At 49.5% G+C, this 115,343-nt stretch carries 96 protein-coding genes, 6 tRNA genes and 3 pseudogenes (2 of these 105 cut by a window edge); 45 read left to right on the top strand and 60 right to left on the bottom strand.

Going from position 1 to position 115,343, the window contains the following annotated elements; genetic code table 11:
* The 5 genes from CRO57_RS05665 to CRO57_RS05645 form a co-directional block, all read right to left on the bottom strand.
* Positions 1-420, bottom strand: partial view of a branched-chain amino acid ABC transporter permease gene (locus CRO57_RS05665; RefSeq protein ID WP_097153221.1) — the 5' end (the start) only. Its footprint begins 600 nt before the window's first position; the window shows 420 of its 1,020 coding nt (coding positions 1-420); the start codon lies at positions 418-420; the stop codon falls past the left edge of the window.
* 35 nt (positions 421-455) lie between these two features.
* Positions 456-1,181, bottom strand: coding sequence for an ABC transporter ATP-binding protein (locus CRO57_RS05660; protein WP_097152360.1), 726 nt, complete (start codon positions 1,179-1,181; stop codon positions 456-458).
* Positions 1,181-1,963, bottom strand: a complete 783-nt coding sequence (locus CRO57_RS05655) for an ABC transporter ATP-binding protein (protein ID WP_097152359.1) — start codon at positions 1,961-1,963, stop codon at positions 1,181-1,183. The genes CRO57_RS05660 and CRO57_RS05655 overlap by 1 nt, the downstream gene beginning before the upstream one ends.
* Positions 1,964-2,065: 102 nt before the next feature.
* On the bottom strand, positions 2,066-3,241 hold the full coding sequence (locus CRO57_RS05650) for a substrate-binding domain-containing protein (protein WP_097153220.1): 1,176 nt from the start codon (positions 3,239-3,241) through the stop codon (positions 2,066-2,068).
* 292 nt (positions 3,242-3,533) lie between these two features.
* Entirely contained in the window at positions 3,534-4,313 is a 780-nt protein-coding gene (locus CRO57_RS05645) for a DeoR/GlpR family DNA-binding transcription regulator (RefSeq protein WP_097152358.1), read from the bottom strand.
* A 169-nt stretch (positions 4,314-4,482) separates the two neighbouring features.
* Here CRO57_RS05645 and CRO57_RS05640 point away from each other — a divergent pair, with 169 nt between their 5' ends.
* The 5 genes from CRO57_RS05640 to CRO57_RS05620 are packed head-to-tail and all read left to right on the top strand — an operon-like array spanning position 4,483 to position 9,804.
* Positions 4,483-5,451 carry an ABC transporter substrate-binding protein gene (locus CRO57_RS05640; protein WP_097152357.1) on the top strand — a complete coding sequence of 323 codons (969 nt, stop codon included), beginning with the start codon at positions 4,483-4,485 and terminating at the stop codon, positions 5,449-5,451.
* 44 nt (positions 5,452-5,495) lie between these two features.
* Positions 5,496-7,154, top strand: a complete 1,659-nt coding sequence (locus tag CRO57_RS05635; RefSeq protein ID WP_244580016.1) for an ABC transporter permease — start codon at positions 5,496-5,498, stop codon at positions 7,152-7,154.
* Entirely contained in the window at positions 7,142-8,185 is a 1,044-nt protein-coding gene (locus tag CRO57_RS05630) for an ABC transporter ATP-binding protein (RefSeq protein ID WP_097152355.1), read from the top strand. The genes CRO57_RS05635 and CRO57_RS05630 overlap by 13 nt, the downstream gene beginning before the upstream one ends.
* The gene (locus CRO57_RS05625; protein ID WP_097152354.1) at positions 8,186-9,256 is read left to right on the top strand and encodes an MBL fold metallo-hydrolase; all 1,071 of its coding nucleotides are present in this window, start codon (positions 8,186-8,188) and stop codon (positions 9,254-9,256) included. It abuts the gene before it with no gap.
* Positions 9,253-9,804, top strand: a complete 552-nt coding sequence (locus tag CRO57_RS05620; protein ID WP_097152353.1) for a histidine phosphatase family protein — start codon at positions 9,253-9,255, stop codon at positions 9,802-9,804. Before CRO57_RS05625 ends, CRO57_RS05620 begins: the two co-directional genes overlap by 4 nt.
* 100 nt (positions 9,805-9,904) lie before the next feature.
* Here the strand turns inward: CRO57_RS05620 and glmS are convergent, their stop codons facing one another.
* Positions 9,905-11,731, bottom strand: coding sequence for a glutamine--fructose-6-phosphate transaminase (isomerizing) (gene glmS / locus CRO57_RS05615; RefSeq protein ID WP_097152352.1), 1,827 nt, complete (start codon positions 11,729-11,731; stop codon positions 9,905-9,907).
* A gap of 155 nt (positions 11,732-11,886) precedes the next feature.
* Positions 11,887-13,227: a bifunctional UDP-N-acetylglucosamine diphosphorylase/glucosamine-1-phosphate N-acetyltransferase GlmU gene (gene glmU / locus CRO57_RS05610; protein ID WP_097152351.1), complete on the bottom strand. Its 1,341-nt coding sequence runs from the start codon at positions 13,225-13,227 to the stop codon at positions 11,887-11,889.
* A 166-nt stretch (positions 13,228-13,393) separates the two neighbouring features.
* Between glmU and CRO57_RS05605 the strand changes: the two genes are divergently transcribed.
* The gene (locus tag CRO57_RS05605; protein ID WP_097152350.1) at positions 13,394-14,548 is read left to right on the top strand and encodes a BAR domain-containing protein; all 1,155 of its coding nucleotides are present in this window, start codon (positions 13,394-13,396) and stop codon (positions 14,546-14,548) included.
* A 185-nt stretch (positions 14,549-14,733) separates the two neighbouring features.
* Complete coding sequence (locus CRO57_RS05595; RefSeq protein WP_097152348.1) at positions 14,734-15,633, top strand: DMT family transporter; 900 nt, start codon at positions 14,734-14,736, stop codon at positions 15,631-15,633.
* Between the two features lie 87 nt (positions 15,634-15,720).
* Here the strand turns inward: CRO57_RS05595 and CRO57_RS05590 are convergent, their stop codons facing one another.
* Positions 15,721-16,458, bottom strand: coding sequence for a cytochrome c biogenesis CcdA family protein (locus CRO57_RS05590; protein WP_097152347.1), 738 nt, complete (start codon positions 16,456-16,458; stop codon positions 15,721-15,723).
* Between the two features lie 377 nt (positions 16,459-16,835).
* Between CRO57_RS05590 and CRO57_RS05585 the strand changes: the two genes are divergently transcribed.
* The 4 genes from CRO57_RS05585 (at position 16,836) to CRO57_RS05570 (ending at position 18,258) form a co-directional block, all read left to right on the top strand.
* A tRNA-Lys gene (locus CRO57_RS05585) sits at positions 16,836-16,911 on the top strand.
* Positions 16,912-17,101: 190 nt separating this feature from the next.
* Positions 17,102-17,177, top strand: a tRNA-Lys gene (locus tag CRO57_RS05580).
* 192 nt (positions 17,178-17,369) lie between these two features.
* A tRNA-Lys gene (locus tag CRO57_RS05575) sits at positions 17,370-17,445 on the top strand.
* Between the two features lie 303 nt (positions 17,446-17,748).
* Positions 17,749-18,258 carry a DUF4864 domain-containing protein gene (locus CRO57_RS05570; protein ID WP_097152346.1) on the top strand — a complete coding sequence of 170 codons (510 nt, stop codon included), beginning with the start codon at positions 17,749-17,751 and terminating at the stop codon, positions 18,256-18,258.
* A 154-nt stretch (positions 18,259-18,412) separates the two neighbouring features.
* On the opposite strand, the gene tgt is transcribed toward CRO57_RS05570, so the two are convergent.
* The 5 genes from tgt to coaD form a co-directional block, all read right to left on the bottom strand.
* Positions 18,413-19,573 carry a tRNA guanosine(34) transglycosylase Tgt gene (tgt, locus tag CRO57_RS05565; RefSeq protein WP_097153219.1) on the bottom strand — a complete coding sequence of 387 codons (1,161 nt, stop codon included), beginning with the start codon at positions 19,571-19,573 and terminating at the stop codon, positions 18,413-18,415.
* A 100-nt stretch (positions 19,574-19,673) separates the two neighbouring features.
* Positions 19,674-20,717, bottom strand: coding sequence for a tRNA preQ1(34) S-adenosylmethionine ribosyltransferase-isomerase QueA (queA, locus tag CRO57_RS05560; RefSeq protein ID WP_097152345.1), 1,044 nt, complete (start codon positions 20,715-20,717; stop codon positions 19,674-19,676).
* A gap of 300 nt (positions 20,718-21,017) precedes the next feature.
* Positions 21,018-21,491 (bottom strand): peptidylprolyl isomerase, encoded by a 474-nt coding sequence (locus CRO57_RS05555; protein WP_170955960.1) that lies wholly within the window; start codon positions 21,489-21,491, stop codon positions 21,018-21,020.
* A gap of 89 nt (positions 21,492-21,580) precedes the next feature.
* Positions 21,581-22,120, bottom strand: a complete 540-nt coding sequence (locus CRO57_RS05550) for a peptidylprolyl isomerase (protein ID WP_097152344.1) — start codon at positions 22,118-22,120, stop codon at positions 21,581-21,583.
* 13 nt (positions 22,121-22,133) lie between these two features.
* Positions 22,134-22,634: a pantetheine-phosphate adenylyltransferase gene (gene coaD / locus CRO57_RS05545; protein ID WP_097152343.1), complete on the bottom strand. Its 501-nt coding sequence runs from the start codon at positions 22,632-22,634 to the stop codon at positions 22,134-22,136.
* 245 nt (positions 22,635-22,879) lie between these two features.
* On the opposite strand from coaD, the gene CRO57_RS05540 reads away from it, so the two are divergent.
* The 3 genes from CRO57_RS05540 (at position 22,880) to CRO57_RS05530 (ending at position 25,333) form a co-directional block, all read left to right on the top strand.
* Positions 22,880-23,197 carry a hypothetical protein gene (locus CRO57_RS05540; protein ID WP_097152342.1) on the top strand — a complete coding sequence of 106 codons (318 nt, stop codon included), beginning with the start codon at positions 22,880-22,882 and terminating at the stop codon, positions 23,195-23,197.
* Positions 23,198-23,448: 251 nt separating this feature from the next.
* A complete protein-coding gene (locus tag CRO57_RS05535; protein WP_097152341.1) occupies positions 23,449-23,847 on the top strand; it encodes a hypothetical protein in 399 nt (132 codons plus the stop codon).
* Positions 23,848-23,947: 100 nt separating this feature from the next.
* Entirely contained in the window at positions 23,948-25,333 is a 1,386-nt protein-coding gene (locus CRO57_RS05530) for a PepSY-associated TM helix domain-containing protein (protein ID WP_097152340.1), read from the top strand.
* Positions 25,334-25,402: 69 nt separating this feature from the next.
* Here the strand turns inward: CRO57_RS05530 and gyrA are convergent, their stop codons facing one another.
* Positions 25,403-28,189, bottom strand: a complete 2,787-nt coding sequence (gyrA, locus tag CRO57_RS05525; protein ID WP_097152339.1) for a DNA gyrase subunit A — start codon at positions 28,187-28,189, stop codon at positions 25,403-25,405.
* 199 nt (positions 28,190-28,388) lie between these two features.
* On the opposite strand from gyrA, the gene CRO57_RS05520 reads away from it, so the two are divergent.
* Positions 28,389-29,024, top strand: a complete 636-nt coding sequence (locus tag CRO57_RS05520; RefSeq protein ID WP_342068270.1) for a MarC family protein — start codon at positions 28,389-28,391, stop codon at positions 29,022-29,024.
* Between the two features lie 65 nt (positions 29,025-29,089).
* On the opposite strand, the gene CRO57_RS05515 is transcribed toward CRO57_RS05520, so the two are convergent.
* The 4 genes from CRO57_RS05515 to CRO57_RS05500 form a co-directional block, all read right to left on the bottom strand.
* A complete protein-coding gene (locus CRO57_RS05515) occupies positions 29,090-29,881 on the bottom strand; it encodes an isocitrate lyase/PEP mutase family protein (protein ID WP_097152338.1) in 792 nt (263 codons plus the stop codon).
* A 112-nt stretch (positions 29,882-29,993) separates the two neighbouring features.
* Positions 29,994-30,368: a hypothetical protein gene (locus CRO57_RS05510; RefSeq protein WP_210200760.1), complete on the bottom strand. Its 375-nt coding sequence runs from the start codon at positions 30,366-30,368 to the stop codon at positions 29,994-29,996.
* Between the two features lie 152 nt (positions 30,369-30,520).
* A complete protein-coding gene (locus CRO57_RS05505; RefSeq protein WP_097153215.1) occupies positions 30,521-33,712 on the bottom strand; it encodes an efflux RND transporter permease subunit in 3,192 nt (1,063 codons plus the stop codon).
* A 10-nt stretch (positions 33,713-33,722) separates the two neighbouring features.
* Positions 33,723-34,712 (bottom strand): efflux RND transporter periplasmic adaptor subunit, encoded by a 990-nt coding sequence (locus tag CRO57_RS05500; RefSeq protein WP_210200759.1) that lies wholly within the window; start codon positions 34,710-34,712, stop codon positions 33,723-33,725.
* 201 nt (positions 34,713-34,913) lie between these two features.
* On the opposite strand from CRO57_RS05500, the gene CRO57_RS05495 reads away from it, so the two are divergent.
* Complete coding sequence (locus tag CRO57_RS05495) at positions 34,914-35,858, top strand: cation diffusion facilitator family transporter (protein WP_097152336.1); 945 nt, start codon at positions 34,914-34,916, stop codon at positions 35,856-35,858.
* A gap of 65 nt (positions 35,859-35,923) precedes the next feature.
* On the opposite strand, the gene CRO57_RS05490 is transcribed toward CRO57_RS05495, so the two are convergent.
* Positions 35,924-36,775: an AraC family transcriptional regulator gene (locus tag CRO57_RS05490; RefSeq protein ID WP_097152335.1), complete on the bottom strand. Its 852-nt coding sequence runs from the start codon at positions 36,773-36,775 to the stop codon at positions 35,924-35,926.
* A 188-nt stretch (positions 36,776-36,963) separates the two neighbouring features.
* Entirely contained in the window at positions 36,964-37,509 is a 546-nt protein-coding gene (locus tag CRO57_RS05485) for a single-stranded DNA-binding protein (RefSeq protein ID WP_097153214.1), read from the bottom strand.
* Between the two features lie 295 nt (positions 37,510-37,804).
* Here CRO57_RS05485 and uvrA point away from each other — a divergent pair, with 295 nt between their 5' ends.
* Together uvrA and CRO57_RS05475 are read left to right on the top strand one after the other, a co-directional pair.
* Positions 37,805-40,690 carry an excinuclease ABC subunit UvrA gene (gene uvrA / locus CRO57_RS05480; RefSeq protein WP_097152334.1) on the top strand — a complete coding sequence of 962 codons (2,886 nt, stop codon included), beginning with the start codon at positions 37,805-37,807 and terminating at the stop codon, positions 40,688-40,690.
* 572 nt (positions 40,691-41,262) lie between these two features.
* Positions 41,263-41,415, top strand: a complete 153-nt coding sequence (locus CRO57_RS05475) for a DUF1127 domain-containing protein (RefSeq protein WP_097152333.1) — start codon at positions 41,263-41,265, stop codon at positions 41,413-41,415.
* Positions 41,416-41,585: 170 nt separating this feature from the next.
* Here CRO57_RS05475 and CRO57_RS05470 read toward each other — a convergent pair whose 3' ends face one another.
* Positions 41,586-42,221: a hypothetical protein gene (locus CRO57_RS05470; RefSeq protein ID WP_141401192.1), complete on the bottom strand. Its 636-nt coding sequence runs from the start codon at positions 42,219-42,221 to the stop codon at positions 41,586-41,588.
* A 156-nt stretch (positions 42,222-42,377) separates the two neighbouring features.
* On the opposite strand from CRO57_RS05470, the gene trmFO reads away from it, so the two are divergent.
* Complete coding sequence (gene trmFO, locus CRO57_RS05465; protein WP_425291272.1) at positions 42,378-43,802, top strand: methylenetetrahydrofolate--tRNA-(uracil(54)-C(5))-methyltransferase (FADH(2)-oxidizing) TrmFO; 1,425 nt, start codon at positions 42,378-42,380, stop codon at positions 43,800-43,802.
* A 19-nt stretch (positions 43,803-43,821) separates the two neighbouring features.
* On the opposite strand, the gene CRO57_RS05460 is transcribed toward trmFO, so the two are convergent.
* From CRO57_RS05460 to yajC, 4 genes and pseudogenes are all read right to left on the bottom strand, one after another.
* The gene (locus CRO57_RS05460) at positions 43,822-44,682 is read right to left on the bottom strand and encodes a squalene/phytoene synthase family protein (protein ID WP_097152330.1); all 861 of its coding nucleotides are present in this window, start codon (positions 44,680-44,682) and stop codon (positions 43,822-43,824) included.
* 58 nt (positions 44,683-44,740) lie between these two features.
* Positions 44,741-45,130: an Mth938-like domain-containing protein gene (locus tag CRO57_RS05455; RefSeq protein WP_097153213.1), complete on the bottom strand. Its 390-nt coding sequence runs from the start codon at positions 45,128-45,130 to the stop codon at positions 44,741-44,743.
* A 143-nt stretch (positions 45,131-45,273) separates the two neighbouring features.
* Positions 45,274-47,841: pseudogene (gene secD, locus CRO57_RS24970) on the bottom strand (protein translocase subunit SecD).
* A 79-nt stretch (positions 47,842-47,920) separates the two neighbouring features.
* Positions 47,921-48,256 carry a preprotein translocase subunit YajC gene (gene yajC, locus CRO57_RS05445; protein ID WP_097152329.1) on the bottom strand — a complete coding sequence of 112 codons (336 nt, stop codon included), beginning with the start codon at positions 48,254-48,256 and terminating at the stop codon, positions 47,921-47,923.
* Positions 48,257-48,500: 244 nt separating this feature from the next.
* On the opposite strand from yajC, the gene CRO57_RS05440 reads away from it, so the two are divergent.
* Positions 48,501-49,379, top strand: a complete 879-nt coding sequence (locus tag CRO57_RS05440) for an ATP-binding protein (RefSeq protein WP_097152328.1) — start codon at positions 48,501-48,503, stop codon at positions 49,377-49,379.
* A gap of 58 nt (positions 49,380-49,437) precedes the next feature.
* Here the strand turns inward: CRO57_RS05440 and CRO57_RS05435 are convergent, their stop codons facing one another.
* The 6 genes from CRO57_RS05435 to CRO57_RS05410 form a co-directional block, all read right to left on the bottom strand.
* Positions 49,438-49,908 carry a DUF1203 domain-containing protein gene (locus CRO57_RS05435; RefSeq protein WP_097152327.1) on the bottom strand — a complete coding sequence of 157 codons (471 nt, stop codon included), beginning with the start codon at positions 49,906-49,908 and terminating at the stop codon, positions 49,438-49,440.
* 184 nt (positions 49,909-50,092) lie between these two features.
* On the bottom strand, positions 50,093-50,719 hold the full coding sequence (locus CRO57_RS05430; RefSeq protein ID WP_097152326.1) for a 5'-methylthioadenosine/S-adenosylhomocysteine nucleosidase: 627 nt from the start codon (positions 50,717-50,719) through the stop codon (positions 50,093-50,095).
* 163 nt (positions 50,720-50,882) lie between these two features.
* A complete protein-coding gene (locus tag CRO57_RS05425) occupies positions 50,883-53,741 on the bottom strand; it encodes a valine--tRNA ligase (protein ID WP_097152325.1) in 2,859 nt (952 codons plus the stop codon).
* A 255-nt stretch (positions 53,742-53,996) separates the two neighbouring features.
* Positions 53,997-54,785, bottom strand: coding sequence for a PopZ family protein (locus tag CRO57_RS05420; RefSeq protein ID WP_097152324.1), 789 nt, complete (start codon positions 54,783-54,785; stop codon positions 53,997-53,999).
* A gap of 291 nt (positions 54,786-55,076) precedes the next feature.
* Positions 55,077-56,465 carry a TolC family outer membrane protein gene (locus CRO57_RS05415; RefSeq protein ID WP_244580014.1) on the bottom strand — a complete coding sequence of 463 codons (1,389 nt, stop codon included), beginning with the start codon at positions 56,463-56,465 and terminating at the stop codon, positions 55,077-55,079.
* A 309-nt stretch (positions 56,466-56,774) separates the two neighbouring features.
* Complete coding sequence (locus tag CRO57_RS05410) at positions 56,775-57,428, bottom strand: protein-L-isoaspartate O-methyltransferase family protein (RefSeq protein ID WP_097152322.1); 654 nt, start codon at positions 57,426-57,428, stop codon at positions 56,775-56,777.
* 261 nt (positions 57,429-57,689) lie between these two features.
* Here CRO57_RS05410 and CRO57_RS05405 point away from each other — a divergent pair.
* Positions 57,690-57,763 (top strand) — tRNA-Cys (locus CRO57_RS05405).
* A 158-nt stretch (positions 57,764-57,921) separates the two neighbouring features.
* On the opposite strand, the gene CRO57_RS05400 is transcribed toward CRO57_RS05405, so the two are convergent.
* On the bottom strand, positions 57,922-58,659 hold the full coding sequence (locus CRO57_RS05400; RefSeq protein WP_097152321.1) for a Card1-like endonuclease domain-containing protein: 738 nt from the start codon (positions 58,657-58,659) through the stop codon (positions 57,922-57,924).
* Positions 58,660-58,804: 145 nt separating this feature from the next.
* Here CRO57_RS05400 and cobD point away from each other — a divergent pair, with 145 nt between their 5' ends.
* Positions 58,805-59,830: a threonine-phosphate decarboxylase CobD gene (gene cobD, locus CRO57_RS05395; protein WP_097152320.1), complete on the top strand. Its 1,026-nt coding sequence runs from the start codon at positions 58,805-58,807 to the stop codon at positions 59,828-59,830.
* Entirely contained in the window at positions 59,823-60,893 is a 1,071-nt protein-coding gene (cbiB, locus tag CRO57_RS05390; protein ID WP_097152319.1) for an adenosylcobinamide-phosphate synthase CbiB, read from the top strand. The genes cobD and cbiB overlap by 8 nt, the downstream gene beginning before the upstream one ends.
* Here cbiB and CRO57_RS05385 read toward each other — a convergent pair.
* From CRO57_RS05385 to CRO57_RS25085, 3 genes are read right to left on the bottom strand one after another with little or no spacing between them, the layout of a single operon-like run.
* Positions 60,868-62,352 carry a cobyric acid synthase gene (locus CRO57_RS05385; RefSeq protein WP_342068278.1) on the bottom strand — a complete coding sequence of 495 codons (1,485 nt, stop codon included), beginning with the start codon at positions 62,350-62,352 and terminating at the stop codon, positions 60,868-60,870. The genes cbiB and CRO57_RS05385 overlap by 26 nt on opposite strands.
* 53 nt (positions 62,353-62,405) lie before the next feature.
* Positions 62,406-62,954, bottom strand: coding sequence for a bifunctional adenosylcobinamide kinase/adenosylcobinamide-phosphate guanylyltransferase (gene cobU, locus CRO57_RS05380; protein ID WP_097152317.1), 549 nt, complete (start codon positions 62,952-62,954; stop codon positions 62,406-62,408).
* Positions 62,955-62,993: 39 nt separating this feature from the next.
* A complete protein-coding gene (locus CRO57_RS25085) occupies positions 62,994-63,314 on the bottom strand; it encodes a hypothetical protein (RefSeq protein WP_244580013.1) in 321 nt (106 codons plus the stop codon).
* Between the two features lie 225 nt (positions 63,315-63,539).
* Between CRO57_RS25085 and CRO57_RS05370 the strand changes: the two genes are divergently transcribed.
* The 3 genes and pseudogenes from CRO57_RS05370 to CRO57_RS05360 all read left to right on the top strand — a co-directional run bounded on the left by CRO57_RS05370 (position 63,540) and on the right by CRO57_RS05360 (position 65,375).
* Positions 63,540-63,615, top strand: a tRNA-Asn gene (locus tag CRO57_RS05370).
* A gap of 701 nt (positions 63,616-64,316) precedes the next feature.
* Positions 64,317-64,739: pseudogene (locus tag CRO57_RS05365) on the top strand (MFS transporter); the annotation flags it as partial.
* 99 nt (positions 64,740-64,838) lie between these two features.
* On the top strand, positions 64,839-65,375 hold the full coding sequence (locus tag CRO57_RS05360; RefSeq protein ID WP_097152315.1) for a chalcone isomerase family protein: 537 nt from the start codon (positions 64,839-64,841) through the stop codon (positions 65,373-65,375).
* A gap of 324 nt (positions 65,376-65,699) precedes the next feature.
* Here the strand turns inward: CRO57_RS05360 and CRO57_RS05355 are convergent, their stop codons facing one another.
* Entirely contained in the window at positions 65,700-66,308 is a 609-nt protein-coding gene (locus tag CRO57_RS05355) for a DUF938 domain-containing protein (protein WP_097152314.1), read from the bottom strand.
* Between the two features lie 531 nt (positions 66,309-66,839).
* Here CRO57_RS05355 and CRO57_RS05350 point away from each other — a divergent pair.
* Positions 66,840-66,915, top strand: a tRNA-Asn gene (locus CRO57_RS05350).
* A gap of 498 nt (positions 66,916-67,413) precedes the next feature.
* Here CRO57_RS05350 and purU read toward each other — a convergent pair.
* From purU to CRO57_RS05320, 6 genes are all read right to left on the bottom strand, one after another.
* Complete coding sequence (gene purU / locus CRO57_RS05345; protein WP_097152313.1) at positions 67,414-68,298, bottom strand: formyltetrahydrofolate deformylase; 885 nt, start codon at positions 68,296-68,298, stop codon at positions 67,414-67,416.
* 76 nt (positions 68,299-68,374) lie between these two features.
* Positions 68,375-69,286 carry a bifunctional methylenetetrahydrofolate dehydrogenase/methenyltetrahydrofolate cyclohydrolase FolD gene (folD, locus tag CRO57_RS05340; RefSeq protein ID WP_244580012.1) on the bottom strand — a complete coding sequence of 304 codons (912 nt, stop codon included), beginning with the start codon at positions 69,284-69,286 and terminating at the stop codon, positions 68,375-68,377.
* 6 nt (positions 69,287-69,292) lie between these two features.
* Complete coding sequence (locus CRO57_RS05335) at positions 69,293-69,883, bottom strand: sarcosine oxidase subunit gamma (RefSeq protein ID WP_170955956.1); 591 nt, start codon at positions 69,881-69,883, stop codon at positions 69,293-69,295.
* Positions 69,876-72,833: a sarcosine oxidase subunit alpha family protein gene (locus CRO57_RS05330; protein WP_097152311.1), complete on the bottom strand. Its 2,958-nt coding sequence runs from the start codon at positions 72,831-72,833 to the stop codon at positions 69,876-69,878. The genes CRO57_RS05335 and CRO57_RS05330 overlap by 8 nt, the downstream gene beginning before the upstream one ends.
* On the bottom strand, positions 72,830-73,117 hold the full coding sequence (locus CRO57_RS05325; RefSeq protein ID WP_097152310.1) for a sarcosine oxidase subunit delta: 288 nt from the start codon (positions 73,115-73,117) through the stop codon (positions 72,830-72,832). The genes CRO57_RS05330 and CRO57_RS05325 overlap by 4 nt, the downstream gene beginning before the upstream one ends.
* 7 nt (positions 73,118-73,124) lie before the next feature.
* Entirely contained in the window at positions 73,125-74,375 is a 1,251-nt protein-coding gene (locus CRO57_RS05320) for a sarcosine oxidase subunit beta family protein (RefSeq protein ID WP_097152309.1), read from the bottom strand.
* Between the two features lie 117 nt (positions 74,376-74,492).
* Here CRO57_RS05320 and CRO57_RS05315 point away from each other — a divergent pair, with 117 nt between their 5' ends.
* Positions 74,493-75,479 (top strand): GlxA family transcriptional regulator, encoded by a 987-nt coding sequence (locus CRO57_RS05315; RefSeq protein WP_280176165.1) that lies wholly within the window; start codon positions 74,493-74,495, stop codon positions 75,477-75,479.
* A gap of 52 nt (positions 75,480-75,531) precedes the next feature.
* Here CRO57_RS05315 and CRO57_RS05310 read toward each other — a convergent pair whose 3' ends face one another.
* The 6 genes from CRO57_RS05310 to CRO57_RS05285 form a co-directional block, all read right to left on the bottom strand.
* On the bottom strand, positions 75,532-76,545 hold the full coding sequence (locus CRO57_RS05310; RefSeq protein ID WP_097152308.1) for an Ldh family oxidoreductase: 1,014 nt from the start codon (positions 76,543-76,545) through the stop codon (positions 75,532-75,534).
* Between the two features lie 116 nt (positions 76,546-76,661).
* Positions 76,662-77,309, bottom strand: coding sequence for a DUF3726 domain-containing protein (locus tag CRO57_RS05305; protein WP_097152307.1), 648 nt, complete (start codon positions 77,307-77,309; stop codon positions 76,662-76,664).
* Positions 77,306-79,003 (bottom strand): hypothetical protein, encoded by a 1,698-nt coding sequence (locus CRO57_RS05300; protein WP_097152306.1) that lies wholly within the window; start codon positions 79,001-79,003, stop codon positions 77,306-77,308. Before CRO57_RS05300 ends, CRO57_RS05305 begins: the two co-directional genes overlap by 4 nt.
* A 156-nt stretch (positions 79,004-79,159) precedes the next feature.
* Entirely contained in the window at positions 79,160-80,704 is a 1,545-nt protein-coding gene (locus tag CRO57_RS05295; RefSeq protein WP_097152305.1) for a BCCT family transporter, read from the bottom strand.
* An 89-nt stretch (positions 80,705-80,793) separates the two neighbouring features.
* Positions 80,794-81,774: a membrane dipeptidase gene (locus tag CRO57_RS05290; RefSeq protein WP_097152304.1), complete on the bottom strand. Its 981-nt coding sequence runs from the start codon at positions 81,772-81,774 to the stop codon at positions 80,794-80,796.
* On the bottom strand, positions 81,774-83,225 hold the full coding sequence (locus CRO57_RS05285) for an aldehyde dehydrogenase family protein (RefSeq protein WP_097152303.1): 1,452 nt from the start codon (positions 83,223-83,225) through the stop codon (positions 81,774-81,776). Before CRO57_RS05285 ends, CRO57_RS05290 begins: the two co-directional genes overlap by 1 nt.
* Positions 83,226-83,334: 109 nt before the next feature.
* Here CRO57_RS05285 and CRO57_RS05280 point away from each other — a divergent pair, with 109 nt between their 5' ends.
* Positions 83,335-84,240: a LysR family transcriptional regulator gene (locus tag CRO57_RS05280; protein ID WP_097152302.1), complete on the top strand. Its 906-nt coding sequence runs from the start codon at positions 83,335-83,337 to the stop codon at positions 84,238-84,240.
* 109 nt (positions 84,241-84,349) lie between these two features.
* Here the strand turns inward: CRO57_RS05280 and CRO57_RS05275 are convergent, their stop codons facing one another.
* Positions 84,350-84,970, bottom strand: coding sequence for a MarC family protein (locus CRO57_RS05275; protein ID WP_097152301.1), 621 nt, complete (start codon positions 84,968-84,970; stop codon positions 84,350-84,352).
* 157 nt (positions 84,971-85,127) lie between these two features.
* On the opposite strand from CRO57_RS05275, the gene CRO57_RS05270 reads away from it, so the two are divergent.
* The 10 genes from CRO57_RS05270 (at position 85,128) to CRO57_RS05225 (ending at position 99,022) form a co-directional block, all read left to right on the top strand.
* Positions 85,128-85,805, top strand: coding sequence for a response regulator (locus CRO57_RS05270; RefSeq protein WP_097152300.1), 678 nt, complete (start codon positions 85,128-85,130; stop codon positions 85,803-85,805).
* Positions 85,792-87,159: a HAMP domain-containing sensor histidine kinase gene (locus CRO57_RS05265; protein WP_097152299.1), complete on the top strand. Its 1,368-nt coding sequence runs from the start codon at positions 85,792-85,794 to the stop codon at positions 87,157-87,159. Before CRO57_RS05270 ends, CRO57_RS05265 begins: the two co-directional genes overlap by 14 nt.
* Before the next feature lie 93 nt (positions 87,160-87,252).
* Positions 87,253-87,897, top strand: a complete 645-nt coding sequence (locus CRO57_RS05260; protein WP_097152298.1) for a YfdX family protein — start codon at positions 87,253-87,255, stop codon at positions 87,895-87,897.
* Positions 87,898-88,059: 162 nt separating this feature from the next.
* A complete protein-coding gene (locus tag CRO57_RS05255) occupies positions 88,060-88,980 on the top strand; it encodes an AAA family ATPase (RefSeq protein WP_244580055.1) in 921 nt (306 codons plus the stop codon).
* An 11-nt stretch (positions 88,981-88,991) separates the two neighbouring features.
* A complete protein-coding gene (locus CRO57_RS05250) occupies positions 88,992-89,939 on the top strand; it encodes a DUF58 domain-containing protein (RefSeq protein ID WP_097152297.1) in 948 nt (315 codons plus the stop codon).
* Positions 89,936-90,424, top strand: a complete 489-nt coding sequence (locus CRO57_RS05245; RefSeq protein WP_097152296.1) for a DUF4381 domain-containing protein — start codon at positions 89,936-89,938, stop codon at positions 90,422-90,424. Before CRO57_RS05250 ends, CRO57_RS05245 begins: the two co-directional genes overlap by 4 nt.
* Positions 90,421-91,455, top strand: coding sequence for a vWA domain-containing protein (locus CRO57_RS05240; protein WP_097152295.1), 1,035 nt, complete (start codon positions 90,421-90,423; stop codon positions 91,453-91,455). The genes CRO57_RS05245 and CRO57_RS05240 overlap by 4 nt, the downstream gene beginning before the upstream one ends.
* Position 91,456: 1 nt before the next feature.
* Positions 91,457-93,463 (top strand): vWA domain-containing protein, encoded by a 2,007-nt coding sequence (locus CRO57_RS05235; protein ID WP_097152294.1) that lies wholly within the window; start codon positions 91,457-91,459, stop codon positions 93,461-93,463.
* A gap of 16 nt (positions 93,464-93,479) precedes the next feature.
* Complete coding sequence (locus CRO57_RS05230; protein WP_170955955.1) at positions 93,480-95,279, top strand: BatD family protein; 1,800 nt, start codon at positions 93,480-93,482, stop codon at positions 95,277-95,279.
* Between the two features lie 719 nt (positions 95,280-95,998).
* Positions 95,999-99,022, top strand: a complete 3,024-nt coding sequence (locus CRO57_RS05225; RefSeq protein ID WP_097152292.1) for an aminotransferase class III-fold pyridoxal phosphate-dependent enzyme — start codon at positions 95,999-96,001, stop codon at positions 99,020-99,022.
* Positions 99,023-99,105: 83 nt separating this feature from the next.
* Here the strand turns inward: CRO57_RS05225 and CRO57_RS05220 are convergent, their stop codons facing one another.
* The gene (locus CRO57_RS05220; protein WP_097153209.1) at positions 99,106-99,981 is read right to left on the bottom strand and encodes a LysR family transcriptional regulator; all 876 of its coding nucleotides are present in this window, start codon (positions 99,979-99,981) and stop codon (positions 99,106-99,108) included.
* Between the two features lie 147 nt (positions 99,982-100,128).
* On the opposite strand from CRO57_RS05220, the gene CRO57_RS05215 reads away from it, so the two are divergent.
* The 5 genes and pseudogenes from CRO57_RS05215 (at position 100,129) to sseA (ending at position 103,904) form a co-directional block, all read left to right on the top strand.
* On the top strand, positions 100,129-100,362 hold the full coding sequence (locus CRO57_RS05215) for a hypothetical protein (RefSeq protein WP_097152291.1): 234 nt from the start codon (positions 100,129-100,131) through the stop codon (positions 100,360-100,362).
* Between the two features lie 229 nt (positions 100,363-100,591).
* On the top strand, positions 100,592-101,632 hold the full coding sequence (locus tag CRO57_RS05210) for a cysteine synthase A (RefSeq protein WP_097152290.1): 1,041 nt from the start codon (positions 100,592-100,594) through the stop codon (positions 101,630-101,632).
* Positions 101,633-101,634: 2 nt separating this feature from the next.
* The gene (locus tag CRO57_RS05205; protein ID WP_097152289.1) at positions 101,635-102,369 is read left to right on the top strand and encodes an alanyl-tRNA editing protein; all 735 of its coding nucleotides are present in this window, start codon (positions 101,635-101,637) and stop codon (positions 102,367-102,369) included.
* Positions 102,370-102,400: 31 nt separating this feature from the next.
* Positions 102,401-102,826: pseudogene (locus CRO57_RS25080) on the top strand (GFA family protein); the annotation flags it as partial.
* A 226-nt stretch (positions 102,827-103,052) separates the two neighbouring features.
* A complete protein-coding gene (gene sseA / locus CRO57_RS05195) occupies positions 103,053-103,904 on the top strand; it encodes a 3-mercaptopyruvate sulfurtransferase (protein WP_097152288.1) in 852 nt (283 codons plus the stop codon).
* A 25-nt stretch (positions 103,905-103,929) separates the two neighbouring features.
* Here the strand turns inward: sseA and CRO57_RS05190 are convergent, their stop codons facing one another.
* From CRO57_RS05190 to CRO57_RS05170, 5 genes are all read right to left on the bottom strand, one after another.
* Entirely contained in the window at positions 103,930-104,484 is a 555-nt protein-coding gene (locus CRO57_RS05190) for a formyl transferase (protein ID WP_170955954.1), read from the bottom strand.
* Between the two features lie 124 nt (positions 104,485-104,608).
* Positions 104,609-105,409 (bottom strand): amino acid ABC transporter ATP-binding protein, encoded by an 801-nt coding sequence (locus tag CRO57_RS05185; protein ID WP_097152286.1) that lies wholly within the window; start codon positions 105,407-105,409, stop codon positions 104,609-104,611.
* A gap of 17 nt (positions 105,410-105,426) precedes the next feature.
* Positions 105,427-106,722 (bottom strand): amino acid ABC transporter permease, encoded by a 1,296-nt coding sequence (locus CRO57_RS05180; RefSeq protein WP_097152285.1) that lies wholly within the window; start codon positions 106,720-106,722, stop codon positions 105,427-105,429.
* A gap of 8 nt (positions 106,723-106,730) precedes the next feature.
* Positions 106,731-107,924, bottom strand: coding sequence for an amino acid ABC transporter permease (locus CRO57_RS05175; protein WP_097152284.1), 1,194 nt, complete (start codon positions 107,922-107,924; stop codon positions 106,731-106,733).
* Between the two features lie 161 nt (positions 107,925-108,085).
* The gene (locus CRO57_RS05170) at positions 108,086-109,102 is read right to left on the bottom strand and encodes an amino acid ABC transporter substrate-binding protein (RefSeq protein ID WP_097152283.1); all 1,017 of its coding nucleotides are present in this window, start codon (positions 109,100-109,102) and stop codon (positions 108,086-108,088) included.
* Positions 109,103-109,433: 331 nt separating this feature from the next.
* Here CRO57_RS05170 and metC point away from each other — a divergent pair, with 331 nt between their 5' ends.
* Positions 109,434-110,615, top strand: coding sequence for a cystathionine beta-lyase (metC, locus tag CRO57_RS05165; RefSeq protein ID WP_097152282.1), 1,182 nt, complete (start codon positions 109,434-109,436; stop codon positions 110,613-110,615).
* 171 nt (positions 110,616-110,786) lie between these two features.
* Here metC and CRO57_RS05160 read toward each other — a convergent pair whose 3' ends face one another.
* From CRO57_RS05160 to CRO57_RS05140, 5 genes are all read right to left on the bottom strand, one after another.
* A complete protein-coding gene (locus tag CRO57_RS05160) occupies positions 110,787-111,542 on the bottom strand; it encodes a TVP38/TMEM64 family protein (RefSeq protein ID WP_097152281.1) in 756 nt (251 codons plus the stop codon).
* Between the two features lie 10 nt (positions 111,543-111,552).
* Positions 111,553-112,299 carry a glycosyltransferase family 2 protein gene (locus CRO57_RS05155; protein ID WP_097152280.1) on the bottom strand — a complete coding sequence of 249 codons (747 nt, stop codon included), beginning with the start codon at positions 112,297-112,299 and terminating at the stop codon, positions 111,553-111,555.
* Positions 112,300-112,364: 65 nt separating this feature from the next.
* Positions 112,365-113,261 carry a phosphatase PAP2 family protein gene (locus CRO57_RS05150; protein WP_097152279.1) on the bottom strand — a complete coding sequence of 299 codons (897 nt, stop codon included), beginning with the start codon at positions 113,259-113,261 and terminating at the stop codon, positions 112,365-112,367.
* 40 nt (positions 113,262-113,301) lie between these two features.
* Entirely contained in the window at positions 113,302-115,023 is a 1,722-nt protein-coding gene (locus CRO57_RS05145) for an ArnT family glycosyltransferase (RefSeq protein WP_097152278.1), read from the bottom strand.
* A 263-nt stretch (positions 115,024-115,286) separates the two neighbouring features.
* Positions 115,287-115,343 carry the end of a SapC family protein gene (locus CRO57_RS05140; RefSeq protein ID WP_097152277.1) on the bottom strand. It continues 720 nt past the right edge of the window, so only the last 57 of its 777 coding nucleotides appear in the window; its start codon lies beyond the right edge, outside the window — the gene reads right to left on this strand; it ends in the stop codon at positions 115,287-115,289.

Genomic DNA, 115,343 nt, shown 5'->3' with positions numbered 1-115,343 from the left:
AGCTCCATAAACCGGCATCACGATATAGCGTTCAAACGCCCAGCCGAATATGGCCGTGCCGCCCATAGCAACAGAGATGGCCAGAAAAAGAGCCAGCATGTTGATGAAGAAAGACGGGCTGGACGTCCAGCCAGCCAGCATCAAGAGGATTGTGACACCGATAAATGCGCCAAGAGAGACAAAGGCTCCATGACCAAAATTGATGACGTCCATCAGACCAAAGACAAGGGTCAAGCCAGAAGCCATGATAAATATCATCAAACCCATGGCCAAACCGGCAATGGTGAGCGTCGCCCATGTTGGGCCACTGGAGATGGCAAGGAAACCTACGAATGCTATGATCGGAACCAGAAGCCATGGAGTGAGTTTGATCAGCTGATCCTGAAAGCTTGGTGCTTCGATGATTGCCCTTTCGGGCATAACTGTCTCAGCTGCCTTTAATTGCGCTTGATCGCTCATTGATGCGCCTCCATGCTCAGTCCCATCAGTCGCTCCTGCAGTGCATTGTCTGAGGCCAGATCTGCCATCAAACCGGTATGAACGATCTTGCCGTCATCCATCACTGCGACCGTATCGCCTAGGCGTTTGGCCATGGCGAAATTCTGCTCAACCAGCAATATGGTGGTGTCGCTTTTCTTCAGCTCTTCGAATGCTGCTGTCAGCGCCTGAATGATGGCCGGGGCCAATCCTTTGGTGGGTTCGTCCACGATGAGCAGCTTACGCGGCTCAATGATGGCACGGGAGATGGCAAGCATCTGCTTCTGCCCGCCAGACAAGTTACCTGCAGGCAAGGACCAGAATGTTTTCATGGCTGGAAAGAGCGAGAAGATCCAATCCAGCCTGTCCTCATTCATCTTTCCCGAGCGCGCTGCCAGGATCATGTTTTCTTCGACACTCAGATCTGTAAAGAGGCCGGTATTCTCGGGCACATAGGCAATGCCAAGTTGAGAGATATCAGGTGTGTTGAATTTGCTGATATCCTGCCCTTCAAGGGTAACTGCACCCTGCCTCGCCTTCCAGAGCCCCATGATGGTCCGCAATGTGGTGGTCTTGCCTGCACCATTGCGACCCAATAGCATGGTGACACCGCCGCGTGGCACCTCCATGGAGACGCCGTGAAGGATGTGGTATTGCTCGATATCGGTATGAACATCTTGCAGCGTGAGGAGCGCTTCACTCATCAGCTTGCCTCCCTTACATCTGCATCAGGATCGTTCCCAAGATAGGCTTGCTGAACCACGTCTTGTTGCATGACTTCTTGTGGGTCGCCTTCTGCAACCAATGTGCCGTTATGCAGAACGATGATCCGGTCGGCCAGCGCATGGATCACGTCCATCTTATGCTCGACCAGCAGAATGGTGCGTGATTTGTCTGCCTTGATTTCCTGAATAAGATCCAGGACCACCGGCACTTCATCGACGCTCATGCCCGCTGTCGGTTCATCAAACATCAAGACGTCCGAGCCAAGGGCCAGAAGTAGTGCGACCTCAAGCTTTCGCTGATCACCGTGCGGCAAGCTTGAGACTGGCTGTTCAAATGCATCCAGCAAATTGACACGAGCCAGATAGTGCTCCGCCTTATCGATCAGCTCCTGATGCCCATCCGCGCGTGAGAAGAGATCGAAACCGGAGTGCATATGGCTTTGCACGACCAAGCGAACATTTTCCAAAACACTCAGATTGGGAAACAGATTGGTCAGTTGGAACGCACGCCCCAAACCTCTATGGGTCCGCTCTGCAATGGATAGAGAACTGATATCTTCTCCATTGAGAATGGCACTTCCGGAATAGGCAGAGATCTGTCCGGATATGACATTGAAGTAAGTGGTCTTGCCCGCCCCGTTGGGACCGACAATTGCGGTCAATGTTCCCCGATGAAAATCCGCTGTCACTGCGTTCACGGCCACATGGCCGCCAAAACGCACTGTCAGATCGCGGGTGGAAAGCACCGCTGGTTCCAACATAACTCGTTCCCGTTTCAAGAAGAAAATGGAGGGCACCTAACCCGACCACTCGACGTGGCCAGATCAGGTTTTCAGATTTTGGTCCTAATTGGACCCGGCCTATTAGTTGCGCACCGGAATGGACATTTCATCCATTTTCAGCTCGCGTACCAGCTCAGGAATGCCCCACTCGACATCGTCCTGCACCTTGATCTTGAAGTGATACATGGACTGCATGGCCTGATGGTCTTCCTTGCGGAACTTCATCTTGCCTTTCGGGCTGTCGAACTCCATGCCTTCCATGGCAGAGATCAGGGCGTCAGTCTCGGTGGAACCAGCTTGCTTGATCGCTTCGATCACAGCCATAGCAGAGGCCATGCCACCAGCGGTGAAGAAATCTGGTGGAGAATTGTAACGCTTGAAATGCTCTTTCACGAGCCAGTCATTCACTGGATTTTTCGGGATATCATAATAGTAGTAGGTGGCACCTTCCATGCCAGGCAAAGCTTTGTAAGCTTTCATCGCAGCAAGAATATTGCCACCTGTTGCCAGTTCAACACCCTTGCTTTCCGGGTTCATTGCCTTGAGCTTGCCAAGCGGGTTACCGCCACCGGCCCAGATCACAAAAATGATCTTGCGGCCTTCTTCCTTTGCCAATGCGTCAAACATGCGCTGGGCATGAGCAGTGAAATCCTTGGTGTCGCGTGGCGCATATTCTTCGTAAGCGAGTTTCGCTCCTGTACCTTTCAAAGCTTCTTTGAAGGCAGCAACCCCATCACGACCGAAGGCATAGTCCTGTGCCAATGTCACAATAGACACGCCCTCTTTACCGAGAGCAACAGCATTGGAGATTGCATCCTGCGAGGAATTACGTGAAGTACGGAAGATATATTTATTGAAGGCTTTACCGGTGATTGAGTCGGCAACAGCAGGCTCTACGATGAGAACTTTCTCGAACTCTTCGGCAACGGGCAGCATGGCCAGCGCAACACCAGATGACACAGGACCTACGGCAATATCGACTTCATCATCACCATAAGCTTCTTCCAGCATTGCCTTGCCGATATCCGGTTTCAGCTGCGTGTCTTTTTCAATTACGACAATTTTCTTGCCGTCGAGCTCCATAGTGCCGCCGGTGGCATATTCCAGTCCCATCATCAACCCGACGTGAGACTGTTTGGCGTAAGCCTCAAATGGGCCGGTTTTGCCATAGACATGCGCGATCTTGATTTCGTCAGCATAAGCTCCTGCCGACATAACAAATGACGCAGCGAGGGCTGCAACAATCTTCCGCTTCATTCCAATTCCTCCCAAAATCAGATGCGAAACCGGAACTCCACCCGTTTCCGCCTGAAGCCATGTCTGCATTTTTCGCCAAACATGACAGTTGATTCATATTTCATATTTGCTGAAAAATATGGATTGGTCAAGGGACCTGTCTCGCTAGCTGCCGTAATCAGCAACAGCAGGTACAAGTTTTCTTTTTTGGTGATTGGTCGTAGCGCACGATAGGCGTATGGATGCGGTAATCCTCTTGGAGGGGCTGCATCAATATTCTGTCGGGAGGGGGTAAACTAATAGATCTGCTCGGTTACAGATCTTTGGGCATGGAAACTATTTCGCACCCATGCTTGGCGCATTGTTCACGTATGTCTTGTCCAAACTCTGACCAAGTGACAATCTTGTCGTAATCCCAAACATTGTGCAGGCGGCAAGGTAAATCGCGCCCATATTTCTCGCTATCAAAAACCAGAATGGTCTCTTGTGCACAGTCGACAATTGCCTTTCGGGCTGCGACTTCTTCTGAGTTATAGTCCAGCACTTCGCCAGACTTGGAGACCCCTCCACAGCTGAATATGGCGACATCAACTCGATAATTTTCGAAGAAGTCCGAACTGGCTGATCCGATCATATCCAAATCCCGCAAACGGACTGTTCCACCAGCAATCATAACAACCGCTTTGGGTGCCAGCTGTAGGGCCAGCACTGCATGGATGTTATTGGTCGCAACAAAGAGATCCTCTTTGGTGGCCAACATATTTGCGCACAATTCTACCGTCGTTCCCGTTCCGAGTGCGACACGGGCGCCATTATCGACCAAATTTTTGACCGCAAGTGCAATATGTTGCTTTTCCAAGCGTGAGATACTCATGCGAGGAGAATAACCAATATTCTCCGATTGCTGCCTTAGGCGCACAATTCCGCTACGTCTCTGTACAAGTGAGGCTTCATCCAGATCGCGTAAATCTGTTCGGATGGTTTGGACCGATACATCCAACCTTTTGGCCAAATCCGTTGCGGTCAGCTCGCCATTGGCGGCGAGTAACGCAATGATTTGATCCCGTCTTCGGTTAAGATCCTCTCGCCTCATTCACTTTCCTTCGAAAACAAAACTCTCCATTGCAATACGCAATTTAGTTGATCAGTTCAATCGTAAATCCGAATAACAAACACACTGTCACAAAAGTTATAAATTTCCATGCGAAACACTCCTTGCGATTTCGTTTTCGTACGAAAGTCAATATAACTGGAGCCATTCCATGAAAACCTTGCTGACTGCTGCTGCTTTGAGCCTGCTTGCGAGCACTGCTTTTGCCGATACCCTGACCCTTTACACCTCACAGCCAAATGCTGATGCACAAAAAACCGTTGATGCATTCATGGCTGCCAACCCTGATATCAAAGTGGACTGGGTGCGTGATGGCACCACCAAGTTGATGGCTCGTCTCTATGCTGAAATTGAAGCTGGCAACCCGCAGCCAGATGTTCTGCTGATTGCTGACACCGTTACCTTGGAAGGTATGGCGCAGAAGGATCTTCTTACCGCATATAAATCCAAGGAAGCGGTTGCCTATGACAAGGCACTTTACAGTGCTGATGGATATTATTATTCCACCAAATTGATCACCTCTGGCATCGTCTATAACACAGCCGCTGAGAAAGTTCCTGGTAGCTGGGCGGATCTGGCTGACGCTTCTCGTAAGGGACAGATCGCCATGCCTTCACCGCTCTATTCCGGCGCTGCTCTGATCCATCTTGCGACCCTCACCGGTAATGACAATCTTGGATGGGACTATTACGGCGCTTTGGCTGCTAACAAAGCACGCGCAAAGGGCGGCAACGGCGGAACATTCAAAGCTGTTGCTTCGGGCGAGAAGCCTTATGGTGTTGTCGTTGACTTTCTTGCTATTCGCAATAAAGCCAAAGGATCTCCGGTCGAGTTCGTCTTCCCCAAGGAAGGTGTTTCCTACGTGACCGAACCGGTCGCAATTCTGAAAAGTGCAAAGAACAAAGATGCTGCAAAAAAATTTGTAGACTTTGCCCTGTCCAAGAAGGGGCAGGATCTGGTGCTTGATATGGGTTATATCCCTGCACGTAGCGACATGGCCGTGCCTGCAGGTTTCCCTGATCGCAAAGACATCAAGCTGATGGCTTTTGATCCAGGTAAAGCCCTTAAAGATGCGGAAGCGAACAAGGCCAAGTTCTCAGAGTTGTTCGGTGTCAATTGATGCCAATAACAAGCAAGATTACAAGCAACCGGTCAGAGTACCGGTTGCTTTCTGTTATTCTGATCATCGCAATCACGCTTACGCTGCTCCCTGTGTTGCGTCTTTTCGCCCATGGCCTCACATTTGAGGGCAGCATCAGCTTTGCCTTATTGGGCGAAGTACTCTCTCGTTCGTCCACGCAAAATGCGCTTTTGCATTCTTTGATCACGGCTGGTCTTGGGACAGTTCTTGCCGCCTTGATAGGCGGTGCTTTTGCCTTTCTTGTTGCGCTTACAGACCTTCGCGCAAAGGCCAGCCTTGTCTTTTGTTTGATGATTCCGATGATGATCCCACCGCAGATCACCGCCCTTTCCTGGACCCAACTCATGGGCCCCTCCTCGGTATTGCTTAAAACAATAGGGGTTGCTCCCAAACTTGGCTCGCCTCAACCTCTTTACTCGGCTGGTGGTATTATCCTGCTTCTTGGCATTCAGCATACTTCCATAATCTTTCTGACGTTGCGCGCGGGCTTGCGCGCAATACCACAAGAAGCGGTTGAAGCAGCCCGTATTTCCGGGGCCAAAGGTCGACAGATCTGGTGGAAAATCGTGATGCCGTTATGTCTTCCAAGCTTATCGGCTGGCGTCGCAATCACCTTCGTCACTGCCTTGGGAAATTTTGGCATTCCGGCAATGCTGGGAATTCCTGCTGGATATTCGACACTTCCGACACTTATTTATCAACGTTTGTCAGGTATTGGTCCATCAGTTCTTGGAGAAGTAGCGGTTCTGGCCATTCTCATTGGCTGTGTCGCCGTAGTCGGCATTCTGTTTCAACGTTTCTTTCAGCACCGGAGCAAAGTTCATCTTGTCGGCACCAATTCACGATCCTTGGCCATCCCATTGGGGCGTTTTCGTTTGCCGGTCGAAATTGCCCTTTGGTCAGTGGTGTTCTGTATATTGGTGCTGCCGTTGATTGGACTATTGGCCACATCCCTGGTTCCTGCTTTCGGTTTGCCGCTGAACTTTCAAACACTGACATTTGACGGATGGTTCGAAGCTTTATTTCGCCAACCCGTGACCGCTCGTGCATTTAGTAATTCGTTCTTTTTGGCCGGTGGCTCAGCCTTGATCTTGATCGCAATATGCCTTCCGCTTGCGTGGTTGATGGAGCGCAATCCATCGCGTATGGGGCGATTGTTCGATAGTCTGGTGGATTTGCCCTATGCCCTGCCCGGTGTGGTGCTGGCAATCGCAATGATCCTGCTGCTCATCAATCTACCCTTCACGGACTTCTCACTCTACGGCACCATCTGGATCATATTGCTTGCCTATCTAGCTCGCTTTTTTGCCATCATGTTTCGTCCGGTGCAGGCCAGCATCAAGCAGCTGGACCCGGCTATGAATGAAGCTGCACAGTCAGTTGGCGCGTCGCTTCTTCAACGTTTACGGCATGTCATCGTACCGCTTTCCGCACCATCAGCTGCAGCAGGAGCGATTTTGGTCTTTCTAACAGGCTTCAACGAGCTGACAGTTTCAGCCCTTTTATGGTCGTCTGGCACCGAGACCTTGGGCGTGGTGATTTTTAATCTGGACGATAGTGGAGAAACTGTAATGGCGTCAGCTCTTGCGATGACCATTGTGCTCGTTGTCATCGGCTTGATGGGCGTGGTGCAGCTGAGCTCCTCAAGACTACCGAAAGGAGTCGTCCCATGGCACAGCTAATGTTAACAGGGGTCAGCAAGACCTTCGGTTCCACCCCTGCCCTTGATTCGATTGGTGCATGCATTCAAGACGGAGAGTTTCTTGCCCTTCTTGGGCCGTCCGGGTGTGGAAAGTCCACTCTGCTGCGACTTTTGGCAGGTTTTGATCATCCGACGACCGGCAGTATTAGTATTGGTGATCACATTGTTGCCGATACCCAAACAGGTCGCTTTATTGCACCGGAAGATCGCAATATCGGGTTCGTTTTCCAATCTTACGCTCTTTGGCCACATATGAATGTTTCGCGTAACGTTTCTTTTGCCTTGGAAGTTCGTGGACTGGATAAGAAGCAAATACAATCACGAACCAATGATGCTTTGCAGGCAACCGAACTCACGAATTTCGCAGATCGTATGCCATCCGACTTATCTGGTGGACAACGTCAAAGAGTCGCTCTGGCGCGTGCGTTGGTTCTGGATCCGCAAGCAGTATTGCTGGATGAACCTCTGGCCAATCTGGATGTCGCTTTACGAGCTTCGATGCAGGAGGTCTTTTCTGAATTCCATCGTCACAATGGTTCCACAATGGTCTACGTGACTCATGATCAGTCCGAAGCCATGGTGATGGCTGATCGAATTGCCGTCATGTCTGAAGGCAAGATCGTTCAGTTGGACACACCTGAGACACTCTACAATCGTCCGCGCAACAGCTTTGTTGCAGGTTTCGTCGGTGAAGGCAGTGTGATTCCCATTGCAGGTGTTAATTGGCAAGACAACACATTGACAGCAAGTGCTCTTGGGGGCTCCTTTGCTATTGAAACCGATGTTGAAAATCCCAATCATATCTGTCTGCGACCTGAAAATCTCACAATTGCAGAATTTGGCAATATCCGAGCGAAAGTTCTACGTGCCAATTATTTGGGTGGGCTCTATCGCATGACCCTGAAAACCACCACAGACCACATAATCACCCTTCTGTCGCGAGACCGCTATCAGGAAGAAAGCCAACTTGGCCTTTCCATCGCACAACCTTGGGCATTCCAGGAAACTTAAATGGCTGAAATCGAAATTTTGTCCGGGCTGGGAGAAAAAGGCCCGGCTTGCATGTTGTTGACCATCAATGATCAACGCTGGTTGCTCGATTGCGGCCATGGACCAGAAGCCAATGCCCATTTTGATCCCGCATGGTTGGAAGGGGTCGATGCGGTATTCATCACACACGATCATATCGATCATATTGGTGGTGCCCCTTATACCGTCGAAAAAGGGTTGCCGATCTATACAACACAAAGAACAGCAATGGCACTACCACCCGCGGCTGACATCCACATTCTACCCGAACAAGGCGTGACAACCATTTATGGAGTGAATCTGACGACCGGTCGTAATGGTCATGCATTGGGTGGCGTATGGTTCCATTTTGACGTTGGTGACGGATTTTTCTATTCGGGAGACTGGTCGGAGGAGTCGCGCTGGTTTTCCTTTGACGAACCACCCAAGGCTCGCACAGCCATCATCGATTGTTCCTACCATCTTGATGATATCCCTCAGGCACTGCGCATATCTATACTCAATGATTTGATCGATAAGCTTGATGGGAAGATTCTCTTTCCTGTCCCTCCTTCTGGACGCGCAGGAGAACTGGCGGTTCATCTGACCGAACGCTATGGCCTTGAAGCGGTTATGCTGGATCCTGAATGCAGGGCAGTTATTTCGAACTCTACCAAAAATGAGGGCGTCTCTCCGATTGCCAGTTCAATTGAACCTCTTTTGAGACGCGGCGACATGGAAGATGCACGATTTCTGATATGCGATACTCCCAACGCAGATGGAGGAGCTGCATGGGGTTATGTTCGTGCGTGGCATGAAAGCAACCGTCTTGGGAAAGATGTACATGTGATCTTTACGGGCCACATGACAGCACATGCACGAGGTATTGAGAAGGTGGGCGGCGGCTATTTTTGTCGCTGGAATGTACATCCACCTCTGTCACATCAGAAAAACATGATCAAGAAACTGGGAGCGGATCGCTTCGCACCGGTATTTTGCCAAAACCCGCAAGACTATCTCAAGGTCAATGGTTTTGGCGCAGAAGTGTTTCTGGAAGGAAGCGTCACCTTATGATTTTGACCGCGTTGCAACAATATAGCTTTTGCCTTATTCGCCATGGTGAAACAATCGCCAATCGAGACGGTGTTATTGCTGGACGATTGGATGTTCCCCTCACCGATTTCGGTCGCGATCAGGCACGTGCATTGCAACGAGCACCGTGGCCTGTGCACTACCGCCTCTTTTGCAGTCCAAAGGAAAGAGCAAGAGAGACCTGTCATCTTGCATTTCCTGATCAGTATGTGGAGCAGGTGAATGACCTTTCAGAACGAAACTGGGGAATTTTCGAAGGTCAGCCGATAGCAAACTCGCCCGCAAGAGATGGCCATCCTGAAAAAGGTGAAGACTGGCGAGATTTTCTGCACCGTACGGGAAATGCTTTGGTCCATTGTTGTCAGGCGGCAGATAATAACCTGCCTATAATTGTCTGTCATTCCGGCGTGATACGCGCTTCCCGCATTCTAACAGGTCAACCAAGCACCGGGTCCCGCCCACCCAATGCCAAACCGCTCATATTTCGCTGGAACGGAAACAGACATATAGAAGAAATCTATCGTCCTTGAGAAGCACCAATCGCTCACAACAAAGAAATAGCCATCACCATACCGATCAATATCGATTTGATGATGGCTTCATTAAAAATCCGCTTGAGTCAGAGATGCTCTATTCCACGGTAACCGATTTGGCCAAATTGCGTGGCTGATCAACATCTGTGCCCATGAAATCCGCAGTATGGTAAGCCAGTAATTGGATTGGAAGGGCATAGACGATCGGACTTAGAATCTCCGGTACTTTCGGCATAACCACAACATCACAATCTTCCAAACTGTTATGCTTTGCACCTTCTTCATCGGTGATCAGGATGATCTGGCCGTCGCGTGCTGCAACTTCCTGCATGTTCGAGACGGTTTTCTCATAAGATCCATCGAATGGCGCAATAACCACCACCGGCATGCTTTCATCGATCAAAGCAATAGGACCATGTTTCAACTCGCCCGCAGCATAAGCTTCCGCATGAATATAGGAAATTTCCTTGAGTTTCAGCGCACCTTCCAGCGCCAGTGGGAAACTGGTTCCGCGACCAAGATAGAGGATATTATCAACCTTTGACAGGCGACGAGCAATGTGAGTGATTGGTTCGGAAAGCTTCAAGGCTTGGCGAATAAACTTTGGCAATTCGCTGACAGCTTGTACAAGTTCCGCCTCTTCCTCAACCGTGATTTTGCCGCGTTCACGCGCAGCCAGAATGACGAGAGAGAGAAGAACGGACAGCTGACAGGTGAAGGCCTTGGTAGACGCCACACCGATTTCCGGACCGGCGATGGTCGGGAAGATTGCATCACTCTCACGAGCAATGGTGCTTTCCTGCACATTGACGATAGAAGCGATATGCTGGCCATTTTCACGACAATAGCGAAGGGATGCGAGAGTATCCGCGGTCTCACCCGACTGTGAGATAAAAAGTGATAGCCCCCCCTCTTCCATCGGAGCTTCGCGATAGCGAAACTCGGATGCCACGTCGATATCGACCGGAATGCGTGCATAGCGCTCAAACCAGTATTTTGCGACTAGACCAGCAATGTAAGCAGTGCCGCATGCGGACATTGTGATGCGCCTCAAATCCTTGAAGCTGAATGGCAACTCACTCTTGAGGCGAACTTTACCAGAAGCAAAGTCGATATAATTGGACAGAGTATGCTGGATAACCTCCGGCTGCTCATGCATTTCCTTTTCCATGAAATGCTTGTAGTTGCCCTTGCTGGTCACCTGTGCCGAAGCCATGGCCACAGTCTGCTGACGCTCTACCAACTCATCGTTTTCGTTAAAGATTTGGATTGTGGAGCGAGACAAAACGGCCCAGTCCCCATCATCCAGATAGGTCACCTTGTCGGTGAATGGCGCCAGTGCAAAAGCGTCAGATCCCAGGAACATCTCTCCTTCGCCATGCCCCACGGCCAGAGGGCTACCGCGGCGAGCTCCAATCATCAGATTGTCTTCACCGCCAAAGATGATTGCCAGTGAGAAAGCACCTTTTAGCATCTTCAGAACAACGGCCACAGCCTGAACAGGTTTGAAACCTTTGTCCATTTCTCGTTTGATCAGGTGGACAATAGTCTCAGAGTCAGTTTCAGATTCAAAGGTATGTCCATTTTCAGCCAATGAATGGCGCAATTCGCGGAAATTTTCGATAATTCCGTTGTGAACAGCTGCGATATTACCAGCTCTGTGCGGATGAGCATTGGTCTCGTTCGGAATACCATGCGTTGCCCAACGGGTATGTCCGATGCCAATTGTACCAGGCAATGGATTGTCATTGAGGATCAGTTCAAGATTGCGAAGTTTGCCTGCTGCCCTGCGGCGGTCCAGCTGTCCATCATGCAGGGTAGCAACTCCAGCGGAATCATACCCGCGATATTCCAGACGTTTGAGCGCATCGACCAACAAAGGTGCGACTTCAGTGTTACCCAGGATTCCAACAATTCCACACATATTATGTCTCTATTTTGCAATCTGAAAGGAGATGTTGCCGAATACCTAGCCGCTAAAGACCATGAGAGGAAATCAATTCAGATTGCATATTCTAACAATCCGGTTTCCATCTCCTGTCAAATTCAGACAATCGACAGTGATATCAAGTTTTCAGATTAACCTTTTGAATTCTTTTCTCTAAACTTGGTAGCCCAATTGGAAAGTGCCATCTGCTTCGCACGGGTCAAGGTCAAGGAATTTGCTTCGACCGTTTTGGTGATAACGCTGCCAGCACCGACAATTGCACCCTCTTCAACGATCACCGGAGCCACCAATGCACTATTGGAACCAATGAAAGCTCCTGCGCCTATCTCGGTTTTGGATTTATTGAAGCCATCATAATTACAAGTGATAGTTCCCGCGCCGATATTGGCCTTTGCACCGACATGGGCATCACCGATATAGCTGAGGTGATTGACCTTGGCTCCTTGGTCAATCACTGCCTTTTTGACCTCACAGAAATTGCCAACTTTTGCAGCTTCCCTCAAATCTGCGCCCGGACGCAAGCGCGCATAAGGGCCAATCACGCAATGACTTGCGACTTTTGCGCCTTCCAGATGAGAAAATGCCCGAATGGTCGCTTCGTCTGCCACTTCCACACCGGGGCCAAAGACGACATTCTGCTCGATCACGACATCACGACCGATTTCGGTATCATGAGCGAAATAAACCGTCTCGGGATCTTGCAGAGTTGCACCTTCGGTCATGGCGTTGAGACGCGCCCGTTGCTGAAATGTTGCTTCAACACGTGCAAGTTCGAGACGGCTATTCACGCCCTGCACTTCGGCCTCTTCCGCTTCCATTGCCACGACTTTAAGGCCAGATCGATTTGCGAGTTCTACCGCATCGGTCAGATAATATTCCTTCTGAGCATTATCATTATCAATACGCTTTAAAAGCTGCAGTATGATCTTGCCGGAAAATGCCATTATGCCAGCATTGCAAAAATCGACTTTCAACTCGTCTTCACTTGCGTCCTTTGCTTCGCGAATGGCAACCAATTGTCCTTCTTCCTCAAGCAAGCGCCCATATGGATCAGGCTTCTCAGCCCGGAATCCCAAAACAACTACGTCTGCCCCATTAGACAAAGCAGCACGCATGCTAGCGATGGTTTGAGATTCCACGAGTGGTGTGTCCCCATACAGAATGATTACATCATCCAGAGGCTGGCCCAGATCACTCTCTGCCGCAAGCACTGCATGTGCGGTTCCCAAGCGCTCAATCTGTTGATGAGACTGCACATTTTTGTGGATGGATCGCACAGCTTTGAGAACCGGATCCATATCAGGCCCAACGACGAGCGATATTTTCTGACTACCTGCATTTATCGCAGCTTTGGCAACATGACTTACCATTGGCAGGTGCGCAACCTGATGCAAAACCTTTGGTTTACTGGACTTCATTCGTGTCCCTTGGCCTGCTGCCAGTATAATGGCTTGGCATGAGCGCTGCATCATTGAGAGTCTCCTATAGACTTCAGAAAGATAGTTCTGGTTCTCATTATATGAGTTTACCTAATGAAGAATTGCCGCAGAATTGAGAACCCCCCTTGCGAGGAGCAGAAAAAAATACTTTGCTTAATGTTACGTGAATCAACAGATTCGCGTTCAGGAGGCAAATGAAATGGCGCGGCGCGGTAAAGCCATTTTCGACGCAAGTATGATGGCAGGCTGGGGTCTTGTAGCCTGTGTAACAGTTTTACTTGTATTGACGATGGTTTCAGATCCAGAAAAATCCCTGAATGGGTCAACCGGTGACAGGAGTTCGCTGGCCAGAAATCGCGTGCCTACCGATGTTGATCGTAGTGTTGTCACCAGCAGCATAGACAAACAGGAACCACCAACTGCCGCTATTCGTCCAGAAACACGCGCTTCTGCAAAATTCAGCAAACGTGTAGAGAACAATCTCCTAAAACGTCAAAATGCAAGCTTTGATCCCTTCAAGAATGGAAGTGATCAACAAAAGCTGCTCAACAAGCTTAGTCAACAGCTCGCCGAATTACAGCGTAGGGTCAATAATTTCCAGAATAGTAGTCGGAGTTTGAGGGATGAAAACCGCCGATTGCGAAATCGTGTCGCTGATTTGGAGAAGATGGAAGGCCGCCTGAAGAAGGTTATTGCCTCAAACCGTCCAGTACGCATTGTGCCATTACCCGGCCGTGACGGAAAACCAACGATCACAGCAGAACAGCTTGCTTCCGTTGCCCAATCTGTTGGCGTGGACCCGCAACCAACCGGTTCGATTCGTCCTAGTCAGCCAAACGAAGCCAACGGTCAGAAGTTTGATCCATTTTCCGTGGAGAAACGTGATGGTATGACTTTGAAGCGGCAACCACTAGATTTTGACCTGGACGCCAAAGGTAAAAAGGCATCTATGTCCGATTCTGGTGCAGAGCCTCGCCCAAAACCAAGACTTGCCCTAACCACATCACAGGCTGAAAAAGCCATGGCACCAGTCAGCAAAGTGGTGCAGACCCCACAGCAAGTTCGTGCCCCCAGCCGAACAAGCTTTGCGTTGAATCTTGGTGAATTTGTCTCCTTACCGGAATTACGTTCTGCATGGCAGGAGATTTCCGGAAGCCAAAATCAGATAGTTGGAGACCTGAAACCAGCCACGTCCATTTTGCAGGCCGCCAATAATCGTATTCACCTCAATCTATTGCTTGGTCCGATACAGAATGCCGCAGAAGCGGCAACCCTTTGTGTTCGGCTAAAAGATCGTGGCTATGACTGTTCTGTTGCGCCATTTCAAGGGCAAGCACTGGTATTCAATCGGTAGGCTTGATCGTTCTCAACTGCATAAATCGTCTTACCGTGGCAATTGACCAATTCGCCAGATCTATATCTGCGTAGTAATAGGGTTGTCTGCGGGTCCCATGAGCTTTAGAAGCGACTATTGAGGCGGCATTGAAGCTGTCCTGTCTCATTTCCCGTTGTAAAACGAGTTCCATCTTGTCTTCCAGAATGCTTGCTTATTGGCTGTTGCTCTTCAGTCCAGTTTTCTTTTCTTCCAACTTTATATTTGGAAGTGTTGCCGTGAAAAATGTTGAGCCCTTCACGCTGACCTTGTTTCGTTGGGCAATCGCCTTTGGTCTGATTATACCATTTGCCTGGTCAGGCATTTGGAGCCAGCGAGCATTATTGTCAGCACAATGGAAGCTTATCGCAACCAATGCATTTCTGAGTATTGGTATTTGCGGTGCAGGAGTCTATTTCGCGCTGAAATATACATCAGCGACTAATGGAACGTTGATCTACACTTCATCACCAGTCCTGATTCTTTTGATGGAACGCATTTTTCGCGGACGTCTCATTTCCTGGCGCGAGATTGCTGGCATTATTTTGGCAGTTTCCGGAATTCTCTATATCATTGCTAAAGGAAGCTTGGAGCAACTTCTGGCACTGGATTTCAATGATGGTGACTTGCTCTTTGTGATGGCTGCACTTGGCTGGGCGATCTATTCCGTTCTTTCCAAAAAACGTGCTCTACAGCCAGTGTCCACAATCAGCATGTTTGCCATCGTTGCCCTGATCGGATCCCTGATGATGATCCCATTCACAATCTATGAAGCCAGTTATGCAGACTTCTGGCCAAAGCAGATGAGCCAATGGTATTCGCTTTTTGGCCTTGGTTTCATTTCCAGTGTTCTGGCTTTTACCTGCTATCAATATGGTATCAAGATCCTTGGTCCAGCAACAGCAGGAATTTTCATGTATCTTCTGCCACCCGTGGGGGTTTTGCTTGCAGTTACCTTCCTTGGAGAATCATTCCTTCCCTTTCATATGATGGGACTGGTTCTGGTGATGTCCGGCGTCATCCTTGCTACGCTTCCCTTTGAGCGCTTTGTTCGCTCCAGTACCTGAGCTTTGTTTACCGACAAAATCAAATACCAAAAAAGGAGGCAAATGCCTCCTTTTGTCATTTCCTCAAATATCGAACAAACACCTGACTTAACCTATATTATTCAGCGCTGGCAGCATTTCCTGCAGCCAGAATGCGGCATTCTGAATCTGCCCTGTAACAAAGAGCACACCTGTCAGAACCAGTAGCCCTCCCATCGCTTTTTCGATAGCTGCCATATGGCGTTTGAACTTGTTCATCACGCCTATGGCCTGGCCTGCAAAAGCGGCCGTCAGCAGGAATGGTACACCAAGCCCCAAGCTATAAGCAGTCAGCAAAATCATACCTTGCTGCACGCTATCCTCAATACCAGCAACAAGCAATATTGTGCCCAGGACGGGTCCTATACAGGGCGTCCAGCCAAAAGCAAAGGCAAGACCGATCAAATAAGCCCCCCACAGACCCGCAGGTTTCTTTTGGACGTTTACGCGGGCCTCCTTATAAAGCAGACCGATACGGAACACTCCAAGGAAATGCAGCCCCATGATGATGATGATACCACCAGCAACGTAGTTCAGAATACCGGAATTGAATTTCAACCATTGCCCGATTGCTGATGCACCGGCGCCAAGCAAAACAAAAATGGTGCTGAAACCCAATACAAACGCTATGGCGGAAAAGAGAATACGGTTCGCAGCCTTTTGATTATCATCCGTTCCAGTCAACTGGTCCATGGAGACACCAGCCATATAGCAGAGGTAGGGAGGCACCAGCGGCAAGACACAAGGCGATACGAAAGACAGGAGGCCCGCGATGAATGCGCCCGTGATAGTGACATCGATTTCCATGAATGCTGTTGCACTCCTATTACTCTATTTCGCCAATGGCTACTGACACTCGGCATAGCTTGGACCAAATCATTATTTTAGACATATATAATCAGCTCTGCGCCGCCATTCCATTCACTTGACTGTGAAATAGTGGCGCAGAGAGAAATCCGTGCGCAATGAATAGGAAAAGCTTGTTTCTTCTTCCTTGATCAAATTCAAAAGGCCTGCTTCCATCCAGCTCGGTTTCCCTGCTCTATATGCTTGATCATTGCGTCATCTCTTTGTCGTTATTGACTGCTATGAGCACTTATCCATAAAAAGATGCGGAAAGTCTTCACGACCGGTTGACTGGATCACAAAATCCTTTAAAAGGGCGCTCACTGATCTTTTGGTAGGTGCCCGTAGCTCAGCTGGTAGAGCATCCGACTTTTAATCGGACGGTCGAAGGTTCGAATCCTTCCGGGCACACCATTTCCCCTTTTCGAATTTTCTTTTGCTTCCTAAATGGGAAACCTTCAATTTAGCTTCTACTGGCTGGATCCACATTATTCTTTTCTTCTTCATCAAATTGAATTTGTTGGTGAAAACGTTATTCGCAGCTATTCTTTTGTCGACTGACAGAAAATTTCTGCTAAAAGTGCCTTCACCAGTTCAATGGTGAGTGCCCGTAGCTCAGCTGGTAGAGCATCCGACTTTTAATCGGACGGTCGAAGGTTCGAATCCTTCCGGGCACACCAATCCATTCTTTTCGCGACTTCGAATTTCCCCACTATATAAGCGCTTGTTTCTCCGCGATTTTCCAGCAATTGCGTGAGATTCAAATTGTTTGCTTTTCTCCTATTTTCTTGGTGAAAACCCCAATTGAAGACATTCTTTTGTCGACTGACAGAAAATTTCTGCTAAAAGTGCCTTCACCAGTTCAATGGTGAGTGCCCGTAGCTCAGCTGGTAGAGCATCCGACTTTTAATCGGACGGTCGAAGGTTCGAATCCTTCCGGGCACACCAATCTTTCTAAAGAAATAGCCCCATCACTTATAATTGAGAATTTTCTCAATTGCGAAATTCCATGCGCATTTCCGTTACGTAAACCGCAGATTTTTGCAATAAATCTGGCTGATTTCTGCGTTTTTTGGAACAGCATCCGAGTAGATGACGCGTTACCTTCCTATATCTTTCTTTATGCACTTTTAAGCTTTTCAAGAGATCATGATCTGACAATGCGCACATATTGCGCTATATTATAAGTGTAAGCTCGTACAACTTGAGTCTTAACAAGAGGAGACGTTACCAGGAAATAGGAGAGTAGATGTGAAACGCTATATTGTAAGCTTTAGCTTGGCACTGGCAGTCATGACTGCGGTTCCAAGTTTCGCAGATCAACCATTTGTAACTCCACCGGTACAGCCGGCCAACATTGACAGATCAGCACCAACACCACCTCCGGTGAAACAACCGCTGGAAATTACAGCTATAGACAGGGCAGTCATTGCCTTTGTCGTAAGAATGCATGTGGCAAGTCTGTCACAACAAAAATCGTTTGAGTTTTCGAGGACTTTCACTCAGAAAACTCAGGATCACTTCAAATCCGCAGATCAGATGCTGGCCTTCTTCTCGCGTCGGTATTTTCCTGTTCGGTACGGAAAGAGCTTTCATCTTGATAGCCTGAGCCTTAGGGGTGAAATCCCTGTTCAACATGCTTATCTGGTAGATCGTGGCGGTGTACGCTGGAGACTTTCTTACGGCTTGAAGGATATGGGAAATAGAAAATGGCGGATCATTTCTACCGTCATCAAGCCAGCACCCGGCACACCTACCTAAGGCTGATGACTATAACAAGGCTGAGCAATCCAGCCTGAGAGCAATCATACCGTGGCTTGCGGTCTTGTTCTGCAGGGTTCTTTGCAGGCCAAGGTTAAGCAAATGATATGAATGCCAGCTAGATTCCAAGTCATAAAGACGTGTGGAAGTTCCTTTAAAGCGTTGGGATATCTCCCCGAGCCCAGCCTTCCTTTACTTCGACTTTATGGTCTTCGAAACGGCCAGCTTCGATAGCGTCGCGCATACCTTGCATGAGTTCCTGATAATAGGCCAAATTGTTCCAGGTCAGCAACATGGACCCCAGTGCCTCATTCGACTTGACCAAGTGATAGAGATAGGCGCGGCTATAATCGCGAGCTGCGGGACAATGGCTCAATGGATCCAGAGGACGATGGTCATCCTTGTGACGAGCATTTTTCAAGTTGACCTTGCCATAACGGGTGAAAGCCAAACCGTGGCGCCCTGCTCTGGTTGGCATTACACAATCAAACATATCGACGCCACGGGAAACAGATTCAATTAGGTCATCCGGTGTTCCGACACCCATCAGGTAGCGCGGTTTGTCTTCAGGCAAGACCGGGCAGGTCACTTCCAGCATATCCAGCATGACCTGTTGTGGCTCCCCTACAGCCAAACCACCAATGGAATAGCCTTTAAGATCCATATCCTTGAGCGATTGAGCAGATTCTTCGCGCAGGCGTGGAATATCTCCGCCCTGAACAATGCCAAACATGGCCTGCCCCGGACGATCTCCAAACTCAATCTTACAGCGCTCCGCCCAACGCAACGAAAGCTGCATAGCACGCTCGATTTCATCCTCGGAAGCAGGTAGACGAGTGCATTCATCAAGCTGCATCTGAATGTCCGAACCAAGCTGGCACTGGATCTCGATAGAGCGCTCTGGAGACATGAAGTGTTTCACGCCATCGATATGGCTTTTGAACTCAACGCCCTGCTCGCTCATCTTGCGCAACTTGGCCAAAGACATAACCTGAAAGCCGCCTGAGTCAGTCAGAATAGGATATTTCCAATTGGCGAATTTGTGCAAGCCACCAAGGGAATGAATACGTTCAGCACCCGGACGTAACATCAGGTGATAGGTATTTCCCAGAATGACATCAGCCCCAAGATCACGCACCTGCCCCGGATACATGAACTTGACTGTTGCTGCAGTGCCAACGGGCATGAACGCAGGCGTACGGATAGTACCGCGTGGCATTGATACTTCACCACGACGTGCTTTGCCGTCCTGAGCCAGCAATTTGAAACCGAATTTTTCAGGCTTGGGATCTGGTGTAGGCAATCCCAGTCCCATGCGATCGGGATCTTGATTGGAAATGCTTGTCGTTGTCTTTTCAGTCATACGGACGTCCTGTCTCGGCAACTATGGCGATGTCTGATTTGCTCGATTTCTATCAACGAAGTAATAGAGAGGAATCACCATAAGAATAGAATTTGTACCCATGCTCTACGGCATGGGCATAAGCTTGTTGCATGCGCTCACGTCCCATCAGAGCGGAGACCAACATGAACAGAGTGGATTTGGGCAAATGGAAATTAGTCATAAGGCCATCAATAGCCTTGAACTCATAGCCTGGGGTAATGAAGATATCGGTATCGCCGCAAAACCCCGATAACTGCCCCTTCTCCTGAGCAGCGCTTTCCAGCAGCCGCAATGACGTGGTGCCTACCGCGATGACGCGATTGCCTCTCGCACGCACGGCATTGAGATGATCGGCGAGATCTTGCGGGATTTCCCCCCATTCAGCATGCATTTTGTGATCCATAGTGTTCTCAGCCTTGACCGGCAGGAAAGTCCCCGCCCCCACATGCAAGGTCACAAAATGGCGTTCAATCTTTTTGGCATCCAAGGCGTCAAACAAACGATCCGTAAAATGCAAGCCCGCAGTCGGCGCAGCAACAGCCCCTTCCCGCTCTGCATAGATGGTTTGGTAATCCACTTTGTCTTTCTCATCTTCCTTACGCTTGGAAGCAATGTAGGGAGGTAGAGGAATATGACCAATCTTCGCAATTTCCTGGTCCAATATCGGCCCGCTTTTATCAAAAGACAGAGTGATCTCGCCAGCATCACCTTTTTCGGTGATTATCGCATTTAGATTGGTGCCAAACTCAATCACATCGTCCAACTTCACTTTTTTTGCCGGACGTGCAAATGCACGCCAAGTTGCACCATCTTCACGCTTATGCAGATTGAAGCTGATCTTGGCGCGGCTATCACCACGCACACGAATGCCGGACAGCTCTGCCGGTATCACCTTGGTATCATTGAAAACCAGTGCATCACCTGGTTGCAGAAAATCTGGCAAAGACGTGACCTGATAATTCTGAAACGCCCCAGTAAATGGCACGAATAACAGCCGTGCTTCGTCGCGTGGAGAGTGTGGCCTCAGAGCGATATTTTCTGGCGGCAGATCAAAGTCGAAAAGGTCAACAAGCATGATGTGGTCAATTCTATTCTGGCAGTATGCTCAACACCGCCTCGCCAATCTCTGACACCCTATCTGGAAATGTGCCATTTAAAAACCAAGCCAGACGCAGTCAAACGATTTGAGAGCGAATCAAGTTCCTGCAGGATCTCGACAACATCTCAATAGTCATTGCTGGATGGAACGGGTTGGTACCTTATCATTGCCCAGCTATCAAGACGTTTTTGCCATTCCTGAAGACGAGCCAATAAAAAGAAAGCCCGACTTCCATGTTGTGAAAGTCGGGCTTTGCAATCTTGCTATTGGTACCGATTAATTATCGGCAGCAACTTTCATTGAGATGATGCTATCTGGATCCTGAACGGGTTCACCGCGTTTGATCTGATCAACATTGTCCATGCCATCAATAACCTGTCCCCAATAGGTGTACTGGTTATCGAGCCAAGGCGCATCTGCAAAGCAAATGAAGAATTGGCTGTTGGCGGAGTTAGGATCCATGGCGCGCGCCATGGAGCATGCGCCACGGCCATGTTTGGTCGGATTGAACTCCTGAGCCAGATTCGGTTTATCGGAGCCGCCAGTGCCGGTGCCATGCGGGCAACCAACCTGTGCCATGAATCCATCGATAACGCGGTGGAAAACAATGCCATCATAGAAACCTTCACGGGCCAGTTCTTTCAGGCGGGCGCAGTGATTTGGTGCCAGATCAGGGCGCAGTTCGATGACGATTTGGCCTTTGGTGGTTTCCATGACCAGTGTATTTTCCGGATCTTTGATCTCTACCACAGTGAATTCCTCTTATCAGTTCAGAATCGTTTGGGCACGAATATATCAAAATTGGTTTTACTCGCGCCAAGCATTGCGTGTCTTATAGCCTATTTTGCGTCTGCAGCTACTTGCATTTTGACGATCACATCAGGTTTTGCCGGTGGCTCACCTTTTTTGATCTGATCAATAAACTCCATACCGGAGATGACTTCCCCCCATGCTGTATATTGTCCATTCAGCCAAGGTGCGTCAGCATACATGATGAAAAACTGGGAGTTGGCGCTATGCGGGCTTCTAGAGCGTGCCATACCGACAACACCACGCTCAAATGGGCGCGGGTTGAACTCTTCTTTCAGATCACTAAGCTCCGACCCGCCCATACCGGTTCCTTGTGGGTCACCTGTCTGCGCCATGAATCCATCAATCACACGATGAAATTTCAAGCCATTATAAAAACCGCGACGAGTAAGTGATTTGACGCGCTCAACATGATTTGGTGCCAGATCAGGACGCAGTTTGATCACAACACGTCCATAGTTGGTGTCAAGATAGATAGTGTTTTCCTTATCCTCCGCTGCCCACACACTTGAGACAGACAAGGAGAGAAACAATGCAACAATTGAAAAGAGACGGATAAAAAGATTCATTCCTGCGGTCCAATCAGTTTGAGAGCTTGGTCACGACAGCCACGTGGACTGCCGGAGGGACAAAGTGCGTAATATCTCCACCCATCTTTGCAACCTGCCGAACAAGACTGGCAGCAATATGACGGACGGAACCACTTGAAGGAAGATAAAGGGTATGAATATCGGGTGCCATTGCCTCGTTCATCCCTGCTAGTTGCATTTCATAATCCAGATCTGTTCCATCTCTCAGGCCACGAATCATCAAACCCGCATCCACTTGCTTTGCGGCATCGATCACCAACCCATCGAATGAGATAACATCCAGCTCCGTGCCGGTTTCTTTCGCAATTGGTCCAATAACCTCTTTGATGAGATCAAATCGTTCCTCAGCGGAGAAAAACGGTTTTTTTCCGTGATGCACTCCCACTGCGAGAACCAGTTTATCCACGACATGACAGGCACGTCGCGCGATATCCAGATGGCCCAATGTAATGGGATCAAAAGAGCCGGGATATAATGCAATTTTCTGTTTCATGTTTATTTTCCTACCCTTCCACTTGCTCAATCACAAGTATGGATCAGCAGATTTGTTGATTTGCCCAATTTCTTTTGAACCTTTTATCAGCCTTCAGCGTCCAACCTAATGAGAATACTTGAGCAGATCCCACGTTCATTCAGCTACATGAACTGAAAATGAACGGGCTGGTCAGATGTTCTTCAGGCTCAATGCCTTAATTAAACCTTAATTCATAACAGGCGCAGTTGCCCGAGGGGGGCGTGATGAACTCTTTGCAGAAAGCCAAACTGGCTGTCATTTCCGGAATTACCATTTGCGTGGCCAGTCTCGGCTTCATTGCCATGTCCGGCGCGCAGGCAATTTCCAAGACCTCTGCAGATAGTTTACCTGTCAAATCTTACGGACTTTCCAACACTGAGGATTGCTCTGTCATTGGTGGCGGGAAAAGCTGTCTGAAAAAACAAGCAGTTGTTGAAGGCACAGCGACCTTTAAGAACTTGCCTGCCATTGCCATTGTCTCGATCGAGACCGCAACCACCCAATTGATCAAGGGCGAACAGGTTCTTGTAGCGACACAATAGGGTGACGCTGGTTTGCAACCGGCACTTTTTACTGACCTTCCTTTAAAGAAGCCTTCGGGCTTCTTTTTTTGTGCGTTATTCAAACCCAACTAAAATTTGCATTTTGAAATTACACCCTTGCGGCAAATTTCAATCTCGAATAATCCCAAAAGAAGGTGAGTCGATTCTCGCGGATCCGAGATATCTGTCGATTTACACCTGCTGGAGGATGTGAGATCGAAAATCTGGGCCAACATATACGCTATTCAGCAATGACCTGCGCAGCTCATTTGAAGGCAGCCAGCTCTGTTTTGCTGACCCAGATTTTACTCATTTCCATGCTCGTGCTTGGTGGCCTACCACAAGGCGTGATGGAAGTATCCGATTCTGATGGCGTTCGCATCGTCATCTGTACTGGCAACGGCCCGTTAGATCTTTGGCAACAGCTTGATGGGACAGTTTCCGAGCAAATGCCGGAACAGGAGCAATCTGAGCGCTCCCATGATTGTATCAATGTTCTCGTCGCCAACACTGGCGTTCAAAGCTTGCAAGATCTCGTTTGGGGTTCTGTAGAATTTTCTCGTTATCGCCTACCGATTGCATCCCGCCAAGTGGCAGGCCTGATTTACCAAACACCGCAACAACCAAGGGCCCCGCCCATTTTCTCCTGACTTTCAACTTCGGCCATTCATTCTCCTTACGTCTGTCCGTCAGATGAAAGCAGTGTGAGCTATAGCCAATTTTCTTATGTTTTGAAATTCAGGAGTTCCCATGTCGGAACAAAATTCATCGCTCAGCACAACTGAGCGTACGCAACGCTATTATTTCGCAGCTTGGCGCTGGCATTTTTATGCAGGCCTGTTCGTCATTCCATTTCTCATCATGCTCACCGTCACGGGTTTGATCATGATGGTCTCAGCTCAACAGTTCAATCAGATGGGGCTGGTTGGGGATGTCGTCATCACTGGTGAACCCTTACCAATATCGCATCAAGCCAAGCAAGCTTTGGCTGCAGTGCCAAACGGCAAACTGGACCGTTATGTGGCGCCAGAAGCCGCTAATCGCCCTGCCTTTTTTGCCATAAAACAAGGAAAAGCAGTAATGAACGTCGCCGTTGATCCTTACAATGGTGATGTGTTGAATGTGATCGACAAGACACAGACCCTCTATGCGATTACCAATGACATTCACGGAGAGCTGTTGATCGGCGACTTCGGTGACTGGATGGTGGAAGCTGCTAGTTCCATGACTATTTTGTTGATCGTAACCGGGCTCTATCTTTGGCTATCCAAGATGGGTTGGCGATCCTTCGTTCCGGAACTGGCTGCAAAAGGACGTGCAGCCTGGAAAAGTTGGCATGGTGTCCTCGGTACTTGGATCTCTCTATTCTTGCTACTCTTTGTGTTGTCAGGGCTGGCCTGGGCCGGAGTCTGGGGTGGCAAATTTGTACAGCCATGGTCCTCCTTCCCGGTAGAGCGCAAAGCAAAACTGTGGTCATCAGATATGACGCATGCATCTTTGAACCACGGACCGTTGGATGAAGTTCCGTGGGGACTGGAGCTGACACCCATGCCGATTTCTGGCACGACAGAAGGCGCACCAGGGGTGCCAAAACCTGTCGCATTGGACAGTGTGGTTCAATGGGCGGCAGCCAACGGCTTTGTAGGTCAGTATAAAGTGACTTTGCCACGTGGAGAAAAAGGCGTTTATACCGTCTCGGTTGATGGTCGGAATGAGGATAGCGTGTCGCCAGAAAAGGATCGCACTCTTCATCTTGATCAGTATAGCGGCAACGTTCTGGCCGATATTCGCTATGGTGATTACCCGCTACTGGCCAAGACCATGGCCTGGGGAATCGGTCTACATAAAGGAATGGCTGGCACCTGGAACTTTATTCTCAATCTTGTGCTGCTCAGCATGATACTCTTCACCTGTATCTCCGGCATTGTGATGTGGTGGAAACGTCGCCCTACTGGTGCAGGTAGATTGGTTGCTCCACCATTGCCGCAAGATATGCCGCTTTGGAAAGGTGCATTTCTGGTCGCCCTTTTCATATCCATGGCATTCCCGCTGGGTGGCCTGACATTGTTGGCCGTGATTGCGGTTGATCTATTGATCGTGACCCGCATTCCAGCCTTGAAGAAAGCCTTCTCGTAAGACTTCAAACAAGAAAAGGGCCGATATACGGCCCTTTTCCAATCTCATTATTCAGGAATGCAGTTTAACTTATTCCTGCTCGGTGCCACCTTCCGGAGCATTGTCTTCTGAGGTGTTACCCTCAGAATCTCCGTTCTCATCGCCGTTTTCCTCGGAATCATCTTCCGAAATGCGCTCTACAGAGACGACCTTTTCATCTTCACGGGTTTTGAAGACAGTCACACCTTGTGTAGAACGACCAGCGATGCGGATGCCATCGATTGGGCAGCGGATAAGCTGACCACCGTCGGTCACAAGCATAATCTGGTCACTTTCTTCTGCCGGGAAGCTGGCAATCAGGCGACCATTCCGGTTATTCACCGTCATCGCCGCAATACCCTTACCACCACGACCTGAAGTGCGATATTCGTAACAGGAGGTCCGCTTGCCAAAGCCATTTTCCGAAAGCGTCAGCACAAACTGCTCGGACAGCTCCATTTCGACATAGCGCTCATCAGAGAGAGATGTTGCAGGTACTTCTGGTGTCACATCACCATTGGCTTCCTCGCCATTCAAAGCACGGCGCAACGCGTTGGAGCGACGCAGATATTCCGTACGCTCATCTGGGGTTGCATTGAAATGCTTGACGATGGCCATCGAGATGACTTTGTCATCCTCTTCCAACTTGATGCCACGCACACCGGTAGAGCCACGGCTCTGGAAGACGCGCACATCGTCAACCGGGAAACGAATGCATTGGCCTTTGGCCGTGGTCAACATCACATCGCTATTGGTATCGCATGTTTCTACACCGACGATGCCGTCTTCGGAACCTTCTTCGAACTTCATGGCGATCTTGCCATTGCGGTTGACGAGCTTGAAGTCGGACAGCTTGTTGCGGCGAACCGAACCGGAGATGGTCGCAAAAACCAGATCCAGGGTTTCCCAGCTCTCCTCATCTTCCGGTAGTGGCAGGATGGAAGTGATACGTTCGCCCTGCTGTAGAGGCAGCAAGTTGATCAGGGCCTTGCCCTTACCTGTTGGAGCAGAGAGTGGCAGGCGCCAAACCTTCATCTTGTATGCAATACCACGAGAGGAGAAGAAGAGTACTGGCGTGTGGGTGTTGCCCACAAACAGCCGTGTGACAAAATCCTCATCCTTGGTCGCCATACCAGAGCGGCCCTTACCACCACGACGCTGAGCACGATAGGTGGAAAGAGGTACACGCTTGATATAACCGGCATGAGATACGGTCACGACCATATCTTCACGCTGAATCAGATCTTCATCATCAAAATCAGCACCACCTTCGACGATTTCTGTCCGGCGTGGTGTCGCGAATTCTTCTTTCAGCTCCAGCATCTCTTCCTTGACGATGGAATAGATCCGCTCACGAGAGCGCAGGATATCGAGATAATCCTTGATCTTCTCACCAAGGGCATTCAGCTCATCACCCACTTCGTCACGACCAAGAGCAGTCAGACGCTGCAGACGCAGATCGAGAATAGCGCGGGCCTGTTCTTCAGACAGATAATAGGTGCCGTCTTCGTTAAGTTTGTGACGTGGATCATCGATCAGCTGGATCAGAGCTTCAACATCGCGAGCAGGCCAGCGACGTTCCATCAACTCTGCACGAGCAGTTGCCGGATCTGGGGCCTTACGGATTGTAGCGATCACTTCATCAATATTGGCAACAGCAATGGCCAAGCCAACCAAGACGTGAGCGCGCTCACGTGCCTTGTTCAGCAGGAACTTGGTACGGCGACTGACGACTTCTTCGCGGAATGCGTTGAAGGCGTACAGAACGTCGCGCAGATTCATCAGTTCTGGCTTTCCACCATTCAGCGCCACCATATTGGTGCCGAAGGAAGTTTGCAGCTGTGAGAAACGATAAAGCTGATTCAGAACCACATCAGGCACTGCATCCCGCTTCAACTCGACCACAACGCGCATGCCCTGACGATCAGATTCATCGCGAATGTCGGAAATGCCTTCGATACGCTTGTCACGCACGGCTTCCGCGATCTTCTCGATCATGGAAGCCTTGTTCACTTGATATGGAATTTCGGTGATGATCAATGCGTTGCGATCCTTACGGATTTCTTCGACATCGACTTTGCCGCGCATCATGACCGAACCACGGCCGGTATTGTAAGCGCTACGAATACCGGAACGCCCCAAGATGAGACCGCCGGTCGGGAAGTCTGGCCCCGGCACGATTTCCATCAGTTCTTCTGGAGATAGAGCAGGATTATCGATAAGCGCGATAGATGCATCAATCACTTCACCCAGATTATGGGGTGGTATATTGGTGGCCATACCAACGGCAATACCGCCCGCACCATTCACCAAAAGGTTTGGGAAGCGGGATGGCAGGACGGTAGGTTCACGTTCGGAATTGTCGTAGTTGGCTGCGAAATCGACGGTATCTTTGTCCAGATCACCAAGAATGGTTGTCGTGACCTTCTCCAGACGACATTCCGTATAACGCATGGCAGCAGCGCTATCGCCATCAACGGAGCCGAAGTTTCCCTGGCCATCTATCAGAGGTAGACGCAAGGAAAAATCCTGCGTCATACGCACCAAAGCATCATAAATGGCGCTATCACCGTGCGGGTGATATTTACCCATCACGTCACCGACTACACGCGCGGATTTGCGGTAGGGCTTGTTCCACTCATACCCATTCTCATGCATTGAATAGAGAATGCGGCGGTGCACTGGTTTCAGGCCATCTCGAACATCTGGCAAAGCGCGGCTGACGATCACGCTCATGGCGTAATCGAGATAGCTACGTTTCATCTCTTCCGTGATGGAAATGGGCTTGATATCGGTGGCGATATCGCCCCCTGTCGTTGTTTGGTTATTGTCTGTCAAAGGAGCGTCTCGAATCCTAAGCAAAAAGATACGTCTGTATATCCGATTCAAGACTGATCAGCAAAGTTTACCGTCATACTCCTGTTAGCAAAATATGTGGTGGGGCTTGTGCCCGACATCACCAACTTATAAGCCTTTCGTCTCATTTCAAAAACGACTATCCTCATAAGACGCAATATTCACAAACTACAGGTGGAAAATGGCCAGTTTGCCCCTCGATTTGATGCTCAATGCATTCGTGACCTTGTTCGTCACCATCGATCCGTTGGGCCTCGCCCCTATTTTTCTTGCTATCACATCTGGTGCCAGCAAGCAGGAGAGGATGAAAATTGCAGTTCGCGCCGTTTTGACTGCTGCGGTTATCCTGATTGCTTTTGCTCTGATTGGTCAGGCAATCCTGTCTGTTCTCGGCATCTCGCTTGGAGCGTTTCGCATTGCCGGTGGATTGCTTCTCTTTGTCATTGCGTTTGAGATGGTGTTCGAGAAGCGCAAGGAGCGCAAATCCAAGTCAGCACAGAAGGCTCTCACCGATGATGAGATCCACAATATTGCGGTCTTTCCGCTTGCCATTCCGCTGATTGCCGGTCCGGGCGCAATTTCTGCCGTGCTTCTTTTGGTTTCTCAATCTTCTGGCTGGGTGGATCAGGGTTCGGTCCTGGCGGTTATTCTGTTCGTACTGATACTTGTGATGCTGATGTTCCTACTTGCAAGCCCGGTCGAGCGTTTGCTTGGCGAAAGCGGACGCAATGTGCTGACACGCTTACTCGGCGTTCTGCTGTCCGCCCTCTCGGTTCAGTTCATTGCCGATGGTATTCAGGCGATTATTGCCAGTTAGGCACTGCTGACATTTCATTTGAAATAAAAGGAGGCACGCCACCTCCTTTTTGCCTATCTTATCGGTCAGTCCGAAATAGCGACTTGGCTTTTCTGAGCAATCCATTGCATTGCCTGACGAAATGGTCCCGGACCATAACTGATACGCGCAACACCACAATCGGCCAACTGTTTATTGGATAAACTATTGTCCAGCTTCATGACATTGACTGGAAGCTCAGTATTCGCGCAGACATCATTGATCAGCTCCGTGTTGAAAAGCGCCGGAACGAAGAAAGAGCTCGCCCCTGCTTCAGCGTAAGCTGCTACTCGGTCTTTGGCTTCGCCGATCAAATCTTTGTGCTTGTTACGATCTTTTTCCTTCAAAAACAGATCCGTCCGCGCATTGATGAAGAGCGGAATACCAGCTTCGTCGGCCATTGAGCGGATGGCTTTGATACGGTCGCTTTGGATCTTGATATCATATAGCCCAGAACTTCCGACCAACTGATCTTCAAAATTGATGCCGATTGCCCCAGTACCAAGAATTTTGGCAACATTCGCAGCCAGTTCCTCTGGCTCAGTTGCATACCCGCCTTCAAAATCGACAGAAAGCGGAACATTAACGCTCTCAAATATACGCGTGACGATCATAAGAAGAAAATCCAACGGCAACTTTTCTCCATCCGGATAGCCTTGCGCTCCTGCGACTGACCAGCTCCCCGTCGCAACTGCTTTTGCGCCAGTTTCCTGAACCGCATTGGCTGAACCCGCATCCCAGATGTTATAGAGAATGAGGGGATCTCCTTTAATGTGGAGATCCGCGAAATCCTTGGCGCGTCGTATCTGGGAAGATAGCGAAACATCTGATCTGATCATCTTTTCGTCCTTGCTTAGTTTGGTTAGCAGGCAAAAGCCTATCCCTTGCGAATGGAAACTTGCGACCAAGAACGGGCTGTTATTCTATTTTCCAACAGCATTCAGTTGACTGTTACGGGTTAACCGGAAGCACTATCTCTTTTCCGCCATACCCGTGAACAGAGTCCTTTGCGCGAAAACGCACCTTCTTAATGTTCTTCGGAATCGCGATACCGCTCAGGGACCGTGTGAAAGGTTGTTCATTGACATGCGGATGGGCAAGGACGCGTGTAGCAAGCACTGTACCGTCTGGAGCAACCACTTCCCAAGCATTTGCATAATGATCCCATCCTTCATCTGCATGCTCTACAGTAACAGATGCCTGATAGGTTCCATCGCCCGATCGTGTCAAAGCAACCTGCACCACATCGGCCTCACCTGCACGAACTTCGAAGGGCTGCGTTAGAGCAGCAAGCGAGAGGATGAAGGTGGATAGCATAGTTTTCATGACGCTTCTTTTTCAATGAAGTTGAAATATCGGAAAACTATATTCGATCTGCCAAAGAGATGTGGTCACATTGACGCGAGCATAAAAAACTCCGGCTCATCTTCACGCGCCGGAGCTCTTATCTTTTGAACTGAAATCAGATTCAGATTTTGCTACATGGTCTTTTCAGGTCCCTTCAGCGCCACATAGATCGCCGGAATGACCAACACGGTCAGCAGTGTTGACGAAGCAAGACCGAAGAGCAGCGAGATTGCCAAACCCTGAAAGATCGGATCGGCCAGAATCACCGCCGCCCCAATCATAGCCGCAAGCGCTGTCAGCATGATGGGCTTGAAACGGATTGAACCAGCTTCCAAAAGCACATCACGTAGTTCTTTTCCTGAACCTTTTTCATGCCCAACGAAGTCGACCAGCAAGATCGAGTTTCGAACAATTATGCCAGCAAGCGCGATGAAGCCAATCATGGAAGTGGCAGTAAAGGCAGCGTCAAACAGCCAGTGCCCCACCATGATGCCAATCAATGTCAGCGGAATTGGAGTTAACACCACCAATGGGACACGGAAGGAATGGAACTGAGCCACAACGAGGGCGTAGATACCGAGAATAGCGATCGCAAAGGCAGCTCCCATATCTCGGAACGTTACCCATGTGACCTCCCATTCGCCATCCCAGAGCATGGCGACCTTGCTTTCATCTTTCGGTTGCCCATGAAGAATAATCTCTGGCTTGGGCAGGTTCCCCCAATCATGAGCATCTATTTTCTCTTGAATGGCGAGCATGCCATAAATTGGCGCTTCAAACTCGCCCGCCAATTCCGCCATAACCATTTCAGCTGAGCGTCCATTATGACGAAAGATTGGGAAGCTTACCTTTTCCATATCTATTCGCACAACATCACCAAGTTCCACGACACCGCGATCGCCGGGGATCACATTTTGTGGCACCGGGATCGAGAGCAAGCGCTCGGAGATAGCGAGATCAGACTTGTTTGGCTTCACTGCAATCTCAACTGGACGACGACCATTGCCTTTGTGGGAATACCCAACCACCTGTCCGTTGAGATAATATTCGATGGTTTGATAGATATCGCCCTGTTCAACTCGATAATATTCCAGATTATCCTGATCAATGCGCAAGCGTGCCCGTTCGGTCGGAGCTCCAAAGCTATCATCGACATCGACAACAAAAGGAACGGCCTCGAAAAGCTTACGCAACTCAGAAGCGACATCACGACGAATTTGCGGGCTTGGTCCGTAAATTTCTGCCAACAAAGTTGCCATAACCGGTGGGCCTGGAGGCACCTCGACAACCTTAAGGCTGGTGCCTGCAGGTACTTTGACATTGGCAATCAGTTTTCGAATTTGCAACGCAATTTCATGCGAGGTTCGGTCACGATCATGCTTTTCCTTCAGGTTGACCTGCAAATCCCCCTGTTCAGGCATTGCTCGCAAGTAATAATGTCGAACAAGCCCATTGAACCCGAAAGGCGCAGCTGATCCAACGTGAGACTGAATATTGGTAATTTCCGGCACCACTTGCACTTCGCGTGCAATTGCCGCCAACACACGATCGGTCATTTCCAATGACGTGCCTTCCGGCAAATCTGCAATGATCTGTAGTTCGGACTTGTTATCGAACGGCAACAGTTTGACCGTCACATCCTTGGTATAGATCAGCAATGTGGAGCCGATAGTGGCAAACCCAACAATCAACAAAAAGATCCAGGAACGACTTCGCCCTTTCAGAATTGGGGCAGCAACCAGTCGATAGCTTTTGCCAAGAATGCCACCATCTGCACTTTCGGCATGGTCACCCTTGCCGATCCAATCCATCAGCCATGGTGTGAGCATCACCGCCACAAAGAATGATAGCACCATTGCAGCAGACGCCACGGCTGGGATTGGACTCATATAAGGGCCCATCAAGCCAGAGACAAACATCATCGGCAACAGAGCCGCTACGACTGTCAGCGTTGCAACAACGGTCGGATTGCCCACTTCAGCCACACCCTCGATTGCAGCTTGAATTTTTGACCTTCCATCCTTCATCGCCCAGTGCCGGGCAATATTTTCGATCATGACGATGGCGTCATCAACCAGAATACCGATGGCAAAGATCAGTGCGAAAAGCGAAACGCGGTTGATGGTGTATCCCATCAGATAGGCCGCAGCCAATGTCAGGAGAATAGTGGTTGGAATGACGATAAACACCACGACACCTTCACGCCAACCAATTGCAAGACTGACCAACAAAACGATGGAAACGGTGGCAAGGCCAAGGTGATAGAGAAGTTCATTGGCTTTTTCATTCGCAGTTTCACCATAATTACGGGTGATATCAACATTCAGACCTTGAGGAATGATTTGCCCCTTGAGTTGCCCCACTCGCTCCACAATGGCATTGGAGATGTTGACCGCATTGGCTCCTTTGCGCTTGGCTATGGCAACAGAAACCGCAGGGAACCGACCCAAGGATCCATCTTCCAGTCTTGGCATATGCCAAACCCGCTGTTCCTTCTGAGATGCACCAACCACAATTTTGGCAACATCCTGCACATACACCGGGCGACCATCGCGGGTGGTGAGAAGGATAAGACCAATATCGGGCACACCACTTAGGGTTTGCCCAACAGCAACCGGGAGCGCTTTATTCTGTTCCCGCATCGCGTCGACCATAAACGAGGTATTGGCAGACTTCACCTTGCCGACCAGTTGCTGCAGCGTGATACCATAGAGCGAGAGTTTTTCAGCATCTGGTTCTACACGGATCTGGTCCGGACGACCACCAACCAGATAGGTCAGGCCAATATTTTCCAGCTTGGCCAGCTCCACTCTTAGTTCATCCGCAATGTTATAAATCGCATTATCGGTCCATTTGTCAGCCACTTCTGGCTTTGGCGACAAAGTCAGCACAGTGATGGCTACATCATCAATGCCACGGCCGACAATCAGCGGCTCCGGTATCCCAACCGGGATCTGGCTTAGGTTTGCTTTGACCTTATCATGCACGCGTAGAACAGCAGCATCAGAGCTGGTGCCCACTAAGAAACGAGCCGTAACGGTGACCATATCATCCATACTTTGGGAATAGACATGCTCGACCCCATCAATACCTTTGACAATCGTCTCCAACGGCTCGGTGATCAGCTTGACCGCATCTTCCGCTCGCAAGCCATCAGCCCGCACATGGATATCAACCATGGGCACTGAGATCTGAGGCTCTTCTTCGCGAGGCAAGGCCATCAAAGCCACAAGGCCGAGGGCAAAGGCGGTTATGAGCATCAAAGGTGTCATTGGCGACGAAATGAATGACTTCGCCAGATTGCCGGAAATTCCAAGTTTCATTGTCATCCCCTTATGGCTTGACCAGCTTGTCGCCATCACCAAGACCGGAGAGGACTTCGATCATATCCTTGCCATCTTGCTTATAAGCATGACCCGCTTGAATGGCGATATCGATCGGCTTACCTTTGGCGCTGATGGAGCGCACATAGTCAACGCCATATCGGGTAAAGATGTAGCCCTTAGGCACCAGGTAGGTTTCGCGTGAGCCAGCATGCACACGCACCTGGATACGCTCACCAACGAAATAGTCGCCCAGACCGTCAACATGCGCATCGGCCAGCACGCGACCATTTGAGATTTGCGGATAGACTTTTGAAATTTTACCTTCGCGGACACAGCTTTCGTCACACCGGTTCCCACGCCCGGCAACTTCAACCATATTCCCCTTGGCAAGAAATCTTGCATGACGTTCAGGCAAGGCCAAACGCAAGATGTAATTTTCCCTGGCAATCGTCGCGACGGCTTCACCTGGCATGACGACAGAACCAACAGTCAATGGTACATTCAATACACGGCCGGATTGCGGGGCCAATACAGCGCCCTCCTCCGTCTGACGAACGATTACGGCGCGCTCCGCTTGCGCTGCTTCCAGTTTGCTGGAAGCCACATCGAACTGTGTAAGAATCTGATCACGGCGGACTTTGGAGATGGTACCCTTTTTATAGAGACTTTCTGCACGATCCTTATCGGTCTTGATGTTATCGATCTCTCGTTGCGCGGCTCGGATCTCCGCATCCACCGCCTGTATTTTCAGCGCCAGCTTCTCATCGACCACACGAGCGATAGTTTGTCCTTCCCTCACCATATCTCCTTCAGTTACCGCAAGTTCGGTGACTGTACCGGGAATGCGTACTCTTGCTGCGATTGAGTTGGTAGTCTCGACTGTGGCATAAACAGCTTTTTTATCCTCAATCAAAGTGAGATGAACGGTGAAATTCTCGGTATGAGCCGTGGTCAACCCACCAAGAAGGATTGACAGACTTAACAGAGATGGTTTCATTGCCGACGACAAAAGAGTGACGATCCACGTCGCTCTTGAGGACGATATCCAGGATGATTTTGCGTTGCGCATGGCGAGGGTCTCTGGCTTGAATTTTTATATTAGTATTATCGAATATATGAAATAAAAGCCATTGTCAAAGACCTGTCGCCAAGAATCGCATAGATAATAGGCGCGACGACTTTAAGACAGGAGAGCAGAATGGCCTCTGGCTCGAAGAAGGTTATTTATGCCGCCTTGGCGGGGAATGGTTTGATTGCGATTACCAAGTTTTTCGCTGCATCCGTCACAGGCTCTTCCGCGATGCTTTCAGAAGGCATTCACTCGCTTGTCGATACCGGGAATCAGGGCTTGCTTCTGTATGGCTTGAAGCGAGCGAGCCGTCCCGCAGACAAGAAACACCCATTCGGCTACGGCGCCGAGCTGTATTTCTGGGCCTTTGTCGTGGCCCTGCTGATTTTTGCTGTTGGCGCAGGCCTCTCCATTTATGAAGGTATACAAAAGGTTCTGCATCCGCACCCTGTCTCCGATCCGACCATCAACTTTGTTGTTCTAGGGGCAGCGTTAGTCTTTGAAGGTTGGGCTTGGTGGGTTGCATTAAAAGAATTTCGCTCCACCAAGGGCAAGCGTGGCTGGATGCAAGCTGTAAGCGACTCCAAGGATCCAACCGTCTTTACCGTCCTGTTTGAAGATTCAGCCGCCATGTTGGGCCTGATCGTTGCCGGTATCGGTATTGCCGTTTCATATTATATGAACATCCCATGGATGGATGGTGCAGCCTCCATTATTATTGGTATCATTTTGGCTGGCACAGCCATGTTGTTGGCGTATGAAACAAAGGGTCTTTTGATTGGAGAATCTGCTTCAATCGAGACTGAAGAAGAACTCGCTCAGATGGTCACTTCGCATCCAGCTGTCACTATTGTCAACGAGATCCGCACCTTGCATCGCGGACCGAATGACGTATTGCTGGCTTTAAGCCTCGATTTTGAGAATAGCATGATTGTTGGTCAGCTGGAGGTCGTGATTGCTGACCTGGAACGTCAAATTCGAGAACGCTTCCCGCTCATCAAGCGTATTTTCATCGAAGCACAGAGTTATAAGGACCATATCGAGGTCGCAACCGAACAAGGCGATCAGATCTAGATCCAGTGCAAATAAATCTCTGAACAGATTAAAGGCTAAAGGGGCGCCTCCTTTAGCCTTTTCATTTATTTGAGTGGCATGTAGATTTCCGTCACCAGATCCGACGGAACCGTTGTTTTTGGATCATTGAGGTAGCATTCAAAACACGGAGCCTCTGCGGTTTCCTCTCCGCTTTCCGAAAGCCATGCTCCAAAGAACCATTGATAAGCCTTCCCAAGCTCGGCATAGGGTCCTTTATGGATCAATACTGCGTGACGGCCACCGCCGACACTACGAGTAGAAATGCCATATTCCTCATCACTATAGTCCTTATCAACGACGAATCCTGCAGCAGAGCGCAGTTTTTCAGTCTCGACCGATGCCGGATCGTCATAATAGATGCCTATGGATTTGGCAGTCTGATTAAGCAGACCATTTTTCGCCGCCCAGATCCCCGCCTTTTCAAAGGCCTTTCCTACCTGCATATAATCGCCATGGTGATCGACACAGGCCAGTTTCATCGGATCAATTGACTTGATTTCTACGTCAAACATTTTCTTCAACTCCATTGTTGGGATAGACACAACGGGAATGTCCTGACGAATAGAACGATATGATGCCGGGGCAGCTCCATAAGACGACTTGAATGCGCGACTGAATGCTTCGACACTTCCATAACCGGCTCGTTTGGCGATGGCAGTAATCTCACTACTTGTGCGAATCAAATCACCAGCAGCACGATGCATACGCAGGCGACGCACACTCTGCATCACCGTTTCATTCATCAAACCGTGATAGATACGATGAAAATGACACCGTGAAAAACAAGCCACATCCGCCAGTTTATCCAGATCAAGATCTTCATCCAGATGATCTGACAGATAAGCCAGAACCCGCTCAATACGCTTGAGATAGCTGTCTTGCATATGTTTGTTCATAATCAGGACCTCCTTACAATTTCACGCTATCCCAAGGCAACTTGATAAATATTGCTAAGTTGAACTCAACACACAGCGCCTATACCCGTCCAGCTTTGCAGTCTTTTGGAAGAAATGAAAAAACCCGGCAGATTTCACACCATACCGGGCTTTTGATTGAAGTATTTATGCGCTCAAACGCGAATTGCTCAAAACGGGATATCGTCATCCATATCGCTGAAACCGCTGCCACCTTGGCTACCGCCGCCTTGCTGGCCACCGCCGCCAAAACCGCCGCCACTCTGCCCGCCCTGAGGACCGCCGAAGCCGCCTCCGCCAAAGTCGTTACCGCCGCCCTGGCCACCAAAGCCACCGCCCTGCGGACCAGCTCCACCACCTTCACCACGATTATCAAGCATGGTCAATGTGGAATTGAAGCCCTGCAGAACAACCTCTGTGGAATAGCGATCCTGACCACTTTGATCCTGCCATTTACGTGTCTGCAACTGGCCCTCGACATAAACCTTCGAGCCTTTGCGCAGATAATTCTCTGCAACACGGCACAGGCCTTCATTGAAGATCACAACGCGGTGCCACTCGGTACGTTCACGACGTTCACCAGTATTGCGATCTTTCCAGTTTTCGGAAGTCGCAATGGACAGATTACAAATTGGCCGACCATCCTGAGTACGGCGAATATCGGGATCAGCCCCCAGATTCCCTACGAGGATGACTTTATTTACGCTTCCGGCCATGTCCATGTTCCATCTTGTTAACGCCAAATCTTGGAGCGAGATCATAGCAGTTTTGATCCAGCATGCCACCATCCGCTGACACTTCCCACGACTTTATCAGATCGCAATGTACTCGCCTCTTGAATTAAGGAACAAATCATGCACAAATGCAATCGAAAATGCTAAAAATCCCGGCATGAATCAGCAATCCGGCTTGTTTCCTGACAGATGTGTGCTTATCTCCCACTGAGTCCAGAAACAAATCCAATCATATTTTACGTAGCAGATCCGCTCTTCCCAAGGATGTTTTACGACCATGACTGACACTTCATTATCTTCCCAGAAATCAATCTCCATTCGTGGTGCACGGGAACATAACCTCAAGAATGTCAATCTCGACATCCCGCGGGACCAACTGATTGTGATGACCGGTTTATCGGGCTCAGGTAAAAGCTCGCTCGCTTTTGATACCATCTATGCGGAAGGCCAGAGGCGTTATGTCGAGTCTCTCTCAGCCTATGCGCGTCAGTTTCTAGAAATGATGCAAAAGCCAGATGTCGATCAGATTGACGGCCTTTCTCCCGCCATCTCCATTGAACAAAAGACCACGTCGCGCAATCCACGTTCAACTGTCGGTACTGTCACCGAGATTTATGACTATATGCGCCTGCTGTTTGCGCGTGTTGGCATTCCCTATTCGCCAGCGACAGGTCTTCCGATTAAGAGCCAAACCGTCAGCCAGATGGTTGACCGTATCATGGAACTCCCGGAGAAATCCCGTCTCTATCTGCTGGCGCCAATTGTTCGTGGGCGCAAAGGGGAATATCGCAAAGAACTCGCCGAGCTGATGAAGAAAGGCTTTTTGCGCGTCAAGATTGACGGTGAGTTCTACGAAATTGCTGACGCTCCTGCACTAGACAAGAAATTCAAACATGACATTGAAGTTGTGGTTGATCGTGTGGTCGTGCGCCCGGATATGGAAAGCCGCCTAGCCGACTCGTTGGAAACGGCCTTGGAATTGGCAGAAGGGCTGGCTGTCGCTGAGTTCGCTGATCAAACCGAGGACGATGGTAAACCCAAACGAGTGATATTCTCGGAGAAATTCGCCTGCCCGGTCTCCGGCTTCACCATACCCGAAATTGAACCTCGGCTCTTTTCGTTTAACAACCCCTTTGGCGCTTGCCCGACTTGTGATGGCTTGGGAAGCGAGTTGCAGATCAGCCCTGACCTCGTCATTCCTGATACGTCATTAAGTCTGAAGGACGGAGCCATTGCACCATGGTCAAAAGGAACCTCCCCGTTCTATCGCCAGACATTAGAGGCTTTAGCCAAGCATTATCAGTTTGAGCTGACCGTTCCATGGATAGAACTCCCCTTCAAAGCGCAAGAAGTTATTCTCTACGGCACTGGCAAGGAAAAGATCCAGTTTGTTTATGATGATGGTTCTCGCTCCTATAAAGCCAACAAACCTTTCGAAGGTGTCATTCCGAATCTGGAACGTCGCTGGCGAGAGACAGAGAGCAATTGGGCACGCGAGGAAATTGGCAAATATCAGTCCACCCATCCCTGCTCGGCTTGTGAAGGCAATCGCTTGAAACCTGAAGCCTTGGCTGTGAAGCTGGATGGCAAGCACATTGCGGATATCTCGAAGCTGTCAATCAAGGATGCAACCGTCTGGTTCACCGGTCTTATTGATACGCTCAGCGCTCAACAAAAGGAGATCGCTGAACGGATTCTGAAGGAAATTCGCGAGCGTCTGGCCTTTCTGAATGACGTAGGACTTGAATATCTCTCCCTGTCTCGTAATTCCGGCACCTTGTCTGGCGGCGAGTCTCAAAGAATTCGCCTTGCATCACAAATTGGCTCGGGCCTGACCGGCGTTCTTTATGTTCTGGATGAGCCTTCTATTGGTCTTCACCAGCGAGATAACGCCCGCCTTCTGGATACACTTCGTCATTTGCGCGATCTGGGAAATACCGTCATTGTCGTTGAACATGATGAAGATGCCATTCTGACTGCTGATCACGTCATTGATGTTGGCCCGGGTGCCGGTATCCATGGTGGGCGCGTTGTCTCCGAAGGAACCCCGAGTGATATTCTATCCGACCCCAACTCACTCACGGGACAGTATTTGTCGGGTGCCAAGAGCATTCATATTGAAAACGACCGCCGCAAGGCAAAGAAAGGGCGTGAACTTACCGTTGTCAACGCGAGAGGTAACAATCTTAAGAATGTTACAGCGTCCATTCCTCTGGGCACCTTTACCTGTGTGACCGGCGTATCAGGGGGCGGCAAATCGACTTTCCTGATTGATACCCTCTATAAGGGAGCTGCGATGAAGCTGAATAAGGCGCGGAATATGCCAGCTCCGCATGATCGCATTGAGGGATTGGAGCATATCGACAAGATCATTGATATCGATCAGTCGCCAATTGGCCGTACCCCGCGTTCCAACCCGGCAACCTATACCGGTGCCTTCACACCAATTCGTGAATGGTTTGCAGGCTTGCCGGAAGCAAAGGTTCGCGGCTATGCACCAGGTCGTTTCTCGTTCAATGTGAAGGGTGGACGCTGCGAAGCCTGCCAAGGCGATGGCGTTATCAAGATTGAGATGCACTTCCTGCCTGATGTCTATGTGACGTGCGACGTCTGCAAGGGCCACCGCTATAATCGAGAGACCTTGGAAGTCAAATTCAAGGAGAAATCCATTGCCGATGTACTGGAAATGACTGTTGATGAGGCTGCAGAATTCTTTTCAGCTGTTCCGTCTGTTCGTGACAAAATGATCACTCTGCAGCGAGTTGGACTTGGTTATATCAAGGTTGGTCAACAAGCCACGACACTGTCTGGCGGTGAAGCGCAGCGCGTAAAGCTGTCAAAGGAACTGTCCAAGCGCTCAACCGGTCGCACACTCTACATTTTAGATGAACCGACGACCGGCCTGCATTTCCACGATGTCGCCAAATTGCTGGAAGTACTTCATGAGTTGGTCAATCAAGGCAATACTGTTGTCGTGATTGAGCATAATTTGGAGGTCATCATGACCGCTGACTGGGTTTTGGATCTGGGACCTGAAGGTGGAGATGGTGGCGGTACCATTGTTGGCCAGGGAACACCGGAAGACCTGATTGAGAATTCCAGGAGCTATACCGGGATCTTCCTGAAAGAACTGGTTGACCGCCGCAAGGCCGCAGCTGAATAACTAGCTCAATAGATGATATCTGACTTGAGATCTGGGCTTTGTCCTTTGAGTTAGGTACAAAGCCTTAGTCATTATTGGTTGAATTTGGTGGTTCCAATATCAGTCAGCTTTGACACACGAACAACCGCTGATCCTGGTTATTGTATTAGCTCGGATTTTCACTTGAACCGATAAGCATCATTGTCTGTTTTTATAAATTTTCACATTGCCTGCATTTTATTCAAGCACCTTTTCCAACAGCCCCAAACTCACATCCATGTTCCCTCGAAATTCATTTATTTTCGTTTCAAGTGCTTTTCATACCCATTGACAGCATATTATTCCAAATGGCTGAAATGTCTGATCTTCAGATTTTCAATACTATTAAACCTTTGAGAATCAACGCGGTATAATTCTGTTCATATTTGTCCAGAGATAATATGTATTCAAGGAATGCATGTCTTGCAAAACAGCTATGCAATATTGTGCGGTGCAAAATTTTTCAAATCATATTATATCTATTTTCAACAAAGCGAGGCCACAGAGCATCGCAAGAGATTGTGCCACGTTGCATAACCACAAGGAAATGAGCAATGTTTGATAATGTCGTGAAAAACTATCGGCAGTGGCGTAATTACCGCAACACTGTCTCCGAACTCAGCCGCCTGAGCACCCGCGATCTGAATGATCTAGGCATTGGCCGCGGTGATATCGAGTTTGTTGCCCGCCGCGCTGCTGGCAAATAAGGAATTCGGGCTTTATCTCCTCCCAAAAGCCCGATGGTTTCAAAACACCTCCTCCCAGTTTTGAAACAAGAAACGAAGCCTACCGGTTCCTCCCCCGGTGGGCTTTCGTTTTATCTGGGATCTATTTTTGTGTATCAGCTATCTATTCGGCGATTAGATTACCTGAAGTTTTACGCGCCTCTCAAGCCTGCTGGTTTTTCTGCAAACCACTTTTTCAACGGCTTGATGACTGGAAACACTCCATTATCTTTGACCCAGCTATCAATCGCATAGTGTGACTTGGTAGCTTTTTGTTTCACAACAGAAGTGGCGTGAGGATATCTGCCATCAAGGAAGAATCCTCTTGCAACTGGTGACGAAACGCTGTGGTGCTTGAGCAAACCATGCATCTGCATATACATCAAATAAGATGTGCTGTTGGAGGCTTCGTCAATACAATCCATCTGGCCAGGGATCCCTGAGCTGGTTAGATCCAAACCACCTTTGTCCTTATCGGATCCGATCAGCGGCCCAAGCCGCGTCTCGAAATATTGGATCGCCTCTCCCATTGACTGTCGCTCTGCCTCAGCACTGCTTTCGCCCTTCTTCAGAATTTCGGTGACTTTTTCCAGATCCTGATCGTTAGGTTTGAAGGCATAATTCAATTTGCAACCAAAACCATGGCAGATATACAGATTGCCGTTGCTTGGAAGGCGCATCTTGGTGGTCTCGGCCCAACGGTCTGGATTCTCATTCATTTGCGCCATGCAGCCTGCCAATGGGACAAGCAGAATCATCATCAAAAGACGGTTACGGATGGATGGCATGATTCTGCGAACCTTCAACTGAATTGCATCTATGCTGTGGCCATAGCATTGGCCAGCTACCATTGCCAAGTGTTATGATGCTCGTCTCGTATGATCAGGGCTTTTCTTCATCGGCTTGCAGTGCTAGAGAATGGCGTTCTTCCAACCAGTCTGGATATCATCGTGAACGAAAAAGTCGCTCCTATTCATATCATTGGCGCTGGCCTGGCCGGTTCCGAAGCTGCATGGCAGATTGCCAGTCATGGTGTATCGGTTGTGCTGCATGAAATGCGCCCGATCAAAAGCACCGATGCTCATATTACGGATCACTGCGCCGAGTTAGTTTGCTCCAACTCGTTCCGTTCCGATGATGCTGAAGCCAATGCTGTCGGAGTATTGCACCAAGAAATGCGCGAAGCCAATAGCCTGATCATGGCATGTGCTGACAAAAATACCGTTCCAGCAGGTGGCGCATTGGCTGTGGCAAGGGAAGCATTTTCCGAGACGGTCACCAAAGCCCTGCATGACCATCCGTTGATTACGATTGAACGCGGTGAGATCGATGAGTTACCAAGTGCTGACAATGGCTCCTGCCTTGTTGCTACAGGCCCTCTCACATCCGAGCCGCTTTCAAAGTCCATTTTGGCGGCAACGGGCGAGGACGCACTGGCATTTTTCGACGCAATTGCCCCGATAATCTATTTTGATTCCATTGATATGGATAGAGCTTGGTTCCAATCCCGTTATGATAAAAAAGGCCCCGGTGGAACTGGTGCGGATTATATCAACTGCGCCATGAATGAAGAGGAATACAAAGCTTTTATAGCAGCAATGCTGGAGGCAGATAAGACCGAGTTCAAGGAATGGGAGAAAGCCAAATATTTCGACGGCTGCCTGCCAATCGAAGTGATGGCAGAACGAGGAATTGATACACCTCGCTTCGGGCCGATGAAACCAGTTGGCCTGACCAATCCGCATGATCCGGAAACCGACCCTTACGCTGTCGTTCAGTTACGGCAGGACAACAAGCTAGGCACCCTCTTCAATATCGTTGGCTTCCAAACCAAGATGAAATATGGCGCTCAGAGCGATGTATTTCGAATGATTCCTGGATTGGAAAATGCACAATTTGCCCGCCTTGGTGGCATACACCGCAATACGTTCCTTAACTCGCCCAAACTCCTAGATGATACTTTGCGACTGAAATCACATCCGCATCTTCGTTTTGCAGGCCAGATCACAGGTTGTGAAGGATATGTCGAGAGTGCCGCGATCGGTTTGTTAACCGGGCGTTTTCTGGCTGCAGAAGCCTTGGGTCATGCAGCAGTTCCACCTCCGGAAACAACTGCTTTTGGCGCTTTGCTCGGCCATATTACAGGCGGCCATCTGATCGACAGCAATGGTGGCCGGCGTTCATTCCAGCCAATGAACGTGAATTTTGGCCTCTTCCCTCCAGTCGAATTCTCGAAGCGCCGTGAAGATGGCAGCAAGATGCGTGGTGTTGAGAAGCAACTTTCCAAGAAGAAAGCATTGGCCAAGCGTGCGTTAGGCGATACCAGAGCATGGCTTGAGGAAATCTCAATTGCTGCGCAAGAAACTTAGGAAAGAAAAGGCGTCGAAACTATCGACCATACCGCCAGATGGACCAGTATTGCTTCCAAAGCGGAATGTTTTTTGGCGCAAGTGGTTTTTTCTTCCACTGCTTGAGGCGTGCTGATACCAAAGCAAGTTCCAAAAAGGCTGAGCCCAAATGGGCTTGGCCTTTTTCTTTTAATGAATTGAATTCCTGTTGGGCCTGAACATGGTGATCATGGGACTTGTTCGCGATTGGCTTCAAGACAGAGATTATGTCTTCTTCAGATTCGAGCACCCAGATTTGCGCTTCGTTCACCTGAGCCTCTGAAAATTCCCCAAATGGCAAATAGAGCTTTTGCCGATTGGCATTGCGTGCAAAATTCGTCAGTTGCTTGGTAAGACAAATTGCCATGGCAGCATTACCGCACAAATCCGAGATTTCGGGCACTATTCCATCATTGAGGATTTGAGCAGCAAGCAAGAGTGGAAGAGCTTCAGTCTCTCCGGCATAAGTTTCAAATGTATCCCAGTCAGGCATAGGATCGTTATAAAGATCAAATTTGCGCGCTTCTATGATCTGAATGAGATGATCGGGTGAGAGATTATAGTTTCGCTGTATCAGTTTCAGACATGACGCGACTGGGCCGATATTTTCCAGACCGTCCCTCCCCTCCAGATCAGTATTTTCTCGTGCGATTACATCCAGCCACCATTGCAGGCGAATTTCCCCCATTGTCGGCTCACTAACTTGCAGTGGAATGCGCTCTATCTCGTCAAGGAAGCAATGGAGCACCATCAATGCTGGCCTATGGATTTCCAAAGACGCCAATGCCATGAAATGATGCAGCGGATCGAACTTGCGCAATTGGTCCTGACAAAAAGCCAGATCTGTCTGCTGGTCCGGCATTGATCTCCCCTAAAGATGGTAAGCCTCGGCGAAGAAGATATTCCAAAATAACTTGGAGCTAATCTACTGCCAGAATTGCAGCAGCGACAGCCCGCTCTTCTGCCAGCAGGATATTGAGAGTGCGCACAGCTGCACCCGTATCCATTACATCACAGATGATCCCAACCTCACGGAGTTTGGCTTTCATTTCCGGATGCAACGGCACAAGAGAATTGCCTGAACCAATCAGAAGAATTTCGATTCCATCTGCTTCAGCAACGACTTGTGTGAAGGCTTCCTCCGAGAATTCTTCAGGCGAAGAAATATCCCAGCGACGCGTGCCGCTGGGAAGAAACATCAGGGAACCCTGATGGGAATAGTCGCCGAAACGAAAGCCACCATTGCCATAATAATCAATTGGGTCATGGCCAGGATAATGCGCATCCACAAGAGACAGCCCCGTCGCCATCGCCACAGCATTTTCGACAAAGCCATCGGGCTTGTTTTTTGCGGCATCTGGTCTTGGCGCATCAGGATCTGACAAAGTAGATTTCTCCCTCGCCTTGTCGGACACGGTATCCTTGGCCTTTTTTCCCAATTTGAAAATCATCGTCAGGCACTCGCCTCTTCCGTGCCTTCATCCTTTTGCTCCTGCATATGCTCAGGGCGCAATTTAAGGAAGATAAGCAATGGCGCAGCCATGAAGACCGAAGAATAAGTACCCACAAACACGCCCCAGATCATAGCGAAGGTGAAGCTTTTAATAACCGCACTACCCAAGACATAGAGCGAGCCTAGCGCCAGCAAAGTGGTAACCGAAGTCAGAACCGTACGAGACAGAGTCTGGTTGATGGAAAGGTCGAGGATGTCCTTCAATTCTTTCTTTTTGTATTTGCGTAAATTCTCACGAATACGATCATAAACAACCACGGTATCGTTGAGCGAATAACCAACGATGGTCAGAATAGCGGCGATGGATGAAAGGTTGAACTCCAACCCGAGAGCTGCAAACATGCCAATTGTCAGGATAACGTCGTGAGTGGTTGCCATAACTGCACCCAATGCAAACTGCCACTCAAACCGGAACCAGATATAAACAAGAACAGCAAACAGCGCAGATAGAACTGCAATGCTGCCGGCAGAAGCCAGTTCACCAGACACACGCGGGCCAACAACTTCGACTCGGCGATAGGTTACTTTATCACCCAATGTTGCTTTGACCTGATTGACAACGGCCTGCTGAGCTTGCTCGCCGCCTTCCTGAGTTTCCACCCGGATAAGAACGTCATTTGGTGCGCCGAATTCCTGAACCTCGACATCACCGAGGCGCAAATCATTCAACTTGCCACGAATATCACCAAGGTCGGCAATATCTTCTGCTGTCTTAATCTCAATTAAGGTACCGCCTTTAAAGTCGATACCAAAATTGAGGTTGAACACGCCATAGAGAGCAAGAGACGCCACGATCAGAACAACTGACAGCGGGAAACTCCAACGGCGGTGGGTCATGAACCGGATATTGGTTCCGTCCGGAACCAGACGAAGTGGTTTCATTTTGTGATCCTCCGGCGTTTAAATTGGCAGCTCAGATGGGCGGCGGGATTTAACCCAGCCAGCCACCAGCAGGCGGTTGAATGTAAAGGCGGAGAAGACAGTGGTTACAATACCGATGGCCAATGTAACCGCAAAACCGCGGACAGGTCCTGATCCCAGCGAGAACAGAATAATTGCGGCAATGAAAGTTGTGATATTGGCATCCAGAATGGTACCCAATGCACGGCTATAGCCCGCATCAATAGCGGCGATAGTAGAGCGACCATATCGATTTTCTTCGCGGATACGCTCATAGATCAACACATTGGCATCTACAGCCATGCCCACAGTCAACACGATGCCCGCGATCCCTGGCAGGGTTAGTGTCGCACCAAGTGCCGACAAAGCACCAAGAATCAACGTGATGTTGGCAATCAATGCCAGATTGGCAAACAGACCAAACAAACCATAGCTTAGGAACATGAAGACCACCACAGCAATTGCGCCGACAATACCGGCAATCTCGCCAGCTTCGATGGAGTCTTTCCCTAGACCGGGGCCAACTGTACGCTCCTCAATGATGGTCAAATCAGCAGGCAAAGCCCCAGCGCGCATCAGAACAGCGAGGTCATTGGCACTTTCCACTGTGAAGGAACCGGAAATAATGCCGGACCCTCCCAGAATTGGCTCGTTGATGCGCGGCGCAGAAATGACTTCATCATCAAGAACGATGGCAAATGGCAGTCCGACATTTTGCTGAGTAACACGACCGAATTTACGTGCTCCAGACGTATTGAACCGGAAGGAAACTACTGGCTCATTGGTCTGCTGGTCAAAGGTTGGCTGAGCATCATCCAATTCGTCACCGGAAATCAGAACGCGTTTTTTCACCAGATAGGGAACCGGAGGGTCATCAGCGGAATAAAGAACTTCACTATCCAGAGGTGGGCGACCTGTTATGGCTTCATCCACTGAATTGGATACATCAACCAGGCGGAAGGTTAGTTTGGCGGTGGACTGAAGGATGGTTTTCAGGCGATCGGAATCCTGTAAACCAGGCACCTGAACCAAAATGCGACTATTTCCTTCACGCTGAATGGATGGTTCGGTGGTGCCCAACTCATCCACGCGGCGACGGATCACCTCGATGGACTGGGAAACCGCAGCATTAACGCGAGACTCGATGCCTTCAGGTGTCAAAGTCAGACGAAGCACACCATCTTCTGTGGTTTCCAAGCTGCTTTCCAGTGCGCCACCACCACCCAGTAGAGACTGAGTGATTGGCTGTACCAGAGTACGAACCTTGGTCCGCGCCTCTTCGAGCTTGGTGACGTCACGGACTCGAACCTGAACGGAGTTATCCTTGATCGCAAGACCGGTATAACCAATTTTATCTTCCCGTAAGACAGAGCGTACGTCACCGCGAAGAACCTCAAGGCGCTCCTTGATAACTCCAGCTTCTTCCACCTGCAGAAGAATGTGCGAACCACCCTGCAAATCAAGACCCAAAACCAGCTGCTGCTTGGGCAACCAATCCGGCAAACTTGAGAGTGTTTTTTCGGAAAACAGGTTGGGCAACGCAAACAAAAGTCCGAAGACGATTGTCAGCAATATCAAGCCAACCTTCCATCGAGCAAAATGTAACATACGACTATCCGTTCCGGAAGAAAGAGCGACCCGCTAAGCGGGTCGCACCTATCACGGTCTTCATATCAAAATTTGGTAATCAGGAGGCGTCGCCTGCTGGTTCTCCTTTGGAGCGCAGCTCGGCTATGGCCTTACGCATGATCTTGACCTTTACGCCTTCGGCAATCTCAGCCTGCACTTCGGCATCATCGACCACTTTTGTCACTTTTGCCACCAAACCACCGGAAGTCACGATGGTATCACCACGACGCACTGCTGCAATCATTTCCGCATGTTTTTTCATCTGGGTCCGCTGAGGACGGATGATCAGGAAATACATGATCACAAAGATCAAGATGAAGGGGACAACTGAAACAAGAAAATCAGAGGTACCAGCGGCTCCGGCTGCCTGTGCGTAAGCGGGCGTAACGAACATTGTTTGCTCCTTGGCGTGGGATCGGCGCGCTTCATGAATGCCTGATCCGAATTATGGTTGAGCGGACTATAGCGGCCCAGCACAGCTTTGCAAATAGCAGGCTGGACTCTGCGCCCATCTCTGGTAATCAATGGATACAAATAGTGTTCCTTGGACCAAGTTGAAAGGTCTTTGAGGTCTTAAATGACCTGATTTTCAGAGTTTTTCAGCACTTATCAGTCCAGAAGATAATTAAGGGGGCTTCATGTCTTCGAATGAGTTGAAATCCATCGTCAAAAGCCTGAAAAAAATCCACAAGGTGCTGGAGCGTGCTGTTCCAGAAAAAGCACCCAAGCCAAGACTGGATGGTGCTGACGGATTTGTATGGCATACCGAACCCTACCCGCATCTTGCCCCCGTCAAACACATCAATCGTGTGGATCTGGGCCTGCTGAAAGGCATTGATCGCAATCGCGATATGGTGCTCGAAAACACTCGTCGTTTCGCAAATGGCTTTCCTGCCAACAACGCTCTTTTGTGGGGCGCACGTGGCATGGGCAAAAGCTCCCTGGTCAAAGCTGCTCATGCAACGGTGAATGCGGAAAAAGATGATGACGAGAAAAACCTCAAGCTGATCGAAATCAGCCGAGAAGATATCGAATCGCTCCCTATTTTGATGAACATTCTGCGCGAGCGCGAAGAATGTTGTATTCTTTTCTGCGATGATCTGTCTTTCGACAGTGGAGAAAATGCCTATAAATCGCTCAAAGCGGTTCTGGATGGTGGTATTGAAGGCCGCCCTACCAACGTTCTCTTCTATGCAACATCCAATCGCCGCCACCTGATGCCGCGCGATATGATCGAAAACGAGCGTTCAACCTCCATCAATCCGAGCGAATCCGTACAGGAGAAAGTCTCGCTGTCCGACCGCTTTGGCCTTTGGATCGGATTTCACAATTGCTCCCAGGACGATTACCTCTCCATGGTCAATGGTTATGTTGTGGAATATCACATCCAAATCGATGCAGACGAGCTTCGTGCCAGCGCTCTGGAATGGGCCATGACCAGAGGTTCCCGCTCCGGCCGTGTAGCATGGCAATTCATTCAGGATTTGGCGGGCCAAAAGGGTGTTGTACTGGGTTAAGCTATACTTGACCAAATATCCAAACATAAGCCTGCGTCAAAAGACGCAGGCTTTTTCTCTACGCATTCCGCTCAATCAGTGCGGCATAACAGCCTCGTTGGGCGTAGTGAGCATGGATATATTGAACATCCGTATTTCCCAACATTCTGAGGATTGTAGGCTCTATAGCCTCACCCTCAGCAAGATCAGCTTCTACGATATGATCATTTTCATCGAATGCACGCAGTGACAGAATGCGTGTAGCCAATGAGTCTGGTACCTTGTCGATCACAAGATCTGCCTCCCGAGCACCTTCTTGCACGAAGATGGCATGTCTTGAACGATAAGGAGACGCGACTGGCAGGTGCTCATAATTCATGAGCAACACCGTCCCCCCAGCCTCCACTTCACTCAAGGTCACTCTATCTGGATAACCCGGATATTCATCAACTTGATAGCGAATAATTCCGAGCGACTTCAGCTCTTCCTCGCTTTTGCCATAGTATTTCTGAAAAGGTTTTGGGTCCAATCCTCTAACCTGAAAAGCCACGTTTGCCTCCTTAATTTGATGATGGAAGCAAGGCTAGTCGGAAGATGCCCTACCTGCAGCCCGTTTCTTGCTCAAGCAACAAAAAGCTCCAACGATAAACATCGGAGCCTTTGTTTTTCAATTCTTTCAACGCTCCTATAGTGTCGACAAAACATCTTTGAAATAGAACAGAAACGCGGTGATCTTAGGCAAGACAGTCCTGCCAGCCACCAAATTCGCGCTTCATTTCCTGAAGAACCAGGCCGAGTTTTTCATCGATTATGTGCAGATATTCTGTCCAGTCAGAAATCTGCTGCAGCTCTTTCTCTCCATCAGAGATACCGCGCAATCCAATCATTGGCATAGCGAATTTTTCACAAACGCGCCAGATGGCAAAGCTTTCCATATCCACCATCTCTGCATTGATTGCTTCATAATCTTCCCCGGAAACGATATTCGCACCGGTGGAAAGAGAGGCCTTTGGTACGGAACTCAGAAAATGTTCCATTTCCACAATTGCCGGGATATCGAGGAAAGGCGTTGTTCCCTTTTCGAAACCTAGTGCTGATGCATCCATATCCCGGTAGGACAGGCTGGCAGCTTGATAGACTTCAGTTTGTTTCAAATGCTGCGATCCGGCAGATCCAAGTGAGACTATCAGATCCGGTTTTTTACCCTGATGGGTCAAATTTGCCAATTCCGCTGTCAAATTCACAGCTGCCTCAACCGGGCCCACACCAATCATCAAAGGCTTTATCAGCTGCTGCAATTGCGCTCCATATTCCGCAGAAGCCGCCATTACAAAAAGAATTTTTGGATTGGAAAATGTCATTTCTCACCTTTGTACATTCCATCTACCTTCACACATCCTATTTGGTTTTCAGTAACTGATACTGTCAAAACCTTAGGAAAGCTTCGGATATATTGAGTATCAAAAAGCCCCGGTCAGTGAAACTCTGCCGGGGCTTAACAAGATCATGACTTCATCGACGCTCTTAAAGAGCAGCCATGATACGATTCAGAGCTTCCTGAACTTTGGCTTTCAGAGCTTCTTGTTCAGCCAGTTTACTCTTCTGCTCTTCGACTATTTCAGCTGGAGCATTGGCAACGAAGCGCTCATTATTCAGCTTGCCGGAGAATTTGGCCGCAACCTTGGAGATCTTGTCGATCTCTTTTTCCAGGCGGACTTTTTCTGCATCCAGATCAATCACGCCAGCCAGAGGCAGAGCAATGGTAGCCTCACCCACGACTACTTGGGCTGAGCCTTGTGGTACATCAGCTGAAACCTTGATCTCTTCAGCACGAGCCAGACGCTTGATAACTGCATCCTGAGCTTTCAGGCGGGCTTTGGTCTGATCAGACGCGCCCACGATTTCCAGCTTCAATTGAGTGGATGGCGTTATGTTCATCTCGGAACGGACGGAGCGGATTGCCGTGATGATATCAACCAGCCAGTTGATGTCATCGGCAGCACCGGTGTCTTCAATGGAATAGCTTGGCCATTTTTCAAGGATCAGCAAACCTTCACGTACTGGACCGTTCTTACCGGTTTCCGCCCAGAGCTCTTCGGTGATGAAAGGCATGAATGGATGCAGAAGCACACAGATCTGATCCAGAACCCAGGCAACGCAAGCCTGCGTCTCTGTCTTGGCACCACTCTCACCTTCTGCCTGGAGAATAGGCTTGGTCAGCTCAATATACCAATCGCAATACAGATTCCAAACAAAGCGATAAAGTCCGTTGGCCGCATCGTTGAAACGATATGTTTCGATGGCTTCGGACACTTCCTTGGCGGTTTTGGCCAACTCAGTCACGATCCAACGGTTAACTATTTCCTTCACGCCGTTCGGGTCAAAATCTTCAATGCGCGCGCAGCCATTCATCTGGGTAAAACGGGTCGCATTCCAGAGTTTTGTACCGAAGTTGCGATAGCCGGCAACCCGGCTGGTGGCAAGCTTGATATCACGACCTTGAGCAGCCATTGCAGCCAGCGTGAAGCGAACAGCGTCAGCTCCATACTCGTCTACCAGATCCAACGGATCGATGACATTGCCCTTGGACTTGGACATTTTGGCGCCTTTTTCATCGCGCACCAGCGCATGAACATAGACGGTATGGAATGGCTCTTCCTTCATGAAATGAAGGGACATCATCATCATGCGAGCAACCCAGAAGAAAATGATATCAAAACCAGTCACCAGGACATCGGTCTGATAATATCGCTCAAGCTGAGGTGTTTTGTCAGGCCAGCCAAGTGTGGAAAATGGCCAAAGAGCAGATGAGAACCAGGTATCCAGAACATCTTCATCACGAACCAACTCAACCTCTTTGCCAAATTTCTCTTTGGCCATAGCCATGGCTTCGGTTTCGTCATGGGCGACAAAAACGGATTCTTCCGGACCATACCAGGCCGGAATCTGATGCCCCCACCAAAGCTGACGGGAGATACACCACGGCTCGATATTCTCCATCCATTCGAAATAAGTCTTTTCCCAATTCTTCGGAACGAAGTTGGTCCGTCCTTCCTTTACAGATGCAATGGCGGGCTTCGCAAGGGTCTTGGCATCAGCAAACCACTGATCGGTCAGCATGGGTTCAATAACAACACCGGACCGGTCTCCGAATGGTTGCATGACCTTTTTGTTCTCGACAAAAGGAATGTCATTGCCTTCGTCATCCTTGGCGAAAACGCAAAGACCTTCCCCATTTATGGCAGCGACAATCTGCTTGCGCGCTTCAAACCGGTTCAGACCACGATATTCATCAGGAACCAAGTTAATTGCATCAACTTCTGTCTCGGATGGCAGATTGCCGGTTTTGGCGATCTCAACAGCCAATTCTGCGCATTCCGCGTAAGGAGCACCATCTGCGCGCATGGCAGCTTTGGTGTCCATCAGGCGATAACAAGGAATGTCGCAGCGACGAGCAACACCATAATCATTGAAATCGTGAGCACCGGTAATCTTCACCGCACCTGAACCAAAATCCGGATCAGGATATTCATCGGTGATGATCGGGATCAGGCGGCGATGCTCCTTCGGCCCAACAGGGATTTCGCAAAGCTTGCCAACAATCGGTGCATAGCGTTCATCAGAAGGATGGACAGCAACGGCACCATCGCCGAGCATTGTTTCGGGTCGCGTTGTCGCGATCGAGATGTAATCGCGCTCTTCTTCCAAAACGACGTTGCCGTCTTCATCCTTTTCAACATAGGTATAGGTCTCGCCGCCAGCCAGTGGATATTTGAAATGCCACATATGGCCGTCAACTTCCTTGTTCTCCACTTCGAGGTCGGAAATTGCCGTTTCGAATTTGGGGTCCCAGTTGACGAGACGTTTGCCACGATAAATCAGCCCATCATTATAAAGCTCAATAAAAACCTTCTGAACCGCTTTCGACAAACCTTCATCCATCGTGAAACGTTCGCGTGACCAGTCGGCTGTCGCGCCCAATCGGCGAAGCTGATTGAAGATGGTGCCGCCAGATTCGCCTTTCCATTTCCAAACCCGTTCAAGGAAGGCCTCACGCCCCATATCACGACGGCCTGGCTCACCATTGGCTGCCAGCTGACGCTCTACGACCATCTGGGTCGCAATACCGGCGTGATCCATACCCGGTTGCCAGAGAACATCCTTGCCACCCATACGGTGGTAGCGGATCATGATATCTTGCAGAGTGTTGTTCAGTGCATGGCCCATATGCAGGGAACCAGTCACATTCGGTGGTGGAATGACGATGCAGAAACTGTCCTGTCCATCCTTTTTACCAGCGCCAGCATTGAAGGCACCAGATTTTTCCCACTCTTCATACAGGCGCGGCTCCACATTGGCCGCATCGAATGTTTTTTCCAGCATTGCACTTCCATATCGCAAGCAAGAGAGCATGCACGCCCTCACTACCTGTCAACAAATCCTATGGTTTGCCTGCAAATGCCTTATTCCTGCAAACATGCAGGCAACGACCACAAATATATCTTTGTATGGTGTAAATCCCATTCTGTGGCGGTCTGTCAACCGTCAGAGACGAGCCATGCGCCAATCGCCCACCTTTAATAGGCAATCAGCGCAAATTTGCCACAAAACCAGGTAATTTCAGGTTGGTGCGGGTGATCAGCGATAATGCTGCTCACCCCGGGACACTCGCTCAATCTCTGCACGCACCAGACGCTCTACCATTACCGGCAAATTCTGGTCGAGCCACGCCTTGAGCATGGGGCGCAGCATGTCTTCCACCACATTTTCCATGGTCCGTGTATTGTTGGACAGAATCGTGTGGGTCAGATTTTCAAAAGCATTGGTAACCACTTCACTGGTTTGATTTGATACCAGCGGCATGCCTTTTTCAACATCAGGCAAATTATCCAGTGGTGTCGGCTCGGTTTCAATCGTGGCTTTCAGAAGAGATGGTACCTTCTCTTCCAGCGTAGACTGAACCATTTGCTCCAACTCGGGCGTTGGATCTGGTTCCGCTATCGGCTCTGGGGTAGCTTCTGCAACTGTTTCCGGAGCAGGCTCTTCTTCCTGCTCTTCCATGAACATCAAATCATCGTCATGAGGTTGGACCAAATCCTGTTCCTGCCACTCGGTCGGCAGGTCCAGAACTTCTTCCTCTTCTTCAACCTCACCTTCAGCAGAATCCGTTTCCATGGCTGCCATCATGGCTGCCATATCATCTTCTTCCTCTGCTGGCTCTTCTTCAACTGGAGCAGGCGCATCAAACAGAGCATCAAGATCGTCTTGACCCATTTCGGCATTCGGATCGACTTCGGGCTCGGCAGCAACTTCCGGCTCTGGTGTCTCATCACCACCGATGGCGGCTTCTTCATCTGAAATGATCCGGCGAATGGACGCCAGGATTTCTTCCATCGAAGGTTCCTGAGCTGCGTTGGTATTAGACATAGGCCTCACCCGAAAACTGAAAACCAGTAGTGCTGCAAATCACATTCCACCGCAGAAATGATTCGCTGGTTCTATCACTATAAGCTGTTTAACTGCGTTAGAAAATCTGTTCGCATAAAAAGCACCATTCCGCTGTGCATGGAAACCGCTTTTCAAAGCTTTCCCCATTATCCCACTAATCCTTGCACGCAATAATTAACGCCCAGTTTTCATGGATACCGACATTGACGCGACCCAGAATCAAAAAAGCCGGACCCTCGAGATCCGGCTCAAATGAAAAACTCGCTCAAATCAGCGTCCATCTGGTGTGCGCAAACCATACCATTTGTCACGTACCTGCTTATAATGCTTCTTCGTATCATAGCGAGCAACCGGCAAATCAAGACGATTGGAAGTCAGGCGGCCAATGGCTGATGCAATGCGGAATGAAGCGACGATGCGATCACGTTGAGCAGTGACCAGCGAGATGCGCGCATCAATCAACTCACCTTGAGAGTTCAAGACGTCCAGAGTGGTTCGCTGCCCCACGCCACGCTCTTCGATCACGCCGCGCAGCGCAAGGCGAGAAGCTTCTACTTGCGCTTGAGCAGCAGAGATCTGGGGGATGGAAGCCTCATAGATGCTCCACGCAGAAATCACTGCAGCCCGAACCTGATCACGAGATAGATCAAGCTGAATACGGCGCTGGCCCAAAGTTTCCTTAGCCTGACGCACCTTGGAGCTCACGCGACCGCCCTGATAGATGGGCACGGACAAAGTACCCATGATGGAAGCGCTATTGGTCGTCTGCTCTGCACTGGAACCACGGCTGGATTGATCCTGCCACGAACGTGCTGCCGTTCCACGCACACTAAGCGTTGGCAACAATTCGCCTTCAGCAAGCTTCACATCCATCTGAGCGATATCAATATTATGCTGACTTGCACGAATAGCTGGGTGTTCGGTCAGCGCAGATGAAATTGCTGAGTTCAATTTGCGTGGGAACAATTTGTCCACGGAATATCCGGCTGCCAATTTCCCCGGCTTCTTACCAACCAATTGCTGATAAGTTGCACGACTGGAGGCCAGATTGGCTTTTGCCAAATTAACCTGTGAGATAGCGCCAGACAGACGGGCCTCTGCTTGTGCAACATCGGTGGAAATGGTTTCACCGACGGCAAATCGATCCTTTGCCGAGCGAACCTGCTCCTGCAAGAAAGACACATTCTGTTTTCGCAGTTCAAGGATCGCCTGGTTTTGAAGAACATCCATATAGGCGGAGGCAACATCGAAGAGAACCGTCTGTTCGGTATTCTCCAATGTCGCACGAGAAGCAAGAACGGCGGATTCGGCTTTTTTCACGCCATTCTTGGTACGCATACCACGGAATAGGATCTGATCGACCTGCAAACCCAGATTGGTTGAATTGGTCTCATTGCGCTTGGCAGACCCAGAAAACTGTTCGATGCTGGTCCATTGACGCGTGGCGCTTGCCGTCCCATTGACAGTGGGACGATAGCCGGACAAGGCCTGAGACACATTTTCATCAGTCGCGCGTAGCCCGGCCCTTGCCGCATTCAGCGTAGGATTGTTCTGATAAGCCAGCGCCAATGCCTGCTGGAGGGTTTCTGCCGATACGGAGGATACGCTCAATGCCAACGCCGCTACTGCACAGACTGTTGCTGTCTTAAAGCTTCTCACGCCCCTGCTCCTTGCACATGTTATGCCTGAATGATCAGGTTTCGCGCCCAATCGTCCGAAGATCAATTTCCAGATCTGAATATTCTTGATTGTGGCGGCACAATAGGCAGATTGCTGTTGCATTCCTAGTACCGCGCACACCTCGAGGCGTTAAAAAATCACTAATGCTGCATTCTCGCAACAGATCAAGCGCCAGTTTATACAGAACTTTTGTAACGAAATGTATTTTAGATTTTCTGCAAATACAAACAAAAAGCCGCCTGTAGCACATACAGACGGCTTGTATATTTTCAAAGGCAAGGATTTTTCTTAAAAACTGAAACCGACCGGCTTGGAGAATTCTGTGAGAATTGGTGCATTGGTATCAAACGCAGGGATACGAGAGAAGCTCTCACCATTGCGCAAAATCTTGATAGCCTCTGCGCGGCGCTCCTTGCCGTCAACCGTTACCAGAACGCCGCCATCTTTCATCTGATTCAGCAGATCATCCGGCAACTGTTCCACAGCCCCTTCTATGACAATCACGTCATAAGGACCTTCAGATACATATCCTTTGGCAATATCACCACTGATCATGGCGACATTGTCAAAACCCAAACCCGTCAAGGTGTCCTGTGCCTGCTCAACCAGAGCTTCGTCACTTTCGACAGCGACGACGGTATTTGCCATCTTGGAAGCCAGTGCAGCGGTATAGCCAGCCTGCGCACCAATCACCAGAACCAAATCCTCAGATTTGATATCAGCCAACTGAAGTAATTTGGCGAGCGGCGAAGGTTGCATCATGCAACGACTATCCGAGATCACGATATCGACGTCACTGTAAGCCAGATTCCGCAGATGAGCTGGTACGAACAATTCGCGAGGGACAACCTCAAATGCCTCCAGCACATTATAGGCAGTTACATCGGTGGTCCGAATTTGGTTGTCCACCATCTGGCGGCGTGCATCTGCATATTCGCCCATAACAGAATATCCTGTCTCTAGTTGATCCCAGCGGCCAAGAAGCGAGCCAAAGGTCCATAAATACCCGCTTCTTTTTTACCCTTCCCCGTGATTATCCCTGCCGCAAGCCCGTTGCAAGGGCGTTCGCCGCATTTTTCGAACCTTTTGTCTCGCTTTGAACAGCTCATTCGGTGAGTTTTGTCAAAAAGTTCAAATTTTGGTGGATATCGACTTGTCGGCCCGAACTGGTTTCGCTATACACCATCCACCACAACGCAGGAAGGCTCGATGGCGGAGTGGTGACGCAGCGGATTGCAAATCCGTGTACGCCGGTTCGATTCCGGCTCGAGCCTCCAACTCTTTTCTCAGATCACATATAATTTGTTTTTGTTTGAGCTTTTCAAGCGTGCCTGGTACCTGTGTGAAATTGTAAAACATAGCTTTTCGTTTTCATGAACTCAGCAGTGTCATTGCTGATCGGGCGGGATCATGGCTTGATTCATAATTGACCTTGCTATTCCTTAGCCAGTGCCATTGCCTTGATCAATCGTCCCCATTTCATGTCATCCAATGTGATGAGCTGCACATTCAGCGCACGGGCTTTGCCGAACAGCGCTTCATATTTGGGTTTTCTATTATAATTGTCATAGAGATCGGTGGTAAGAATTAGGCCGACAAAGCTGTTTTGGCTGCCAAAATGGTCCGCAAGATTGTCAGCCTCATGCAGGGCTTCCATTAGTTTCTTACGGCGGCGATCATTCGATCTTTGATATCCAGCCCCAAAAGCTTTGCAGGAATAGAAAGCAAGACGTTGATCAAAACGGGCGATCACATCAATCTCATTCTCACCTTCATAGCCATCGATTCTCCAGCGCACTGACTGCCCATAGCGCACCTCATCTGCCCCAGCCTCAAGCGCAGCCAGACACGCCACCTCTTCCAACCAACCGCCAGTAATGAACCGTCTTGCCTGCGGCGTGTGGGCGCGCAGGATGCCCTCCTCCGTTTGAAGAACAAGATCACAGCCCTGCAAAGCTTCAACGATGCAGGCTTCAACCGGGTCGAGATCAGAAATGGACAAACTGCCCTTGAACAGCCGCTTCTTGATCCGCTCAAAGGCTCTGAAATGACTGGCAAGGAGAGTGCTGGCGGGACGATTTCTTTTTGCTTCCCTTAATGTACCGCTCCGTCCCTCATCCAGCCAGGCTCCGGATTTGGCGATCAATTCTGCAAGGGTCTTTTTCTGCGCCATTTAAACTTCCGTTCCATTATTGAATGCGGGCATGAATCAATACAGAGTTACACCACTTCGCCAGCTTGCAATCCATAACACAGATAGGTAAGAGCGATGCAAGTGTCTTGGCAATCCTGCCAGCGAAGAATGGGTGAGAGTGATCATGTTGCATGGTGGCGACCTTGGCTGGGCCATGGAGGCATATGGCGGACAAAAAGAAGACTGGCTGGACCTCTCTACCGGTATCAACCGGCGATCCTATCCATTCTCAATAGATCGTGCACTCTCTGACATCCGGGAGCTACCAAGCACAACTGACCTCAAAACCTGTCTTGAAGCTGCCCGTCTGGCTTATCAATGCCCCAAGGATTTAACAATTGTAGCCGGCCCCGGTACACAAATCCTGATCAACAGCATTCCTCATATCTTGAAACCCGGTCGGTGCCATATAGCAGAGCCTACCTATAGTGAGCACAGAGGTGCCATGGAGCTGGCTGGTGTGCCCTGTTCCGGTTTTACTGCCATTGATGACCTTCTTGCGCAGAATATTGACCAACGATCCTGCGTGATTGTTGTGAATCCCAACAACCCGGATGGCCACACCCTTTCATCGCCAGAATTGTTAGAATTTTCTGTTCACCTGCAAAAATCAAACAGCACCTTGATCATCGATGAAGCGTTTGGCGATATAGATCCTACCCAAAGCATCATACCCCACCTCAGCTCCCGGTCCAATATTGTTGTTTTTCGAAGTTTTGGGAAATTCTTTGGCCTTGCAGGCATACGGCTAGGATTTGTGATTGGAAGTGAGGAGATCACAAACAAGATAACAAGCTTTCACGGCCCCTGGACTGCTTCATCCGTAGCATTGAAAGTTGGAAGTCAGGCTCTATCAGATCTGGAATGGCATAAAAAAGAGCGTGAGCTCCTAACTCATTGGAGCGAGCGATTACAAAGCTGTTTAGCCAGGCATGGATTATCTGTTGTTGGTGGAACCGGCCTCTATCTGCTGATTGAGAGTGAATATGCTCGAAGGCTGCACATGCATTTGGCCAAGCACCATATCTGGAGCCGCATATTCACTTACCAAGATCGCTGGCTAAGGCTTGGCATTCCGATGCAGGACGCGGAGCTAAAACGCTTCGTGTCAGCGCTTGACTGCTTTGTGGTAGAGGCAGCAAATGACTGATTGGTTTGTTCTTTCCGATTCCTACTTTGCAGCCACTTTTTTGATCGCTTTTTTGGCTCTGATCATGGATGCACTGGTTGGTGATCCAGATTGGTTCTGGCGAAGACTTCCTCATCCAGTGGTGTGGATCGGGACGTTCATTTCATCGCTCGAGAAAAGCCTAAACGCGCCACTTACTCTACCTCCTGAACGTCAGGATATTCATATGACTCGGTTCCGAGGCATGCTCATGCCTCTTTACCTTATCGTTCCTGCATTAGGTGTTGGCGCAATCATTCAGAAACTACTATTTGATCTGGGAATCGGAGGAATTCTTGCTACTGGCCTCATCGCTTCTGTCTTCATCGCGCAAAGAAGTCTCAGTGATCATGTCTATCGGGTCTGGCAACCACTCTCAAACGGTGATCTAAACGAAGCAAGAAAAGCAGTTTCAATGATTGTCGGGCGAGACCCGGAGCAACTAGATGCAGCAGGCATTGCCAGAGCTTCAATAGAAAGCACTGCCGAGAATTTTTCGGATGGTGTTGTCGCCCCCCTCTTTTGGCTATTGATTGGCGGGCTACCCGGGTTGTTTGCTTATAAGGCGATCAATACGGCTGACAGCATGATCGGCCACAAGAATGAGCGCTATCAATATTTTGGCTGGGCATCGGCCAAGCTGGATGATGTAGTCAATCTGATCCCAGCACGCATCTCCATGATCCTGCTTCTTCTCGGAGGTAAATTAAGACCTAAAGGTCCTGGAGAAAAACACCCCTCCACTGGCATTTGGAGCAATGTTAAGAAGATTTGGCTGGATGCCCCAAAACACAGATCACCCAATGCCGGTTGGCCCGAAGGGGCAATGGCCTATCTTCTCAATATCACCCTATCCGGTCCTCGCATTTATGGTGATAAAGTGAGCAAGGAACCATATGTCAACGAAACTGGCCGGAAAGATATCGGAGCGCGCGAAATCAAGTCAGCAGTCTCCATTTATGCGTGGGCTTGCGGCTTGGAAATCTGCGCAGTTGGTCTTGGTTATGCTGCATTGCTATTCAGCCACTTTCCGAACATGACCTAGTCCTTCTTTCTTTGGCAATTTCCAAAATGGCATCGACATCCATATGGTGCTCTATATGCTCAGCCAAAGAATCGAGGCTTTCTTCAACCATATTCTGATAAGCCATGTTCACTTTCCCTGAACCGCCCAACTTGCTAAAGAAAGCCGCACGAAACGCATCTTCATTGAAAACGCCATGAAGATAGGATCCCATCACAAGGCCGTCTTGTGACATTGCACCTTCAGGATTTCCGTCAATCTCAAAAAGTGGTCGTTCACAATCAACACCTTCTGTTTGACCGATATGAATTTCATATGCAGATATATCTTTGCCGCTTTCCAAGTGGCTACCTGATACTTGAACCGTGCGTTTTTGCCCATCCAGAATGGTTTTGACATCCAACAGCCCCAATCCCAGACAATCGCTTCCAGGCTCTGTTTCAACACCCTTTGGATCGGAAATGGATTTTCCAAGCATCTGATAGCCACCGCATAAGCCCATGACTGCACCACCTTGACGATGATGAGATAGAATATCGATATCCCAACCCTGATTTTGGAGAAACTTAAAATCTGCAATTGTTGTTTTTGATCCGATCAGCAAAATCAAGTCTGCTCCTTGCGGCAACGGCATACCAGGCTCAATCATTTCCAAGGAAATATCAGCATCAGCCCGCAGTGCATCCAAATCATCAAAATTCGCAATACGCGGAAGGATTGGCACAATAATCCGCACCCTCCCCTTCCTTTCACTTGAAACGATATCACGCTTTAGGTCTTCACTATCCTCTGCCGGAAGCGTAGCTGCCCGATCAAACCAGGGAATTACCCCAAAATTCTGCCAATCCGTTTCTTTGGATATGATTTCAATTCCAGAATCGAACAAAGACACATCGCCACGAAATTTATTGATCAGATACCCCTTCACCAAAGCCAAATCCTCAGGCGGTAAGAGAGTTTTCGTTCCAACGATGGATGCAATCACTCCACCTCGATCAATATCACCGACCAGTATGACAGGAACATTCGCAGCCTGAGCAAAGCCCATATTGGCAATATCACCAGCTCGCAAATTCACCTCCGAAGCCGCCCCCGCACCCTCCACGACTACAATGTCATATTGGCTTTTCAGATGCTCATAAGAGTGTAGAACCGAAGTCAGGAATTTTCCCTTATTAGCGGCATAGTCCCGCGCCTTCATCTGCCCTGCGACCTTGCCATGAACAACAACTTGCGAGCCTATATTGCTTTGAGGTTTTAGCAACACCGGGTTCATGTGAACGCTTGGCTGCAACCCACAAGCCATGGCCTGCAACGCCTGGGCACGACCAATTTCACCACCATCGCAGGTGACTGCAGCGTTGTTGGACATATTTTGAGGCTTGAAAGGTGCAACGGAGAGACCGCGATGCTTTAAAGCTCTGCAAAGTCCGGCCACAAGCATCGATTTACCCACATTGGAGCCAGTCCCCTGAAACATGATTGCTGCCATCATCGCTTCCTGATCCTCCGAATCTTAAGCTCCAAATCGTTCTACAAGGTGATCGCAGGATAAGGACTTGGCTTCAAGATCAAAGGCAACCCTACCCGCACTTCAATCACCCTGTCGCATTGCTTGGCCATATATTGATTCATGAGGCCCTGATAATCACGAAACTTGCGGGACAAAGCATGTTCTGGCACAACACCCTGCCCAACCTCATTTGAGATAAATATAAGCGTTCCGGGGCAATCCTGGATCGTTTGAGCAAGCTGCATGCTATGCTCCTCGACATATTTATTCTCGAACATCAAATTGGAAAGCCAGAGTGTGAGGCAATCAACCAGGATCACTTGCCCCTCTCTTGCATGTTGACGCAGACACGTAGCCAGATAGACGGGCTCTTCAATCAATTTCCAGCGAGGACCTCGTCGTTCCTGATGCAAGTTGATACGATCTGACATTTCTTCATCATTCATTTGAGGGGCAGAAGTAGCAACATAGAGCAATTCCAGATCGCTCTTTTCGCAAAGCTCTTCAGCAAATTCACTCTTCCCAGAACGGGCCCCACCAAAAATCAGAGTTGAACGACAGTTAGTCATGGCAAGGTCCGTTTGTGGTCTGAGTGATTTAGGAGGAATCTATCCTTGTTTTTGAAAGTCCATCCTATCAGCCTCATTCACCTGAGACCAATCCCCCGTTTGATAAGCCATGATGACTTTGTCAGAACGACTTTTCCGCTCGAGCAACGCCTGACCTTTCCTTCGCAAGCGTCGTAAATAGGGTGAATCCACCGATAAAACAAAAAGGCCCAACGGAATCATCCAGAAACCGAGCACCGGTAAAAAACCCAGAACTCCACCAATAATTAGTATTATTCCCAAACTGCGGCGTGCCTTTGGCGTACCGGGCATGGCAATCGTCCATTGTCCCAGGGAAATTGATTTGCGCGGAGTGATCATGAAAGAGAAGGTCCAGCCTGCACTACTAAAAAGGTGTTGTTATCATCCGTAAATAGGAAAAGCAGTGTGTATTTCCAGTCCTTTGCAGCTATCGAGAAGGATTTATCCACGACCTACAAACTTTCCCCAAGCAAATAAAAAAAGGACTTGGCATTTTCGATTGGCTCCATTAGAAACCACCTCACCAACGCTCAAGGTTTCTACCTTGTTGCAGTTACCAAGTTTTCCCCAGTAGCTCAGTTGGTAGAGCAAGCGACTGTTAATCGCTGGGTCGCTGGTTCGAGTCCGGCCTGGGGAGCCAAATCAAGGTCTTCTGATTAATTTCAGAAGACCTTTTTTTATTTGTTCCTGCCAATCTGTTGAATCTTAAAGGCGATTGCCATAGAAAACAGGCATTCGCTACAGCAGGACATGGCAAATAGTCAACGCACATCCCCAGATATTTCCGGCGCCTGTCGCTGATCGACCTTTTGCGTGTCATCACTACAGTGAGTACCTAACAATCTGGTATGATTGAAATACCCGAGGGAATCTTGATCCAACTCAAGTTATCTCAACATTACTGTGAGCCTTTATTTTATCGACCAACTCGATCCATAACCTCTTCTTATCTCGGCAATCCAGATAGCCATTTTCAGCGTAGTAAACATACCCAGCATCACAAATGGTTTCCTGATCATGTTTTCATTCCGGCTTGGGACTTTACCCAAGTATGCGCTCTTTGTTGCTATGTCTCTCTTCATCGCAACGATCGGTATGTCCGGGCAATGGCTTTCAATTGATGTTTCCGTGCCATCTAGCAGGACGTAACTTGCTGATAAGTCTGTTTGCTATATTCTGGCATTGGCTTTTATCAATGCCATGCCAGTTGCAATTACTTCGACCCTGTTCGTTTTTTTTGTCGAGCACCGTTTGTTCATGCCAGGGACGGCAGGATTATTTCTAGTCCTGTTTTTCATCGCAGCGGCAGCTTCGACTCCTCTATGAAGATATCTATCAGTACGCTTGGGAATGCGATATACTTTAGCCTCCGGCATGGTGCTGGCCATTATAAGTTTTATGTGGGCCTACCCATTGAACAGTGGAGATCAGGTCTGGTTTGCCTTGGTGTGCATTGCATCGGGCGCTGCTCTGGGAGCGGACATGATGTTGCTTCCAGCTCTTTTCTGCCGCTATCAAACAAAAACATCTCTCAATCCAGCCGTCGCATTTGGTTTTTGGATTTTTTCCGGCAAAGCCTCACTTGCCCTGATCTTGCCGGCTCTATCCTGGTCAGGGTTTAGCGTAGGTTCAACCAAATCACCTGAGGCTTTGAATGCACTGGCGTTTCTGTATGCAATTGTTCCTTGTATCTTAAAAACAGGCGCATTGATCATGCTGTTTATGGTCATCAAACCAGATCAAACACCACAAAAAATCCTGTAATCATTTTGCCCTTTTCAAAGCGAACCATAAAGCCTTGGATGATCCAAAGAACTGCCTTCTGCGTATCTTGATAAAGCGCGAACAAAGAAAGCAGATACCATGCCAGGAAAGTCTTTTATCAGCTTCATCACCATTTTGATTGGTTTAACGCTCCCTGTTTCTGCATATTCTGCAACAGTTCCGGGTGAGGTGCGCAAGCAGATTTCCGCACCTCAAAAAATTGGTCAGGTTCAGGTTAGTTTTCTCGGAATCAGTATGTATTCGGCAACTCTGTTTACTCAGCAAGGCAACGCATTTGCATGGGCAAAACCATTTGCTCTGAAATTGCAATACAAGCGCAGCTTTAGCAGGAGCCGTTTGGTCAAGGCCTCAATCTCGGAATTGGAACGCCTTGAGGGAAAACGTGAAGACCATGCACAAATCGCCCAAAAGCTGCACGGTTGCTTCAAACCCGTAAGGAAATCAGATCGGTTCGTAGCCATTGCAAAAAGCCGAAATAGCTTACACTTCTTCTTCAACGGTCGTAAAACTTGCAATATTCAGCATTCAGGCATCAGAGAAAGGGTTCTGGGAATCTGGCTTTCTGACAGAAGTCGAAACGCACAACTCAGTCGCAAATTAAGAGGTAAAAACTGAAATCCATACTGCATTGGTTCATAGACATTATTGTCGTTTCCACCTGACAACCCACTATCTGCAAAAAGGAAAGCGGAGACTTATTTGCCATACAAAACATGAATCGAATTCAAAGTTTTGTTCTGTTTGTGTTGGTCGTAAGCTATCTATAATCATATCCCTGAACTTCTAAACCGGAACAATGCCCCATATGAGTGATCTTAGATGGATTTACTTGGATGCGCGTGCCCTTCTTGTCAACCTTTCGCATCACTCTCACTGTGATCTTTGACCTCAATTGATGAGACCCAAATCCAACTCTTAACTTCTGTCAATATTTTCTCATCAGTTCCGCCGGAAAATGACACTCAGATTGTTGGCTGGCATGTCTATTACTGAACTGAGTTTCAAGCCGCATTGCGCGGCCAACTCGGCAACCTCTTCCAACTGACGGATCCCCCATTGCATATCCTGATTGCGTAACCAGTTATCAAAGTCGACGTTGCTTTCCACAAACTCTCTGCCTTCTTGTTTATAAGGTCCATAGAGTATCAGACACCCATCACGCGGGAGTAACTTACCCGCACCTTTCATCAATCCTTCCGTCGCACTCCAGGGACTGATATGCACCATATTGATGGCAAGGATCGCGTCCGCCTGTTCAACCTGCCAAACCTCATTTGTCACATTGATATCCAAAGGAGACAGGAGATTTTCAAGCCGCTTCTCGCTTGACCATTCCCTTATTGAGGCTCGCGCTTTGGAAGATGGATCTGATGGCTGCCAGATCAATTTTGGTAAACGGGCTGCAAAATGTATGGCATGTTCTCCGGAACCGCTGGCAATCTCGAGAACCATACCTTTTTCCGGTAGAAAAGCCTGCAATATATTCCAGATTGCTTCACGATTTCGCAATGCGGATGGACTCGAAAATCTCTTACCTTTGGAAGCCATATGGATTTCTCTGAACAATGAGGATGACGATTTTACGGAGGAGGTTAGATCTTCTTTTGCGACAACATCAAGTTGCAATCAAAAGGATTGATAGAGCGATCACATTCCTTGTTGCAAAGACCCTACCGAGTTTGGGGAAGAGTTTGATTTGGACAGATTTCAAGTGACCCTTCTATCTTCAGATATATACGTGCATTGGCACCGTTAGTTACAATTCTGTCCTGGCCAATTGAGGCTATGTATTGAGGATGTTCACCCATGCTCCCTTCTCAGATCACTGATGATCACCATTTTTGAATTTTGGCTCTGCCACTTGTCTCAGATACAGTTATTCTCACGCTGCTGTTCTTCCGGAAAGCCAAAAACCAATTACTCCCTATATTCGATAATCTGACTGGGAGAGTTTTCTTGTGACATTTTTATATTTTCCCTATAATTTTATCAATCTAGGGGTTGGCAAGGTGAGTAAACTGGATTAGAAACCACCTCATCAACGCTCAAGGTTTCTACCTTGTTGCGGTTACCAAGTTTTCCCCAGTAGCTCAGTTGGTAGAGCAAGCGACTGTTAATCGCTGGGTCGCTGGTTCGAGTCCGGCCTGGGGAGCCAAATTAGGGTCTTCTGATTGATTTCAGAAGACCCTTTTTCGTAACAAGCTTCACCGCTCCCCTTCAATCTTCAAAACAATGCATGGGGTGGCGTGAACTTCTGGTCAGCTGAGCAGAAGATTCTGGAATGCATAATCCCCCCAAGTTTGGCTTTCAGATAGTCAAACTCATGACGACTATCTCCAGTCATAGGATGCAATATCGTATCTTCTGCAAACTCTTGAGCAGGATGATATCCATAACCTCGTTCATCTAATACCTAATGCACTTGAACTTTCATGTGCCAATAATCTCCGTGATGACATGGAGCCTATAGGTTCAGGACACACTAACTAAACACATTCTGTTTGCCCTGAAATATTCAGATGAAGAACCAATGACAAAATCAGGATGCATCCCTTTGCAGTCATTGGTTCGTTAGATGGATGTTTAAGAGAAAACCAGAAGGACAAGACGCTTTTGTCCATCAGTCAAAGAAGGTTTGACATCAAATTGACTTCTAGCCCATGCGTTCGGACGCAAAGCTGTTGGGGCTTGCCGGGAAGACAACTGTCTTGGAGCCATTGAGGAAGGCACGACGGTGAACATGGGCATGGATTGCACGGGCCAGTACCTGGCTCTCGATATCTCGGCCAAGGCTCACATAATCACTCGCGCTTTGAGCATGGCTCACACGCACAATATCCTGCTCGATGATTGGCCCTTCATCAAGATCAGGCGTTACATAATGGGATGTAGCACCGATCATTTTCACGCCACGAGCAAAGGCTTGCTTATAGGGATAAGCCCCTTTGAAGCTCGGCAGGAAAGAGTGATGAATATTGATGGCTTTCCCGGACAGCTTGGTACACATCTCGTCCGATAGCACCTGCATATAACGCGCCAGAACAACCAGTTCCGCCCCGCTCTCTTCAATGATCTCAAGCTGCTGCGCTTCTGCCTGCTCTTTATTTTCCTTGGTCACCTTGACCCGATAGAAGGGTATATCATGATTGACCACAAGCTTTTGATAGTCATTATGGTTGGAAATCACAGCCACGATATCAATCGGCAACGCACCAATCTTCCAACGATAAAGAATATCGTTCAGGCAATGGCCGAATTTTGAGACCATGATGAGCACTTTCATTTTGACGTTTTCATCATGAAAGTCCGCTTCCATCTCGAAATTGCGAGCTGTTTCCTCAAATCCATCACGCAATTCTTCAATTTGCTTACCCTCATCACTGGTGAAGGTGACGCGCATGAAGAAATTTCCGGTCTCCTGATCATCAAATTGGGCACTGTCGGAAATATTGCACCCTTGAGCGGCAAGATAAGTGGAGATGGCGGCAACAACACCACGTTTGGACACACATTTCACTGTCAGAGCATACTTACTCATCACTAGATTTCCTGAATTGTCTTGATTTTTGGGAGGTGAGCGAAGAATTGTGATCTGTTACTCACCAGATCGATAGTTAGGCGCCAAGACCATCTGGCGCAGCAAGATCGTGTATCCGGCAACAAGCCGTTACAGTATTGGCCAGCAAACAGGCGATGGTCATTGGCCCCACTCCTCCTGGAACCGGCGTGATGGCTCCAGCAATTGGCTGGACAGAGGCAAAATCAACATCACCGACAAGACGAGGTTTTACATTATTGTTCTCAATGCGATTGATGCCGACATCAATCACTGTGGCCCCGGCTTTCACCCAGTCAGCCTTGACCATTTCTGCACGCCCGACAGCGGCAACCAAAATATCTGCTCGTTGGCAGATCTCTTTGATATTTTGAGAGCGAGAATGCACCACCGTAACGGAACAATGGTTGCGCAAGAGAAGCTGAGCCATCGGCTTGCCAACGATGTTGGAGCGACCAACAATGACCGCTTCCTTACCCGACAAATCTCCGTGCAGGTCCTTCAACATGAGCAGACACCCCAGAGGCGTGCAAGGTGTCAAAGCATCCAGTCCTGACGCGAGACGCCCGACATTCACCACGTGAAAACCATCGACATCTTTTTCAACTGCGATCATATCAATCACTTTGGCACTATCGATATGATCCGGTAGAGGCAGTTGCACCAGAATGCCATGAACTTCAGGATCTTGATTAAGCTTTACGATCAAATCCAGAAGTGTGCTTTCCGACACACTCTCATCAAGCTTATGCTCAAAGCTTCGCATGCCCACTTCGCGCGTTTGCTTTGCCTTGTTGCGTACATAGACCTGACTTGCAGGATCCCCACCAACCAGAACAACCGCCAAACCTGGAATGATCTGATGTTCCGAGTTCAGCAATTTGACGTGATCTGAAACTTGTTGACGAATGGACGCGGCAAACACCTTGCCATCAATGATTTTCGCGGTCTTGTTCAAATGGGTCATCATCTCTTCTCACGAAACGCTTTTTGCCATTGCCAAGATGGAATGATGAAGCGAATGTGCCGAAGACCGTGGTCCAAGAACATGAAACTTCAAATTTTCATCACTCTCATCGGCTCCGCAGAGCACAAAACAACCTTGATGATCGATCTGTGTACGTGTGGCAAAGCCATCAACACATCTGCTCCAATCGACATTACATAGCCGGGCAAACAACTCTCTAAGTGCAACCATGGAACCTTGCAGCTCGAACACCACCCATGAATCATTTTGCTCAGTGATACTGCCATGCTCTCCAGCTTGCGCTTTGATCAAGCTGGAAAGATTTTCATGAGTTTCATGATTGGCCTGCACAAACCATTGATTTGGAGCTGTCCAGAAAACTCCAAAATCACCAGATCTTTTCCACTCTTCGGCCTTGGGCAAACTGCCGCCAAGAAATGCTTCCAGTGATGTCTGAAGTTCGTTATGCCGTCCTTGCCGCACAGAAACAGACGCCAAGGACCAATTGCATTCTTCGCGAATGGTCAGTTCACCAATTGACTGGACTGAAGGAGCCGTTCCTCCCATTGCAGACAATGGTGTCAAAGAAAAATCAGGCACGGAGACGGCCTCCTTCTGGATCGACAAAATGCGGACTGACAAGACGGGCGGCCATATCCACTCCATCAACAGCACTGATCAGGCGAATTTCCTCACCAAGTCGTTGATCGCCCTGTTTTACAAAGGCAAGCCCGATAGAGCTTTCAAGGTTCGGGGAATAGGCTGATGAGCTGACCCAACCCAGATCTTGTGCCGCAACAGCTTCCACATGTTTGTCAAAGACATGGGCACCTGAGAGTACAGTTTGAGAGGCGTCAACTGGCATAACGCCGACGAGCCTTAGATCATCTTCCCGATTCAACTCGGAGCGGCGTGACGATACCATGCCGATACTATCTTTCTTCTGCGAGACCATGCGCCCCATGCCAAGCATGGCAGCAGTGGTCTGACCGTTCAGCTCATTCCCCGCCGCATGGCCTTTTTCGATACGCAAGACACCAAGCGCCTCGGTTCCATAAGGGGTAATATCGAACTCTTTGCCAGCTTCCATCAGAACGCGCATCAACGCATCGCCATAGCGTGTGGGAACGGCCAGTTCATAGGCAAGCTCACCCGAGAATGATAGACGGAACAAACGGGCTCTGATGCCATTGCAAATGGTAAGTTCCGAGCACGCCATGAACGGAAAACCTTCATTTGAGACATCAAAATCGGGATCAACAATCTTCTCCAGAACCGCACGGGAGTTTGGACCTGCAATTGCATATTGAGCCCATGCTTCAGTCGTTGAGATCAATTGCACATCCAACTCAGGACATAGAACCTGACGGACAAACTCCATATGTCGATAAACTGGTACGGCCTTTGCTGTTGTGGTGGTGACAACAAAATGATCTTCAGCCAAACGCGCTGCAGTGCCATCATCCATGGCAAAACCATCCTCACGTAACATGAGGCCATAACGCGCCTTGCCGACAGCAAGCTTAGCAAAGCCATTGCAATAGACCTTGTTTAGAAATGCAGCTGCACCCTTGCCTTGGACATCGACTTTGCCGAGGGTGGTGACATCACAAACGCCAACGGATGTTCGGACTGCCAGAGCTTCGCGATCAACACTTTGCCGCCAATTGGTTTCCCCTTCCCTGCTAAACCATTGGGCACGGAGCCAATTGCCGGTCTCGACAAAGGTTGCTCCATTTTCCTCTGCCCATTTGTGGCTGGGTGTTTTGCGAACGGGGCGGAAATCTTTCCCACGAGATCTTCCAGCCAGCGCTCCCATTGGAACCGGCGTATAGGGAGGGCGGAACATAGTGGTACCAACCTCATTGATTGGCTTGTTTTCCAGTTCCGCCAGAATGGCAAGTGCACCAATATTGGCCAGTTTGCCCTGATCGGTCGCCATGCCCAATGTCGTATAGCGTTTCAGATGTTCTACGGAACGAAACCCTTCCCTATGGGCCAGTTTCACATCCTTGATGGTCACATCATTCTGGAAATCCAGCCACGCCTTGGGGCCTGATTCTGCAACATGCCAGAATGGAGCAATCGCAATTGGCTCGCCTTCGGCTTTTGGCAAATCGATAGAAGATGCTGCTTTACCCAAGTCTTCAAGACAGGAATTAGCAGCTGCTCGGCCGGCTTTCAGAACGTCTGCAGTTGAAAGCTGACCTGCGGCTGATCCAGCAACCACCATGCCAACCGGCAGGTTACCGCCTGGCACAAAAGCAGCAATATCTGCATTCCATTGAGGCAATCCACGCTGATGACAGGTCAGATGAACATTTGGGTTCCATCCGCCGGATACACCAAGCGCATCACATTCAATCACCCTGCGCTGCCCATTTGCATCTATAATCTGAATGGACTGCAACCCTAAACGGCCCTTGGTATCAACGACCTTGCCACCACGGATCATCTCATATTCACCTTGAGAAGCAGCATCTGCTCTTGGATCGATAACAGCAGCAACTTTGACGCCGGCCATGATCAGATCATTTGCCGTCTTATGTCCCTCATCATGACAGGTAAACAGAGCAACAGAGTGGCCCGGAGTAGAAGCCCAACGATTGACATAGGAGCGCATGGCTCCCGCCATCATGATACCGGGGCGATCATTGTTGGCAAAAGCGATTGGCCGTTCAGTTGCACCCGCGGCGAGAATGGCGCGCTTGGATGTGATACGCCAAAGGGTCTGGCGTGGTTTGCCATCTGCTACAGACGTTAGATGATCGGATACTTTCTCAATGGCGCCATAGATTCCGTGATCATAGGCACCAAAGATAGTGGTCCGTTTCATGAGGCGGACATTTGGCAGTTGCCTCAATTCCTCAAGACAGTGCTCCACCCATGAGACACCAAACTCATCCACCAAGAGATCTGTGTCTGACAGCAGTCTGCCACCAAACTGAAAATCTTCATCAGCAAGAATGACCGAGGCACCGGATCTAGCCGCGACAAGTGCAGCAGATAGCCCACTTGGGCCAGATCCGATTACCAAAAGATCGCAATGCAGAAAACCTCTGTCATAGCTGTCAGGGTCTTCCTGTTTGGACAATTTGCCCAAACCGGCAGCATGTCTGATAACCGGCTCGTAAAGCTTCTCCCAGAAGGCTTTTGGCCACATGAATGTCTTGTAATAGAATCCCGCCGCCAGAAATGGCGACAGAAAATCATTGATGGCCATTGGATCAAAACGCAGTGAGAAACCACGATTTTGACTATTGGCTACCAGTCCATCAAACAATTCAGCTGTCGTTGCACGGGTGTTGGGCTCCTGAAAAGCACCGTTGCGCAACTCGACCAGGGCATTCGGTTCTTCCGAACCGGCGCTCAGAATACCACGAGGGCGGTGATATTTGAAACTCCGCCCTACCAATTTCACGCCGTTTGCGATCAGAGCTGAGGCAAGAGTATCGCCTTCATATCCCTGATAACGCGCACCATCAAAATCGAAAGACAGGCTTTTGTCTCGGTTGATCAAACCGCCGGGAATACGATGGGTCTGTGTCATTTTTCCTGCCTCGCTTTCAATACAACACCATGAGCCAGTTCGACTTCGACAATCTCGTGCGTGATGGTGTTGCGGGTAACGACCAGCCAGGAGCGATCGCCCTGTTCGTGAAACCACAATTCGCGGTGAAGTCCTGCTTTGTTTTCACGAAGATAGATATAGTCATGGAACTGATCGTCAGCCTCCGGCACCATACCATCAGGGCGATTGATCAGAGCTGCATCCCCCAGATACACAAATTCCTGCGCATCACGTGGACCCAAAATTGGATGATTGATAATCATGATATCCTCAATGCAGGTTTGGCTGGGCACCGACGCCCTTTTCATCGATCAAGGCTCCGGTACGGAACCGATCAAGACGATAGGCGTTGGCAGTTTCATGGGGTGTATCGGTCGCCAGCAAATGAGCATAGGCATATCCGGATGCAGGAGTGGCCTTGAAGCCGCCATAACACCAGCCACCGTTAAAATAGAGCCCTTCCACGGGAGTTCTATCTATGATGGGTGAGCCGTCCATGGACATATCCATGATGCCGCCCCATGACCGGAGCAAACGGGCGCGGCCAATCATTGGCATCAGCGCCATTCCACCTTCTGCGACGTCCTCAATGACCGGAAGATTACCGCGCTGGGCATAACTGTTATAGCCATCCAGGTCTCCACCAAAGACAAGGCCACCCTTGTCCGACTGACTGACATAAAAATGTCCCGCACCGAAAGTGATAACGCTGTCGATCAAGGGCTTGAGGCCTTCTGTCACAAAAGCTTGCAAGACGTGACTTTCAATTGGCAACCTGAGCCCTGCCATGGCCATGACACGAGAGGAAGATCCAGCAACACAACTGGCCACCTTACCCGCTCCGATGAAACCTTTTGACGTTTCAAGCCCCAATATCTTGCCATTTCCGATTTTGAAGCCTGTGACCTCACAATTCTGGATGATATCGACCCCATTGGCATCGGCCGCGCGCGCATAACCCCAGGCAACAGCATCATGGCGAACGGTACCGCCACGCGGTTGATGCAATGCCCCCTGAATTGGGAAGCGCGCATTTTCATAATCAAGATAAGGAAAACACTCTCGAAGTTGAGACGCGTCCAGCAGCTCAGCATCGGCCCCATTGAACCGCATCGCATTGCCTCGACGGCGAAATGCATCACGCTGGGCATCAGAATGATAAATATTATAGATCCCGCGCTGACTGACCATCGCGTTATAGTTCAGATCCTGCTCAAGATTTTCCCAAAGCTTGAGAGAGAACTCATAGAAAGGTTCATTGCCGTCAAGAAGATAGTTGGAACGAATGATTGTTGTATTGCGACCAACATTGCCGCCACCAATCCAACCTTTTTCCAAAACAGCGATATTTGATTGGCCATAGATTTCGGACAGGTAATAAGCCGTAGCCAAGCCATGCCCACCTCCACCGATGATAATGAAATCATAGTGCTTCTTCGGCTCGGATTGCCGCCAAACCGGCTTCCAGCCAGTTTGACCCTTCAGGCCTTCAAGCAGAACTTTTAATCCGGAATAGCGCACTGTCTCACCTCTTTCTCGTGAGACTATTGAGCCATAAAAAAGCTAGCGAAGATATTCTATATATGTCATTATATGTTCTATATATGACATTCGGTTCAATTTTGCAGGCTTATCGTATTGCAGGTCAGTGATTCAACCATCAAGAAAGTCGGTTTCCTTCTTATTGAAGGATACGCACTTATGTCGCTCTCATCGGCAGTAGAGCCTTTGCGCGCCGCGAATCTCTTGTCAGATAATCTTCTCTACGAAATGCGTTTCATCTCTCCAGATGGTGGAGAAACCAGTTCCTCAATCATGAGCATGTTCAAGACTGAGGCGATCAACCAGACCGATCTGGATTTTGATCTCATGTTCGTAGTTGCAGGGGGAAATCCGCTGCTCTTTGATGATAAAGAGACTTTTTCCTATTTGAGAAAGCTGGCCGCCAACGGCCTCAAACTTGGTGGTATCTCGGGAGGGAGTGCATTATTGGTCAAAGCTGGCGTCATGCAAGATCGACGCTTCACCATTCACTGGCAACATTATGAAGCCATTCTGGAGTCCTATCCAATAGCACTGATGGAACGGAGCTTATATGTGATTGATCGCGATCGCTTCACATGTGCGGGCGGTATTTCTCCACTCGACATGATGTTTGCGATTATTGCCAGCCATCATGGTAGTGAATTTGCGCATAAAATCTCCGACTGGTTCATCCATACGAGCATTCGCACCCATGATGCACCTCAGAGGGTTGGTCTGGATCAGCAATATAACATTCAAAACCCGACCTTGTTATCTGCAATCGATTTGATGATCAGTCATATCGCAGATCCGTTGGATCTCAAGCAGATTGCCCATTTGGTCAATATCAGTCCCAGACAATTGCAACGCCTGTTTGAGCAGAAAGGCGGGAAATCTTTTTCAGGTTTCTATCGCGATATTCGGCTTGAAAAAGCCAAGGAGCTTTTAACTCAGTCTCCGGTCTCGATCAGCGATATTGCTATAGCAACTGGGTTTACAAATTTCTCTCATTTCTCCCGCGTCTATAAAGACTATTTCGGCAAACCGCCAAGTGAGGAGAGAACACCCTCTGACATCCCGGTTATCACAACAACCAATTAAAAAACGCGGGCCAGTGACCCGCGTTTATCTGAACTGAATAAGCTAGATGGATCTATTCGCTTATAATTGCACGAATTTTATCAAGCACAGCACTATTTACCGCAACGCCATTTGTCTGAGCATTCTTGCTTTTATTGCGTCGCCCATCACCTGGAAGGCGAGCTTCTGGTTGTGCATGGACTGCGCCAACCAACTGCACCATTCGCTCAGCGAAATCTCCAGCCGATGTTGCTTGCGGATCAATTGCGATGAAGAATTGGCCGGTTTTTGGTGGGCCACCTACTGTTCCAGAAAATGGACTTGCATGAATGCCCAAAGTCGCCCCGCTCATCGCCGCTGCCATCATCTCTACCATAAGTGCTATACCTACACCCTTGTAGCCTCCAGACGGAGCCATGGAACCTTTCAAACCTTCGGCTGGATCAGTGGTTGGGTTGCCGTCCGCATCCAACACCCAGCCAAGTGGAACCTCCTGCCCTTCACGGGCATGTTTCATGACCTCACTTTTTGCGATGGTGCTGGCGCTTTGGTCAATCAGAATGGCCGCATTGCCTTGTCCATCTGGCGCAGCAATCGAGAACGGGTTTGTGCCAACGACCGGTTTCTGACCACCTGAAGGAGCAATGGATGCAGGCGCATTGGTAAAACCAATAGCCAGCAATCCTTGCTGAGCCAGACGCTGTGTATGAATTCCAAGAACGCCACAATTATAGGAATTATTGATGGCGAGAACAGCCACACCTTGCTCACGCGCAAGCGGAACAAGCTCTTCAAATCCTTTGTCAATTGCAGCATGGGCAAAACCTGTAGCCGCATCAACTTTCACCACAGACGGCTTGGGTCGTGTCACGATTGGCTTGGCTTTGCCATCCACTTTGCCACATTGCACATGCTCGCAATAGATCGGAATATATGCCAAACCGTGAGAAGACACACCGTCAGCTTCAGTGACAGCAGTCGCCTGAGCCAAAGGGCGCGCATTTGCTTCGTCGGTACCAGCCTGCACCAATGCCTTGAAAGCCAGGTCCTCGATCTCAGCGAGGGAAAGAGTTTCCGTCTTAATCATCCGATCCATTCTCGTTAAGCATTTTCGGTGATCGTTGGCTCACTGAAAATGGCAATACACTCTTGTTTCAAGCGAATTCTTGTCCGAAAAATGCTTCAACTTTTCGGGAATACGCACTAGTCATTATCATTGAGACCAGCACCGGCCCCCAGAAGCCTCGAAGCGTCTGTAGCGGGTGCATAAGTTCTGTGGGCGAAGGCACCAAGCCGTTCCCAGCATTCTTCATCGACATCGGCACGCATGACGGGCTTGGCAGGAGATGTCATGGCCACAGGAGCCGCACATTCCACCAAGTCGGCATGATCTGTTAGCATCTCGTCATACTCGCCCTGAGCACAGAGAGATTTGCCGTTTGTGGTCAGACGAACATTGCCCCATTTCACCGCAACCGGTGCATTCAACCGCAAAGCCGCACCTGCGGCAAACGGAACAACCAGCAAAGGAAAGCTCACATGTCGCATGGAGATAACCTCTCCAGCTTCCATCTTGATGGCGCAGTCACTCATGGCAGCACCTGCAATAAGCGGGCTCAAACGGCCTGCTGGTGCGCACCATACCCCATCCAGAGACATGGGTGTGAAATCGATATGTGGCAAGCGATCATTGAGTTCCAGCAGGTCAGCCAGAAGCTTCGGACCAGGATATCCGTAGGCAGCCAACCATCTTGTTCCTTTGGACGCTTCTTCGCTCAATCCCCATGAAAGTCCCGCACCTCTGGCGGCGCGTTTGCTCATCGCTTCGATTTCGTTGAGAGAATGACTCATGATTGCACCTCCTTCTGCTCTGGATATACCCAGAAATCAGCATTGGCTTTAGAAAGCTCTTCCGGGAATGGGGCATCGCCATACATGCAAATTCTGACCCAGCGATCTGAGCGGGGGTCGAAATGAACCGCACCAAAGAAAGCCAGCTTGCACCGGAGCATATCGATCGGCAGAACATCGCTGGAAATCGTGTTGTCACGAATTTCGGCATAGGGCGCGCGATTTACGATTTGAGCACGGCGCACGATATGTCGGTATTCAGGATGGCGAAGAAGGAATTCAGCGACATTGGTCTCGCATGGCCAATGCTTTAGCGCCTCATAAAGGTCTGCAGCATCTCTTCCCGGAGCCAGCGGTTGCTCGTAATTCTCAATTGGTTCTTCGAAGCGCTCACCAAGGCGAGGCTCAAGCTTTTCCTCGGATACGTACCAAGCTTTGGCTTTGTTCTGCGGATCCGACCAATCTGTTTTCAGGGCCCAGCCATAAGCATCTTCGAGCACATCTTTCAAGACGCCCAAAGTCATGGCACCTGCAATACGGAAAGTCGGCGTATTGTCCGCCGCCATACGATCGCCCAAGTCATCAACAATCCCGCTATAAGGCTCCAGCATGAGCGAGGCTAGGCATTCCTGCCCTTCAAGAGACAGATTCTGTTCAGCCCAAATATAGAGCTTGTCCCAAGGGCGTGATGCTGCAAAGTCGAAGCTCTTCAAATGATCTCGTAGCTTATTCAGATCTCCACGCAGATCAGCAAGTTTTCCTATTTGGATTTCATGGGCGGAGTGCCAATGCTCCGCCGATAAGACAGATCGTTCAAGCAATGATCTGAAAAGCTCGACTTCGCTGTCAGAAATCATATCGAGGGCTCTTACACGCGCAATAGCCGTCTCTCTGGCGGCAACCCAGTTGTTGAACAGAACCGGATGGTTCAAAAGAAATGGTGCCATGCCAAGGCCAGTAGAATTGCCGATGCCCATGGAACGTGCAATTTCAATATCCAGATCGACAGCCTTGTCGCCACCCTTGGCTTTTGCAACATGTTGCACAAGATCACGAACAAAGGCACGCGTCAGATAGACTGACAGCATTTCGACCTGAAATGGGGTGGAGAATTCCTCTCGTGTTGCGATCATCTCACGATCTGCTGCCCCGAGTTTACCTGATCCATAGACGGCTGTGGTTCGCATCAAATAACCAACTGCTTCTATTTGCTCCAGATCTGGCTGCTTTCCGTCAGACAAGCAGGTGACCACATGCTCCCATAGCCGTACAGAACGATTGGCGCGAGAGACGGACAACTCAGAGCCCGTCACCCGGCCAACCTCCTGCAGGGGGACATTTTGTGATAGACGTTCAATATCAGCTTTGGTGGGCACCCCATCAAACAGCGTGAATGTGGCATCCCAAGCCTCTGCAATAACGCGATCCGAGCGTTTCTCAGCGGGCAAATCATGAGCAAAAGCCACCAGTGAATAGGATCGTTCAGGGCTATGGGCCGAATAAACGGCATGGCCGACGCCTTGATCATCAATTTCGAAAACCGGTCTGTCAAAGGACCACTTTTCCCGAGCCATGCGACGTGTGAGAATACGCATAAAAGAAAGGCGAGATTGATGAATGGAGCCAAGTCTGGCCAATTTCATCACTTCATTAGGATCTCGCAATGGGACCGACGCTATTTCGCCACTAGTCATGTTGCCCTCCCGGCACACTCCCAAACATAAACAATGATAATGGATGATGACCCGAGTACAAATCTGCACATGATCACTATGCAATATGATTGCGATATCGATTGGTTCAGGCCATCCCGGGGAAGCTCCCCGGAATGGTCATCTTGATTGGTGAAGTTAGTTTTCCTTACCCTTCGCCAGAGTGATGCGAACAGCATCCCAAAGTGAAGGGATCAAGATCAGTGATACCGGCACGGCAGTCACGACAATGAAACTTTGCAATTTCGATACACCGCCCGACCCCACGGAGATCAGGATCATTGCCATCAGGCCCATCGCTACACCCCAGAAGACACGCACTGGCATGGATGGATCACCTTCTTTGGACATTGTAACCGCAATCACATAGGTCATGGAATCACCGGTTGTTGCCACAAAGATCGTGGTCAGGATCAGGAACAGGATCGAGATAAGGAAGCCCCAAGGCAATTGCTGGGTGATTGCCAACAGTGCTGCAGGAAGATTGAAGCCTTTGAAGGCTTCGGAGACTGAACCAGCCTGTTGCAGCTCAAACGCGATCCCTGTTCCACCTACGATGGTGAACCAGAAGTTGGTAACAATCGGAGCAATGATGGATAGCATGATCACAATGGAGCGGATGGAACGACCACGGGACACACGGGCAATGAACATCGCCATCAATGGTCCGTAACCCATGAACCAACCCCAGAAGAAAACTGTCCACCAACCGAGCCAGCCGGGAGAACCAAACAAGCCTGCATCACCTCGATAAAGAGCCATATCGAAGAAGTTGGCCAAGTAGGTCGCAAACCCCGAGAAGAAACTGCTGAAAATGAAACCGGTAGGTCCCGCCAACAGGACGAACATCAGCAGACCAGCGGCCAAGATTACATTCAGCTTACTCAGGATTTGGATGCCCTTGGATAGACCTGTCATCGCCGAAGCGGTATAAAGCGCAACAAGGCCGGCAATCACAATAGCCTGAGTCACGAATGTGTTGGGAATCCCAAATAGATCATCAAGACCATAACTAACCTGCAATCCCAGGAAACCAATTGGCCCGACAGTACCAGCAACAACGGCGATGATGCAGGATGCATCTGCGATCAGGCCAATTGGACCGTTGATCGCCTTGTCGCCAAAGACAGGATACAGCAACGTACGTGGCGCCAGCGGCAAGCCCTTGTCATAATGATAGTGCATCAGCATGACGGTGCTGAGTGATCCAAGGATCGCCCAAGCCAGAAAGCCCCAATGCATGAAGCTTTGCGCAATAGCCGGGTTCACTGCTGCCTCGGTCCCTGCTTCTGCACCAAACAGAGGTGGAGAAGACAGGAAGTGCGCCATTGGTTCGCCCGCAGCCCAGAAAACGCCGCCACCCGCAAGAAGGGTGCACATGATCATCGATCCCCATTGGAAGACCGTGAATTCTGGTTTGGCCAATTTGCCCATGATGGCTTTCCCGCCAGGCAGGAAGCATAAAGCCAAACCGATCAAGAATGTTGCCAACAGCAGAACTTGCCAGAATAAACCAAAATAGGTCGCAGAAACATTGAAACCCCAATCCACGATAGCGGACAGTGTATCAAGGCTCACAAGTGCAATCAGACAGAAGATGGCAATAAAACCGCCTGTGATGTAGAAGAGTGGCTTATTTGTCTCGCCCTGGCCTTCTTGTGTTTCGCTTGTAATATCCGTCATTTTTCCCTCCCTGGTGACGGCTATGCAGCACCCCCAATTTAGCTCTCTCTCGCTGAGCCTTATTCACTGGGAATTGTATCAATCACCTGCTAAAGGGCTGATGCTGCGCAAAAGTTGTTCTGATAAAACCGGTACCAGTTACAACCCATAATCCCCGCGATTTCGTCGTCATTGAAGCCGACATTTCGCAGTCCATTTTCCAAATTTCCGAAATCTCGATTATCGCGGAACCATTCAGGCATATTCGGGAAACCTGGAGCGGCAGCTGAGCCTTCTCCGTAATCGATTTCCTTGGTCCAGCGCCCCACACGCATCCACTCCACCACGCTATCTGGTTGGTCCTGACAGAGGTCGGAACCGATACCCAGATGTTCCGCACCAAATTTCTCAGCAGTTTGAGCAATCATCGTGCAGAAGCCTTCGAGCGTGCAGTTGGACTTATCCTTTAGGTGATGGGGATAGAGTGAAAAACCCATCATACCGCCATTTTCGACCACAGCACGGATCACATCATCCTTCTTGTTGCGAAGAGCTGGAGCCCATGCATGAGGATTGGCGTGAGTGATCGCGATAGGTCTTTCGGAAAAATCTGCGGCCTCGATTGTCGAGCGATCTGCGGAATGGCTCATATCGACCACAAGACCAACCCGGTTCATTTCCTTGACGACCTGCTTCCCCATACGGGTCAATCCGGTGTCTTCTGCTTCATAACATCCAGTCGCAAGCAAGGACTGATTGTTATAAGTCAGCTGCATGAAGCGAGCGCCCAGACGATGAACGATCTCCACCAATCCAATATCATCTTCGATAGGACTTGGATTTTGGAAACCGAAAAAGATCGCCGTACGACCGGTTTCCTTTGCCTTGTCAACGTCGGATGCTTCATATCCAGCCATGATCAGTTCAGGATATTGCTCAAACCAGCGGTTCCAACGTTCAAAATTGAGGACTGTTTCACGAAAATTTTCGTGGTAGGCAATGGTAACGTGGACTGCGTCCAAACCACCTTCGCGCATCTGACGAAAAATTTTCTCCGACCAATTGGCATATTGGAGATTATCGATCCGCATTAGCTTGGTACTCCTGCGGAAATGTAGGAGGTCTTCACAATCGTATAGAAATCCTTGGCATGAGAGCCTTGCTCGCGCGGACCATAGGAGCTATCTCCACGACCACCAAATGGCACGTGATAGTCAGTACCCGCAGTCGGCAAATTTACCATCACACAACCGGTTTTTGCATTACGACGGAAGTGCGTTGCGCGTGCCAGATTTTGCGTAACAATGCCGGAAGTCAGGCCGAAATTGGTGTCATTGACCACGGAAAGTGCTTCTTCATAGCCACCAACCTTGATAACAGCGGCCAGCGGCGCAAACATCTCTTCACGGTTGATACGCATGGAATTGCTGGTTCCAAGAAAAACGCCTGGAGACATGTAATAGCCCTGCTTTGGCATCTCCAAGCGCTGCCCACCACAGGCCAGTTCCGCACCTTCAGATTTCCCCAGCTCGACATAAGCCAGGTTTTCACTGAGCTGTGGCTCTGAGACAACGGGGCCAATCTGAGTCCCTGCTTCCAGAGCGTGACCAACTTTCATGGCCTGAGTGCCAGCAACCAGCTTCTCCACAAATGCATCATGAATTGCTTCATGAACGATCAGACGTGAAGATGCCGTACATTTTTGACCGGTGCCGCCAAATGCACCACCAAGTGCCAAAGATACAGCCAGATCCAAGTCAGCATCATCCATGACAGCAAGAGCATTCTTGGAGCCCATTTCCATCTGCACACGGGTCAGGTTCTGCAATGCCGCTATCGCAATGCCTTTGCCGACAGGGACAGAACCGGTAAAGGAAATCGCATCGACCTTGGGGCTTTCAACGAGACGCTGCCCAACCGAACGCCCAGCACCCATGACAAGTGAGAACAAGCCCTTTGGAATATCCTGTCGCTCAATGATCTCTGCCAATGCCACGGCAGATGCAGGTGTCGCATTAGCAGGTTTCCAGACAACGGCATTACCAAATGCCAATGCAGGTGCGATTTTCCAGGAAGCGGTGGCAGTTGGGAAGTTCCATGGGGAGATGATGGCGACAACACCAACTGCCTCACGGCGTACATCAACCTCAATGCCGTCACGAACGGAGTCGGCATTCTCGCCAATCTGGCGCAGGGTTTCAGCCGCGTAATAAGTAAAGAATTGACCAGCGCGATAGACTTCGCCCTTACCTTCCGCTAAAGGCTTGCCCTCTTCGCGAGATAGCAAAGTTCCCAATTCCTCAGAGCGCGCCATCAGCTCATTGCCAATGGCCATCAGAACGTTATATTTGCGTTCAATGCCGTAAGCCGCCCATTCCGCCTGTGCAATGCGTGCCTGATCCAAAGTCGCTTCCAACTGATCAGATGATGCCTGAGCGAAAAGGCCAATCAAATCTGACAGATCAGATGGATTGCGATTTTCAATTTCACTTTCACCTGCGACCCATTGGCCGGCAATCAGATTCAGTTTTGTATCAGTCATGAGGGAAACCTTCGCCTAACGTAGCTGTATTTATCGTTGCGTTAATATGGACTCAGGTTTTAATTTCAGTCAAAATCAAATAAATGAAATATATTTCAGGAAAATTGAAATGGCGATCAAAATCGAAATGCTCAGATGCTTTGCAACAGTGGCTCGGACGGGCAATCTCAGCAGTGCAGCAGATATCCTTGGCCGGACCCCATCCGCTATTTCCATGATGCTCAAACAGTTAGAGGAAAATCTGGGTGAGCCCTTGTTTGAAACTGATCGCAAAAGCAAGTTGACGACTTTGGGAGAGTTCGTTCTGGAACAGGCAGAACGTGAGCTCAGCCAATTCGATACTACCATTCAGGAAATTCTGGATTTTGCCAAAGCCAGAAGCGGAAGGGTAAGGCTTGCTGCAGTTCCCTCGATCGCAAGCACGATCCTACCTGATGCGATTTTTCAGTATCTCGAGAAATATCCGGATATCTTCATCGAAGTCCGGGATATGGATTCAGCCTCGGTCATCAGGGAACTGTCACGCAACAGAATTGATATTGGGATCGCGTCGACGCAAGGTCATAGCACCCCCTTCTATACAGAAACGATTTTGAGCGATGCCTTCGGCGTGATTTGTCACGCAAATAGCAGTTTGGCGCGCTTAGACAGATCTCTTACATGGCAGGATTTGTCCCAACACCGTCTCATCGCAAACAGCCTTTCGAAATCCATCGATATACCGGAATGCATAGATCTTCATGCTAATGCAGGATTGGTTGTTCAGAATATCACGTCATTGATGGCGATGATTAAAAATCAAGTTGGCATAACCATTCTGCCTGAAATGACCGCCAAGACCGCAACCTCACCAGACGTCATATTTCTGGAAATTGCTGACTTCAACATCCGGCGCAATATTGAAATCATCAAGAATTCGGAAGCCCCCAGCTCTCCTGCAGCGCGCATTTTGGAGGATACGATCATTCAGTGTATCAGGAAATATGAGACGGATCGCCGCGGCGATATGCGCTGATCGAGGAACATCTGCTCATAGGAAAATCTCGCCAAGCCATATGATTCATCGCGCAAATATCGCATGGATGAGATGGATTGGAGATTCACTATCGCTCTGAGATTAATTCTTACAACAAAGCCTTTAGTCCGGCCACCAGCATCTCCACCGCGATTGCAAGCAGAATCATTCCCATGAGGCGGGTCATGATCACGCGCATGGTCTCGGTCAGGACCTTGCCTATAATTGATGAGAAAAAGAAGACCAGATAGAGCATCAAGAGAATGACGGAGATAATGGCTCCAATTGTTCCGATCTCCAATGTGTTTTTGGCATGCCCAGCATAGATGATGATCGTCGCAATGGTGCCTGGCCCCACGATCATGGGAAATGTCATCGGATAGAATGCAATGCTGTCCAATGAGGACTTTGCTTTATTTTCTGCTTCACTACCGTGATGAGAACTGCTCTCATTTCCGTGCAACATGGACCAGGCAATACTTGCCAAGACAAGTCCACCTGCGACTCTGAAATCATCAATTGAGATTCCGAAGAAGCCGATGATCTGCTTGCCTGCAACCAGAATGATCAAACACATCAGAACAGAAAATGCAGCAATCTTGAGAGCTAACTGACGCTGCTCACTCACCGAATAGCCGTTGGTCATGGACAGGAAGATGGGCAAATTCACAAATGGGTTCATGATGGCGAAGAATGCACCAAACAGTTTGATCAGAGTAGCTGTATCCATGATAGGACCTCAATATTGCAACCGGTTGCTCACCTTCGTCTGGATTTATGGCTGAAATCAATTCCAGCTCGCCATTCTCCACGGAATTTAATTGCTCCTGTCGGCAAAGCATCTTATCCCTGTAGTCAAACAGTGACTTAAGGCTTGTGACCTGATCATGAAAATCCTGATTGCCGAAGATGACGAAACGACCGCCCACTATGTTCTCAAGGGTTTGAAAGAGCAAGGGCATGTGGTGGATTGGGTCAGCGATGGCCGAGAGGCCCTCACCTATTGTCTCTACAATCAGTGCGATTTGCTGATTGCCGATCGCATGATGCCCGGTATGGATGGCTTATCTGTCGTCAAAGCCTTGCGTTCATCCAACTGCCAGATCCCGGTGATTTTTCTCACCGCCATGGCAGATATCGACGACAAGGTGGATGGTCTTTTGGCTGGCGGGGATGATTATATGGTCAAACCGTTTCATTTTTCAGAACTGTCAGCTCGCATCACTGCTCTCTCCCGTCGCCCGCAGGAAAATACCCAAAAGACAGAGTTGGTCGTTCACGATCTGACACTTGATCTGCTTGGTCGGTGCGCGCAACGCCAGGGGCGGGATATTGATTTGCTGCAAAAGGAATTCGCATTGCTCGAATATCTGATGGAAAATAGCAGCCGTATTGTCTCGCGCACGATGATATTGGAGAAAGTTTGGGATCTGACCTTTGATCCAGGAACCTCTGTTGTGGAGACCCATATCAGCAAGCTGCGTCAAAAAGTCGACAGGCCTTTTGCTGAACCGCTCATTCATACCATTCGCAATATGGGATATGTGATCCGTGCCCCTCGTTAACCCGGTCTCTGCCAATCCATTCAAGCTTGCTTTTCATGTCGTGCTGCTCTTTCTGGGCATGTTAGTGCTGATCGGCTTTCTGATTTTCTCTGTGGTTACCGCCGCACTAGAAGGCGAGCTGCGTGCCCAATCTGAAGAAGAGATCATTCTCTTCACCGAGATTTTCGAGAATGAGGGTCGAGATGGGTTGATCAAAGCTTTAAGAGCTTTATCAAGCGGTTTTGAGCCTCAGGAGCACGCGGTTGGTCTGTTCGATGAAAGCCTGAACAGGATCGAAGGCAATATCTCACTTGCGCCCGATTTTGTCGGCTGGCGAAAAGTGACCCTTAGATTGCTGCGATCAGGAGATAAGGAACTTCCCTTTCACGCCAAAGCCGTAAAGCTAGAGAGCTTTCGCCTGATAGTCGGCCGGTCGTCCCGGATCATTACCGGCACACAGACACAGCTTCTTATCTGGCTAGGTCTATCCGCCATCATTTTGAGTATAGGAACCTTGATACTCGGTTGGCTTTCCAGCAAAAAGTCTGCGCAGAAGCTAGATGCCATGGATCAAGCTCTTGGTGCTTTTTCCCAAGGTGACATGAATGCCCGCATCAAAGTGATCGAGAACCAGGATCAGATCGATGCGATTGCGCTCAAAATGAACACCAATATCGAGCAATTGTCAGATCTTGTGACAAGCATGCGCACGACCGCTTCAGCCATTGCTCATGATCTCAAGACACCTCTCTCTCATGCTCAGATCGCGTTGTTCGAAGCAATTGATGCCTGTGAGCAGGGCCAAGACCCCAGTCCAATTCTTACCAATGCCTTGGGAGAGATTGACCAACTCAATCAAACCTTCGACACCATTTTGCGCATTTCGCACATCAAGGCACAAACAGATCGTAGTCACTTTAAGCGAGCAGACCTTTGGAGTTTGATCGACAAGATCACGGATCTTTATGAGCCAGTACTAAGTGACGCCGGGGATTACCTGCTAATACCGACATACAGTGAACGCAGCGCGCCAGCATTCATCTCTTGTGACACAGGGATGGTGGAACAATTATTGGTCAATTTACTTAAGAATGCGCAAGTTCACACGCCAAGCGGCACCAATATTGCTGTATCAGTCAAGCCCTTCGAAGACCGTATCAATTTGAGTATCGAGGATGACGGCCCTGGTATCCCAGCGAATAAACTGGAAACTATCCTGAAGCCTTTTGAACGGTTGGATGTTGCACGAACCAAACCAGGCAATGGCTTGGGCCTTGCATTGGTCGCTGCTATTGCCAAACAGCATAAAGCAGATCTGAAACTGGAGAATGCTTCTCCGGGATTACGCATCATTGTGAGCTTTTCGAAACTTTAAATATATTTAAAGTTCGCTTCAGCGCAGTTTGAAATCGGCATTCTATCTTCTGTTCAGACACAACGACAGTGTTTCTGACAACAGGAGATAAACATGAACAAAGCTTCCAAAATCGTAATGCTCGGTCTTGCTGGTCTTATGGCTGCCACTTCACTCAACGTAACCGCACACGCCTCAGAACCAGCAAAAGACAAAATGGCCAAGGAAATGGTCGTCGCAAACGAGATCAAAATTTCCGGTCATGCCAAAGCAGTTCTCTCGGATGTACGCGGCGCTCGCTTCGCTCTGTTTGATGGCCAAACCGATGCCGCCATGGATCTGGTCAAGAAAGCACGTGGCATTTTCAATGAGAAGCTGGCCAAATTTGCCATCAAGTTTGGTGAAAACAAAGGCTTTGGTGCCCCGATTGACCGATCCATCCTGTTCTCAGAAGGCTTCAAACCAACTCCAGCCCATGCGGCTGTGATTGGTAAGGCTGGTGTTCTGGCACAGCATGGCAAGACCTCTGACGCCGTCAAAATGATGAAAGCAGCCGATATAGAGCTGGATGTCAAATATGCTTTGCTACCAATCTCAAAGTCCGTTGCCAGTCTCGACAAGGCCATCATTGATATCAATGCAGGCAATTTCTATGAAGCCAACATGGTTCTCAAATCCATTGAAACTTCTGTTGTTGTCGAGGAATTCGAGGAAACAGCAGTTCCTAAACAAGGTTATGAGTTGAAAGAAATTCTCTAACTTTCTCCTGTTGTGGGGAAGGCCTTGCAGACCTTCCCTCTCCTCCAGTTTTCACAGGATCTTCCGATGAATACTCTCTCCCAACCTTCACTTGAGGGTGCACAACCGCTTGGCTCGAACTCTGGTACCGACAATAAAGTCATCTCTTGCTTACGCAAGCATATGAATGCACGCATCGTCGGACAGGAGCGCTTCGTAGATCGTCTTCTTCTTGCTCTGTTTGCCGATGGCCATATTCTGCTGGAAGGCGCACCAGGCTTGGCAAAGACCAAAGCCGTCAACGCGTTGGCTCAGACCATTGACTGTGATGCCCGCCGTATCCAGTTCACTCCTGATTTGTTGCCATCAGATTTGACCGGCACTGAAATCTATCGCCCGGAGCAAGGTCACTTCACGTTTCAGGAAGGCCCTCTCTTTCACAGTCTTATCCTTGCAGATGAAATCAACCGCGCACCCGCAAAGGTGCAATCAGCCCTTCTCGAAGCTATGGCAGAGCGTCAGGTGACCGTAGCTGGCAAGACCTACCAACTACCAGATCTATTCATGGTAATGGCTACTCAGAACCCGATTGAGCAGGAAGGTACCTATCCTCTGCCAGAAGCTCAGCTTGACCGCTTTCTTCTGCATGTGAATATCGATTATCCAAATGCTGCTGCTGAGAAAGAAATCCTTCGCATCATACGCGGTGAAGCACAGGGCGAAGCCACCGATCCAGAAGTCATGATCCCCGCCAATGCCATTTTTGCGGCACGCAAGGCAGCGCTTCAAGTCCATTCTTCCGAAGCTTTGACCGATTACATCATCCAGATCATCCAGGCAACGCGAACTCCGGCTCTGTATGGCGAAGATCTGGCACATATGTTGGCCTATGGCGCCAGCCCCCGAAGCACCATTGCGCTAGATCGTTGCTCTCGCGTTCATGCATGGATGCGTGGTTCCGAATTCGTTACTCCCATGGATGTGCAAGCCATTGCTCACGATATTTTACGTCATCGTATCATTTTGAGTTTCGAAGCTGAGGCTGATGGTCATACACGCGATGACTTCATCTCCGAGCTGATCAATCGCATCCCCGTTAGCTAAAGGAGAGCAGCATGGCTCAGACCAACTCCAAACTTCCGGGGATTGAAATCGGCAAGCCAGATCTGATCCGTGCTCGCCCTCCCCGTGGCACAACAGGTTTTGCTCCCTCAGGCCGCGTTCGCACGCATCAATGGGGCACCAATCGCTCGATATTTCTGGGACGCGGCATGGAATTTGCTGAGTCTCGTGTCTATCAACCAGGCGATGACGTCAAGAACATTGATTGGCGCGTGACCGCTCGCACAGGTCAAACTCATACCAAACTGTTTCAGGAAGAGCGTGAGCGCCCTGTTCATATCTTGCTGGATCTCAGAGCCATGATGCATTTTGGTTCCCGCGTTCGGTTCAAATCCAACCTGGCCACCGAAATTGCCGCTCAATTGGCATGGGTTGGTCATGATGGCGGTGATCGTGTAGGCGGACTGCTTTTGCACAAGGATGGCTATAAGGACTTCAAAGCCGCCCGCACACGCAGGGCGGTTCTGGAATTCATGGAAGCTGCAGCAGAAGCAACTCACCTTGATCAACCAGTTGGTCAAGAGCTTGCTCTACCTAAAGCCATTCGCCGCCTGCGCCATAGCGTACGCCCGGGGGCTCTGGTTTTTCTCATAAGTGATTTCTGGGATTTTAATGATGTCACTGAACAGGAACTTCAGCGCCTGTCCCTCAGAGCTCATATCACGCTAATCATGGTGAATGATCCGCTTGACGAAGCTCTACCAAGATCTGCCGGACGCGTCACGAATGGCGAGGACATTCTCTCCTTATCCTCGCTCAAATCGCGATCATTGGACGAATACAGCCTGGCTTATTCGGATCGTCTTGATCGCTTGCATGCACTCACTCGGCGCCGTGGCATGGCCTTTCATACCATTTCGACCGGAGACGATCCGCGCAGTCTGCTCAATCCGGACAAACGATCCGCTTCCAGCCAAAACCATCAAGGGGCAAGATCATGAAGCAACTCTCGCCCGAACTTCAAAGCCAACTAGAGGCATTGCGTGATATTCACCTCCCAAGTGAAGCCATCTCTTGGTGGCCTCTGGCTCCAGGCTGGTGGATATTGATTGGAGCATCTGTGACACTCCTTTGCGTCTCAACATTTGGATTGTATCTGCGCCGCCGCACTGTGCGCCATGCCGCCTTGAGAGAAGTCGATGCGTTGCGTCAGCAATTCGGCAAGGATCCCTCAAATCTCTTGCATCTGGCGACAGATCTTTCCGTTCTCCTTCATCGCATAACTCTCAAACAAAATGGCGCTGAAATAGCCACCCAAAGTGGCCATGGATGGGCAACGTTCCTGAGTGAGGGCGAGAAAGGCATGGCGCCGGCCCTCGCAACTTTCCTTGCACAAGCCCCATATGCTGCCAAGGTCAGCGACCTTGACCCATCTCCTACTCAAATACTGGATACCGTTGAACTCTGGATCAGGAGGCACGCATGATCACTTTTCTATGGCCATTGGCATTTCTCCTTCTACCTCTGCCCCTGATTATTCGCAAACTTGCCAAGCCGATTGCTCCCTCTCAGGCTGGTGCACTTATGGTCCCGTTTTTCAACCAGCTTTTTGCCAATCGCGCTTCCGGCAACAATATAGCCAAAACCTCTATATGGCGCGGGCTCCTGTCCAGCCTTATCTGGCTTCTGCTGGTTGGTGCCCTCGTCCGTCCCGCTTTCGTCGGCCCCGAAGTCCCACTCCCTGCCGAGGGTCGGGACATCATGATGGCCATCGACTTATCCGGTTCGATGGAGCAAGACGACTTTGCTCTCAATGGACGCCGGGCAACCCGACTGGATGTAGTGAAGGCAGCGGCTGACGATTTTATTGATCGTCGCAAAGGAGACCGGGTTGGGCTTGTGCTCTTTTCCAATCGCGCCTATCTGCAAGCACCTCTCACCTTTGATCGTCAGGTGGTGCGTGAACTGCTTGATCAGGCCCAGGTTGGCTTGACCGGTCAGAAAACAGCCATCGGCGATGCAATCGCAGTCTCTGTAAAGCGCTTGAAAGATCGACCTGCCAAAGGACGTGTTCTGATCCTGCTTACTGATGGAGCGAGCAACGAAGGTGTCATGGAACCACTCAAGGCAGCTGCTCTGGCAAAGGAATTGGGTATTCGCATCTACACCATCGGTGTTGGAGGTGAAGCGCGTGCGGTCAATACAGCTTTTGGTCGTCAGTTGGTGAACCCTTCACAGGATCTGGACGAAGGGACCCTGCGTGAGATCGCAGCAGAAACCGGGGGCAAATATTTCCGCGCCACTGATGTCGCCGGACTGGCAGCAATCTATGAGGACATCAACAAGCTCGAGCCAGTTAGCGGCGACCCACTTCATGTTCGTCCGGAAGTCGCTCTCTTTTTCTGGCCAGCAGGCCTGGCTTTGGCCCTGATGGCGCTTATGGGACTGATCATAGCAATGCCAGCCCTCATCCGGTCACTCACCACCCGTTCCAACCCTCAAATAGCAGGAGAATAACATGTCCCTACTCCCACAGACATTCCATTTCCTGCGCCCGGACTGGTTTTGGGCGCTCATTCCAGCAGGGTTGGCAACGATTGCTCTTTTCAAAGCCAGCCTAACCGGATCGCAAGACAATTGGAGCAAATATATCGACCCCCATTTGCTCGCCCATCTATCGCTCTCAGGCAAACAGCAGAAGAAATCACGCCTTTTTCCGCTTGGCTTTGCCGTTCTTTCTGCATTGTTGATCACAGCCATGGCAGGACCAAGCTGGCAAAAGAGTGACATCCCATCCTTTTCAGGCGGGGAGCCGGTGGTGATGGTTTTGTCATTGGCTCAGTCAATGAATGCCGATGACTTGTCTCCAAGTCGTCTGAAAAGAGCAGGCCATAAACTGCGCGATATTCTCGAACGCACTCAAGGGGATGATCGTGGTTTGGTCATTTATTCCGATGCTCCTTTTGTTGCCACTCCATTGACAAATGATCCCAAGGTGATTGAACAGATGTTGCCAGAATTATCCACCAATCTGATGCCGGTTCTTGGCAATCGCCTGGATTTGGCACTGGATGAAGCAACCAATCTGTTGCAACGCGCTGGTGCAACGAGCGGAAAGGTCATTCTGCTGGCAGATGATATGGGTAACGACCCCAAAGCCAGCATGAAAGCAGCTACAGCTCTCAACAGTGCCGGGTTCGAACTATCCGTGCTTGCCGTTGGTACAGAGAAAGGCGCAACTCTTCAGACGTCAAATGGTCAGGCAATAGCCAACCGTAAGGGTGAAACCTTTGTCACCAAAGTTCCTGTGAAAGCTCTGACCAATCTGGCGAAAGCTGGAGGAGGACAGATGGCAATCTTGACTGCAGGCTCACAAGACTTGGATCAGTTACTTCCCAAATCAAAATCTGACTATACCCAGGCTGGCAAGGCGAATGATTTCAAGGCGGATAGTTGGGTCGATATGGGCTATTGGCTTCTGGTTCTCCCTGTTCTGTTTGCAGCCTTCGCATTTCGTCGCGGCTTGGTCTTTGTTCTTGCTCTCACTTTGGCCGGCACAATGGTTCAACCTGAAACTGCAGCAGCATCTGTAATCACGGCCTCCTCAAGTAATCAGTCTGTTTGGAAAGATCTTTGGCAGACCAGAGATCAACAAGGTGAAACCGCATTCAAGGCCAAGAACTTCGCAGGCGCTGCAGCGTCTTTTGAGAAAAAAGACTGGAAATCGGCCGCGCTCTATCGCGCAGGTGATTATGCAAAAGCAGCCCAAAGCTATGCGTCCGTCAATGGTCAGGATCAAGGCTACAATCTTGGCAATGCCTTGGCCAAGTCTGGCAATCTCGAAGGCGCGTTGAAGGCTTATGATGATTATCTCAATCGTCATCCAGACAGTGAGGACGCAAAGTTCAATCGTGATCTGATTGCAAAGCTTCTTGAACAGCAGAAACAACAAGAACAAAAACAGCAAAACCAGAAACAGGATCAGCAGCAAGACCAGAAAGGTCAGGATCAGCAGCAAGGCCAGAAAGGTCAGGACCAGCAGCAAGACCAGAAAGGTCAGGATCAGCAGCAAGGCCAGAAGGGTCAGGACCAGCAGCAAGACCAGAAGAGTCAGGACCAACAGCAGGGCCAGAAAGATCAGGATCAGCAGCAAGGCCAGAAGGGTCAGGATCAGCAGCAAGGTCAGAAGAGTCAGGATCAGCAGCAAGGTCAGAAGAGTCAGGATCAGCAGCAAGGTCAGAAAGATCAGGATCAGCAGACTGAAAATCAAGCGACAGGCCGCTCGGATCAGGAAAGCCGACAGCAAGACAAAGACCTGCTCTCAAAACTGGTCTCCGACATGTTTGATGGAAACTCTGATCATGAACAGGAAGAGCAAGTAGAAGCAGACATTGCAGGCACACACTCAAAACCTCTCAATCAGGCCGTTGAACAGCAACTCCGCCGTGTTCCTGATGATCCGTCAGGATTACTCCGCGCTCGTATCCGTCAACACTATTCCCGCCTCCGTGCCAACCAACGCTAAATGGAAAGACAGTCTCATGATCAAGTCAAGACCATCAAAAACATGGCTAAAATCTACTGCACTGGCTGCCATTCTAGCAGCTGGCATGATCCAGAATGGTTGGGCAGCAGGACTGCAAGCTCGGGTAAATAGTTCAATTGTGGCTATGGGTGATAGTTTTCAACTGATCCTTAGCACCCAGGATACAAATGCAAGTCAACCAGACCTTGGTCCACTGTCGCAGGACTTCAAGGTACAAGGCACTTCGCAGTCAAGCCAGACGCAAATCATCAATGGCCGTCGGACTGACAAGAAAAGCTGGATTGTCACTCTCTCCCCAAAGAAGAAAGGCGAGTTGACCATTCCTGCCTTGCAGGCAGGCAATGTGAGCAGTGAAAAAACATCAATCAAAGTTCTGGGTGCAAGCGCAGCACCCAAGGCAATTGGTATCAACGGGGTGTCGGTCACTGCTTCAATTGAACCTGGTCAGCATTATGTGTTCAGCGAAATCCCGTTGACTATCCGCATCGAAACAGATCAAGCCTTTCAAGATGCTGGTCTGATCGCCCCTCAGGGCGATGGTTTCGAACTTTCTCAATTGGGTGAAGATCGTTCTTCTCAAGTGGTTCGGAACGGGCGTCCTGTTACGATCATTAAACGTGATTATATGCTTCGACCACAAAAGGCTGGCTCCTTGACATTGCCGCCCTTCGTACTCAAAGGAAGCATCCCCGACCCTCGTCAGAAGCGTGACCCCTTCTTTGATGACTTTGGGTTTGGAAGTTCCATGATGCGAAACTTCGGTATTGGACGCATGTTCCAATCCGGTAAGCCATTCAAGGTTCGCTCTGATAGCGTATCCATCGATGTTCTGGCCAACCCTAATGGCTCAGCCCAGAGTAACAACTGGTTCTTGCCTGCCAAAGCCGTGCAATTGAAAGCAGAATGGACGAAGGACAACCCGACCTTCAAAGTTGGTGAGGCCATTACACGCCGCATCAGTCTGCTTGCCCTTGGTGCCCGCCCGGAGCAACTGCCAGACCTCGATTTGGGGCAAGCAAGCGGCGTAAAGCTATATGTCGACGATAGCAAGACAGACTTGGTGCAGACCAATGATGGAACCATTGCTCGCAAAGATGTCCTCGTGTCGATTGTTCCCACCCAAGGAGGGACAATCACTCTTCCAGAAATTCGAGTGAATTGGCTCGACACCAAAAACAATAAGGAACAAACCGCAATTTTGCCCGCTCAAACCATTCAGGTAGAGGGTGCAGCCCCATTGTCAAAATCCCCGCAGCCGGTATCGAGCCCTGCTTCCACATCCGTGGACGATACCGGCACCTCCCAGTCATTCGGAAACCTGGAAGCCTTCGGATGGCTGGGAGGCCTTTCTCCATTACAATGGGGCCTGTTGGCGGGAGGTCTGGCAGTCCTTGCGATTGGCGCATATAGCTGGCAAAGCACTCGTTCCCCTTCTGTGTCCAGGAAGCGTGCTCAGCGCAGAGTGGCGATGAAATACGGTGCCAAACCCGCAGTCTCCAACTCTTCAGACAAGCAGGTCAATGCAAGGAAACTGCTGATCCGTGTGGTGAAAAGCGGACAACCGAACAAAAGCTACGAAGCCCTCATGACTTGGCTTCGACTGGCCCCTCATCAGCGGCAGAACGCAAAACTACAAAGCGAGATCTTGACGTTGGAGCAACTCCTGTTTGATCCGAATTCTACCGATGCGAGCTGGAATAACAGTTCGCTTCTCACATGCCTTCGTGAACTCGGTCATCCAGAGAAAGCAGGAAACAAAACAATACTACCCGGTCTTTATCCGACCATCTCCTGATCAATATCAGATTGGGAAAACATGAACTCCGAGCAATGAAAGTAAAGATCAAGAACCGTTCGGTAGAGATTTGCCCGATATTACAACTGCTGCAAAAAGCATCCTGAGTTTGTGGCAGTTGCATGGCCATTCATTGATCGAATGCTCCTTCTCTAATGATATTACAGCATCAATGCTGAGATTCGGTATGTCTTTCGTTACGCAAGAATAGCTTCACACATCTCATTCGGTTCAATCGACATGACATTTATGCATGTTGTGACATTGGATGCCAAATACTCCTTTTCTGATGCAAGCCTCTAAAAATAGTATCAATTTCAATTACAAGAGCTCATTCTCACACTTACTTGCTCCCTGATGCTACCCAGATTTGAATTCAGCTATGTAAAATGAAAATACCTGTTGTGGTTGATTGATCTCGTGCGATTTGCGAATAGTATAATGGATACAACAATCATAAATCCGGTTGTTCGACGTGCATTCCAAGTCCTCTTGCATCCCTCTGGCTCAATCATAGTTGCGATTACATGACCGATCTAATAACAGCACCAAAATCCTCAAGCTGTTGCACGAGATGCGTTGTACATATGTCGGTCGAAATGACACCTCTTCAAGAGATGAACACAACATTCTGCCCTAGAACAGCATCACATAAAAATTGCTAAAAGTAGCTCTCAGTCTACGGCGCTTTTACAATTTCACATATCAGGCCTCCCGCAATGAACATTATCCCACATCAACATTGGACCCGAGTTCTATCTGATCATTGGGGCGTATCTGGCCAGCTGGATCAGCTGGATGGCGAATATGATCTGAACTTTCGGGTAAGTGGCGAAATTTCTGCAATCCTGAAAGTCATGCACCCTGGTTGTGAGGATGATTTGATTGATCTTCAGTGTCGTGCGCTATCGCATATACGATCCAAATCTCCAGATCTTCCAACGCCAGGATTTATCCCTGCACAAAATGGTGCTGCCTTCATTCATGTTGCTGATGACAATGGTGATGAGCGCATTGTATGGCTACAAGAATGGCGGACAGGCAAGGTCTATGCCTCCTTCAAGCCGCATAGTAGCGCTCTGATCGAAGATCTCGGCACCAAGATGGGTGAAATGGATGAAGCCCTTGCAGATTTCGAACATCCTGCGTTGGCTCGTGACTTTAAATGGAACCTGATGCAAGGGGGCTGGATCAATGAAGAGCTCTCTGCCATCACCGATCCTGCTCGACACAAGCTGTTACAGCAAATCTGTCAGGACTTTGCTGCGATCAAACCTGTTTTGGAAGACCAGCCATCGGTTGCCATTCACAATGACATCAATGATTACAATCTTCTGGTAAGTGGATCACTCGAAGAGGCACCGAAAATTTCGGGCATGATTGATCTGGGCGATATGTGCGCTGCCCCGCGTATTTGCGATTTGGCGATTGCAGCCGCCTATATCGTTCTGGATCATGAGGATCCCAAAGGAGCTCTCATCGCGCTCACTTGTGGCTATCACGCACGCTATCCTCTCTCTGAGCAAGAATTGGCGATGGTTTGGCCGTTATTACGCATGCGCCTGGCCGTGAGTGTGGTCAATTCGACCCTAATGGCACAGGAGAGTGACGATCCATATGTGACCATCTCTCAAGCCCCTGCCTGGCGCTTTCTGGAAAATAGCAAAATTGAGCCAGCGTCACTTCTTCTTGCTATTCGTGTTGCTTGCGGCTTCCCGGTTACCACAACAGCTCCAGCCATTCAGACATGGCTCACTGAGAACCGAGGCAGTTTTGCGCCCGTAATGGGCAAAGAATTGAGCGATCTGCCAATAGGCTCTTTGTCAGTTGAAGCTTGCGCAAACCCGCAAAACCCTTTTGAGATGAGCAAAGCGGAAGCTGCGACGCTAGGTGCCGATATCGGTTTCAAGGATCAAGACTGGCTCGCTCATTATGGAGAGCCACGGCTGGTTTATACCGATGCCGCCTTTTACAACGGCCCATGGAAGGCGAGCAATCGTCGGACCGTTCATCTGGGTATTGATGTCTTCATGCCTACTGGCACGTCCGTCCATAGCCCAGTGGCCGCCAGTGTTCATCATGTAGAGGTCCGTGACGGTGAACTTGATTATGGTGGCATGGTCGTGCTGCGTCATGAAACAGATGCGGGCGATGCCTTCTATACTCTCTATGGCCATCTGGCGCCCGCTTCCATTTCCAATCTCGAAGCAGGACAAATGCTTGAAAAAGGCGAAGCTTTTGCTGCGCTTGGCGCTCAGGAAGAGAATGGTGGTTGGGACCCACATCTTCATTTCCAAATGGCTACCACAGTGGAGGCAATGGGCAAAGATTGGCCGGGCGTTGCAAATCCTGACGAATTTGATCTTTGGAGCAAGATTTGCCCAAATCCGGCAGCTTTATTGAACTTGGCTGATGATGCAATTTGTTATCAGCCAACCTCCAAAGCATCTATTTTGCAGGAGCGACGGGAGAAGTTTGGCAAGAATTTGAAGCTGACCTACTCAGACCCAGTTATGTTCGTACGGGGTTGGAAGCATCATCTGTTTGATGAATGGGGTCGTGCATATCTGGATAGCTATAACAATGTGCCCCATGTCGGTCACGCCCACCCACGCATCCAAGCCATTGCGGCTGATCAGCTCAAGCGGATGAATTCCAATACCCGCTATCTCCACCCGGCACAGATCAAGTTCGCTGATAAAATCCTGTCCAAGATGCCAGATCATCTCGGTGTTGTCTTCTTCGTAAACTCCGGAACCGAAGCCAACGAACTTGCCTTGCGTCTGGCACGCGCAAAAACCGGTGGCAAGGACATGGTCACGCCGAACCATGGCTATCATGGCAATACAACGGGTGTGATCGATATTTCGGCGTACAAATTCAATGCCCCTGGTGGCGTTGGTCAGCCTGATTGGGTTCAGTTGGTGGATGTCGCTGATGATTACCGCGGCACCTATCGTCGTGATGACGAGCAGCGAGCCACACATTACGCCGATCAGGTGAAGGAAGCGATTGAGCGGATCAATGAACGCAGCGGCAAGCTTGCAGGTTTTATTGCCGAGACCTTCCCATCTGTCGGTGGACAGATCATCCCTCCCAAAGGCTATCTCGCCAAGGTCTATGAGCATGTTCGAGCTGCTGGTGGTGTCTGCATTGCCGACGAAGTACAAACCGGTCTTGGGCGCTTGGGCGATTATTATTTCGCTTTCACTGAGCAGGAAGCTTCACCTGACATCGTTGTATTGGGCAAACCAATAGGCAATGGACATCCGATTGGTGTGCTGGTGACAACCCGTGAGATTGCAGACGCTTTCGCACAAGGGCCAGAATATTTCTCCACCTTTGGCGGTTCCACCCTATCCTGCCGTACTGGTAAGGAAGTGCTGGACATCGTTGATGATGAAGGCCTGATGGGTAATGCCAAACAGATGGGCGAGCGTTTGCTCTCAGGTCTGCGCGCCTTGCAGGAGAAGCATGTCATCGTTGGCGATGTTCGTGGCTATGGCCTCTTTGTCGGCCTGGATCTGGTCATCGATCGAGAGACCCGTGAGCCTGGCACCAAGCTGGCAGATTATGTCAAAAACCGCATGCGGGACCATCGCATCCTGATGGGCACCGAAGGACCGGCAGATAATATCCTCAAGATCCGCCCACCTTTGACCATTGAAGCCAATGACGTCGATATGATCCTGCATGTCATGGATCAGGTGCTAGGCGAAGCAACCCAACTTGCTGGACTATAAAGCCCATTTAGGCCCTCTTCCCCTAAATTCAGGAGGGTCTATTTTTTATTTCATAAGAAATGAACCTTCTTTATCACACCAAACTAACTGGCAACCTGCAGTTCAACGCGTGACTTCACCCCTTTTGCAATCTCATTGGCAAGGGATTGAATATGTCTGGAATTGGCATTGTGACCCAGGCGTAGGACATAGCAAAGCTCTGGAGTTGGCGGAAATGCCTCGTCGATGATTTGCATCTCGTCAGTCAGATATCTACCAGGAAGCAACGACACGCCCAGACCAGCCCGCACAGCAGAAGCGATGCCAGCGGAACTCGCGCATTGCAGAACGATTTCCAGCCCTGAAGCTGGGAGATTACCATCCTCCATTGCCCAATGTTTGAAAAAGCAATCGTCGTCATAGGCAAGGAACGGAACAGGTTGGTCCAGCCTCAACTCCATGTCAATGTCCTTGACCCAGTGCAGACTGTCTCTGAACAACAAGATATCAGATGATTTCATTTCCGATGAAAATACTTGCATCATCGATATATCGATCTCACCTTGTGCAAGCTCTTTCTGAAGGATGGTGCTTTGTTTTACGTGGGTTCGTACTGATACATCAGGCTGAAGTCGAGTGAAACGACCAAGAATAAGCGAGAGATCACTGGAAGTTACATCTTCCGTCATACCAAGACGGATATTGCCTGATAGGGGCTGTTTGGACAGGCTTTGCAACGCCTCATCATGTAAAGCACAGAGGCGTCGCGCATAGGACAGCAACCGCTCCCCATCTCTTGTTAGCAACGGACCACCAGAGTGTCTGGCCAATAGTGAACAGCCGATATTGTCTTCCAATCGCTTGATCTTGTGACTAACTGCGGACTGTGACAGCGGCAAATTTTCTGCTGCACGTGTAATTCCACCGTGATCGACAATAGCACAAAGCGTCCGTAGAGCTTCGATATCCAGTTTGCTCATTGCCTTACCTCTTTCATGCTTCAACATGACAAAATTAGATCATTTTGTGAAAATTTGCCATTTGTGTCATTTCCTGTCAAATGGCATTGAGTGAGCGCGAGCGAAGCATGGAGCATCGCTCAATCGAGTGGAGGCGAACAGCAATTGATGCGAAACACAAAACTGATAACTGTCTTCGAAGTTACCGGATCCGCCCTTGCCATCATCTATGCGTTGCTGATTGCCTCCAACACTGGCAATGAGACACTCGGATTCAGTCTTCTGCTGGCGTCCGCCGGTCTTTTTGCCGCATGGGGTATTCTGGATAGACGTTGGGCATTCCTGTCACTTCAATTCTTCTATGCGGCTTCTGCCATCATTGGACTTATTCGCTGGACATAAGCAGATAGAACTGAAACGTCATTCTAACAAATAGCTCATTCTGGATATGCATTTTTCGCACTTGCACAATGCAGAACCAAATTTGCGTTTTATACCAACTAGAGGAAATAATTATACCACGTCGCGAGCTATCTCTTGTCCACATCCAACTGACTGCTTATTTTGTAGTACTCTTTTAAAGAGTAGCGCAACCAATATCACAATAAGAGCCGACAAGGACTTGATCGACATGCCCATAATGCCATCCGTGATTGATGCAATCGGAAATACGCCGCTGATACGGTTGAATGCCGTGAGTGAGGCAACTGGCTGCGAAATTTTGGGCAAGGCGGAATTCATGAATCCCGGTCAATCAGTGAAAGACCGCGCAGCGCTTTATATCATCAAGGATGCCATTCAGACTGGTGCGTTGAAGCCAGGTGGCACCATCGTGGAAGGCACTGCAGGCAATACCGGTATCGGCTTGGCATTGATTGCCAATGCCCTTGGCTATCGCTGTGTAATTGTCATTCCCGAGACGCAGTCTCAGGAAAAGAAGGACATGCTGCGCCTGGCTGGTGCACAATTGGTGGAAGTCCCCGCAGTTCCTTATCGCAACCCGAACAATTATGTGAAACTATCTCAGCGTTTGGCTGAACAACTGAACGAGACCGAGCCACATGGTGCAATCTGGGCCAACCAGTTTGACAATGTTGCCAACCGTCAGGCACATATTGAAACCACTGCTCCAGAGATCTGGTCACAGACTGGTGGCGAGGTTGATGGCTTTATCTGTGCTGTCGGTACTGGCGGTACTTTGGCAGGCACCGCCGAAGGTCTTCGCATTCGCCAGCCAAAGGTACGAATCGGCATTGCGGATCCTGAAGGTGCAGCTCTCTATTCCTATTACAAGACAGGTGAGTTGAAAGCCGAAGGTTCTTCCATCACCGAAGGCATCGGTCAGGGCCGCATTACCGGCAATCTTGAAGGCTTGGAAGTGGATGAGGCCCATCAGATTGCTGATAAAGACGCCCTTCCCTTCGTTTTCGATCTTTTGGAAAAAGAAGGGCTTTGCCTCGGCGGATCTTCTGCTATCAATATAGCGGGTGCGGTGGCCATGGCAAAGAGCATGGGACCGGGCCATCGGATCGTGACAGTCTTGTGTGATTATGGCAATCGCTATCAATCCAAGATGTTCAATCCGGAGTTTCTTGCGTCCAAGGATCTGCCAGTTCCCAGCTGGCTCGGGCGCAAGGTTGAAATGACCATACCATTTGTAGAAGGCGATTGATCATGACTTGTGAGGCTCTGTTCCGCTCTGATTCCTATCTGACCATATGCGATGCAAAGGTCACCGAGATCAGAGAGGATGGAGCCATCTTGCTGGATCGCTCGATCTTTTACCCTACAGGTGGTGGCCAACCTGGCGATTGCGGTTCTCTGGAACTGCCCAACGGCGGAAAAATTGAGATTGCCACCACCCGCAAAGACCGCGAAAGCGGGGATAATCTGCATATCCCTGCAGAAGGTCAAAATACTGACGGCTTGAAGGTTAGTGACGCCATTGTCTGCCATCTTGATTGGTCCAGCCGCTACCGTCATATGCGCTTGCATACTGCCTTACATTTGCTTTCGGTCGCACTACCCTACCCCGTGACAGGCGGCCAGGTTGGGCAAGATGAAGCCCGACTTGATTTTAATATCCCAGAGCCCAATTTCACCAAAGACGACATCACAGCCAAGCTTTCCGAGATGATCGAGGCCGATCATGGTGTGAGCGAGAGCTGGATTACCGATGAAGAGCTGGATGCAAAACCTGAAATGGTGAAGACAATGTCCGTTCAGCCTCCGCGCGGAGCCGGTCGCGTTCGGCTTATTCAGATTGGTGACATTGATCTGCAGCCATGTGGTGGCACCCATGTTAGCCAAACAGCTGAAATTGGTGCGGTTGAGGTCAGCAAAATCGAGAATAAAGGCAAGCAGAACAGGCGCATTCGCATCCGCTTTTCCGCAAGCTCCGACACCTAATTGGACCTCCTTCTATTTCTGAGATTTTTCGTTGACCAGCGATGCGACAATTCATTATGCCAAATGCCATTGTGGCTACGCGCAATTCAAAGTTCGTTAAATGAAGGTCTGAGTCAGCTCGGCTCTGTACGTGCTCTCTTTGCCGAAGGCGAGGCGCTATAGCTGTCTCCGCCAATCTGGATGACATCACCTTCACTTCAGGAAAAGATAAACTTAGCCTCTATCAATTTAGTACCAAGACGGAAAACATTATTTCTATTCACAATGCGGGATCTATACCCATCATCAGCGCCGCTCAAATCCCAGCGAGTTTGGAATCAATGTCGCCTGTCTGGACGATGTTGGTCCATTCAATTTCGAGCAAGTGGTCGTCTATGATGATGCCAATCATCACCCATCTAAAAGCGGGACTGGCTCTTGTATTGCCGAAATTTTACGCTACGAGAAAAACCAAACCCACCCAGCACCCACAATTTATACAGTCTTGTTCAATTTCTTTGTTGTGTGCCAATCACTTATCCATAGGCAACGAAGGACGCTCTGACATATACTTGTTTCATGTCGCAAATATGATTCTGCAATCTGCCCATTTATCTGGCTTGCCAAGCAAAGGGGCAATTTGCACAATGAAAAGAAGAAGTGGCTGCGCGCCACATGACAGGTATGATCAGGGAGGAATGCTTATGGGTGAACGGACAAAATGGCTGGTAAGCACAGAATGGTTGGCGGCTCATCTGAATAGTCCCGATGTCGTGGTCGTGGACGGTTCCTGGTATCTGCCCCATATGGAACGCGATCCGATCGCAGAATACCAAGAAGCTCATATTCCGGGTGCCATTTTCTTCGATATCGACAAGGTAGCAGATCTTACCACCGACCTCCCCCATATGCTGCCATCTGCGGTACAATTCTCGTCCGCCATGCGTAAATTGGGCATTGGTGACGGCCAGCGCGTTGTCGTTTATGACGGCATGGGTCTGTTCTCTGCAGCACGGGTGTGGTGGACATTCCGCACCATGGGCGTTCAGGATGTTTATGTTCTGGATGGCGGTCTACCGAAATGGAAAGAAGAAGACCGACCAGTTGATGATCTTCCTCCTGTTCCTCGCCCACGCCATTTCTCCTCACGGCTTGATCACGGCGCGGTTCGCGATTTCAAGGATGTCCTGAAGGCGATGGATGACGAGCGCATTCAGATCGTTGATGCACGCCCTCACGAACGCTGGAAAGGTTTGGCTCCTGAACCTCGTCCGAATGTCCGCTCCGGCCGTATTCCTGGCTCCCATAGTGTGCCCTTTATGGACTTGTTGGATGATAAAGGCCGCTTGAAAGATGTCTCAGACCTCAAGGACCGGTTCGAGAAAGCTGGCGTGGATCTTGATAAGCCGATTATCACCTCTTGTGGTTCAGGCGCGACCGCGGCGGTTCTAAGCTTTGCACTCGATACCATCGGCCATCGCAAGCATTCGCTCTATGACGGGGCATGGGCAGAATGGGGGGCTAAAGATGACAGCCCGCTGGATAGCGACTCCTAGCTAGATGATGCCCCCAACCCGCCGATTATTTTGGCGGGTTTTCTTTTTGCCTGACTTCGAGCTCTTGGAGATCTTGTGATCGCATTTTTGCCCCACTCCAATCTTTGCCGAGATAAGGAGCGGGTTCTTTCATTCCGAGAATGACGGGAAGATAATCTTGCACCAGTGAGAGAGCCTCAACATAAGCACGCTCTTCGAGGGCCGGGATTGTGTCTAGGTCCTCTATTCCAAAATATCGTGTCGTTACAATGGTTCCTGCATCAATCTGAGGTGCCATTTCGTGTAACGTAACTCCAAACTCCCTATCTCTTTCCAAAATTGCAAAATGGGTCGGGCGAAATCCGGGTCTGGATGGTGGACCAGGATGCAGATTATAGGCCTTTGCAAGCTGAGATAAATGTCTGGATGGAACATAGACCGGTGTCATGAATCCGAAGAGATGGCAGGGATACTGGGAGTGTGCGACCGCCTTTTCAAGCTCAGTGTCGCTGTTGGCAGACAAGATTTGAAGATCCGGAGCGAGTATATTGATCTGGTCGCGGAAGAATTTTGCTTCCAGTTCGGGCATTAGCAGAATCATGCTTCTCGCTAGGGTCATGCTCCAATGCTAACAGCTTACAGCTCTCCATCATAGGGAGCCAGAACCAAAGAAAAAGCCCGGATCGAATGATCCGGGCTTTTTCGATTTTCAGAACAAGATAAACTTAGTGCAAAATCTGAGACAGGAACAACTTGGTCCGCTCATGCTGCGGATTGTCGAAGAAGTTCTCTGGATCATTCTGCTCAACGATCTGACCGGCATCCATGAAGATCACGCGGTTGGCAACCTGACGGGCAAAGCCCATTTCGTGGGTCACGCACAGCATGGTCATGCCTTCTTCGGCCAGACCAACCATCACATCCAGAACTTCCTTGATCATTTCAGGGTCAAGGGCTGAAGTCGGCTCATCGAACAACATGATGCGCGGGTTCATGCAGAGCGAACGGGCGATAGCCACACGCTGCTGCTGACCACCGGAAAGCTGACCAGGGAATTTGTTGGCCTGCTCTGGGATCTTCACCCGCTCCAGATAGTGCATGGCAATCTCTTCAGCTTCTTTCTTGGGCATGTTACGCACCCAAATTGGAGCCAGTGTGAGATTTTCCAGAATTGTGAGATGCGGAAAGAGGTTGAAGTGCTGGAACACCATGCCTACTTCGCGACGGATCTCGTCAATCTTCTTCAGATCGTTGGTCAGCTCGATGCCATCTACGACGATCTTACCTTGCTGATGCTCTTCCAGACGGTTGATACAGCGGATCATGGTGGACTTACCGGAACCGGAAGGCCCCGCGATCACGATACGCTCGCCCTGCATCACTTTCAGATCGATGTCCTTGAGCACATGGAAATCGCCATACCACTTGTTCATACCGTCGATCTCGATAGCCACGTCGGTATCGGATATATGCATCTTGTTACGGTCTGCGTGAAGCTCAGAAGCGTCTACTGCATTCTCAGTCATAGTTTTTTCCTCGCAGCTTATCTTTTATGACCGGTGTGCAGCCGGTTTTCCATGAAAATTGAGTAACGGGACATGCCAAAGCAGAAAATCCAAAAGACAATTGCGGCAAAGAGATATCCCGTATGAGAGGTGTTTGGCGTCGCCCATTTGGAGTCGGTGAAGGAGAACTGCACCTGACCAAGCAGATCAAACAGACCAATGATCAGAACCAGCGTGGTATCCTTGAACAGACCTATGAAGGTGTTCACGATGCCAGGAATCACCAGTTTCAACGCCTGTGGCATGATGATCAGGCCAGTTGACTGCCAATAGGTCAGACCAAGGGCAGATGCACCTTCATACTGGCCTTTTGGAATGGCCTGCAAACCGCCACGTACCACTTCCGCCATATAGGCAGCTGAGAAGAGCGCAACACCGATCAAAGCACGGAGCAATTTATCGAAGGTCACACCTTCCGGCAAGAAGAGCGGTAGCACCACAGAGGACATGAAGAGCACTGTGATGAGCGGTACGCCACGCCAGAATTCGATGAAGATCACCGAAACCACACGGATGATTGGCATGTTGGAACGACGTCCCAATGCCAATGCGATCCCTAAAGGCAAGGAAGCAGCAATACCGGTTACGGCAATCACCAAGGTTACAAGGAAGCCACCCCATCTATCTGTTTCGACATGTGCGAGACCAAAGTCAAAAGACATGACACCGCAAATGATGGCAATCGCAATGCCAATCCCGCCCAAGGTCAGCGCGACCGGTTTGGGGTCGGATTTGGTTGCGACTGAAATTCCGACACCCAGCGCTACAATAATCGCAAACAGGATACCATATTCCAGCAGGTAGTCTTCAAATGCAAGATTACCACCAGATAACAGAATGAACGTCATCACCGGATAAGCAATCAGCATGAACAGAATATTGAAACGCTTGTACGGAGCCGATGGAATAAGTGCCGGGATCAGACCCAAGGCACCGACGGCAAAGACGATATCAACACGCCAATATTCCGACACCGGATAGCGACCATAAACGAACTGGCTGAAATACGCCCTTACGTAGGCCCAGCAAGCGCCCGTTTTATCTGTACAAGCTTCACGACCATCCCCAGTCCAAGCAACATCATAGAATGAGAACTTGAGCAACGGCCAGGACAGCCAATAGATCAGGTAAATACCAATCAGTGTAAGAATGGTATTGGGAATGGATGAAAACAGATTATGCTTCATCCATGCGATTGGACCGTGCGTATTGTCTGGAGCCGGAAGTTCCGGTGCCATCTCGGTCCGAACATATGCTACTGATTTTTCAGACATGTCATCCCTTACCTCTCTACCAAAGCAATGGACCGGTTGTACCAGTTCATGAACATGGAAATCAGCAACGAGATCGACAGATAGACAATCATCCAGATGCCAATCACTTCAATTGCCTGACCTGTCTGGTTCAGAATGGTACCGCCAGCGGATACAATATCCGGATAGGCAATTGCCACAGCCAACGAGGAATTTTTGGTCAGGTTGAGATATTGGGATGTCAAAGGTGGAATAATCACGCGCATGGCTTGCGGGATAATCACCAACCGCAAAGTTGGTCCATTGCGCAGGCCCAATGCATTTGCGGCCTCAGTTTGACCATGGCTGACTGCGAGGATACCAGCACGAACAATCTCTGCGATGAAGGCACCTGTATAGATGGTCAGAGCTAACAGCAGGCCAACAAATTCCGGAATGACCTTCATGCCCCCTTTAAGGCTAAACTTGGTTTTGACTGGTTGTTCAAATGTAACCGGCATACCGGAAACAAGATAAGCCAGCAAAGGCAAGCCAATAAGGAGTGCAAGACAGGTCCAAAACACGGGAAAGCGCTTGCCAGTATCCATTTGTCGTTTCTTCGCCCATTTCGCGAGAGCAAATACTCCGACCACTGCCGCAACTGCAGCGTAACCAATCAATTCGGATCCATCTCCGAATATTGGCTTTGGCATAAAGAAACCACGATTGTTCAGATAGAAATCTGACATGAATACCAGCGATTGCTTGGGTTGTGGCAAAGCCCGCAGAACCGCGAAATACCAAAAAAAGATCTGCAACAATAGAGGTACGTTGCGGACAATTTCGATGTAAACGGTCGCAATTTTGGAAATCACCCAGTTTTTCGAAAGGCGGGCGATACCCATGACAAAGCCAACCAACGTTGCAAAAAAGATACCGATCACGGCCATCAACAACGTGTTGAGCAATCCTGCCAGAAAGATCTCCCCATAGGTAGATGCGGCAGTCACATCAATGAGAGACTGGTTGGGGGCGAAACCTGCGGTTCCATCCATAAAACCGAAACCGGATGCAATATTTTGCTTTTCCAGATTTCGAGCGGCGTTTTGAATGATTGACCAAACTAAATAGGCAAGCCCTGCCACCAGGGCCACCTGATAGACAATCCCTCTCACCTTCGGATCGTTGAAAACCGATCCTTTTTCGGAAGGGGCGCCTTTGGTCGCTTGAGAATTAGCAGCCATAATCTCCTCGCGGCTGTCTGACCGGTAAAGGGTGCCGGCCAGCCAAAGAAAAGAAGCAATATCGTTTCCTGGTCGGATTTATTCTATTTTAACTAACTGATATTGCTTACAAAAAACCCCGGCAGACACTATTGTCCTGCCGGGGCGTCTTCAATCGCTAATTAGCGGATTGGTGGAGCGTACATCAGGCCACCTTTAGACCACAGATCATTCACGCCACGCGCAATGCCCAGTGGAGTGTCCGGACCAACGTTACGATCGAAGCTTTCGCCGTAGTTACCAACGGCCTTGATCACGTTGTAAGCCCAATCATTAGACAGGCCGATTGCTTCACCAAAGGTACCCTCGGTGCCCAGCAGACGACGGATAGATGGGTTTTTGGAATCTTTCATCTCATCAGCGTTTGCCTGGGTGATGCCGAGCTCTTCAGCATTGACCATCGCAAACAGAACCCACTTGTTGATGTTGAACCACTGATCGTCACCCTGACGAACAACTGGGCCAAGAGGCTCTTTGGAGATGATTTCTGGCAGAACCATATGCTCATCAGCATTGGTCAGTTTCAGACGCTGAGCATACAAACCGGAAGCATCGGTGGTGTATACGTCACAACGACCGCCATCATAAGCCTGTACCACTTCGTCAGCTTTTTCGAACTGAACCAGTTCCAGCTCCATGTTGTTGGTGCGGAAGTAATCAGTCACGTTCAGCTCGGTGGTGGTGCCGGTGTTGGTGCAGACAGATGCGCCAGACAGCTCAAGAGCAGAGCTTACGCCCAAGGACTTACGTACCATGAAGCCCTGACCATCATAATAGTTTACACCAGCGAAGTTCAAGCCGAGCTTGGTATCACGGGTCATGGTCCAAGTGGTGTTACGTGGCAGAATGTCAATCTCGCCGGACTGCAGAGCGGTGAAACGCTCTTTTGCAGAAAGAGGAGCGAATTTTGCCTTGGAAGCATCACCGAATACGGCAGCAGCTACTGCATTACAGAAATCCACATCCAGACCGGACCAATTGCCCTGATCATCTGGATTGGAGAATCCTGGCAGGCCCTGGCTCACACCACAGGTAACATTGCCCTTGGCTTTGACGTCATCGAGAGTCGCGGCCTGTGCAGATGTTGCAGCGAAACCCATAGCGGAGCTGAGAAGCACAGAAAGGAGAACTTTTTTCATTTTGCAGCCTTTAGATCTATTGCCCAATTGAATTAGATTGCTAAGCCAAACAACAACAGCTGAGGGATGCAAATTTTCATATATCTGTCCCCCTCGTCCATTTTTTTATTAGGTTGGTCACTCTTGCCGTTTAGCAATTGACTCTCCCATCGAAGAAAATTATTCGACTTTGGTCAAGGGGCAAAGTGTAGTTCTATCCACGAAAATGCAGCAAAAGCACAATAAACGTCCTCAAAAGGTGGATAAATACAAAATATCCTGTCGTTTGCGATGAAATTAGCAACAATAATTCTGAATTTCTTCGAGATTCAAACAGCGAAAAAGCAGATTCATGATGAATAAAAATGATAAATCTACAAAGTCCTATCGCTCTGACACTCGTTTGGTATTAACCGGACGCGATCCGGCATCCAATCATGGCTTTGTTAACCCTCCAGTTATTCATGCTTCAACGGTTGTTTTCGAATCGACCGAGGTCATGTTTTCCGGAAAAGCACCCTATGGATATGGTCGTCGCGGCACCCCTACCACCAACGCACTGACCGAAGCTCTGACTGATCTGGAAGGGGCTGCAGGAAGCGTTCTAACACCATCCGGTTTGGCCGCCTGCTCTCTGGCACTATTGAGCGCTTGTAAAGCTGGTGATCATGTTCTGATAACCGACAGCGTGTATGAACCGACCCGTCATTTCTGTACGACCGTATTGGAGCCAATGGGTGTTGAGGTCAGTTATTACGATCCTTTGATCGGCAATGAAATCGGCTCTCTTTTCAAAGATAACACCGTTGCCGTTTTTACCGAGGCTCCCGGCTCTCAGACATTCGAAATGCAAGATATTCCCGCGATTGCCAAGATTGCCCACGCAAAAGATGCCATTGTCTTGGTTGACAATACCTGGGGTACTCCTCTTTTCTTCAACTCATTTGAAAATGGTGCCGACATCACCATTCAGGCGGGCACCAAATATATCGTGGGACACTCTGATGTGATGCTAGGCACCGTTTCTGCGAATGAGCGGGCCTGGCCACGACTGCATGCTGTTCATGGCGCCATGGGGTATCATGTTGGCCCAGGAGACGTATATCTTGCTTTGCGCGGCCTGCGCACTATGGGTGTTCGTCTGGCACAACACGAAAAGAATGCCATGGAAATTGCCAGTTGGCTGGAAACCCGTCCAGAGGTAGATCGTGTTCTTTATCCAGCTCTGGAGAGTGATCCAGGGCATGAAATCTGGAAACGCGATTTCTCCGGTGCTTGCGGTCTTTTGGGCGTTATTCTGAAAGATTGTACCAAAGCACAAGCCTGCGCCATGCTGGATAATCTGGAACTCTTTGGACTTGGTTATAGCTGGGGTGGCTATGAAAGCCTTGCAATCTATGCCGATCCTCGCAAATACCGCACGGCGACCAAGTGGGATGAACCCGGACAACTGGTTCGTTTCCATATTGGATTGGAGGATCCCAAGGATCTGATTGCTGATCTGGAACAGGCCTTTGGGGCACTGAAGAGCTAAAACATTGTTTCCATGCATATTCTTGTCCGAGAACCACATACACTTTTCGGGAATATGCTCTAGATAATTTCCAACTGAAAAATCGGAAAAGGCGACCTCGGGCCGCCTTTTTATTATCGAATGGTAACGTTCCTCAGATTGTCGTACATATCCAAGGAATGATACCTGCATTCAGATGATATCCCTCATGATCTCATCTTCCTCGCGCTGTTGTTTTGGATCCTGTGAGGTTTTTTGCAAATCCTGCCCCAGCTGAATGCGACGGTAAAGATAGGCGCCCATCACACCAGATATCACAAACAAAATCACGCCAACTGCGATTTGTGAGGTTTGGTCAACCTGCACACCACTGCCCATGAGCGCAAAGATTGCGGTCTGTGGCACGTAACCAACTGCTGATCCCAAGACAAATGGAATTGCACGAACGTGCGTTACCCCGGCTATCAGATTGGTCATGAGATTGCTGCCGACAGGCAAGAATCGAATCAGCAAGGTCGTTACGAAAGGGCTGTTGGCCAGCACTCTTTCAAAGCGGGCAACGCGCTTGCCGAAATTCCGCTGTACAATGCTTCGTCCCATGATGCGAGCATATAGAAATGCCAAAATACACCCGCATGTCGTAGCTAGAACCGCCAGCAGTGTTCCACCAACAAAACCAAATGCATAGCCACCCAAAAAAGAAATTGCCTGACGAGGAAAACCAACTGCAGCCAAAACGCAAGTCATTCCCACGAACAGCAGATATCCGTTCATGCCCTGACCTTTGACCTGAGCGTCCACCCATTGTTCATCAAGCATGTCACCAATGCCGGCAGCCTTGAAGCCGTAGCCTATCGCCACCAGAGACATGATCATGATCAGGCCTTTGACATAGGGGCGGATGGTTTCAAAGAACCCGCTTTGATTTTGACGCGTTGCGTTGGTCATCCAAGCAGATCTAACTATCTGAACTGTGAAGAGAGATCTCCGATATCACCGGAATTTTCATGCGGCGCTTGCGAAGCCATAGAACACCAAACAAATCCGGGATTCCGACCCATAGTCGATCAAAGATACCATATTTCGAGGTCCCATGGCTGCGCCCTCGATCCACGACATCAATATGCACAACGCCCAGTCCTTCACGCACGACGAGAGCTGGCAGAAAACGATGCCAGCTTTCAAAGAAGGGGAGCATTAGAAAAACATCGCGACGAACGACTTTCAGACCGCACCCAGAATCACGCGTGTTGTCTCTCAACATAGCCTGCCGAACACCATTAGCAATGCGTGAGGATAGCATCTTGAGTGCACCATCCTTGCGCTTCATGCGCTGCCCAGCAGCAAGAGCACATTGGGGGCCAGCTGCTTTTATCTTGTCAATCATTTCCGGGAAGAAAGCCGGATCATTCTGGCCATCACCATCGAGGGTCGCAATGAACTCACCCTTGGCATATAGCAGGCCGGTTCTTACAGCGTTGGATTGTCCGCAAGATTTTTCATGTCGCAGATGACGCAGCCAAGGACGGGTTTGGGCAAAGTCTTTCAGCAAAAGATCCGTACCATCGTCTGATCCGTCATCGACGACGATCAGTTCAAAACTGCGCTCTTTCAGCGCTTCCCCCACCTCATCGATCAGAAAACTGAGATTGTCCCGCTCATTCTTGCAAGGGATGACCACACTCACTTCCAGTTGATCCGACATTAGCCTGTCTTTCTTCCTATGCCCGGTTTCGAACCTTGCCGACGATCGCAGACAGCAAGGCGGAATTAGTCTTCGCCTTGTGCACTCTTGTTTGAGGCCTTGTCATAGGCCTTTTGTCTCAGCAAGGAAAGGGATTTATACAGGGATGTCGCTGAAAGGCGCAATTGATTGGGGACGTCAATTGATCCATCGATGACCCTGAAATATAGCCGATGCCTAGCCATCCAGGCGGCTAGAAGCCAGGTGAAGGCGGCTCCATAGGCAAAACCAGCTACGATATCAGCAGGATAATGTGACCCAACCACAACGCGGGAAATCGCAATCCATGCTGTCAACCCGATCCATGTCCATTTCAGACGAGGAATAAGCAGAATCAGAATGATGGCCAATGCACCTGCTGTGGCTGAATGCCCAGATGGGAATCCTTGAAAACTTGAAGATAGACCCGGCGGGTCGAAGGTCATCGGACCCAGTTCATCGAAATGGCGTGGCCGTGCCCGACCGATCATGATTTTAAGCAGATTATTGGTCAGACCTGATCCGGCAATCGCCACAAATAGAAAAAGACCTAACATCTGCACACGCATCAATGCTGCTTGTTGTGCTACGCGTAAGGCCTTCCAATTCAACACACCCAGAGCCAGAATGGCCAGAGCTGCCGGGATAAGCACCACTTCAGACTTTCCGAGATCAGTATAGAGTCGGAAGAGCTTGTGCGTGACAGGGGGAACCGTGCTCTTCCAGACACCTGCCGCCTGATCGAGGAAGAGGAAGCCCATCAGGATCAGACTGACCGTCACCACCGCCAGCAATTGCCAGTTTGGATGATTGATAACTGGCTTGTCACTCTGCTGTTTGATGATAACGCGACGTTGCTTGAAGAGCGCCCAGAAGGCCCTGCCCTGCCCTGACAAACGCTTCCAGCCAGCGATCATATGCTCTTTGATTGATGTTTGGGTCATTGGTATTTTCAGTTGTAGCGACACGGACTGGCCGAGAGAGCTAATTCAGTTTGAGTTGATAGAGGCCGAAGGATTGCCATTTGCCGCCATTGAGCTTGTACCCCTCAATCGTACTAGATTTCTGAATGAGATTGGCTTTCTCACCCAGTGCTTCCATGAAAGCAGTATTCTGTCGCCGTTCTACCAGGGCAACTCGACAACCAGCTTCCGTAATGAAATGCGCTCCCCTTTCGGCATTCAGAAACTTCAGATCAGTACCACCCAAGAAAACCAGGCTGGGTTCCGTATATCCGATAGACGCCAGTTCAACAGTTTCACAACTTTTGACCCTGTTAGCCTCTTCCACCAGAGCACTCGATAGCCAAACCGATTTAAATGCCGGGAAGATGGCACCGTGGACATTCAGATACAAAATCGGTGTAATCAGACACGCGAGCACGAAAGCCGCGATTACTCGACCTTTTCTCAGAACGGAATAGGAGAGAACAGCCAAAGCAGCAGCCACCAGTCCAAGGCCAAGCGAAGCGGGAAGCACGGTGCCTTCCAACACGATTAGACCGATTGGTGCACCAACCCCTAAAACAATTGCCACTAATGGCACCAGCAATGCAAAGAGCCTCGCCCAAAGAGCAGAAAACTCTGTTGCTCGGCATTCCATGGCATGGATTGTCAAAACCGCCATCGCAGGAAGCACTGGCAAGATATAGTGAGGCAGTTTCGTTGGTACCAACTCGAAAATGATCCAAGTCGGTATGATCCATGTGAGAGCAAACCGCACAGCCTTGCGTTTTCTCTCCGCCCAAACCCAGGGCAACGCCAAGATGAAGAAAATGGAGACCGGCCAGAAGGTCGCAAGGCTCACCCCTAGATAAGTACCCGGAGGTGCGCCATGGGACTCCTTGCCCGTTGCCACTTTAGCCAACATATCCTTTCCAATGGAATCGATATAAAAGCTCCAATCGGTATGGATCCCAATAGCGATAAACCATGGCATGATAAGCAAGAAGAATGCAGGTACGCCCCATTTGTAATGAGCGCCACTCAACCAGCGAACGGAACGTTCCTGAATGGAAAGGCCAGCAATGGTCAATCCTGCAACCATCAGAATGATCGGGCCTTTGACCAGAACCCCTACAGCCAAGGCCAACCAGAAGATGATGGCCTGTTTGGGCGTCAAACCATTCTGGTGATCATAGAGTTCCCAGATCAGCCATTGTACAGCCATAATACTTGCTAAAAGCATGGCATCGGTCTTGGCCAAACGGGCTTCGACACCCAGCAAAATACAGGCGGCCATTCCAAGACCAGCTAGGAACCCTACCCTGACGGAAGCCATACGCATACCAATCAGGAATGTGAACCCTACCGCGATCAAGGCTCCGATCAATGAAGGAATTCGATAGGCCCAGATAGGTGCCTCGGCTCCCATACCGGTTGCCTGCGCACTACCCGCTTGCATCCAGTATATACCCACGGGCTTTTTGTAGCGCGTACCTTCCTGGAACCGAATATCGACATAGTCGCCGGTTTCGATCATTTGTTTGGAGGCTTGGGCAAAGCGCGCTTCGTCACGATCAACTGGCGGAATGGAATTAAAGCCCGGCAGGAAGCAAACAAGCGCAAATAGCATAAGAGCAGCAAAGGCTTTCAATCGTGACGTGCAGAGTCTCAAAAGGCCCTCTTGTATCGCATCGCTCAGGGAAGCAATCCAATCTTCCTCTTGCACGGGCGGCCGTGGTGAGAAGGGATGTTTTGTTTGCATCTAGTCGTCTCGCTTGATCATCTTTACGCTGAACGCTTCAGCGCGGAAGAATCCTATATCGCAACATCATCAGACAGAGCGGTTGTTGGCCTTCCATTCATTTGCTAGAGGCTTACCCTTTTGATTTTCAAGGTTCAACTGCTTTTGTGTAACTGCACTCGTTGTCCGCTTCCTGCTGCTTTGACATAGGTAGAAAAGATGGTGAAATTTCGAAGATACATGAAGCTGATTTTGCTTACACCAACTCTCAAGTCGATAGAAACTCAATTCATTACGTTCGCCCAGCTGCGCATGGACAAGAGATGACTATAGATCAGTCC

This window comes from Cohaesibacter gelatinilyticus (genome assembly GCF_900215605.1).
GTDB lineage: Bacteria > Pseudomonadota > Alphaproteobacteria > Rhizobiales > Cohaesibacteraceae > Cohaesibacter > Cohaesibacter gelatinilyticus.
Note: the sequence above shows the minus strand (reverse complement) of the source record. Positions and strands in the feature narration are given on the sequence as shown.

Excerpts from the sequence above, each read along its gene's own strand:
- CRO57_RS05660 (WP_097152360.1), bottom strand. The coding sequence starts at position 1,181 with ATGAGTGAAGCGCTCCTCACGCTGCAAGATGTTCATACCGATATCGAG.
- CRO57_RS05655 (WP_097152359.1), bottom strand. The coding sequence starts at position 1,963 with ATGTTGGAACCAGCGGTGCTTTCCACCCGCGATCTGACAGTGCGTTTT.
- CRO57_RS05650 (WP_097153220.1), bottom strand. The coding sequence starts at position 3,241 with ATGAAGCGGAAGATTGTTGCAGCCCTCGCTGCGTCATTTGTTATGTCG.
- CRO57_RS05645 (WP_097152358.1), bottom strand. The coding sequence starts at position 4,313 with ATGAGGCGAGAGGATCTTAACCGAAGACGGGATCAAATCATTGCGTTA.
- CRO57_RS05640 (WP_097152357.1), top strand. The coding sequence starts at position 4,483 with ATGAAAACCTTGCTGACTGCTGCTGCTTTGAGCCTGCTTGCGAGCACT.
- CRO57_RS05630 (WP_097152355.1), top strand. The coding sequence starts at position 7,142 with ATGGCACAGCTAATGTTAACAGGGGTCAGCAAGACCTTCGGTTCCACC.
- CRO57_RS05625 (WP_097152354.1), top strand. The coding sequence starts at position 8,186 with ATGGCTGAAATCGAAATTTTGTCCGGGCTGGGAGAAAAAGGCCCGGCT.
- CRO57_RS05620 (WP_097152353.1), top strand. The coding sequence starts at position 9,253 with ATGATTTTGACCGCGTTGCAACAATATAGCTTTTGCCTTATTCGCCAT.
- glmS (WP_097152352.1), bottom strand. The coding sequence starts at position 11,731 with ATGTGTGGAATTGTTGGAATCCTGGGTAACACTGAAGTCGCACCTTTG.
- glmU (WP_097152351.1), bottom strand. The coding sequence starts at position 13,227 with ATGATGCAGCGCTCATGCCAAGCCATTATACTGGCAGCAGGCCAAGGG.
- CRO57_RS05605 (WP_097152350.1), top strand. The coding sequence starts at position 13,394 with ATGGCGCGGCGCGGTAAAGCCATTTTCGACGCAAGTATGATGGCAGGC.
- CRO57_RS05595 (WP_097152348.1), top strand. The coding sequence starts at position 14,734 with ATGCTTGCTTATTGGCTGTTGCTCTTCAGTCCAGTTTTCTTTTCTTCC.
- CRO57_RS05590 (WP_097152347.1), bottom strand. The coding sequence starts at position 16,458 with ATGGAAATCGATGTCACTATCACGGGCGCATTCATCGCGGGCCTCCTG.
- tgt (WP_097153219.1), bottom strand. The coding sequence starts at position 19,573 with ATGGGACTGGGATTGCCTACACCAGATCCCAAGCCTGAAAAATTCGGT.
- queA (WP_097152345.1), bottom strand. The coding sequence starts at position 20,717 with ATGCTTGTTGACCTTTTCGACTTTGATCTGCCGCCAGAAAATATCGCT.
- CRO57_RS05550 (WP_097152344.1), bottom strand. The coding sequence starts at position 22,120 with ATGAATCTTTTTATCCGTCTCTTTTCAATTGTTGCATTGTTTCTCTCC.
- coaD (WP_097152343.1), bottom strand. The coding sequence starts at position 22,634 with ATGAAACAGAAAATTGCATTATATCCCGGCTCTTTTGATCCCATTACA.
- CRO57_RS05540 (WP_097152342.1), top strand. The coding sequence starts at position 22,880 with ATGAACTCTTTGCAGAAAGCCAAACTGGCTGTCATTTCCGGAATTACC.
- CRO57_RS05535 (WP_097152341.1), top strand. The coding sequence starts at position 23,449 with ATGACCTGCGCAGCTCATTTGAAGGCAGCCAGCTCTGTTTTGCTGACC.
- CRO57_RS05530 (WP_097152340.1), top strand. The coding sequence starts at position 23,948 with ATGTCGGAACAAAATTCATCGCTCAGCACAACTGAGCGTACGCAACGC.
- CRO57_RS05520 (WP_342068270.1), top strand. The coding sequence starts at position 28,389 with ATGGCCAGTTTGCCCCTCGATTTGATGCTCAATGCATTCGTGACCTTG.
- CRO57_RS05515 (WP_097152338.1), bottom strand. The coding sequence starts at position 29,881 with ATGATCAGATCAGATGTTTCGCTATCTTCCCAGATACGACGCGCCAAG.
- CRO57_RS05510 (WP_210200760.1), bottom strand. The coding sequence starts at position 30,368 with ATGAAAACTATGCTATCCACCTTCATCCTCTCGCTTGCTGCTCTAACG.
- CRO57_RS05505 (WP_097153215.1), bottom strand. The coding sequence starts at position 33,712 with ATGAAACTTGGAATTTCCGGCAATCTGGCGAAGTCATTCATTTCGTCG.
- CRO57_RS05500 (WP_210200759.1), bottom strand. The coding sequence starts at position 34,712 with ATGAAACCATCTCTGTTAAGTCTGTCAATCCTTCTTGGTGGGTTGACC.
- CRO57_RS05495 (WP_097152336.1), top strand. The coding sequence starts at position 34,914 with ATGGCCTCTGGCTCGAAGAAGGTTATTTATGCCGCCTTGGCGGGGAAT.
- CRO57_RS05490 (WP_097152335.1), bottom strand. The coding sequence starts at position 36,775 with ATGAACAAACATATGCAAGACAGCTATCTCAAGCGTATTGAGCGGGTT.
- CRO57_RS05485 (WP_097153214.1), bottom strand. The coding sequence starts at position 37,509 with ATGGCCGGAAGCGTAAATAAAGTCATCCTCGTAGGGAATCTGGGGGCT.
- uvrA (WP_097152334.1), top strand. The coding sequence starts at position 37,805 with ATGACTGACACTTCATTATCTTCCCAGAAATCAATCTCCATTCGTGGT.
- CRO57_RS05475 (WP_097152333.1), top strand. The coding sequence starts at position 41,263 with ATGTTTGATAATGTCGTGAAAAACTATCGGCAGTGGCGTAATTACCGC.
- CRO57_RS05470 (WP_141401192.1), bottom strand. The coding sequence starts at position 42,221 with ATGCCATCCATCCGTAACCGTCTTTTGATGATGATTCTGCTTGTCCCA.
- CRO57_RS05460 (WP_097152330.1), bottom strand. The coding sequence starts at position 44,682 with ATGCCGGACCAGCAGACAGATCTGGCTTTTTGTCAGGACCAATTGCGC.
- CRO57_RS05455 (WP_097153213.1), bottom strand. The coding sequence starts at position 45,130 with ATGGCGACGGGGCTGTCTCTTGTGGATGCGCATTATCCTGGCCATGAC.
- yajC (WP_097152329.1), bottom strand. The coding sequence starts at position 48,256 with ATGTTCGTTACGCCCGCTTACGCACAGGCAGCCGGAGCCGCTGGTACC.
- CRO57_RS05440 (WP_097152328.1), top strand. The coding sequence starts at position 48,501 with ATGTCTTCGAATGAGTTGAAATCCATCGTCAAAAGCCTGAAAAAAATC.
- CRO57_RS05430 (WP_097152326.1), bottom strand. The coding sequence starts at position 50,719 with ATGACATTTTCCAATCCAAAAATTCTTTTTGTAATGGCGGCTTCTGCG.
- CRO57_RS05425 (WP_097152325.1), bottom strand. The coding sequence starts at position 53,741 with ATGCTGGAAAAAACATTCGATGCGGCCAATGTGGAGCCGCGCCTGTAT.
- CRO57_RS05420 (WP_097152324.1), bottom strand. The coding sequence starts at position 54,785 with ATGTCTAATACCAACGCAGCTCAGGAACCTTCGATGGAAGAAATCCTG.
- CRO57_RS05410 (WP_097152322.1), bottom strand. The coding sequence starts at position 57,428 with ATGGGCGAATATGCAGATGCACGCCGCCAGATGGTGGACAACCAAATT.
- CRO57_RS05400 (WP_097152321.1), bottom strand. The coding sequence starts at position 58,659 with ATGGCGCAGAAAAAGACCCTTGCAGAATTGATCGCCAAATCCGGAGCC.
- cobD (WP_097152320.1), top strand. The coding sequence starts at position 58,805 with ATGTTGCATGGTGGCGACCTTGGCTGGGCCATGGAGGCATATGGCGGA.
- cbiB (WP_097152319.1), top strand. The coding sequence starts at position 59,823 with ATGACTGATTGGTTTGTTCTTTCCGATTCCTACTTTGCAGCCACTTTT.
- CRO57_RS05385 (WP_342068278.1), bottom strand. The coding sequence starts at position 62,352 with ATGTTTCAGGGGACTGGCTCCAATGTGGGTAAATCGATGCTTGTGGCC.
- cobU (WP_097152317.1), bottom strand. The coding sequence starts at position 62,954 with ATGACTAACTGTCGTTCAACTCTGATTTTTGGTGGGGCCCGTTCTGGG.
- CRO57_RS25085 (WP_244580013.1), bottom strand. The coding sequence starts at position 63,314 with ATGATCACTCCGCGCAAATCAATTTCCCTGGGACAATGGACGATTGCC.
- CRO57_RS05360 (WP_097152315.1), top strand. The coding sequence starts at position 64,839 with ATGCCAGGAAAGTCTTTTATCAGCTTCATCACCATTTTGATTGGTTTA.
- CRO57_RS05355 (WP_097152314.1), bottom strand. The coding sequence starts at position 66,308 with ATGGCTTCCAAAGGTAAGAGATTTTCGAGTCCATCCGCATTGCGAAAT.
- purU (WP_097152313.1), bottom strand. The coding sequence starts at position 68,298 with ATGAGTAAGTATGCTCTGACAGTGAAATGTGTGTCCAAACGTGGTGTT.
- folD (WP_244580012.1), bottom strand. The coding sequence starts at position 69,286 with ATGATGACCCATTTGAACAAGACCGCGAAAATCATTGATGGCAAGGTG.
- CRO57_RS05330 (WP_097152311.1), bottom strand. The coding sequence starts at position 72,833 with ATGACACAGACCCATCGTATTCCCGGCGGTTTGATCAACCGAGACAAA.
- CRO57_RS05325 (WP_097152310.1), bottom strand. The coding sequence starts at position 73,117 with ATGATTATCAATCATCCAATTTTGGGTCCACGTGATGCGCAGGAATTT.
- CRO57_RS05310 (WP_097152308.1), bottom strand. The coding sequence starts at position 76,545 with ATGATTAAGACGGAAACTCTTTCCCTCGCTGAGATCGAGGACCTGGCT.
- CRO57_RS05305 (WP_097152307.1), bottom strand. The coding sequence starts at position 77,309 with ATGAGTCATTCTCTCAACGAAATCGAAGCGATGAGCAAACGCGCCGCC.
- CRO57_RS05300 (WP_097152306.1), bottom strand. The coding sequence starts at position 79,003 with ATGACTAGTGGCGAAATAGCGTCGGTCCCATTGCGAGATCCTAATGAA.
- CRO57_RS05295 (WP_097152305.1), bottom strand. The coding sequence starts at position 80,704 with ATGACGGATATTACAAGCGAAACACAAGAAGGCCAGGGCGAGACAAAT.
- CRO57_RS05290 (WP_097152304.1), bottom strand. The coding sequence starts at position 81,774 with ATGCGGATCGATAATCTCCAATATGCCAATTGGTCGGAGAAAATTTTT.
- CRO57_RS05285 (WP_097152303.1), bottom strand. The coding sequence starts at position 83,225 with ATGACTGATACAAAACTGAATCTGATTGCCGGCCAATGGGTCGCAGGT.
- CRO57_RS05280 (WP_097152302.1), top strand. The coding sequence starts at position 83,335 with ATGGCGATCAAAATCGAAATGCTCAGATGCTTTGCAACAGTGGCTCGG.
- CRO57_RS05275 (WP_097152301.1), bottom strand. The coding sequence starts at position 84,970 with ATGGATACAGCTACTCTGATCAAACTGTTTGGTGCATTCTTCGCCATC.
- CRO57_RS05270 (WP_097152300.1), top strand. The coding sequence starts at position 85,128 with ATGAAAATCCTGATTGCCGAAGATGACGAAACGACCGCCCACTATGTT.
- CRO57_RS05260 (WP_097152298.1), top strand. The coding sequence starts at position 87,253 with ATGAACAAAGCTTCCAAAATCGTAATGCTCGGTCTTGCTGGTCTTATG.
- CRO57_RS05255 (WP_244580055.1), top strand. The coding sequence starts at position 88,060 with ATGAATGCACGCATCGTCGGACAGGAGCGCTTCGTAGATCGTCTTCTT.
- CRO57_RS05250 (WP_097152297.1), top strand. The coding sequence starts at position 88,992 with ATGGCTCAGACCAACTCCAAACTTCCGGGGATTGAAATCGGCAAGCCA.
- CRO57_RS05245 (WP_097152296.1), top strand. The coding sequence starts at position 89,936 with ATGAAGCAACTCTCGCCCGAACTTCAAAGCCAACTAGAGGCATTGCGT.
- CRO57_RS05240 (WP_097152295.1), top strand. The coding sequence starts at position 90,421 with ATGATCACTTTTCTATGGCCATTGGCATTTCTCCTTCTACCTCTGCCC.
- CRO57_RS05235 (WP_097152294.1), top strand. The coding sequence starts at position 91,457 with ATGTCCCTACTCCCACAGACATTCCATTTCCTGCGCCCGGACTGGTTT.
- CRO57_RS05230 (WP_170955955.1), top strand. The coding sequence starts at position 93,480 with ATGATCAAGTCAAGACCATCAAAAACATGGCTAAAATCTACTGCACTG.
- CRO57_RS05225 (WP_097152292.1), top strand. The coding sequence starts at position 95,999 with ATGAACATTATCCCACATCAACATTGGACCCGAGTTCTATCTGATCAT.
- CRO57_RS05220 (WP_097153209.1), bottom strand. The coding sequence starts at position 99,981 with ATGAGCAAACTGGATATCGAAGCTCTACGGACGCTTTGTGCTATTGTC.
- CRO57_RS05215 (WP_097152291.1), top strand. The coding sequence starts at position 100,129 with ATGCGAAACACAAAACTGATAACTGTCTTCGAAGTTACCGGATCCGCC.
- CRO57_RS05210 (WP_097152290.1), top strand. The coding sequence starts at position 100,592 with ATGCCCATAATGCCATCCGTGATTGATGCAATCGGAAATACGCCGCTG.
- CRO57_RS05205 (WP_097152289.1), top strand. The coding sequence starts at position 101,635 with ATGACTTGTGAGGCTCTGTTCCGCTCTGATTCCTATCTGACCATATGC.
- sseA (WP_097152288.1), top strand. The coding sequence starts at position 103,053 with ATGGGTGAACGGACAAAATGGCTGGTAAGCACAGAATGGTTGGCGGCT.
- CRO57_RS05190 (WP_170955954.1), bottom strand. The coding sequence starts at position 104,484 with ATGATTCTGCTAATGCCCGAACTGGAAGCAAAATTCTTCCGCGACCAG.
- CRO57_RS05185 (WP_097152286.1), bottom strand. The coding sequence starts at position 105,409 with ATGACTGAGAATGCAGTAGACGCTTCTGAGCTTCACGCAGACCGTAAC.
- CRO57_RS05180 (WP_097152285.1), bottom strand. The coding sequence starts at position 106,722 with ATGTCTGAAAAATCAGTAGCATATGTTCGGACCGAGATGGCACCGGAA.
- CRO57_RS05175 (WP_097152284.1), bottom strand. The coding sequence starts at position 107,924 with ATGGCTGCTAATTCTCAAGCGACCAAAGGCGCCCCTTCCGAAAAAGGA.
- CRO57_RS05170 (WP_097152283.1), bottom strand. The coding sequence starts at position 109,102 with ATGAAAAAAGTTCTCCTTTCTGTGCTTCTCAGCTCCGCTATGGGTTTC.
- metC (WP_097152282.1), top strand. The coding sequence starts at position 109,434 with ATGATGAATAAAAATGATAAATCTACAAAGTCCTATCGCTCTGACACT.
- CRO57_RS05160 (WP_097152281.1), bottom strand. The coding sequence starts at position 111,542 with ATGACCAACGCAACGCGTCAAAATCAAAGCGGGTTCTTTGAAACCATC.
- CRO57_RS05155 (WP_097152280.1), bottom strand. The coding sequence starts at position 112,299 with ATGTCGGATCAACTGGAAGTGAGTGTGGTCATCCCTTGCAAGAATGAG.
- CRO57_RS05150 (WP_097152279.1), bottom strand. The coding sequence starts at position 113,261 with ATGACCCAAACATCAATCAAAGAGCATATGATCGCTGGCTGGAAGCGT.
- CRO57_RS05145 (WP_097152278.1), bottom strand. The coding sequence starts at position 115,023 with ATGCAAACAAAACATCCCTTCTCACCACGGCCGCCCGTGCAAGAGGAA.